The sequence below is a fragment of the Maritalea mobilis genome, from assembly GCF_019800885.1.
In the GTDB taxonomy this organism is placed as follows: domain Bacteria; phylum Pseudomonadota; class Alphaproteobacteria; order Rhodobacterales; family Rhodobacteraceae; genus Roseibacterium; species Roseibacterium beibuensis.
In genome coordinates this window covers 665453-779388 of sequence record NZ_JAHVKE010000001.1, presented here as the reverse complement: position 1 = coordinate 779388, position 113936 = coordinate 665453, and the positions used below count along the sequence as shown (strand labels likewise).

The 113936-nt window shown below is 66.0% G+C and carries 104 protein-coding genes, 1 tRNA gene and 1 pseudogene (2 of these 106 running past the window's edge); 62 read left to right on the top strand and 44 right to left on the bottom strand.

Going from position 1 to position 113936, the window contains the following annotated elements:
* From KUV65_RS03860 to KUV65_RS03820, 9 genes and pseudogenes are all read right to left on the bottom strand, one after another.
* Positions 1–560, bottom strand: a pseudogene (locus tag KUV65_RS03860) (arginyltransferase) (its annotated part extends 175 nt beyond the left edge of the window); the annotation flags it as partial.
* An 85-nt stretch (positions 561–645) separates the two neighbouring features.
* Entirely contained in the window at positions 646–1086 is a 441-nt protein-coding gene (locus tag KUV65_RS03855) for an RDD family protein (RefSeq protein WP_222187701.1), read from the bottom strand.
* A 138-nt stretch (positions 1087–1224) separates the two neighbouring features.
* A complete protein-coding gene (locus tag KUV65_RS03850; protein WP_308124506.1) occupies positions 1225–1662 on the bottom strand; it encodes a DUF2852 domain-containing protein in 438 nt (145 codons plus the stop codon).
* A 360-nt stretch (positions 1663–2022) separates the two neighbouring features.
* Positions 2023–2898, bottom strand: a complete 876-nt coding sequence (gene mmsB / locus KUV65_RS03845; protein ID WP_222187699.1) for a 3-hydroxyisobutyrate dehydrogenase — start codon at positions 2896–2898, stop codon at positions 2023–2025.
* Positions 2899–2935: 37 nt separating this feature from the next.
* Positions 2936–3970: an enoyl-CoA hydratase/isomerase family protein gene (locus KUV65_RS03840; protein ID WP_222187697.1), complete on the bottom strand. Its 1035-nt coding sequence runs from the start codon at positions 3968–3970 to the stop codon at positions 2936–2938.
* Positions 3971–4039: 69 nt separating this feature from the next.
* Positions 4040–5185, bottom strand: a complete 1146-nt coding sequence (locus tag KUV65_RS03835; protein WP_222187695.1) for an acyl-CoA dehydrogenase family protein — start codon at positions 5183–5185, stop codon at positions 4040–4042.
* An 88-nt stretch (positions 5186–5273) separates the two neighbouring features.
* Positions 5274–6401, bottom strand: a complete 1128-nt coding sequence (locus KUV65_RS03830) for a carboxylate-amine ligase (protein WP_222187693.1) — start codon at positions 6399–6401, stop codon at positions 5274–5276.
* 218 nt (positions 6402–6619) lie between these two features.
* Positions 6620–7039: a hypothetical protein gene (locus tag KUV65_RS03825; RefSeq protein WP_222187691.1), complete on the bottom strand. Its 420-nt coding sequence runs from the start codon at positions 7037–7039 to the stop codon at positions 6620–6622.
* A 123-nt stretch (positions 7040–7162) separates the two neighbouring features.
* Positions 7163–8662 carry a CoA-acylating methylmalonate-semialdehyde dehydrogenase gene (locus KUV65_RS03820; protein ID WP_222187690.1) on the bottom strand — a complete coding sequence of 500 codons (1500 nt, stop codon included), beginning with the start codon at positions 8660–8662 and terminating at the stop codon, positions 7163–7165.
* A gap of 115 nt (positions 8663–8777) precedes the next feature.
* Here KUV65_RS03820 and KUV65_RS03815 point away from each other — a divergent pair, with 115 nt between their 5' ends.
* From KUV65_RS03815 to KUV65_RS03785, 7 genes are all read left to right on the top strand, one after another.
* The gene (locus tag KUV65_RS03815) at positions 8778–9671 is read left to right on the top strand and encodes a LysR family transcriptional regulator (RefSeq protein WP_222187688.1); all 894 of its coding nucleotides are present in this window, start codon (positions 8778–8780) and stop codon (positions 9669–9671) included.
* A gap of 102 nt (positions 9672–9773) precedes the next feature.
* The gene (locus KUV65_RS03810) at positions 9774–10208 is read left to right on the top strand and encodes a CBS domain-containing protein (RefSeq protein WP_222187686.1); all 435 of its coding nucleotides are present in this window, start codon (positions 9774–9776) and stop codon (positions 10206–10208) included.
* Between the two features lie 157 nt (positions 10209–10365).
* Positions 10366–10857 (top strand): pantetheine-phosphate adenylyltransferase, encoded by a 492-nt coding sequence (gene coaD, locus KUV65_RS03805; RefSeq protein WP_222187684.1) that lies wholly within the window; start codon positions 10366–10368, stop codon positions 10855–10857.
* A gap of 39 nt (positions 10858–10896) precedes the next feature.
* Positions 10897–11400, top strand: coding sequence for a peptidylprolyl isomerase (locus KUV65_RS03800; RefSeq protein ID WP_222187682.1), 504 nt, complete (start codon positions 10897–10899; stop codon positions 11398–11400).
* On the top strand, positions 11393–11995 hold the full coding sequence (locus tag KUV65_RS03795) for a peptidylprolyl isomerase (protein ID WP_222187680.1): 603 nt from the start codon (positions 11393–11395) through the stop codon (positions 11993–11995). The genes KUV65_RS03800 and KUV65_RS03795 overlap by 8 nt, the downstream gene beginning before the upstream one ends.
* A gap of 93 nt (positions 11996–12088) precedes the next feature.
* A complete protein-coding gene (locus KUV65_RS03790) occupies positions 12089–13066 on the top strand; it encodes a DUF3179 domain-containing protein (protein ID WP_222187678.1) in 978 nt (325 codons plus the stop codon).
* Between the two features lie 63 nt (positions 13067–13129).
* Positions 13130–14959: an ABC-F family ATP-binding cassette domain-containing protein gene (locus KUV65_RS03785; protein WP_222187676.1), complete on the top strand. Its 1830-nt coding sequence runs from the start codon at positions 13130–13132 to the stop codon at positions 14957–14959.
* On the opposite strand, the gene KUV65_RS03780 is transcribed toward KUV65_RS03785, so the two are convergent.
* Both KUV65_RS03780 and KUV65_RS03775 read right to left on the bottom strand, forming a co-directional pair.
* Entirely contained in the window at positions 14956–15399 is a 444-nt protein-coding gene (locus KUV65_RS03780; protein WP_222187674.1) for a DMT family transporter, read from the bottom strand. The two genes, KUV65_RS03785 and KUV65_RS03780, sit on opposite strands and share 4 nt — an antisense overlap.
* Before the next feature lie 16 nt (positions 15400–15415).
* A complete protein-coding gene (locus KUV65_RS03775) occupies positions 15416–16102 on the bottom strand; it encodes a hypothetical protein (RefSeq protein ID WP_222187672.1) in 687 nt (228 codons plus the stop codon).
* A 131-nt stretch (positions 16103–16233) separates the two neighbouring features.
* Between KUV65_RS03775 and KUV65_RS03770 the strand changes: the two genes are divergently transcribed.
* Positions 16234–16635, top strand: coding sequence for a c-type cytochrome (locus KUV65_RS03770; RefSeq protein WP_222187671.1), 402 nt, complete (start codon positions 16234–16236; stop codon positions 16633–16635).
* Positions 16632–17027 (top strand): c-type cytochrome, encoded by a 396-nt coding sequence (locus tag KUV65_RS03765; protein WP_222187670.1) that lies wholly within the window; start codon positions 16632–16634, stop codon positions 17025–17027. The genes KUV65_RS03770 and KUV65_RS03765 overlap by 4 nt, the downstream gene beginning before the upstream one ends.
* Positions 17028–17221: 194 nt before the next feature.
* Here KUV65_RS03765 and KUV65_RS03760 read toward each other — a convergent pair whose 3' ends face one another.
* From KUV65_RS03760 to KUV65_RS03750, 3 genes are all read right to left on the bottom strand, one after another.
* Positions 17222–17941 carry a DUF5765 domain-containing protein gene (locus tag KUV65_RS03760; RefSeq protein ID WP_222187669.1) on the bottom strand — a complete coding sequence of 240 codons (720 nt, stop codon included), beginning with the start codon at positions 17939–17941 and terminating at the stop codon, positions 17222–17224.
* A 525-nt stretch (positions 17942–18466) separates the two neighbouring features.
* Complete coding sequence (parE, locus tag KUV65_RS03755) at positions 18467–20428, bottom strand: DNA topoisomerase IV subunit B (protein WP_261331584.1); 1962 nt, start codon at positions 20426–20428, stop codon at positions 18467–18469.
* A gap of 114 nt (positions 20429–20542) precedes the next feature.
* Entirely contained in the window at positions 20543–21775 is a 1233-nt protein-coding gene (locus KUV65_RS03750) for a tetratricopeptide repeat protein (protein ID WP_222187667.1), read from the bottom strand.
* 219 nt (positions 21776–21994) lie between these two features.
* Here KUV65_RS03750 and ppk2 point away from each other — a divergent pair, with 219 nt between their 5' ends.
* On the top strand, positions 21995–22996 hold the full coding sequence (gene ppk2 / locus KUV65_RS03745) for a polyphosphate kinase 2 (RefSeq protein ID WP_374107067.1): 1002 nt from the start codon (positions 21995–21997) through the stop codon (positions 22994–22996).
* 79 nt (positions 22997–23075) lie between these two features.
* Here ppk2 and KUV65_RS03740 read toward each other — a convergent pair whose 3' ends face one another.
* Positions 23076–23546 carry a hypothetical protein gene (locus KUV65_RS03740; RefSeq protein WP_222187666.1) on the bottom strand — a complete coding sequence of 157 codons (471 nt, stop codon included), beginning with the start codon at positions 23544–23546 and terminating at the stop codon, positions 23076–23078.
* Between the two features lie 239 nt (positions 23547–23785).
* Between KUV65_RS03740 and KUV65_RS03735 the strand changes: the two genes are divergently transcribed.
* Genes KUV65_RS03735 through KUV65_RS03725 form a run of 3 tightly spaced genes read left to right on the top strand, consistent with a single transcriptional unit; the run spans position 23786 to position 26777 of the window.
* Entirely contained in the window at positions 23786–24463 is a 678-nt protein-coding gene (locus KUV65_RS03735; protein WP_222187665.1) for a DUF1007 family protein, read from the top strand.
* Complete coding sequence (locus KUV65_RS03730) at positions 24451–25362, top strand: nickel/cobalt transporter (protein ID WP_222187664.1); 912 nt, start codon at positions 24451–24453, stop codon at positions 25360–25362. The genes KUV65_RS03735 and KUV65_RS03730 overlap by 13 nt, the downstream gene beginning before the upstream one ends.
* A 38-nt stretch (positions 25363–25400) precedes the next feature.
* Positions 25401–26777: an MATE family efflux transporter gene (locus tag KUV65_RS03725; RefSeq protein ID WP_222187663.1), complete on the top strand. Its 1377-nt coding sequence runs from the start codon at positions 25401–25403 to the stop codon at positions 26775–26777.
* 99 nt (positions 26778–26876) lie between these two features.
* On the opposite strand, the gene KUV65_RS03720 is transcribed toward KUV65_RS03725, so the two are convergent.
* Positions 26877–28253 carry a M20/M25/M40 family metallo-hydrolase gene (locus tag KUV65_RS03720; protein ID WP_222187661.1) on the bottom strand — a complete coding sequence of 459 codons (1377 nt, stop codon included), beginning with the start codon at positions 28251–28253 and terminating at the stop codon, positions 26877–26879.
* A gap of 339 nt (positions 28254–28592) precedes the next feature.
* Between KUV65_RS03720 and hemA the strand changes: the two genes are divergently transcribed.
* From hemA to KUV65_RS03695, 5 genes are all read left to right on the top strand, one after another.
* Positions 28593–29816 (top strand): 5-aminolevulinate synthase, encoded by a 1224-nt coding sequence (gene hemA, locus KUV65_RS03715; protein WP_308124503.1) that lies wholly within the window; start codon positions 28593–28595, stop codon positions 29814–29816.
* Positions 29817–29972: 156 nt separating this feature from the next.
* Entirely contained in the window at positions 29973–31226 is a 1254-nt protein-coding gene (locus KUV65_RS03710) for a helix-turn-helix domain-containing protein (protein WP_222187656.1), read from the top strand.
* Between the two features lie 122 nt (positions 31227–31348).
* Positions 31349–32482: a flavodoxin-dependent (E)-4-hydroxy-3-methylbut-2-enyl-diphosphate synthase gene (gene ispG / locus KUV65_RS03705; RefSeq protein ID WP_222187655.1), complete on the top strand. Its 1134-nt coding sequence runs from the start codon at positions 31349–31351 to the stop codon at positions 32480–32482.
* A gap of 43 nt (positions 32483–32525) precedes the next feature.
* Positions 32526–33938 carry an FAD-binding oxidoreductase gene (locus KUV65_RS03700; protein WP_222187652.1) on the top strand — a complete coding sequence of 471 codons (1413 nt, stop codon included), beginning with the start codon at positions 32526–32528 and terminating at the stop codon, positions 33936–33938.
* Between the two features lie 20 nt (positions 33939–33958).
* On the top strand, positions 33959–34654 hold the full coding sequence (locus KUV65_RS03695) for a VIT1/CCC1 transporter family protein (RefSeq protein ID WP_222189595.1): 696 nt from the start codon (positions 33959–33961) through the stop codon (positions 34652–34654).
* Here the strand turns inward: KUV65_RS03695 and KUV65_RS03690 are convergent.
* The 4 genes from KUV65_RS03690 to KUV65_RS03675 are packed head-to-tail and all read right to left on the bottom strand — an operon-like array spanning position 34651 to position 38427.
* The gene (locus KUV65_RS03690) at positions 34651–35754 is read right to left on the bottom strand and encodes an N-acetylglucosamine-6-phosphate deacetylase (RefSeq protein WP_222187644.1); all 1104 of its coding nucleotides are present in this window, start codon (positions 35752–35754) and stop codon (positions 34651–34653) included. The two genes, KUV65_RS03695 and KUV65_RS03690, sit on opposite strands and share 4 nt — an antisense overlap.
* Positions 35751–36593, bottom strand: a complete 843-nt coding sequence (locus tag KUV65_RS03685) for a BadF/BadG/BcrA/BcrD ATPase family protein (protein ID WP_222187642.1) — start codon at positions 36591–36593, stop codon at positions 35751–35753. Before KUV65_RS03685 ends, KUV65_RS03690 begins: the two co-directional genes overlap by 4 nt.
* A 9-nt stretch (positions 36594–36602) precedes the next feature.
* A complete protein-coding gene (locus KUV65_RS03680) occupies positions 36603–37688 on the bottom strand; it encodes a Gfo/Idh/MocA family protein (RefSeq protein WP_222187640.1) in 1086 nt (361 codons plus the stop codon).
* Between the two features lie 28 nt (positions 37689–37716).
* The gene (locus tag KUV65_RS03675) at positions 37717–38427 is read right to left on the bottom strand and encodes a GntR family transcriptional regulator (RefSeq protein ID WP_222187638.1); all 711 of its coding nucleotides are present in this window, start codon (positions 38425–38427) and stop codon (positions 37717–37719) included.
* 113 nt (positions 38428–38540) lie between these two features.
* On the opposite strand from KUV65_RS03675, the gene KUV65_RS03670 reads away from it, so the two are divergent.
* Positions 38541–39695 (top strand): LLM class flavin-dependent oxidoreductase, encoded by a 1155-nt coding sequence (locus KUV65_RS03670; protein ID WP_222187636.1) that lies wholly within the window; start codon positions 38541–38543, stop codon positions 39693–39695.
* Positions 39695–40585: an aldo/keto reductase gene (locus KUV65_RS03665; RefSeq protein ID WP_222187634.1), complete on the top strand. Its 891-nt coding sequence runs from the start codon at positions 39695–39697 to the stop codon at positions 40583–40585. The genes KUV65_RS03670 and KUV65_RS03665 overlap by 1 nt, the downstream gene beginning before the upstream one ends.
* Before the next feature lie 102 nt (positions 40586–40687).
* Here the strand turns inward: KUV65_RS03665 and KUV65_RS03660 are convergent, their stop codons facing one another.
* The 5 genes from KUV65_RS03660 to putA all read right to left on the bottom strand — a co-directional run bounded on the left by KUV65_RS03660 (position 40688) and on the right by putA (position 48790).
* Positions 40688–41764 carry an ABC transporter ATP-binding protein gene (locus tag KUV65_RS03660; RefSeq protein WP_222187632.1) on the bottom strand — a complete coding sequence of 359 codons (1077 nt, stop codon included), beginning with the start codon at positions 41762–41764 and terminating at the stop codon, positions 40688–40690.
* A complete protein-coding gene (locus KUV65_RS03655) occupies positions 41765–42817 on the bottom strand; it encodes a carbohydrate ABC transporter permease (protein ID WP_222187630.1) in 1053 nt (350 codons plus the stop codon). It abuts the gene before it with no gap.
* Positions 42810–43778: a carbohydrate ABC transporter permease gene (locus tag KUV65_RS03650; protein WP_222187629.1), complete on the bottom strand. Its 969-nt coding sequence runs from the start codon at positions 43776–43778 to the stop codon at positions 42810–42812. Before KUV65_RS03650 ends, KUV65_RS03655 begins: the two co-directional genes overlap by 8 nt.
* 59 nt (positions 43779–43837) lie before the next feature.
* Positions 43838–45109 (bottom strand): ABC transporter substrate-binding protein, encoded by a 1272-nt coding sequence (locus tag KUV65_RS03645; protein WP_308124501.1) that lies wholly within the window; start codon positions 45107–45109, stop codon positions 43838–43840.
* Between the two features lie 186 nt (positions 45110–45295).
* Positions 45296–48790, bottom strand: a complete 3495-nt coding sequence (gene putA / locus KUV65_RS03640) for a bifunctional proline dehydrogenase/L-glutamate gamma-semialdehyde dehydrogenase PutA (protein WP_222187628.1) — start codon at positions 48788–48790, stop codon at positions 45296–45298.
* A gap of 129 nt (positions 48791–48919) precedes the next feature.
* Here putA and KUV65_RS03635 point away from each other — a divergent pair, with 129 nt between their 5' ends.
* Positions 48920–49381 (top strand): Lrp/AsnC family transcriptional regulator, encoded by a 462-nt coding sequence (locus KUV65_RS03635; RefSeq protein WP_261331582.1) that lies wholly within the window; start codon positions 48920–48922, stop codon positions 49379–49381.
* 64 nt (positions 49382–49445) lie between these two features.
* On the opposite strand, the gene KUV65_RS03630 is transcribed toward KUV65_RS03635, so the two are convergent.
* Genes KUV65_RS03630 through KUV65_RS03620 form a run of 3 tightly spaced genes read right to left on the bottom strand, consistent with a single transcriptional unit; the run spans position 49446 to position 52790 of the window.
* Complete coding sequence (locus KUV65_RS03630; protein WP_222187626.1) at positions 49446–50396, bottom strand: glucokinase; 951 nt, start codon at positions 50394–50396, stop codon at positions 49446–49448.
* A gap of 23 nt (positions 50397–50419) precedes the next feature.
* Positions 50420–51742: a GH1 family beta-glucosidase gene (locus KUV65_RS03625; protein WP_222187624.1), complete on the bottom strand. Its 1323-nt coding sequence runs from the start codon at positions 51740–51742 to the stop codon at positions 50420–50422.
* Positions 51743–51752: 10 nt separating this feature from the next.
* Positions 51753–52790 (bottom strand): substrate-binding domain-containing protein, encoded by a 1038-nt coding sequence (locus KUV65_RS03620; protein ID WP_222187622.1) that lies wholly within the window; start codon positions 52788–52790, stop codon positions 51753–51755.
* Positions 52791–53083: 293 nt separating this feature from the next.
* On the opposite strand from KUV65_RS03620, the gene KUV65_RS03615 reads away from it, so the two are divergent.
* The 10 genes from KUV65_RS03615 (at position 53084) to KUV65_RS03570 (ending at position 64740) form a co-directional block, all read left to right on the top strand.
* Positions 53084–54433, top strand: a complete 1350-nt coding sequence (locus tag KUV65_RS03615) for an ABC transporter substrate-binding protein (RefSeq protein ID WP_222189590.1) — start codon at positions 53084–53086, stop codon at positions 54431–54433.
* A gap of 134 nt (positions 54434–54567) precedes the next feature.
* Positions 54568–55545 (top strand): carbohydrate ABC transporter permease, encoded by a 978-nt coding sequence (locus KUV65_RS03610; protein ID WP_222187620.1) that lies wholly within the window; start codon positions 54568–54570, stop codon positions 55543–55545.
* Positions 55546–55563: 18 nt separating this feature from the next.
* Positions 55564–56712, top strand: coding sequence for a carbohydrate ABC transporter permease (locus tag KUV65_RS03605; protein ID WP_222187618.1), 1149 nt, complete (start codon positions 55564–55566; stop codon positions 56710–56712).
* Between the two features lie 23 nt (positions 56713–56735).
* Positions 56736–58409: an alpha-glucosidase family protein gene (locus KUV65_RS03600; protein ID WP_222187616.1), complete on the top strand. Its 1674-nt coding sequence runs from the start codon at positions 56736–56738 to the stop codon at positions 58407–58409.
* A 71-nt stretch (positions 58410–58480) separates the two neighbouring features.
* A complete protein-coding gene (locus KUV65_RS03595; RefSeq protein ID WP_222187615.1) occupies positions 58481–59614 on the top strand; it encodes an ABC transporter ATP-binding protein in 1134 nt (377 codons plus the stop codon).
* Between the two features lie 32 nt (positions 59615–59646).
* Complete coding sequence (locus KUV65_RS03590) at positions 59647–60522, top strand: YiiX/YebB-like N1pC/P60 family cysteine hydrolase (RefSeq protein ID WP_222187613.1); 876 nt, start codon at positions 59647–59649, stop codon at positions 60520–60522.
* A gap of 60 nt (positions 60523–60582) precedes the next feature.
* Entirely contained in the window at positions 60583–61344 is a 762-nt protein-coding gene (locus tag KUV65_RS03585) for an SDR family oxidoreductase (protein WP_222187604.1), read from the top strand.
* A gap of 80 nt (positions 61345–61424) precedes the next feature.
* Positions 61425–63230, top strand: a complete 1806-nt coding sequence (gene edd / locus KUV65_RS03580; protein WP_222187603.1) for a phosphogluconate dehydratase — start codon at positions 61425–61427, stop codon at positions 63228–63230.
* Positions 63231–63281: 51 nt separating this feature from the next.
* On the top strand, positions 63282–63920 hold the full coding sequence (gene eda, locus KUV65_RS03575; RefSeq protein WP_222187602.1) for a bifunctional 4-hydroxy-2-oxoglutarate aldolase/2-dehydro-3-deoxy-phosphogluconate aldolase: 639 nt from the start codon (positions 63282–63284) through the stop codon (positions 63918–63920).
* Between the two features lie 214 nt (positions 63921–64134).
* Positions 64135–64740 carry an outer membrane protein gene (locus KUV65_RS03570; RefSeq protein WP_222187601.1) on the top strand — a complete coding sequence of 202 codons (606 nt, stop codon included), beginning with the start codon at positions 64135–64137 and terminating at the stop codon, positions 64738–64740.
* A 151-nt stretch (positions 64741–64891) separates the two neighbouring features.
* Here the strand turns inward: KUV65_RS03570 and KUV65_RS03565 are convergent, their stop codons facing one another.
* Entirely contained in the window at positions 64892–66073 is a 1182-nt protein-coding gene (locus KUV65_RS03565; protein ID WP_222187600.1) for a pyridoxal phosphate-dependent aminotransferase, read from the bottom strand.
* Positions 66074–66140: 67 nt separating this feature from the next.
* Positions 66141–66461 (bottom strand): MmcQ/YjbR family DNA-binding protein, encoded by a 321-nt coding sequence (locus KUV65_RS03560; RefSeq protein WP_222187599.1) that lies wholly within the window; start codon positions 66459–66461, stop codon positions 66141–66143.
* 213 nt (positions 66462–66674) lie between these two features.
* Here KUV65_RS03560 and cysS point away from each other — a divergent pair, with 213 nt between their 5' ends.
* From cysS to KUV65_RS03545, 3 genes are all read left to right on the top strand, one after another.
* Positions 66675–68060 carry a cysteine--tRNA ligase gene (gene cysS, locus KUV65_RS03555; protein ID WP_261331581.1) on the top strand — a complete coding sequence of 462 codons (1386 nt, stop codon included), beginning with the start codon at positions 66675–66677 and terminating at the stop codon, positions 68058–68060.
* Positions 68061–68145: 85 nt separating this feature from the next.
* Positions 68146–69762: a citramalate synthase gene (cimA, locus tag KUV65_RS03550; protein WP_222187598.1), complete on the top strand. Its 1617-nt coding sequence runs from the start codon at positions 68146–68148 to the stop codon at positions 69760–69762.
* Positions 69759–70538: a squalene/phytoene synthase family protein gene (locus KUV65_RS03545; RefSeq protein WP_222187597.1), complete on the top strand. Its 780-nt coding sequence runs from the start codon at positions 69759–69761 to the stop codon at positions 70536–70538. The genes cimA and KUV65_RS03545 overlap by 4 nt, the downstream gene beginning before the upstream one ends.
* A gap of 7 nt (positions 70539–70545) precedes the next feature.
* On the opposite strand, the gene KUV65_RS03540 is transcribed toward KUV65_RS03545, so the two are convergent.
* Positions 70546–71787, bottom strand: a complete 1242-nt coding sequence (locus KUV65_RS03540) for an MFS transporter (protein WP_222187596.1) — start codon at positions 71785–71787, stop codon at positions 70546–70548.
* 141 nt (positions 71788–71928) lie between these two features.
* Between KUV65_RS03540 and KUV65_RS03535 the strand changes: the two genes are divergently transcribed.
* From KUV65_RS03535 to pgi, 7 genes are all read left to right on the top strand, one after another.
* A complete protein-coding gene (locus KUV65_RS03535) occupies positions 71929–72558 on the top strand; it encodes a DNA-3-methyladenine glycosylase family protein (RefSeq protein WP_308124500.1) in 630 nt (209 codons plus the stop codon).
* Positions 72555–73223, top strand: a complete 669-nt coding sequence (locus KUV65_RS03530; RefSeq protein ID WP_222187594.1) for an alpha/beta hydrolase — start codon at positions 72555–72557, stop codon at positions 73221–73223. Before KUV65_RS03535 ends, KUV65_RS03530 begins: the two co-directional genes overlap by 4 nt.
* Before the next feature lie 197 nt (positions 73224–73420).
* Complete coding sequence (locus KUV65_RS03525; protein WP_222187583.1) at positions 73421–74017, top strand: HNH endonuclease; 597 nt, start codon at positions 73421–73423, stop codon at positions 74015–74017.
* A 55-nt stretch (positions 74018–74072) separates the two neighbouring features.
* Positions 74073–75029 (top strand): agmatinase, encoded by a 957-nt coding sequence (gene speB, locus KUV65_RS03520; RefSeq protein WP_222187581.1) that lies wholly within the window; start codon positions 74073–74075, stop codon positions 75027–75029.
* Positions 75030–75146: 117 nt separating this feature from the next.
* On the top strand, positions 75147–76595 hold the full coding sequence (gene zwf, locus KUV65_RS03515; protein ID WP_222187579.1) for a glucose-6-phosphate dehydrogenase: 1449 nt from the start codon (positions 75147–75149) through the stop codon (positions 76593–76595).
* A complete protein-coding gene (gene pgl / locus KUV65_RS03510; RefSeq protein WP_222187568.1) occupies positions 76595–77269 on the top strand; it encodes a 6-phosphogluconolactonase in 675 nt (224 codons plus the stop codon). Before zwf ends, pgl begins: the two co-directional genes overlap by 1 nt.
* A 24-nt stretch (positions 77270–77293) precedes the next feature.
* Positions 77294–78907, top strand: coding sequence for a glucose-6-phosphate isomerase (gene pgi, locus KUV65_RS03505; RefSeq protein WP_222187566.1), 1614 nt, complete (start codon positions 77294–77296; stop codon positions 78905–78907).
* Here the strand turns inward: pgi and KUV65_RS03500 are convergent.
* Complete coding sequence (locus KUV65_RS03500; RefSeq protein WP_222187565.1) at positions 78904–79392, bottom strand: acyl-CoA thioesterase; 489 nt, start codon at positions 79390–79392, stop codon at positions 78904–78906. The genes pgi and KUV65_RS03500 overlap by 4 nt on opposite strands.
* A 133-nt stretch (positions 79393–79525) precedes the next feature.
* On the opposite strand from KUV65_RS03500, the gene KUV65_RS03495 reads away from it, so the two are divergent.
* Positions 79526–81961, top strand: coding sequence for a GcvT family protein (locus tag KUV65_RS03495; RefSeq protein WP_222187563.1), 2436 nt, complete (start codon positions 79526–79528; stop codon positions 81959–81961).
* A gap of 28 nt (positions 81962–81989) precedes the next feature.
* On the opposite strand, the gene KUV65_RS03490 is transcribed toward KUV65_RS03495, so the two are convergent.
* The 6 genes from KUV65_RS03490 to KUV65_RS03465 all read right to left on the bottom strand — a co-directional run bounded on the left by KUV65_RS03490 (position 81990) and on the right by KUV65_RS03465 (position 86827).
* Positions 81990–82063: transfer RNA gene (locus tag KUV65_RS03490), tRNA-Gly, on the bottom strand.
* 60 nt (positions 82064–82123) lie between these two features.
* On the bottom strand, positions 82124–84169 hold the full coding sequence (locus tag KUV65_RS03485; protein WP_222187561.1) for an ASKHA domain-containing protein: 2046 nt from the start codon (positions 84167–84169) through the stop codon (positions 82124–82126).
* A gap of 105 nt (positions 84170–84274) precedes the next feature.
* A complete protein-coding gene (locus KUV65_RS03480; RefSeq protein ID WP_222187559.1) occupies positions 84275–84505 on the bottom strand; it encodes a hypothetical protein in 231 nt (76 codons plus the stop codon).
* Positions 84506–84540: 35 nt separating this feature from the next.
* Entirely contained in the window at positions 84541–85530 is a 990-nt protein-coding gene (locus KUV65_RS03475; protein WP_222187557.1) for a methyltetrahydrofolate cobalamin methyltransferase, read from the bottom strand.
* A gap of 16 nt (positions 85531–85546) precedes the next feature.
* Positions 85547–86482, bottom strand: a complete 936-nt coding sequence (locus KUV65_RS03470) for a methylenetetrahydrofolate reductase (protein WP_222187555.1) — start codon at positions 86480–86482, stop codon at positions 85547–85549.
* Between the two features lie 30 nt (positions 86483–86512).
* Positions 86513–86827: a virulence factor gene (locus KUV65_RS03465; protein ID WP_222187553.1), complete on the bottom strand. Its 315-nt coding sequence runs from the start codon at positions 86825–86827 to the stop codon at positions 86513–86515.
* A gap of 324 nt (positions 86828–87151) precedes the next feature.
* Between KUV65_RS03465 and KUV65_RS03460 the strand changes: the two genes are divergently transcribed.
* The 5 genes from KUV65_RS03460 to KUV65_RS03440 all read left to right on the top strand — a co-directional run bounded on the left by KUV65_RS03460 (position 87152) and on the right by KUV65_RS03440 (position 94720).
* Entirely contained in the window at positions 87152–88309 is a 1158-nt protein-coding gene (locus KUV65_RS03460; protein WP_222187551.1) for a Ppx/GppA phosphatase family protein, read from the top strand.
* Positions 88310–88470: 161 nt separating this feature from the next.
* Complete coding sequence (locus KUV65_RS03455; protein ID WP_222187550.1) at positions 88471–89175, top strand: RlmE family RNA methyltransferase; 705 nt, start codon at positions 88471–88473, stop codon at positions 89173–89175.
* A gap of 228 nt (positions 89176–89403) precedes the next feature.
* Positions 89404–90858, top strand: a complete 1455-nt coding sequence (gene guaB, locus KUV65_RS03450) for an IMP dehydrogenase (protein ID WP_222187548.1) — start codon at positions 89404–89406, stop codon at positions 90856–90858.
* A gap of 67 nt (positions 90859–90925) precedes the next feature.
* Positions 90926–92050 carry an RsmB/NOP family class I SAM-dependent RNA methyltransferase gene (locus KUV65_RS03445; protein WP_222187546.1) on the top strand — a complete coding sequence of 375 codons (1125 nt, stop codon included), beginning with the start codon at positions 90926–90928 and terminating at the stop codon, positions 92048–92050.
* A gap of 120 nt (positions 92051–92170) precedes the next feature.
* Positions 92171–94720 carry an ATP-binding response regulator gene (locus tag KUV65_RS03440; protein ID WP_222187544.1) on the top strand — a complete coding sequence of 850 codons (2550 nt, stop codon included), beginning with the start codon at positions 92171–92173 and terminating at the stop codon, positions 94718–94720.
* Here KUV65_RS03440 and KUV65_RS03435 read toward each other — a convergent pair.
* Positions 94717–95334 carry a hypothetical protein gene (locus KUV65_RS03435; RefSeq protein ID WP_222187542.1) on the bottom strand — a complete coding sequence of 206 codons (618 nt, stop codon included), beginning with the start codon at positions 95332–95334 and terminating at the stop codon, positions 94717–94719. The genes KUV65_RS03440 and KUV65_RS03435 overlap by 4 nt on opposite strands.
* A gap of 186 nt (positions 95335–95520) precedes the next feature.
* Between KUV65_RS03435 and recA the strand changes: the two genes are divergently transcribed.
* The 3 genes from recA to KUV65_RS03420 all read left to right on the top strand — a co-directional run bounded on the left by recA (position 95521) and on the right by KUV65_RS03420 (position 99689).
* The gene (gene recA / locus KUV65_RS03430; protein ID WP_222187540.1) at positions 95521–96591 is read left to right on the top strand and encodes a recombinase RecA; all 1071 of its coding nucleotides are present in this window, start codon (positions 95521–95523) and stop codon (positions 96589–96591) included.
* A 142-nt stretch (positions 96592–96733) separates the two neighbouring features.
* Positions 96734–99397 carry an alanine--tRNA ligase gene (gene alaS, locus KUV65_RS03425; RefSeq protein WP_222187538.1) on the top strand — a complete coding sequence of 888 codons (2664 nt, stop codon included), beginning with the start codon at positions 96734–96736 and terminating at the stop codon, positions 99395–99397.
* A 1-nt stretch (position 99398) separates the two neighbouring features.
* On the top strand, positions 99399–99689 hold the full coding sequence (locus KUV65_RS03420; protein WP_222187536.1) for a DUF1330 domain-containing protein: 291 nt from the start codon (positions 99399–99401) through the stop codon (positions 99687–99689).
* Positions 99690–99799: 110 nt separating this feature from the next.
* Here the strand turns inward: KUV65_RS03420 and KUV65_RS03415 are convergent, their stop codons facing one another.
* The 4 genes from KUV65_RS03415 to KUV65_RS03400 all read right to left on the bottom strand — a co-directional run bounded on the left by KUV65_RS03415 (position 99800) and on the right by KUV65_RS03400 (position 102888).
* Positions 99800–100411, bottom strand: a complete 612-nt coding sequence (locus KUV65_RS03415; RefSeq protein ID WP_222187534.1) for a YitT family protein — start codon at positions 100409–100411, stop codon at positions 99800–99802.
* Positions 100412–100623: 212 nt separating this feature from the next.
* The gene (locus KUV65_RS03410) at positions 100624–101838 is read right to left on the bottom strand and encodes an NADP-dependent isocitrate dehydrogenase (protein WP_222187532.1); all 1215 of its coding nucleotides are present in this window, start codon (positions 101836–101838) and stop codon (positions 100624–100626) included.
* Between the two features lie 137 nt (positions 101839–101975).
* The gene (locus KUV65_RS03405) at positions 101976–102221 is read right to left on the bottom strand and encodes a hypothetical protein (protein WP_222187530.1); all 246 of its coding nucleotides are present in this window, start codon (positions 102219–102221) and stop codon (positions 101976–101978) included.
* Positions 102222–102234: 13 nt separating this feature from the next.
* Complete coding sequence (locus tag KUV65_RS03400) at positions 102235–102888, bottom strand: alpha/beta hydrolase (RefSeq protein ID WP_222187528.1); 654 nt, start codon at positions 102886–102888, stop codon at positions 102235–102237.
* Positions 102889–103091: 203 nt separating this feature from the next.
* On the opposite strand from KUV65_RS03400, the gene KUV65_RS03395 reads away from it, so the two are divergent.
* The 12 genes from KUV65_RS03395 (at position 103092) to KUV65_RS03340 (ending at position 113407) form a co-directional block, all read left to right on the top strand.
* A complete protein-coding gene (locus KUV65_RS03395) occupies positions 103092–103553 on the top strand; it encodes an Rrf2 family transcriptional regulator (RefSeq protein WP_222187526.1) in 462 nt (153 codons plus the stop codon).
* Between the two features lie 92 nt (positions 103554–103645).
* A complete protein-coding gene (locus tag KUV65_RS03390) occupies positions 103646–104689 on the top strand; it encodes a cysteine desulfurase family protein (protein ID WP_222187524.1) in 1044 nt (347 codons plus the stop codon).
* A 138-nt stretch (positions 104690–104827) separates the two neighbouring features.
* Positions 104828–106348, top strand: a complete 1521-nt coding sequence (gene sufB / locus KUV65_RS03385; protein ID WP_222187522.1) for a Fe-S cluster assembly protein SufB — start codon at positions 104828–104830, stop codon at positions 106346–106348.
* Complete coding sequence (locus KUV65_RS03380) at positions 106348–107259, top strand: FkbM family methyltransferase (protein ID WP_222187516.1); 912 nt, start codon at positions 106348–106350, stop codon at positions 107257–107259. The genes sufB and KUV65_RS03380 overlap by 1 nt, the downstream gene beginning before the upstream one ends.
* An 18-nt stretch (positions 107260–107277) precedes the next feature.
* Positions 107278–107589: a heavy metal-binding domain-containing protein gene (locus tag KUV65_RS03375; protein ID WP_222187514.1), complete on the top strand. Its 312-nt coding sequence runs from the start codon at positions 107278–107280 to the stop codon at positions 107587–107589.
* Between the two features lie 19 nt (positions 107590–107608).
* Positions 107609–107821, top strand: a complete 213-nt coding sequence (locus tag KUV65_RS03370; protein ID WP_222187512.1) for a hypothetical protein — start codon at positions 107609–107611, stop codon at positions 107819–107821.
* Between the two features lie 67 nt (positions 107822–107888).
* The gene (sufC, locus tag KUV65_RS03365; protein ID WP_222187510.1) at positions 107889–108644 is read left to right on the top strand and encodes a Fe-S cluster assembly ATPase SufC; all 756 of its coding nucleotides are present in this window, start codon (positions 107889–107891) and stop codon (positions 108642–108644) included.
* Complete coding sequence (sufD, locus tag KUV65_RS03360) at positions 108644–109948, top strand: Fe-S cluster assembly protein SufD (protein ID WP_222187509.1); 1305 nt, start codon at positions 108644–108646, stop codon at positions 109946–109948. The genes sufC and sufD overlap by 1 nt, the downstream gene beginning before the upstream one ends.
* A gap of 4 nt (positions 109949–109952) precedes the next feature.
* The gene (locus KUV65_RS03355; protein ID WP_222187508.1) at positions 109953–110456 is read left to right on the top strand and encodes a hypothetical protein; all 504 of its coding nucleotides are present in this window, start codon (positions 109953–109955) and stop codon (positions 110454–110456) included.
* Positions 110453–111064, top strand: a complete 612-nt coding sequence (locus KUV65_RS03350) for a Yip1 family protein (RefSeq protein ID WP_222187507.1) — start codon at positions 110453–110455, stop codon at positions 111062–111064. Before KUV65_RS03355 ends, KUV65_RS03350 begins: the two co-directional genes overlap by 4 nt.
* Positions 111061–112284 (top strand): cysteine desulfurase, encoded by a 1224-nt coding sequence (locus KUV65_RS03345; protein ID WP_222187506.1) that lies wholly within the window; start codon positions 111061–111063, stop codon positions 112282–112284. Before KUV65_RS03350 ends, KUV65_RS03345 begins: the two co-directional genes overlap by 4 nt.
* Before the next feature lie 106 nt (positions 112285–112390).
* Positions 112391–113407, top strand: a complete 1017-nt coding sequence (locus KUV65_RS03340) for a methyltransferase (protein ID WP_222187505.1) — start codon at positions 112391–112393, stop codon at positions 113405–113407.
* Positions 113408–113419: 12 nt separating this feature from the next.
* Here the strand turns inward: KUV65_RS03340 and KUV65_RS03335 are convergent, their stop codons facing one another.
* Positions 113420–113936, bottom strand: the end of a protein-coding gene (locus KUV65_RS03335; RefSeq protein ID WP_222187504.1) for a fused MFS/spermidine synthase. The gene runs 980 nt beyond the window's last position; 517 of the gene's 1497 nt are visible here — the last part of the coding sequence; its start codon lies beyond the right edge, outside the window; it ends in the stop codon at positions 113420–113422.

The following is a 113936-nucleotide window of genomic DNA, read 5'->3' as shown; positions in this document are numbered from 1 at the left end:
CCGAGCGAGTCCCTCATCCGGTCGGGATCGAAGAAGGAATAGACCAGGCTCAACCCGTCATCGAGGATATCGGTAAGGCATACCGCAATCAGGGCATCGTCCGCACTGTCGCGGTATTCCACGACCCGCGTCTTGACCGGCGTTTCCTCGATCATGGCGGCGAATTCGAACACGTCCATGTCGGCCATGCCGCCATCGGCATGGCGCGCATCCAGGTAGCGCCGGAAGAGGGCGTATTGCTCCTCGGTCGCCCAGGCCGAGCGCGCGGTGCGTTCGATACCGGCGTTGCGCTTGACAACGCGGCGCTGGCCGCGCGATGGCTCGAACTCCGACACCTTGATCCGGGCCGAGAGGCAGGCCGCGCAGTCAGTGCAGGACGGGCGGTAGAGGACGTTCTGCGACCGGCGAAAGCCCTGCTTGGACAGCGCGTTGTTCAGCGTTTCGGCCTGGTCGCCCTGCAGCGCGGTAAACAGCTTCCGCTCGCGCCGCCCGTCGAGATACGGGCAGCCTTGCGGAGCCGTCACATAGAATTGCGGCGCTATCGGCAGTGTGTGGCGCATACAGTCCTAGAAAATCATCCTCACGCCAACCTGCAACAGGGGCGTGGCGCGGGGCAACATTTTTTCTGGCAAATGGTTTTGCAGGTCATTGCGGCCGATTGAGCGCGGTCGATCCGAGGATCATGTCGTGCAGGCCCTGGTGGCGTTGCGACAGCGCGATTGAGCCGACCGAGACAAGCTGCAGGATCATCGAGGCCGAGAGGAACAGGTAGATGCCCGTATGGGCCGCGGCCTCCCCGGTGCTGAGCACATGGCCCGTCCGTCCGCGCAGTTGCAGGTTCATCAATCGCATGCCGGGGGTCGCGGACCATGTCGCCACCGATCCCCAGCGATAGAGGAACGCGACGGTCAAGTAGACGACCGGCCAGATCCAGAGCAGCGCGGTCAGGGTGATGATGCCCAGAACCAGCGTGATCAGCGTCACGGCCAGCACGTCGATGACCCAGGCGAACAGGCGTTTCGCCGGGACGCCGTCATAATAGGCATGGTCATAGTCGGGGTCGGGCAGGGCGGAGTTGTAGGTCATGGCATGGGACATGGCGGGTCCAGGCAGATTCGAAAAGAGGGGGAAAACCGAATATGCCGCGCCCCCTCGGGAACATCCGGGACAGAGGGGGCGCGGCGGGGCCGGGCAGGGGAAGGGCCCGACCGGGGGGATGGCTGATCAGGCCTCGACGCTGTCGTCGGTCTTGGCCGTCTTGGCGCGCTCGTCCATGAACTGGTCGAACTCGGCCTTGTCCTTGGCGTCGCGCAGGCGCTGCAGGAAGGATTCGAAGGCCTCCTGCTCTTCCTCGAGGCGGCGCAGCGTGTCGGCCTTGTAGGCGTCGAAGGCGCTGTTGCCCGAGCTTTTGAACGCGTGGCGCGTCATGGCGTGGCGGCGGGATTTGCAGGATGCGTTGAACATGCGTTTGCTCCAGATCATGTAGGCAAGAAGGGCGAGGCCGATGGGCCAGAAGAGGATGAACCCAAGCACCATGGCGGCGATCCAGGCGCCCTTTCCGCGGGCGTCCAGCCACTCTTCGGCGCGGGAAAACCAGCCCTTCGCCTCTTGCGCCATGGGGCTGGCGGCCGGGGCAGGGGCGTGGGGTGCAGGTGCGGTCATGTGAAGTCTCCCGTTTCGATGGCAAATATTAATGTTAATCACATTCACAAATGTGGGGGATGCCGGCTTTCCTCGCAAGGGGAGAAAGTTAATCTTTTTCACATGCCGCGTATCGCTTTGAAACTTTGCGGAATTTTGTGAAATCCCGGCGGTCGTCCGGCCAAAAGAAAACCCTGCCGAAGCAGGGTTCAAAGTCGTCGTGTCTTACGAGGGTGTCCGCAGCCCGGTGCCTATGACGTGAGGTGCACCAATATTCCTGTTGTCGACACCGGGCTTAACTTGCGGACAAGTCTTGGGATGTCAAAGTTAAGTGTGCCACATTTTCGCAACAGGTCAAGAAAAACCTTTATTTGTGGCTTTTCAGGTGCTTCGCCTCCGTTTCTCGAAGCGCGGCAGCATCGCGGAGAAGTCGCGGCCCGCGCCATCCTCCGACTCGACGAATTGCGCGTAGAGCGCCGAGGCCAGCGCCCCCATGGGCGTGTCGGCATCGGCGGCCTCGGCAGCCGACTGGCTCAGGCGCAGGTCCTTCAGCATCAGGTCGGCGGCAAAGCCGGGTTTGTAGTCGTTGTCCGCCGGGCTGGTGGGGCCGACGCCGGGGGCAGGGCAGTAGGTGTTCATCGACCAGCTTTGACCCGAGGAGGTCGAGACCACGTCGAACATCGCCTGCCGGTCGAGCCCCAGCTTGTCGGCCAGCGCAAAGGCCTCGCAGGTGGCGATCATCGTGACGCCCAGGATCATGTTGTTGCAGATCTTGGCGGCCTGTCCGTTGCCCGCCGGCCCGCAATGGACGGCTTTCTGCCCCATTACGTCGAAAAGCGGCTTGGCGGTGGCAAAGGCGGCATCCTCGCCCCCCACCATGAAGGTCAGCGTGCCCGCGGCAGCCCCGCCAACCCCGCCCGAGACCGGCGCGTCGAGGAACCCGAGCCCCTTTTCCGCAGCCATCGCCGCCACGTCGCGGGCCGAGGCCACGTCGACCGTTGAGCAATCCAGCAGGATCGCGCCCGGCTCCATCGCGGGCAGAACCTCCTCGGCGACGGCGCGCAGGATGTTTCCGTTGGGCAGCATGGTGATGACCACCTCGGCCCCAGTCGCCGCCTCGGCGGCGCTGGCGGCCATGCTCACGCCCTCGGGGGCAGGGGCCGCAAGGTCGAACCCCGTCACCTCATGCCCCGCCGCGACGAGGTTCGCCGCCATGGGGGCGCCCATGTTGCCCAGTCCGATGAATCCGATCTTCATGCCTCTCCCTCCCATTTCGGCGTGTTCGCCGATCGTGTCAGAGCCTCAAGCCCTCGCCCCCCAGCGGCAGCAGCATGCGCGAGACTTCGGCCGGGCCGGGCGCCTCTGGTGCATCGTGCTTCCATGTCGGGGTGCGGTCCTTGTCGATGATCGCGGCGCGGATGCCTTCGAGGAAATCGCCGTCCTCCATCGCGCGGTAGGTATAGCGGTATTCCTGTTCCAGCGCGGCCTCGATCGAGTCGCGCAGCCGCACGCGGTGGATAATTTCGACCGCGCAGGCCATGGCCAGCGGCGAATTTCGCCCGATGGCCTTCATCGCCTTGTCGCGCACGGCCCCGTCATGGTGGTTCAGATCCACGAGGATATCGCGCAGGGTCTCGCCCGAAAACAGCCGGTCGATCTGAGCCTGTGCCTCTTTCAGCGGGCTGTCCGGGGCGGTCTCGGCGGCGCGGTCCACCGCCTCCCAATCGCCGGTCTCGCTGAGTTCCGCGATCAGGTCGGGCCAGCGGTCGCGCGGGATGTAGTAGTCGGCAAACTCCGCGTGGATCGCGTCGCCCGGTCCCATCCGGTCGCAGGTCACGCCGAGGTATTCGCCCAGCCGTCCCGGCGCGCGGGCCAGCAAAAGCGAGCCCCCCACATCGGGGATCAGGCCGATCCCGGCCTCGGGCATAGCGATCTGGCTGGTCTCGCAAACCACCCGGTGCGACCCGTGGCAGCCGACGCCGACCCCGCCGCCCATCGTGAAGCCCTGCATCAGGCTGATCACGGGCTTGGGGAAATTGAACAGCTTGGCGTTCATCCGGTACTCGTCGGCCCAGAAGCGCCGTCCATAGGCGAAATCGCCCGCCGTGCCGGTGGCAAAAAGCTCGGCGATATCGCCACCTGCGCAAAACGCCTTGTCGCCCACGGCGTCGATCACCAGCAACGCAACCGCGTCATCGCCGGTCCATTCATCCAGCGCGGCCTCGATCCGCAGGCACATGTCCCAGCTCAGCGCGTTCAGCGCGTCGGGCCGATTGAGGGTGATGCGCCCCGCGCGGCCCACGATCCGGATGTCGATGTCGTCACTCATCGTCACGACCACCCCTTTCCTCTTTCTTCACAGACGCCCTGCGACGGTCCGCCGAGGCGCGCCCGATACTCAGCCGCGCTCGGCCAGCATCTGGCGTGCCACGATCAGGCGCATGATCTCGTTGGTGCCTTCCAGGATCTGGTGCACGCGCAAATCGCGGACGATCTTCTCGATCCCGTAATCGGCAAGATAGCCGTAGCCGCCATGCAATTGCAGGCATTGATCGGCGACGCGGCTGCCCACCTCGGTCACGTGTTTCTTAGCCATGGCGCAGAACTTGGTGGCGTCGGGGTGGTTTTCGTCCAGCTTCCATGCCGCCTGCCGCAGGAAGGTGCGCGCGGCCTGCAACTCGATCTCCATCTCGGCCAGACGGAACTGCAGGGCCTGGAACTGGTCGATGGGTTGGCCGAAGGCTTTGCGCTCGCCCATATAGGTCAGCGTCGCGTCCAGCGCCGCCTGCGCGGCCCCAAGCGAACAGGCCGCGATGTTCAGCCGCCCGCCATCCAGCCCCGCCATGGCATAGCGAAAGCCCTTGCCTTCCTCTCCCAGAAGGTTCCCGGCGGGCACCTTGCAATCGTCGAACTGCACCTGCCGCGTGGGTTGGCTGCGCCAGCCCATCTTGTCTTCCAGCCCGCCGAAGGACAGCCCCTCGGCCCCGTCATCAACGATGATCGAGGAGATGCCGCGCGGCCCGTCCTCGCCGGTGCGGGCCATGACGATATAGGCATCCGAATAGCCGCCGCCCGAGATGAAGGCCTTGGTGCCGTTCATCACGTAGCCCTCGTTCGTGCGCTCGGCGCGCGTCTTCAGCGCCGCCGCGTCCGAGCCCGAGCCCGGTTCGGTCAGGCAGTAGGAAAAGAACGTCTCCATCGTCAGCGCGCGGGGCAGGTAGCGGTCGCGCAACTCTGCGCTGGCGTAATTGTCCAGCATCTTGGCGCACATGTTGTGGATCGACAAAAACGCCGCGACCGAGGCGCAGGACTGGCTGAGCGCCTCGAACACCAGCGTGGCGTCCAGCCGGCTGAGACCCGAACCGCCATTCTCTTCCGAGACGTAGAGGCCACCGAAGCCAAGCTCGGCCAGCTTCGGCCACAGGTCTTTCGGGATCGTCCCCTCGCGTTCCCACACCTGCGCATGGGGCGCGATCTCGGCCTCGCCAAAGGCCGTGGCCATGTCGAAAATGGCTTCCTGTTCCTCGCTGAGTGCGAAATCCATGGCAGACCCTCCCTTGCCGTCCATGCTGGAATTGAACGCTTGTTTAATTACCGACTGTTGCAGGAGTATTGCAAGCGCCCCGTGCGCGTCACAGATCGGCGTGGAATTCCTCGATCAGGTGGGCCACCACATCGCGCATGGCCGCGTCATGGCCCTTTCCGGCGGTGCGCGCCCCGGCATAGATCCCCCTCTGCCGCTCGGACGAGGTGCCGCCTTCGATGATCTCGCGCAGGCGCAACAGGTCGGGCAGGCAGCCCAAGGCCTCGGCATCCTCGGTCAGGATCTCGATCAACTCGTCGATCAGCTCGCCCACGGGCGTGATCTTTCCACGGCCGAAGTCGATTAACCCCTCGGTCACGCCGTAGCGTTGTGCGCGCCAGCGGTTCTCGTTCACAAGGAACCGGTCATAGACCCGCCAGCGCAGGTTCTGCTGGCGCAGCCGCACCAGCATCCGCGTCAGGCACTGGATCAGGGCGGCCAGCGCCAGCGTGTGTTCCAGCCGCGGACCGACATCGCAGATGCGGGTCTCCAGTGTCGGGAAACGGTGCGAGGGGCGCAGATCCCACCAGATCTTGGTCGTGTCCTCGATCAGGCCCAGCTCGATCAGCGTACCCGTGGCGCGTTCATACTCGGCCCAGGAGTGGAAGACGGGCGGCAGGCCCGTCCGGGGCAGGTTGTCGAACACCGTCAGCCGGTAGGAGGCGAGCCCCGTATCCACCCCCTGCCAATACGGTGACGATGCCGACAGCGCCAGCAGATGCGGCAGGAAGTAGGTCAGCTGCCGCATCAGGTCGAGGCGCATCTCGTCATCTGGGATGCCCACATGCACATGCATCCCGCAGATCAGCATGCGCCGCACGACCCCGCCCAGATCCTGCGCCAACTGGTTGTAGCGGTCCTTGTCGGTGTGGTGCTGCACCTTCCAGTCGGCGAAGGGATGGCAGGACACCGCAATGGGCGCGAGGCCGAACTCTCCCGCGCAGGCGGCCACGGTGCTGCGCAGATGTTTCAGGTCCGAGCGCGCCGCGTCGATATCGGCGCAGACGGTCGTGCCGATCTCGATCTGGCATTGCAGGAATTCCGGGCTGACCTGACCCTCCAGCTTGCTGGAGCAGGCCTCCATCAGGGCCTCGGGCGCCTCGGCGAGGTTGCCCGTCTCCTTGTCCACGAGAAGGTATTCCTCCTCGATGCCCAGCGTGTAGGCGTCCTCGGTCATCGCGGCCCCTCTCGTCTCCCAAGCACGGCGCAGGGATCAGGAAACAGGCTGCGCGTGGGCTTGCCAAGGGAAAAGGCGACGCGGGGGGCGGGTTTCCCGCAATGGCGGCGCAGGGCGGCGGTGCGTATCTTTTTTCCATCACCACACGGGTCGGGCCGTTTCTTTCCTCCCCCGTTTTGCTCTCCCACTGGCCGCCCCCTTATCCGGGGCGGCTATTTTCACGCCATGCGGCGGGTGAGGTCGCTGAGGCTCATGTCCGGCAGACCGAGCAGGTCAAACGTCTGCGCTTCGTCCTGCAGGATGACGACGACAGGTTTATCCAGCCCCTCCCAACTGCGCTGCGCCATGCGGGCAATCGAGTAAGCGGTTGGGGTCGGGGCCAGATAAAGAATGAAGGAGGGCGCGATGCCCGACAGGAACGTTCCGGCCATTTCTGCTTGGAACGCGATCAGGCCCGGAATGTCATCTTCCATCCCTGTGACCTCGGACAGATCGATCAGAAACCGTTGCCCGGCGCGGGCGAGAGGTTCGGCGACATAGCTGCGGAACGAGGAAAAGCTTTCCTCGATGCCCACCACCCCCCAGTAGCGGACGTAGACCAAGTTCTTGTCGGGCAGCACCCTGTAATCGACCGGCATCGACGAACTCCCCCCATTCGTTCACCGGGTTTTATTGGGTGCTGCCAAATATCGGAAGGGGAAATGAAAAACGCCCCCGCAGCTGTGGTACGGGGGCGTCGTCCGCGGGTGAGCGGTCAGGCCTCAGTCCATGGCCTTGAAGTTGAACGCGGCCCCGTCCTTGATCCCCGAGAACCAGCGCGCCGTGACGGTCTTGGTCTTGGTGTAGAAGCGGAAGGCATCGGGACCGTACTGGTTCAGGTCGCCGAAGGCCGATTTCTTCCAGCCGCCGAAGGTGTGGTAGCTGAGCGGCACCGGGATCGGGAAGTTGATGCCGACCATGCCCACGTTGACCCGGTGGGCGAAATCGCGTGCCGTGTCGCCATCGGCGGTGAAGATCGCCGTGCCGTTGCCATAGGGGTTGTCCATGGTCAGCTTCAGCGCCTCTTCATAGCTGTCGGTGCGCACCTGGCTCAGGACCGGGCCGAAAATCTCTTCCTTGTAGATCTCCATGTCGGGAGTGACGTTGTCGAAGAAGCTGGGGCCAACGAAATAGCCGTTCTCGTAGCCCTGCAATTCGAACCCGCGCCCGTCCACGACCAGCTCTGCGCCCTGGTCCACGCCGCTGTCGATCAGCCCGAGGATGCGATCCTTGGCCTGCGCGGTGATGACGGGGCCGTAATCCACGTCGTCGCCGGCGGTGTAGGGGCCGACCTTCAGCTTCTCGATGCGCGGGATCAGCTTTTCACGCAGCGTGTCGGCGGTTTCCTTGCCCACCGGGACCGCGACCGAGATCGCCATGCAGCGTTCGCCCGCCGCGCCAAAGCCTGCGCCCACCAGCGCGTCGGCGGCCTTGTCCATGTCCGCGTCGGGCATGATGATCATGTGGTTCTTGGCGCCGCCGAAGCACTGCGCCCGCTTGCCGTTATTGGCGGCACGGCCGTAGATGTACTGCGCAATCGGGGTCGAGCCGACGAAGCCCACGGCCTGCACGGTCTCGTTGTCGAGGATCGCGTCGACGCTTTCCTTGTCGCCGTTGACGACCTGCAACACGCCATCGGGCAGACCGGCCTCTTTCAGAAGCTCGGCCAGCCGCAGCGAGGTCGAGGGGCAGCGCTCGGACGGTTTCAGGATCATCGCGTTGCCGCAGGTCAGCGCCGGGGCCATCTTCCACAGCGGGATCATCGCGGGGAAGTTGAAGGGCGTGATGCCTGCCACGACGCCAAGGGGCTGGCGCATCGAGTAAAGGTCGATGCCGGGCCCGCCATCGTCGGTGAATTCGCCTTTCAGAAGGGCGGGGCCGCCCATGCAGACCTCGACCACTTCAAGCCCGCGCTGCACGTCGCCGCGCCCGTCGGGCAGGGTCTTGCCGTGTTCGCGGCTGACCAGCTCGGCCAGCTCGTCCATGTGTTCGTTGATCAGCGCGCCGAATTTCATCATCACCCGCGCGCGGCGCTGCGGGTTGGTCGCGGCCCAGCCCTTCTGCGCCTCGGCGGCGGCGGCGACGGCGGCGTCCAGTTCCGCGGTCGTGGCCAGAGCGACCTTGCCCTGCACCTCGCCGGTGGCGGGGTTCATCACGTCCGCCGTGCGGCCCGACGTGCCGGCAACGTGCTGGCCGTTGATCCAATGTCCGATCTCTTGCATCTCATCCTCCCTGGGACTGTGGCTCGCGTCTCTCGGTGCGCAGTCTAGTCTTGCAAAGACGCGCGTAAAACAGAAAGGTTGCCAAAGTCGTTTTGCGAAAATGCAAGGATGGGCCGTGCGAAACTGGGATGATCTGCGCGTTTTCCTCGCCACGGCGCGCGCCGAAAGCCTGACCGGGGCCGGGCGTGACTTGCGGATGGACCCGGCCACGGTCGGCCGCCGCATCGCGCGGCTGGAGGAGGGGCTTGGCGCCACGCTCTTCGCCAAGTCGCCCCAGGGCTACGCGTTGACCGAGGCCGGGCAGAAGCTGATGACCCATGCCGAGGCGGCCGAGGCGGCGCTGCGCGCAGGAACGGGCGAGGCCAGCGGCGCGGGGGCGGGGCTGTCGGGCACCATCCGTATCGGCGCCCCGGACGGGTGCGCCAATTACCTGCTGCCCCAGGTCTGCGCCCGGATCGCCGAGGCGCATCCCGCGCTCGATATCCAGATCCTCGCCCTGCCGCGCGTCGTGAACCTGTCCCGGCGCGAGGCCGATCTCGCCATCGCCGTCTCGCGCCCCAAGACCGACCGGCTCCGGGCCGAGGCCTTGTCGGAGTATCGCCTGTCGCTCGCCGCCTCGGACGATTGGATCGCGCGGCACGGCGCCCCAACCAGCCCCGCAGACCTCAAGGGCGCGCGCATGATCGGCTATATCCCCGACATGATCTTCGACGCCGAACTCGATTACCTGTCGGCGCTCGGGGTCGCGCATGTGCCGCTGGCCTCGAATTCCATCTCGGTGCAACTGAACCTTGCCCGCGCCGGGGCGGGCTTGGCCGTGGTGCATGATTTCGCGCTGCCCTTCGCGCCGGAACTGCGCCGCGTCCTGCCTGGCGAGGTGGCGCTGACCCGCACCTTCTGGCTGGTCAGCCATGCCGGGCCGCGGGACGCGCGGCTCGACCGGGTGGCGCGGCTGTTGCGCGACGGGATGCGCGCCGAACTGGCCCGCCTGGAGGCCGCCGTTGCCTGAGTGTCGGGCAAGCGTCCTTATTTCTTGACAGAATGTCGCGCTCCGCGCGAGGCTCAACCTTAGGGAGAGGGCCGCCGGCGCCATTCAAGGGAGGAGACGCGCATGCTCGTGCAACAGATACTCAAGGCGAAATCCGATGACGGGGTGGTGACGCTGCCGCCCGGCTCCTCGGTTGCTGCCGCCGCCAAACTGCTGGCGACCCGGCGGATCGGGGCGGTCGTCGTCTCGCCCGACGGCAAGCAGGTCAAGGGCATCGTGTCGGAACGCGACATCGTCCGCGAGCTCAGCCAGAAGGGCGCGAAATGCATGGCGGAAACCGTCGATGCCATGATGACCCGCGAGATCGTGCATTGCGCCCTGGCCGATGCCTCGGACGCGGTGCTGGCGCGCATGACCCAGGGGCGGTTCCGCCACATGCCGGTGATCGAGGCGGGCGAGATGGTGGGCCTGATCTCGATCGGCGACGTGGTCAAGGCGCAGCTCCAGAAGCTGGAAATGGAGAAGGACGCGCTGGAAGGCATGATCAAGGGCTTCTGAGGCAAGCAGAATTTTCGCCAAAATTCTGCGGCTGGAGGTCGGCCATGCGCGCGGCTCGGGCGGTGTTCGGTCGTCGATGCCGCGCCTTTTCGGGTTGCATCCCGCGGCGCAATAATGTTGCGTCTGCCCCGGAAAAGGGAGACGGGGAAGCCAGCCGATGCGCACAGGTTTATATCCGGGGACATTCGACCCGATCACGCTGGGCCATGTCGATATCATCAAGCGCGCCTGCAAGCTGGTGGACAAGCTGGTGATCGGTGTCGCCATCAATCGCGACAAGGGCCCGCTGTTCGACCTCGAAGAACGCGTCGCCATGGTCGAGGCGGAATGCGCCAAGCTGTCGGAGAAGACCGGGACCGAGATCGTCGCCCACCCGTTCGAGAACCTGTTGATCGACTGCGCCCGCGACGTGGGGGCCGAGATCATCATTCGGGGTCTGCGCGCGGTTGCGGATTTCGAGTACGAGTTCCAGATGGTGGGGATGAACCGCTTTCTCGACTCCGATATCGTCACCGTCTTCCTGATGGCCGAGGCCGATCGCCAGCCGATCGCCTCGAAGCTGGTCAAGGAAATCGCGCGCCTCGGCGGCGACGTGAGCCACTTCGTTCCACCCGCGGTCGAGGCCGCGCTGAAAGAGAAATTCGCCTGAGGCCGCGCGCCCGGGCTTTTACATGCCAGAGGACACCACATGGCCGAGATCAAGGATCCCGAGAACACCATCCTGATGGAGCTGAAGGACGGCACCGTCACCATCGAGCTTCTGCCCGACATCGCGCCCCAGCATGTCGCGCGGATGAAGGAATTGGCCCGCGAAGGCGCCTATGATGGCGTGATCTTCCACCGCGTGATCGAGGGCTTCATGGCCCAGACCGGCGACGTGGAGCATGGGCAGGCCGAGGGCGGCAACATCCGCCGCGCGGGCACCGGCGGCTCGGACAAGCCCGACCTTCCGGCAGAGTTCTCGCGCATCCCGCATGATCGCGGCACGCTCGGGGCCGCGCGCTCGCAGAGCCCGAACTCGGCCAACAGCCAGTTCTTCATCAACTTCAAGGACAACCATTTCCTGAACGGCCAATACACTGTTTATGGCCGTGTCATCGCGGGGATGGAGCATGTCGACGCCATCACGCGCGGCGAGCCGCCCGCGAACCCCGACAAGATGATCAGCGTCAAGGTGGCGGCCGATGCGTAAGCTTTTCGCCGCGCTTTGCTGCCTTGCAGCCACGCCGGCGCTGGCCACGGGGTTGGAGATCGACGTCGAGGGCGACGCCAGCGGCACCATCGTCATCGACCTGTTTGAAGAGGTCGCGCCCGAGCATGTCGCGCGCATCGTGACGCTGGCCGAGGAAGGCGCCTATGACGACGTGGTGTTCCACCGCGTGATCGACGGGTTCATGGCCCAGACCGGCGACGTGGAGTTTGGCCGTATGGGCATGGACATGCGCTATGCCGGTCGGGGCGGGTCGGACTATCCCGACCTGAATGCCGAGTTCTCGGACATCCCCTACGAGCGCGGCATCGTCGGCATGGCCCGCGCCCAAAGCCCCAACAGCGCCAATTCGCAATTCTTCATCATGTTCGAACCGGCCCCGCCGCTGGACGGGAACTACACCGTCGTCGGCCAGGTCGTGGACGGCATGGACGTGGTCGACGCGATCAAGCGCGGCCGGGGCCGCAACGGTGCGGTGATCGGCCAGCCCGACCGCATGGTCGCCTTGCGCGTGCTGGAGGAAGATCCTGTCGCTCCGCCGCCCGAGGATGACGAGGCCGAAGCCGACGAAGGCTGATCTGACGCGCAACCACAAGCGCGTGAAGGGGGCTGTTGTGGCCCCCTTTTTCTTGTCAGCCTGACATTGCGTTACAGCGCAGGAGGGCTGGCCGTGTTTCTACGTTCGATCATCGCCATCGCAGGGGTCGGCCTTGCGCTGACCGGCATGGCCCTCGGCCAGTCCGCGGCGCTCGACCGGGGCCAATGGCCCAATACCGATTTCGACAACGCCATTGTCGACCTGTCCGAAATCCGCTCGGGCGGCGTGCCGCGCGACGGGATCCCGGCGCTGGACGACCCCGCGATGATCCCCGCACAGGCCGAGGATCGCCTCGGCGACGCGGAGCCGGTCCTGACCCTGGCCCTCGGGAATGCAACGCCCCGCGCCTACCCGCTGCGTTACCTGACATGGCACGAGATCGTGAATGACGAGGTCGCGGGCCAGCCCGTGGCCGTCACCTTCTGCCCACTGTGCAACACCGCCCTTGTCTTTGACCGGCGGGTCGGGGGCCGCACGCTCAGCTTCGGCGTTTCGGGCAACCTGCGGTTTTCCGACATGGTGATGTATGACCGCGAAACCGAAAGCTGGTGGCAACAAGCGGTTGGCCGCGCCATCGTGGGCGAGATGGCGGGAACGGAGCTGACCGCGCTGCCTGCATGGGTCGAAAGCTGGGACAGTTTCCGCGCAGCCCATCCCAATGGCCTGGTGATGGACGAACCCGACGCCCGCCGCCCCTATGGCCGCAACCCCTATGTCGGCTATGACACCAGCGCGCGCCCCTTCCTCTATGATGGCGAGGATCCGCCCCACGGAATCGACCCTTTGGCGCGTGTCCTGCGGGTGGGCGACCGCGCCTGGCCGCTCCAGCGCCTGTCCGACGCGGGCGTCCTGACCGAGGCGGGCGTGACCATCACCTGGCAGGCCGGCACCGCCTCGGCCCTCGACACGGCCCGCATCTCCGAGGGGCGCGATATCGGCCAGATCCGCGCGCGGGATGCCTCGGGCATGGATGTGGTCCATGACGTCATGTTCGCCTTCGCCTTCCATGCGTTCTGGCCGGACGGGGAATGGATGCTCGGCGCAGAGTGATCGCGCGCCCCAAATGACACCGGCCCATTGACGCCGCTCGGCAATCCCCATAGCTCCGCGCCCATGGCGCGCGCACCTCTCTTGCAACTTTCCGATATCGCCCTGACCTTCGGGGGCGATCCCGTTTTCGACGGTCTCGACCTCGTGATCCACGAAGGCGACCGGCTGGCGCTGGTGGGCCGCAACGGCTCGGGCAAATCGACCCTGATGAAGGTGATGGCTGGGCTTGTCGAACCCGACCGTGGCGCGCGTGTCCTGCCCGAGGGCACGACGACCGGCTACCTCGAACAGGACCCCGATTTCAGCGGCTTCGCGACCCTGGGCGATTTCGCCACCGCCACGCTCGGCCCGTCCGAGGCCTGGCGGGTCGAGGCCGCCGCCGAGGGTCTGAAGCTCAACCTCGACGCCGAAACCTCGCGCGCCTCGGGTGGGGAGCGCCGCCGCGCCGCGCTCGCGCGCCTGCTGGCCGAAGCGCCGGACCTGATGCTGCTGGACGAGCCGACCAACCACCTCGATATCGACGCGATCCAGTGGCTGGAAGGCGAGCTGACCCGCACCAAGGCAGGCTTCGTCCTGATCTCGCATGACCGGGCCTTCCTGCAGGCGCTGGCGCGCGCGACGCTCTGGCTCGACCGGGGCGAGGTGCGGCGCATGGACCGAGCCTTCGATCGGTTCGAGGATTGGCGCGACAAGATCTGGGAAGAGGAAGACCTCGCGCGTCACAAGCTGGACCGCAAGATCAAGGCCGAGGCGCGATGGGCCGTCGAAGGCATCAGCGCGCGGCGCAAGCGCAACATGGGCCGTGTTCGCGCCCTGCAGGACCTGCGCGAAACGCGCGCCAACATGATCCGCCGCCAGGGCACCGCCGCCATGGCGCTGGAGGCCGGGCCGCAATCGGGCAAGCGTGTCATCGAGGCGAAAGGGATTTCAAAGGCTTACGGCGATCAGGTGATCCTGAAACCTTTCGATCTGCGCGTCTTGCGCGGCGACCGCGTGGCCTTTGTCGGCCCGAACGGCGCGGGCAAAACCACGCTTCTGAAAATGCTGACCGGCGAGTTGGAGCCTGATGAGGGCACTGTCACCCTCGGGACCGGGATCGAGATGGCCGTTTTCGACCAGGCCCGCGCGGCGCTGGATCCGGAGGCGACGCTGTGGGAAAGCCTGACGAATGACCCGACCATCGGCGTGTCCGGCCGCTCCGACCAGGTGCTGGTGCGGGGCACGCCGCGCCATGTCGTGGGTTATCTCAAGGATTTCCTCTTCGACGAGGCGCAGGCCCGTGCGCCGGTCAAATCCCTGTCGGGGGGCGAAAAGGCGCGGCTGCTGCTGGCCCGGATCATGGCGCGCGAGTCGAACCTGCTGGTGCTGGACGAACCGACGAACGATCTGGATGTCGAAACGCTCGATCTTCTACAGGATCTTTTGGGCGATTATCCCGGCACCGTCCTGTTGGTCAGCCACGACCGCGATTTCCTCGACCGGGTCGCGACCTTGACCGTCGCGCTGGAGGGGCAGGGCCGCGCCGTCGCCTATGCGGGCGGATGGTCCGACATGCTGGCGCAACGCGCCGTTTCGGGGGCCGATACGCAGCCCGAGCCGATGGCGGAATCGGACAAGCCCGCGAAAGCGGCCAAACCCGCCGCCGTCCCGGTCCCGGCCGCGAAATCCGGGCTCAGCTTTACCGAACAACACCGTTTGAAAGAGCTTCCCGCGCTGATCGAACGGCTGGAGGCCGAGATCGCCAAGCTCTCCGACCTGCTCTCCGATGCCGAGATCTACACCCGCGAACCGGTCAAGGCGCAAAAGGCGACCGAGGCGCTGTCGGAACGGCAATCCAAGCTCTCGGACCTCGAAGAGGAATGGCTGACGCTGGAGGAAAAGGCGGGCGGCTAAGCCCTTGGCGCGAGTTGGGTGATCGCAACGCCTGCCGCCATCACGAGGATACCCAGCAATCGCATCGCCGAAACCGGTGTGACCTGCGCCCCGAAAAGGCCGAAATGGTCGATGGCCGCGGCCGAGATCAACTGCCCGATCAGCACGAAAAAGACCGCGTTGCCGACACCGAAACTCGGTGCGATCCAGGTGATCGTCAGCACGTAGAAGGCCACGAACAGCCCCGCCGTGAACAGGTGCCAGGGCTGTCCCGAAAGCGCCCGCAACGCGCTCGGCCCCGTGATCAACGTCACCACGACCGCCGCCGAGAAGGCGACGACGAACAGCACCACCGCCGCCGCGGCGGGCGATCCGATATTCGCCCCAAGCCTTGCGTTCAACGCTGCCAGAAGGGGAATGCCGACACCCGCCAGCAACATGATGAACGCCTGGTAGGGCATTGATTTCATATCCTTCTCACGAACAGATGCCGCGCAAATCCGCGCCGTCCCACGGCACGACTTCTTCTATCTGATCGGCCCGCGATTGCAGCGGCGTGACCGGCATCACCTGGCGCAGCAACTGCTCAAGTCGGCCAGTCCGCGCGCCATTTGGCTCGACCGCGCGGCAGCACACGTATTCTTCTACAAGAGAGGCCTGCTGCTCGTACCCGTAATCGAGGAAGCGCCGCGCGTCATCGGGGTCGAACAGGTAGGGGTCCTCGATGCGGGCATGTTCGGCAAAGGCTCGGAACGGGTGGTAGCCCGTGACCGCGCGGTTCTGCCATTGCCAGACATGGGTCATCTCGTGGGCAAAGAACATCGCGGCGGCAAGACTCCGGCGTCCATCGCGCCCGCCCACGTAATCGTCGAGGAAGATGTCCTCGCGCACATGCAGCGTGTTGAACAGCGTGATGCCGCCCGTCCGCCCCTCGATGATCGGCGTGTCCGGCGGCGGATAGATCCTCTCGCGGCAGGTGACCTGTGGGCGCGCGGGGTAGCTTTGCACGCCAAGGCCCACCAGCGGGTTTTCCACGATCCGCACCGAGTCGGCATCGAAGCTGTCGCCTTGCAGATCGAACATGTAGGCGCGCTCCGCCTCGGTCAGCGGGCGTCCGCAGGCGGCCAGAAGGACACAGAGCATAACGATCAGCGCACGGGTCATGCCGGCAGCTTAGGCGCTTGTCCGCCCATGTCGAGAGGGGCGGTCCGGCTTTGACACCGATCAAGGCCACGCGACGCGCCACGCGCCACCATTGACGCAAGGACATCGCGCGTACAGAAGGAGGACAAGCCATGAAACCGGTGATTTGGGCGGCCTTGATCGCCATGGCGGCCGCGCCCGCCCTGGCGCAGGACACCGCGGAGGGTGCGCTGCTCTACGAGGCCTATTGCGCCGCCTGTCACGGGGTCGAGGCGCAGGGCGACGGGCGGATGGCCGAGCTTCTGACCATCGAGCCCACCAACCTGACGCAGCTGAGCGCCCGCAATGGTGGCGAATTCCCGACGCTTCAGGTCATCCGCCAGATCGACGGGCGCGACCCGATCCTCGCCCACGGGGGCGACATGCCGCTATTCGGGCGCTGGTTCGAGGGGCAGGGGCCTGACGTGGCGCTTGCCACCGGGGCGGGCCAACCCATCCTTGCACCGCGCCCGATCGCCGATCTGGTCGCCTTCCTCGAGGAGATCCAGGAATGACGCGCCTTTCCCTGATCCTCGCCGCGCTGCTTGCCGCAACTCCCGTCGCCGCGCAGGATGCCGCGCGGGGCGCGCGGCTTTACGCCGAGAATTGCGCCGTCTGCCACGGGGCCGGCCTGCGCGGTGACGGTCCCATGGCCGAGGTGCTGTTGGTGCCGCCGCCCGACCTGACCCGCATCGCTTACCGCTATGAGGGCAATTTCCCCCGCGCGGGCATCGCCTGGCGCATCGACGGGCGCGACCCGATCCTCAGCCACGGGGGGGACATGCCGCTTTTCGGCTTCGTGTTTTCCGACATGTCCGAGGTCCTGCGCACCGAAGGCGGCCAGACCGTGCTGACCTCATCCGAAGTCGTCGACCTCGTCGCCTTCTTGGAGAGCCGCCAGGAGTGAGCGGTGATCCGGGCCGCAGGCCCGGAAAACGGTCCAGTGGACCGTTTGAACCGCGAACGGGCGGAGCCCAATCGGTCCGGCCGAAGGCCGGTGAAGGCTCGGGTGGAGCCTTCAAGATGCGAACGGGCGGAGCCCAGGTGATCCGGGCCGATAGCCGGTGAAACCCCGAACGGTCCGCCCCACCGCGCCGCGCGCTAAGGTGCCGCGCGCCGCCCCGGGGCGATCTTCCGGCGCACCAGCGGGCTCAGCGCGATCAGCACCAAGCCGATCGAGAACAGGCACCAGACCGCGGGCATCTCGTTGGGCATGTCCGTCAGCATGATGGCCAGCGCCGGCCCGAGGACGAGGTGCACGATCACCAGCCGCCACGCCCCGTAGACCAGCGGCAGCACGAACACGGCCAGCATGTAATCGGGATAGGTCCAGCCGCCCGGGATCTCGACCCCCAGCACCCGCGACGCCAGGTCGTTCAGCGGCATGTCCCAGGCGAGGTGCCAGGTGCCGGTGATCGTGCACCACTCGGCCCCGCACAGCACGGTGCCGGGGCGGCACATTCCGGCCCATTCCAGGGGCACCATCCGCGCCAGCAGCAAGACCGAGGCCACCCCCGCCGCCGCAAGAACGGCAAGCCGCGCGCGCTGCGACAGCATCGGAGCGGCGATGGCCATGGCAAAGGCGTTGATGAAGATCGGTTGCAGCGAGATATGGACCCAGGACAGGATCGTCGCCCAGCGGTTCGAGGGCGTGCCGCATTGGTCGATCACCTGGTAGCCCCAAACCTGCAACGCCTCCATCGCGGCGAAAAAGGCCAGGGTGACCGGGATGGCGATCGGGTCGCCGCGCTTGATCGTGACCACGGTTGCAACCGCACCCACGCCCACCATGGCGAGGCTCGCCCCTTCGCTCCAGCACATCGGTCTGTCCCTCCCTGCCAGGGAGAGTGTTGACCTTGGGGCAGGGTGGGTCAAGCGCGGTGTTGGGTGGGGGGCAATGCGGGAGAGGCGTTCAGAATCCCCAGCCGGAACAGCAGCGAAGCTGCCCCCCTTTCACACATCGCTTTCGCGATGTGCTGTCGGGCAGCGGGCCAGCGCCGGCCTGAGCGTGCGCTTGCGCGCGCGAACCGGCAGCGCGTTGCAAAGCAATGCGCGAGAGGCGCCCCGGCGGGCTGGCGCTTTGGCTGGGCTGGGCGCTCCGCTCATTCAGAGCAATGACTTGGCTGGGATAAATCGAGCAGACCGGATGTTGCGGCGCCACCCCACGGGCCGCCGCTGGCCTCTCGTGTCGCGATTGGCAGGCGCTAGAAAAACGGGCCTCTCAACCCTTCCTTAACCTTTCCCTGCTACACCCTCCAGCATTCGAGTCTTCTTCCCCTCATTTCATCCGTTTCCCAAGGGGTTTGCCCCATGCCGTGTCATGTCCTGGCGCCAGTATCGGCGCGTCTATACATCCAGCTCCTCCACGAACCGCGCGTTCTCCTGGATATACTGGAAGCGCAGTTCCGGCTTCTTGCCCATCAGGCGCTCCACCAGGTCGCCGGTCTCGCCCGGCACCTCGTCGTCGATCGACACCCGGATCAGCTTGCGGCTGGCGGGGTCCATCGTGGTTTCCTTCAGGTCCTTCGCGTCCATCTCGCCCAGGCCCTTGAAGCGCGAGACGTCGATCTTGCCCTTGCCGCCCAGGCCCTTGGCCAGCCACGCGTCGCGCTCGGCCTCGTCGAGGCAGTAGACACGCCGCGCCCCTTGCGTCAGGCGGAACAGCGGCGGGCAGGCGAGGTAGAGATGCCCCTTGTCGATCAGCGGGCGCATCTGGCTGAAGAAGAACGTCATCAGGAGCGAGGCGATATGCGCCCCGTCCACGTCGGCGTCGGTCATGATGATGACCTTCTCGTAGCGCAGGTCCTCGATGTTGAATTTCGTGCCCATGCCCACGCCAAGCGCCTGGCACAGGTCGGAAATCTCGGCGTTCTGGCCCAGTTTCGAACTGGCCGCGCCCAGCACGTTCAGGATCTTGCCCCTCAGCGGCAGCAGGGCCTGCGTCTTGCGGTCCCGGCCCATCTTGGCCGAGCCGCCCGCGCTGTCGCCCTCGACGATGAACAGCTCGGTGCCCTCGCGGGCTGAGGTCGAGCAATCGACCAGCTTGCCGGGCAGGCGCAGGCGCTTGGTGGCCGATTTTCGCGCGGTTTCCTTCTCGGCCCGGCGGCGCAAACGCTCCTCGGCGCGCAGCACGAGGAAATCGAGGATCGACCCGGCAGCCTTGGTGTTGGCCGCCAGCCAATTGTCGAAATGGTCGCGCACGCTGGCCTCGACCAGCCGCTGCGCCTCGGTCGTGGCGAGGCGGTCCTTGGTCTGGCCGACGAATTCCGGCTCGGCGATGAAGCACGACACCAGCGCGCAGCCGCCGCTCGTCAGGTCATCGCGGTTGATGTTTCCGGCCTTCTTGTTGCCAACCAGCTCGCCATAAGCGCGGATGCCCTTCAGGATCGCGGCCCAGAACCCGGCCTCATGCGTGCCGCCCTCGGGGGTGGGCACGGTGTTACAGTAGGACTGGATGAAGCCGTCGCGCGCGGGCGTCCAGCTGATCGCCCATTCGACCGATCCCGGCACGCCGAACCGCGGCTGGAACTCGACCTTCCCGGCGAAGGGGGCGTCGGTATAGGTGGCGGAATTGCCCAGTGTCTCGGTCAGGTAATCGGCAAGGCCGCCGGGAAAGTGGAACGTGGCCTCGGTCGGGGTTTCGCCATCGTCGATGGCCGATTTCCAGCGGATCTCGACGCCCGAGAACAGATAGGCCTTGGAGCGGACCATCTTGAACAGGCGCGCGGGCTTGAAGCGGTGGCTGCCGAAGATCTGGTCATCGGCATGGAAGGTGACGGAGGTGCCGCGCCGGTTGGCCGTCGCGCCCAGCTTCTCGACCGGGCCTTGCGGGATGCCGCGCGAGAAGCTTTGCGAAAACAGCTCGCGGTTGCGCGCCACTTCGACCGTCAGACGGTCCGACAGCGCGTTCACCACCGAGACGCCCACACCATGCAGACCGCCCGAGGTCTGGTACGCCTTGCCCGAGAACTTGCCGCCCGCGTGCAGGGTGCACAGGATCACCTCGAGCGCGGATTTGTCGGGGAACTTGGGGTGCGGATCAACCGGGATGCCGCGCCCGTTGTCGCGGATCGTGACCGAGTAATCCTCGTGCAACTCCACCTCGATGCGGTTGGCATGGCCCGCAACGGCCTCGTCCATCGAGTTGTCCAGCACCTCGGCCACGAGATGATGCAGCGCGCGCTCATCCGTGCCGCCGATATACATGCCGGGGCGCTTGCGGACGGGTTCCAGACCCTCCAGCACCTCGATCGAGGAGGCGTCGTAGTCTTGTGGCTCGGGCGTGCCGGACAACAGGTCGTTGGGCATGGGGCGCTGCTCTATCTTGTATGTGTTGGCGCACATCATGGCAGGTTTGGGGGGCGGGGAAAAGAGAGCGCCGCCCCCGCCAAGGTCTTTTGCCCCTGTGCGGCAGGTGCGCGCTCAGAACATGATGACCGGCATGCCGTAGAGTTCCCCGTCGAGGTCGACGGATTGTCCAATGATGCCCTCGAGTTCAAGCGCGAAGGGTGGCATGTTCGCCCGCTCACTGACCAGCCTGTTCGCCTCGGATGCAGGCAAGAGATTGATCGAGGCGCCGCCGCCAACATTGTCGACCGCAACGCCGCCGGGGGGCGAATAATGCCCGTCTCCGCGCAGGTAGAGGTTCAGGGGGCCGATATTGACTCCTCCCTCGACGCGGACATCCACCGATCCATCGCCCTGGACAAGGACATGGATGGTGACGCCGGGAAAGAGGATGGAAAAGCCGGAATTCAGTCCCGGGATCAGGATGCCGTACTCGGGCAGATCCTCGGAACAATCGAACGAAGTCGGGTAGGGCTGACCTTCGCGGCAGGCCATGGTGGCCGACATCTGTTCCATCTCGCACGTGACCGAGTTGATGCCGCCGATGATCGACCGGGGGCAGATCTCCTGGCATCGGAAATTCACGTCGCAGCTGTTTTGCAGAATATCGGAATAGCTGGGCGCGACCTGCGGCAAGGCGCGGGCGGTCAACAGGTGCGCCGGTCCGTTGGGCTCCAACTGGCGGGCGCGGTCAAGGGCCTGTGCCGCCCCCTCGAAATCACCGAGCGCGGTGAGGGCGCGTGCGAGGTTCGACCAGAACAGCGGCATGTTCGGGTCGAGTTCCGTCGCCAACCGCGCCGCCGCCGCCGCGGTTTCCGGATCGCCCGCAAGGCGGGCGACGGTGCCCAGGTTGTTCTGGACCGCTGCGTCGTCGGGTGCGAGCGCGGCTGCCGCCTTGGCCGCGAGTTCGGCCGCGCGCATCCATTCCGCCGGAGCGCTCTCGCCGAGATCGTCTGCCGTGACAGCCAGCGTGGCCGCGAAATTCGACAGGCTGGCGGCGTCCGGCGCCGCCCGGGCGTCGGTTCCGAAAAACCACGCGGCGCGATCGAAATGACGGCGCATGAACAACAGGTGACCGATCGTGTCCCCGGTCATCGCATCGGGCGCGTCGCTGGCAAGGAAGGCCGCGAACGCCTCGACCTCGCCCGGCTCGAAGGTTTCGCCAAGGCTTTCAAGCGCTTGGTCGATGACGGTTTCGAAAGATGTCTGGGCGTGAAGCGGCTGAGGGATACTGATGGCCGCGATGATTGCGAAAACGGTGCACAGCAGAACCGAGTAAAGGGCACGATGGGGTGCATGCAGGCGCATGGCGTTCCCTCCCTTGCTTGGGGCTGGTCAATCGCGCCCCGTTCAAATGCCGAAAGAATACATGGTGCGGGCGTAATCACCAAATTTCGGACTGCTTGGTCGCCCGTTTGTGACGCTTTCTTGACATGCCTCAAGGCGCAACCTGCGCGGGAGTCGTAACCTCCCCACATACCAAAACCGCGAACAGCCCGTAGCGAAGGGACAATACCCGTGAAAGATATTGCCGCCGAGACCACCAGCCCCGTCACCGAAACCGCCGGGGCCGAGGCCCAAGCTGCGGGCGCAGCAGAGATCGAAAAGCCGGTCGAAAAGCCTGCGGCCAAACCTGCCCCCAAGCCCGCTGGCCGCCCGCGCCGGCACGAGCCGTCCCCGGCCGAGATCCGGCAGGCCTTCGAGACGGGCGAGTATCCGTACCAGACCAAGCTCAGCCGCCGCAGTTACGAGGCGCAGAAGGCCAAGCTTCAGGCCGAGTTGCTGAAGGTGCAGAAATGGGTGGCCGAAACCGGTCAGAAGATCGTCATCCTGTTCGAAGGCCGGGACGCCGCCGGCAAGGGCGGCACGATCAAGCGCTTCAACGAGCATTTGAACCCGCGCGAGGCGCGCGTGGTGGCCCTGAACAAACCCACGGACGAGGAACGCGGCCAGTGGTATTTCCAGCGCTACATCCAGCATTTGCCGACATCGGGTGAAATGGTCTTCTACGACCGCTCCTGGTACAACCGCGCGGGCGTCGAGCGGGTGATGGGCTTTTGCGAGCCCAACGAATACCTCGAATTCATGCGCCAGACGCCGGACCTCGAACGGATGCTCGTGCGCTCGGGCATTCGCCTTTACAAATACTGGTTCTCAGTCACCCAGGAAGAGCAGCGCCGCCGTTTCGCCAGCCGCGAGACCGACCCGCTCAAGCAGTGGAAGCTGTCCCCGATCGACCGCGCCAGCCTCGACAAGTGGGACGATTATACCGAGGCGAAGGAAGCGATGTTCTTCTACACCGACACGGCGGATGCGCCCTGGACGGTGATCAAGTCCGACGACAAGAAACGCGCGCGGCTGAACTGCATGCTGCATTTCCTGGATAGTCTCGATTACCCGGACAAGGATCTTCACATCGCCCACGCGCCCGATCCGCTGATCGTGGGGCAGGCGGGGCATGTGATCCACAAGGCCGACCACATCCTTGGTGCGTCGCTGCATCCCGATACGCGTAAGAAGCGGACCTGACCGAACCCACCCCTTGAAACGAAGCGCGCCGCCCGGATCGGGCGGCGCGTTTTGTCATGGAACGTGCGAGGGCTTCGGATCAGTTCGTTTGGACCATGCCGTAATCGCTGTCGCCCGACAGGTTGAAGTAATAGTCGATGATCTCGTCGGGCACGATGTTCCGTTGGTAGGCCACGGAAGCGATCGCGTAGAGTTCGGCCGCTTCCTCGATGGTGATCGTGCCGTTCTGGATGCTTTCCAGCCCGGCCTCGAGCGCATTGATGATGTCCTGGTTCATCATCCCGTTCGCGGCCGCGAACAGGTCGGCGGCCTGTTCCTCGGTGACAAGCCCGGCCTCGTAAAGCGCTTCGAAATGGGACGAGTCGAAGCCGATGAAGCTGTCGTTGAGTTGGCGCGTCCGCAGTTCGGTGTCGATCCGCTGCGTCAGGTTTTCAATGCCACCCGTCACGACGGCGGTCGCGGCAATCGTCATGCCGACCACAGCCGCGCTCAGCACGGTATAGTCGACGGTGATCGCGCCGCCTTCGTCGTAGAGGAAATTTGAAAACATTTTTATCACGCAATTATCCCTTACAAAATCTTGCGACCAAAATCGGCTCTGAAAGAGGCAAAAATGTGGCAAACTGTATTGATTTCAGTCAACAATCCCCTGCTCGGGCGTGAACAGTAAAAGCACTTGGAAAAATTAATAGATCGTTAACGGGTCCGCATCGGCGTCCGGTTGCCGAACCGGGGTGCACGCCCCGCGTCGGCCTTGAACCCGGACCGGCAACACGGCACATGCGATCCATGATGTTCTCGCGGACCCTCGCTGGCTTCTCCTCCCTGGCCCTCAGCCTGCTGGTGTCCGGCATGGCGCTGGCGCACCCGCATGTCTTTATTGACGCGGGGCTGGTATTCAACCGCAACGCGGATGGACAGGTCACAGCGGTCGAGGTGACGTGGCGCTATGATGAACTCTATACCCTGATCCTTTTGCAGGATTTCGGGCTGGACCCGGATTTCGACGGCGTTCTGACCGAAAGCGAGATCGCGGAAACCCTGGGCTTCGACCTGAACTGGAACAGCGGGTTCGAGGGCGGGCTGGAGCTGTCGCGCGGCGGCTTGGAGTTGACGCTGGGCGCGCCCGAAGCAGTGTCGCTGACCCTGTTGCCCGAGGGCCAGATCGAAACCGTACATCGCAGGCCGGTGACCGGCGATCCCGGGGGCGCGGCGGACCTGGTTGCCGGGGTGTTCGACCCGGCCTTCTTCGTCGCGTTCGAGGCCACCCTGCCGAGTGCGGTCATGGACGAAACGGGCGAAGAGGCGCCCTGCGACGTTGTGCTTGTCCGCGCTGATCTGGACGCGGCCTATGCGGGCCTGGAGGCCGCGATCGCCGATATTGGTGGCGCAGTGGCCGCCGAGGACAACTTCCCGGCCGTGGGGGAGCTCTTCGCGGATCGGCTGGTGGTCACATGCGAAGGGTGATCGCAGTCGCCCTGCTGGCTGTGCTTGCTGTGCTGGCACTGCTCTACCTGACCGGCGGGGACAGGGTGATTGTCGCCTGGGCGACGGAGGGGCAACGCGCGGCGCAGAACGCGATGGCGCGCGCCTTGCGCGCCCTGCGGGCCGGAGAGCCGGGGGCCTTGGCCGCGCTTCTGGGCGTCTCCTTCGGCTATGGCTTCTTTCACGCTGTGGGGCCGGGGCATGGCAAGCTGTTGATCGGGGGCTACGGCGCGGCGCGGACGGTCGGGGCCTTGCGCCTGTCGGGCGTCGCCTTGGCCGCAAGCCTTGCGCAGGGGGGGACGGCCATCCTCCTGGTCGGCACCGGGCTCTGGCTGGTGGGCTGGACGCGGGACCGGATGACGGAGTTGGCCGAGCGCCTGTTCGATCCGCTGAGTTTCGCCGCGATTGCCTTGGTCGGGCTGTGGCTGGCCGCGCGGGGGCTGCGCGCATTGCGGCGCGGCGTGGCGCCGACGCATCACCAAGACCACGCACATTCAGGCGAGGGTGCCGTCTGCGCGACCTGCGGCCATGCCCATGCGCCGGACCCGGCCGCCGTGGCCGCCGCCACCTCCTGGCGCGAGGTGGCCGCCCTGATCGGGGCGGTGGCGCTGCGGCCCTGCACGGGGGCGTTGTTCCTGCTGATCCTGACCGCGCAGATGGGCATTTTTGCGCTTGGCGTGGCCGGCGTGGTGGCCATGGCGCTCGGAACGGCCTCGGTGACCATCGCGGTGGCCGTCGCGGCGGTCTGGGCGCGGCGCGGCGTGGTCGGCGGGCTGAGCGGCGGCGCGGGGCGCTTGGCGCAGATCCAGCCGGGGATCGAGATCGCAGTGGGCCTGATCATCGCATGGATCGCGGGCAGCCTCGCGCTTGCGGCTCTCTGAGCCTTGCCCCGGCGAAGGGGCGGGCATAAAGCCGATCCATGACCTTCGCCGAGCATATCAAGCGGACCCTCGTCCTTGGCCTGCCCCTGATCGGCGGGCAATTGGCGCAGGTGGCCATCGGGCTGACCGATACGGTCATGATGGGCTGGTACGGGGTCGAGGAACTGGCCGCCGTGGCGCTGGGGTCGTCCTTCTTTCACATGCTGCTGATCCTTGGCATGGGATTCGGATTGGCCGTGATGCCGATGGTGGCCTCGGCCGCATCGAACGAGGATGCGCGGCAGGTACGGCGGGTCACGCGCATGGGGCTTTGGATCGCGATCCTGTTCTCGATCCTGGCGCTGCCGGTTTTCTGGTTCTCGGGTCCGATCCTGCTGGGGCTTGGGCAGGAAGCCGACCTGTCGGCCCTGGCCCAGACCTATCTGCGGGTCGCCGGGCTTGCGATCGGGCCGGCGGTGCTGATCACGGTGCTGCGCAGCCACCTGTCGGCGCTGGAGCGGCCGCGCGTGGTGCTGTGGGCCTGGCTTGCCGGGGTGGTTCTGAACATCGCGATGAACTGGGTGCTGATCTTCGGCAACCTCGGCGCACCGGAGCTGGGCGTGCTGGGGGCGGCCATCGCCTCACTCGGGACGCATCTGCTGATCCTGCTGGTTCTGGCAGTTTACGCGGCCCGCGCACGGGGGCTGGCGGAATACACGCTCTTCGCGCGGTTCTGGCGTCCCGATTGGGAGGCCTTCGCTTCGGTCTTCAAGCTGGGCTGGCCCATCGCCCTGACGCTTCTGAGCGAGTCGGGCCTGTTCATCGCGACCATGGTCATGATGGGCTGGATCGACACCGAGCATCTGGCCGCGCATGGCATCGCGCTCCAGATCACCTCGGTCACTTTCATGGTGCATATCGGGTTGAGCTCGGCTGCGACGGTGCGCGCCGGGCGGGCCTGGGGCACCCGCGATGCCGAGGCCTTGCGGATGGCGGCCTGGGCGGCCCTGGCCTTGTCGGGCCTGATGGTGGCCGCGACGGTGCTGCTGTTCGTCAGCGTGCCGGAAGAGATGATGGCGCTGTTCATCGATCCCGACGATCCGCTGCGGCCCGCGATCATCGCGCTGGGGGCGCAACTGCTGTTGGTGGCGGCGCTCTTTCAGCTTGTGGACGCGGCGCAGGTGATGGCCTTGGGGCTGTTGCGCGGGGTTCAGGATACGCGGGTGCCGATGATCTACGCGGTGATCAGCTACTGGGTGATCGGCATCCCCTGCGCCTGGGCGCTGGGGTTTCCGGCAGGTCTGGGCGGTGTCGGGATCTGGCTGGGCCTGACCATCGGGCTGATCGTGGCGGGCGTTCTGATGATGACGCGGTTCTGGCGCGGGGCTGGGCGTGTCGTGGCGGCGCAACCGATCACGCCCGCGCCCCGCGTCTGAGGTGTTTCGCCCTGCGCTGCGCGCCGGGCGACCGGGGCGAGAGGGGCTGTCTGCCCCTCTCGCGCTCTCCCCGAGCATATTTCGGGGATAAAGAAGGGATCAGGACGCGAAACCGCCAAGGATGCGTGCCCAGCTCCGCGTGCCGCGGTGGAAACTGTCGAGGTCGTATTTCTCGTTCGGGGAATGGATCTGGTCGTCACCCTTGCCGAACCCGGCCAAGAGCGCATCCATCTCAAGCACCGACTTGAAATAGCCCGCGACCGGGATCGAGCCGCCGCCGCCGATGAAGGCCGCTTCGCCCGGCCATTCGGCGCTGAGCGCCTGGCGCGCCATTTCGAAGGCCGGGTGCGAGATATCCATCCGCGAGGCGGGCGAGGCGCCGTGGCCTTCGAAGGACACGTGGCAATCCAGCGGCATTTGCTGGATCACCCAGTCGCGGAAGCTTTCGCGCAGGACATGGGGGTCCTGGCCCGCGACGAGGCGGAAGCTGACCTTGGCATGGGCCTGCGAAGGCAGGACCGTCTTGAAGCCCGCGCCGGTATAGCCGCCCCAGATGCCGTTGATCTCGGCGGTCGGACGCGACCAGATCATTTCCAGCCCGGTGCGGTCGTCCTCGCCCGCCGGATGGGTCAGCCCCACCGAACCGAGGAAGCGTTCGGCGTCAAACCCGAGATTGTTCCATTGTTCCTTCAACTCGGGCGACAGCTCGGCCACGCCGTCGTAGAACCCCGGCACCTGCACATGGCCATGGGCGTCGTGGAGGTTGGCGAGCACGCGGGTCAGCACCCGGATCGGGTTCATCGCGATCCCGCCGAAGAGGCCCGAATGCAGATCCTTGTCCGGGCCGGTGACGGTGATCTCCTCGCCCAGAAGGCCGCGCAACTGGGTCACGATGCCGGGCACGCCCTCGGCATACAGGCCGGTGTCGCAGATCAGCGCGATCTCGGCCTTCAGTTCCTCGGCATTGGCCTTGAGGAAGGGCACGAGCGAGGGCGAGCCGGATTCTTCCTCGCCTTCGAGGAAGATGGTGATGCGGGCGGGCAGGGTGCCAGTCTCGGCCTTCCAGGCGCGGCAGGCCTCGATGAAGGTCATGAGTTGGCCCTTATCATCCGAGGCGCCGCGCGCGCGGATGACCTTGCGGCCGTCCTTGTCCTCGATCGCCGGATCGAACGGGTCGCGCGACCAAAGCTCCAGCGGGTCGACGGGCTGCACGTCATAATGGCCGTAGAACAGGATGTGACGCCCGTCCTCGGGGCCGCCATGGGCCACGACCATCGGGTGCCCGTCGGTCGGGCGGACCGAAGCGTCGAAGCCGAGATCCGACAGTTCCCTGGCCAGCCAGTCGGCGGCGCGGGCGACATCGGCGGAATAGGCCGGATCGGTCGAGATCGAGGGGATGCGCAACAGGTCGAACAGCCGCCCGGTGGCGGCGTCGAGATCGGAATCGATGCGGGAAAGAACGGCGTCCATGGACATGATAGGGCCTCGTGCTCGTGAAGGGATGTGGGCAGCCGGACTGCCCGATGATCGGCGCGAGACTACGCCGCCTGACGGCACTGTCCAGCCAAAGGCGACCGGGGCGGTGGGCGGCGTGGGTGCCAAACGCGACATGCGGTCTCAGCAACCCGGATGCTCATCCGTTGGTTGACTCAGGTCAATGTTCACAGCGCGTCGATTTGTAACTTGGCCCTGCTGGCCGTGCCGTCCTATGTGGGACGGCGAACAGGACGAAACGCTGTCCGATATATCAAGAGCCAGCGTCTTTTTGGGGCCGCCCGCGCGAACTGGGTGGCTCATCCGGAAGGGAGACCGCCAGTGGATTACGACCGCGCGCTTGCCGCAGCCATCGACCGCCTTCACGAAGAAGGCCGTTATCGCACCTTCATCGATATCGAGCGCCGCAAGGGGCAGTTTCCCAACGCTGTCTGGAAAAAGCCCGATGGCACCGAGCAGGACATCACCGTCTGGTGCGGCAACGACTATCTCGGCATGGGGCAGCACCCGGTTGTTCTGGGCGCCATGCACGATGCGCTGGATGCAACGGGCGCAGGCTCGGGCGGGACGCGGAACATCTCGGGCACCACGGTCTATCACAAGGCACTGGAAGAGGAACTGGCCGACCTGCACGGCAAGGAGGCCGCTCTGGTCTTCACCTCGGCCTATATCGCAAATGACGCGACGCTCTCGACGCTGCCGCGCCTGTTCCCCGGCCTGATCATCTATTCCGACGAGTTGAACCATGCCTCGATGATCGAGGGCATCCGCCGCAATGGGGGCGCGAAGCGGATCTTCCGTCATAACGACCTCGCCCATCTGCGCGAGTTGCTGGAGGCCGACGACCCGGCCGCGCCGAAGCTGATCGCGTTCGAATCGGTCTATTCCATGGATGGCGATTTCGGCCCGATCGAAGCGCTGGTGGAATTGGCCGAGGAATTCGGCGCGCTGACCTATCTCGACGAAGTGCACGCGGTCGGCATGTACGGCCCGCGCGGCGGTGGCGTCAGCGAACAGCTGGGCATCGCGCATCGCGTGGACATCATCAACGGCACGCTGGGTAAGGCCTTTGGCGTGATGGGGGGCTATATCGCGGCCTCGGCCCGCATGTGCGACGCCGTGCGCTCCTACGCGCCGGGGTTCATCTTCACCACCTCGATCCCGCCGGCGGTCGCCGCGGGGGCGGCGGCCTCGGTTCGTCATCTCAAGACCGACCAGGCGCTGCGCGATCTGCAACAGGAGCGCGCCGCGGTGCTGAAACTGCGCCTGAAAGGCCTTGGCCTGCCGATCATCGACCACGGCTCGCACATCGTGCCCGTGATCGTGGGCGACCCGGTGCACACGAAAAAGATCTCCGACATGCTGCTGAGCGAGTTCGGGATCTACGTCCAGCCGATCAACTTCCCCACCGTCCCGCGCGGGACGGAGCGCCTGCGTTTCACGCCGTCGCCGGTGCATGATCCGAAGATGATGGATGCACTTGTGCACGCGATGGATGCGCTCTGGAGCCATTGTGCGCTGAATCGCGCCGAACTGGCCGGGTAGCGCTTTCTGCTGGTGCAACACCCCTTGGACCCATGCTAAACCCAACCTGTCGCGCGGCGAGTCTAGGGAATCGCCGCGCTTTGGGGTAACATCTGGATAAAGCTACAGGGCATACCGCGATATGTGGTATGTCAGGGCGTAAACGGGGCAGGCCGCATGGGCCAGGATAACGGTCAGTATTGGGACGAGGATACCGAGGGCACGAACATGCCCTACGGTGACGATCCGTCAACGGCCGAGCCTGCAAGCCCCGATTTCGAGAATTACGATCTGAGCGATGTCTCTCTGGGCGACCTGATGCGGGGCGAACGGGCCACGCTGGGCAAGTCGCTTCTGGACGTGGAGCGCGAATTGCGCATCCGCGCGACCTATATCGCGGCCATCGAGAACGGGGACGTGGGCGCGTTCCAATCGCCGGGCTTCATCGCCGGCTATGTCCGCTCCTACGCGCGCTACCTGCAGATGGACCCGGAATGGACCTTCCGCCGCTTCTGCGACGAGACCGGCTTCCGCGGGGTTCACGGCTTCTCAGCCAAGCAAGCAGCCGAAGCGCGCCGCAGTACGCCGGACGTGCCGCGCCGGGTGGACCCGAACGAGGTCATGGCGCGTGCGCCGATCGGCTTCGCGCCGATGCGCGACTCGGTCCTCAGCCGGGTCGAACCGGGGGCGCTTGGCTCTTTCGCTGTGCTGATCGTCCTGGCGCTTGGCATCGGCTACGGCGCGTGGGCCGTGTTGAACGATATCCAGCGCCTGCAGATCGCGCCGGTGGACGATGCCCCCGCGCCCCTGGCGCAGCTCGACCCGCTTGCCGGGGCGACCGAAGGCGCGTTCGATGTCGAGCAGGGTTTCGACATTGCCGTGCCCGAGCCCGAGAGCATTGGCCGGCTGTATCGTCCGCAACCGCTGGAAGCGCCCGTCATCGCGCCGCGCAACGAGGCTTTGGCCACGCTCGACCCCGACGAGGTGGGCACCCTGACCGGGCTGCGCGCCAATCCCGAGCTTGAGGGCACGGAGTTCGCCGTTGCCGCGCCGGATCGCGAGCAGGCCGCAACCGGGACGGTTCAGGTGACTGAGACCGGATCGGACGAGGTGTTGCTGTTCGCCGTGCGCCCGACTTGGATTCGCGTGACCTCGCCCTCTGGCACGACGCTGTTCGAAGGCACGCTGAACGCGGGCGACAGTTATGCGTTGCCCGAAACCGATGGCGCGCCGCTGTTGCGGTCGGGCAATGCGGGCTCGCTCTATTTCGCGGTGAATGGCGTGACGCTCGGCCCGGCCGGGGTCGGCGCGTCCATCGTGCGCGATGTGGAATTGTCGGCGGATGCGATCAGCAGCAATTATGCGATGGCCGATGCCAATGCCGACCCGGACCTGCCCGAGGTCGCCGAACTTGTCCTTGGCGGGCAGTGATCGGGCGCGCCTGACCGGATCATTCCGCCGCATCCCCTCGTTTGACGCCGCTCTGGCGTTGTCGCCCCGCGCCGACAGGTCTATCCTGCGCGCCAAACGGATCCGAGCGCAAAGGCCCTGACATGTCGCACAATCCCGTCCGCCCCTGGCGCGATATCGAGCGCCGCAAAAGCCGCAAGATCTATGTCGGCAACGTGCCCGTCGGCGGCGACGCGCCGATCAGCGTGCAGACCATGACCAACACACTGACCACGGACGTGAAGGCCACGGTCGAACAGATCCAGCGCTGCGCCGAGGCCGGGGCCGACATCGTGCGCGTCTCGGTGCCGGATGCCGAAAGCGGCAAGGCGATGAAGGAAATCGTGCGCGAAAGCCCCGTGCCGCTCGTGGCCGATATCCATTTTCACTACAAGCGCGCGATCGAGGCCGCCGAGGCCGGCGCGGGGTGCCTGCGCATCAACCCGGGCAATATCGGCGACGAGAAGCGCGTGAAGGAGGTCATCAAGGCCGCCCGCGATCATGGCTGTTCGATCCGCATCGGCGTGAATGCCGGCAGCCTCGAAAAGCACCTGCTGGAAAAATACGGTGAGCCGTGCCCCGACGCGATGGTCGAAAGCGGCATGGATCACATCAAGATCCTTGAAGACAACGAGTTCCTGAACTTCAAGATCTCGATGAAGGCCTCGGACATCTTCATGACCGCCGCGGCCTACCAGCAATTGAGCGAACAGACGGATGCGCCCTTTCACATGGGCATCACCGAGGCGGGCGGCTTTGTCGGCGGCACGGTGAAATCGGCCATCGGGCTGGGCAGCCTGCTTTGGATGGGGATCGGCGACACGATGCGCGTCAGCCTGTCCGCGGATCCGGTGGAAGAGGTGCGGATCGGCTTCGAGATCCTGAAATCGCTGGGGCTGCGCCATCGCGGCGTCAACATCATCTCCTGCCCATCCTGCGCGCGGCAGGGGTTCGACGTCATCAAGACGGTCGAGACGCTGGAAAAGCGGCTGGAACACATCAAGACGCCGATGAGCCTTTCGATCATCGGCTGCGTGGTGAACGGGCCGGGCGAGGCGCTGATGACGGATGTGGGCTTCACCGGCGGCGGGGCCGGATCCGGCATGGTCTATCTGGCCGGCAAGCAGAGCCACAAGATGTCGAACGACCAGATGATCGACCACATCGTCGAGCAGGTCGAGAAGAAGGCCGAGGAACTGGAAGCGGCCCGCGCGGCCGAGACGCAGGCCGCCGAGTAACGGCGCGTCAGCCCTCCACGAGACCACGAAAGAAGGATTGGCCATGGCCCTGATCGTCGATCTGCCACGGAACGAAAGCGGTATCGCCACCGCGCTGGATGTCCTGCGCCAGAAACTGGGCGAGGCCCGGGTCGAGACCGGGCAGGCGTTGCGCGAACAGCATGGCCACACGACCACGTGGCTGCGCAATCAGCCCCCCGACGCCGTGATCTTTCCGCAAAGCACCGAGGAAGTGCAGGAGATCGTCCGGGTCTGCGCCGAATACCACGTTCCGATCATCCCCTTCGGCACCGGCACCTCGCTTGAAGGGCATGTGAACGCCCCTGCGGGGGGCGTGACGCTGGACATGTCGCGCATGGATCGCATCGTGGCGGTGCATCCCGAGGATATGGACGTGGTCATTCAGCCCGGCGTGACCCGAAAGGCGCTGAACACCCATCTGCGCGACACGGGGCTGTTCTTTCCGGTCGATCCCGGCGCGGATGCCTCGCTTGGCGGGATGGCGGCCACCAGCGCCAGCGGCACCAACGCCGTGCGCTACGGCACGATGAAGGACAACGTGCTGGCGCTGACCGCCGTGCTGCCCTCGGGCGAGGTGGTCAAGACGGCTTCGCGCGCCCGCAAGACCAGCGCGGGCTATGACCTGACGCGGCTGATCGTCGGCTCCGAAGGAACCTTGGGGATCATCACCGAGATGACCCTCCGTTTGCAGGGCATCCCCGAAGCGGTCTCGGCCGCGACCTGCTCCTTCCCAAGCGTGAAGGACGCCTGCGACGCGGTGATCGCCACCATCCAATACGGCCTGCCCGTCGCCCGTATCGAGTTGCTGGACGCGCTGACGGTCAAGGGCGTGAACGCCTATTCCAAGCTCAGTCTGCCGGAAACGCCGCTTCTGCTGCTGGAATTCCATGGCACTGAAGGCGGCGTCGCGGAACAGGCCGAGGTCTTTGGCGAGATCGCGGGCGAGGCCGGGGGGACAGGCTTCTCCTTCACTACGCGCGAGGAAGAGCGCAACCGCCTGTGGCAGGCCCGTCATGACGCCTATTGGGCCTCGCTCGGGCTGCGGCCCGGGGCCAAGGGGATCTCGACCGATGTTTGCGTGCCGGTCAGTCGGTTGGCCGATTGCGTTGCAGCGGCGCAGGACAAGGCCGCCGAGATGGGCTTCGTCGCGCCGGTCGTGGGCCATGTGGGCGACGGGAATTTCCATGTCCTGCTCTTGATCGATGTCGATAATAGCCAGGAGATCGCCGCCGCCGAGAACTACATCGGCTGGCTCAACGAGTTGGCGATCTCGATGGATGGCACCTGCACCGGCGAACACGGCATCGGCCAGGGCAAGGCGGGGTATCTCGAAGCGGAGTTGGGCGCGGGCGCGATGGAGATGATGGCGGCGATCAAGCGGGCGGTCGACCCGCTCAATATTTTCAACCCCGGCAAGATGCGGTTGCCAAACTGATGCGCCCGAACGGACACGGCATTCCCTCGGCCCATGACGAGCCGCATCTTTCGGGGCGTTCCGGCTGGCTGCGCGCGGCTGTCATGGGGGCCAATGACGGCATCCTGTCGACGGCCTCGCTGCTGGTCGGGGTCGCGGCCGGGTCGGGTGACAAGGTGACGGTGCTTCTGGCCGGGATTGCCGGGATGAGCGCGGGCGCGCTCAGCATGGCGGCGGGTGAATATGTCTCGGTCTCCAGCCAGGCGGATGTGGAACGTGCCGATGTCGCTCGGGAACTGGCCGAGCTGGAGGCCAATCCGCAGGGTGAGTTGGACGAGTTGACCGCGATCTACGAACAGCGCGGGCTGTCGCCGGATCTTGCCCGACAGGTGGCGCAGGAACTGACCGAAAAGGACGCGCTTGGCGCGCATCTGCGCGACGAGATCGGGTTGACCGACCTGTCCCCGCCGCAGCCGGTGCAGGCCGCCGTCGTCTCGGCCCTGACCTTTGCCGCGGGGGCCGCGATTCCCTTGGCCGTCGCCATTCTCGCGCCGCTCGAGGCGGTGAAATACACCGTGGCCACCGCGACGCTGCTGGCGCTGGCGTTGCTGGGTGCGCTCGGGGCGCAGGCGGGGGGCGCACCGCGCCTTCCGGCGGCGATGCGCGTGGTCTTCTGGGGCGTCGCGGCGATGCTGGTGACCGGCGGGATCGGGGCCCTGGTTGGGCAGGCGCTTTAGGACTGTGCCGGCAGGGCGCGCCAGTCCTTGGCGTCCAGAACCGACAGATTGCCTTTTTCCAGTTTCAGCAGATGGGCCGGTGCGCCTTCGGTGATCCGGTTCGGGGTGCCGAACAGCAGCCGATGGGGCCGGTCGAAGCCCATGGGCAACACCTCCTGCCATGGCAGATCCATCACCTGCCGGATATGGCGCAGCCCCTCGACCAGGCTGAGGTCGGCGCCCGCCAATGTGCCGTCCTCCAGCGTCAGGCGACCGGCCTTGCGCGTGATCGCGCGGCCGTTGAGGGCGAAGCCTGTCCGGTCGGTGCCCGCCACGGCCATCGCGTCCGAGACCGGGATCGCGGCCTCGGGCCGGGCGCGCAGGGCGAGGCGCAGGGCCGCCTCATGCACATGGTGGCCGTCAGCGATCAGGCCGAACCACGCGGCCCGGTCCAGCGCCGCGCCGACAAGACCCGGCTGGCGGTGATTCAGCCCCGACATCGCGTTGAACAGATGCGTGACCATGCGCGCCCCGGCCTCCAGCGCGGCGCAGGCCGTGTCGTAGTCGCAATCGGAATGGCCAAGCGCCACGATGACGCCGCCCTCGGACAGCCGCGCAATCTGTTGCGGGTTGGCGCGTTCGGGGGCGAGCGTGATCATCAGAACGCCGACGCGCGCCTTCGCGGCAAGATAGCGGTCGACATCCGCGTCGGTCAGGTCGCGCAGCTGCCCCGGGTCATGCGCCCCGGCAATGGCGAGATGCGGCCCTTCCAGGTGCAGGCCCAGGATGCCGGGATCAGCCGCTTTCGCTGCCGAGATCAGCGAGATCGCCCGGGAGATCGCCTGCGGCGTGTCGGAGATGAGCGTGGGCAGGATCGCCCCGGTGCCGAGGTGGCGATGGGCGGCGAGGATCTCCAGCACGTCGCCGGGCGCTTCGCACTCGCCCAGCATCCGCCCCGCGCCGCCATTGACCTGCAGATCGAGCGGGGCGGGGCAGAGAAGCGGCGCGTCCTCGCGCGCCTTGCCCTTGCGCAGCGCCGCGATGCGCCCGCCCTTGATCTCGATCTCCATGCCCCGGTGCAGGCCGGTGCCATCGAGGATGTCGACCGAGACGAGTTTCATGGCAGCGCCCGGGCGAGGCGGAGCGCGCCGTCCAGCGGGCGCCCGGCAGCGGGGCGGCAGGCCTTGGTCAGCTCGTCGGGGAGAAGCGGCGCGAGCAACTCGCCCAAGCCCCCCACCAGAACCAGAGGCTCCCCCGGGTGATGACCCACATCCTCAAGGCCTTCCCTCAGCGCGGCCAGCGTGTCGGCGATGAGGCCCTGCGCCATCGGGGTTTCCTTGTGGCGCAGCACCAGCCGGGCCAGTTGCGCGAAATCGCCGGGACCGGCGTCGCGGGCGAAGAGAACCGGGTGGGGCGGCGTCGCCTCGATCAACGCGTCGGCGAGGGGGTCTTCGGGCAGGCGACCGTCCTTTACGTGCAGGGCACGCGACAGCGCGCGGCGCCCCAGCCACGCGGCCGACCCCTCGTCACCGAGGCGAAAGCCCCAGCCGCCGATATGGCGGGTTTCACCCTGCGCCTTGCGGATGAAGAAGGAGCCGGTGCCAAGGCTGGCCAGGGTGCCGTCGGCCCCGTCCAGCGCGCCTTCCATGGCGGTCACCGAGTCGTCCACGACATAGGCAAGGAAGGGCAGGCGGGTCGCGAACCTGTCGGCCGCACCGGGCAAGCGCCCCCCGGCAAGGCCCGCACAAATCCGCGCCCGGGGAAGGTCGGACCACCCCAGGCCGACCGCGCCAAGCGCCTCGACCAATGCCTCGCGGATCGCGGCCTCGGCCCCGGCGGGATCGGTCACGATATTGGCCGGGCCGCCCCGTGTCTCGATCGGTGCGCCGCCCGCAATCGACAGGGCGACGCGGCAGCCCGTGCCCCCACCGTCGATGCCGATATCGATCCGCTCGTCCATGCCATCCTTTCAGTCCAGCGCCACGGCCTGCCCGGTCCGGGCCGATTCCTGCGCGGCAAGGCCCATTTTGACCGCCCACGCGCCGTCGTCCAGCGTCACCTCGGGGCGGCGGCCGTGACGGATCGCCTCCAGAAAGCGCTGGTGCTGGTAGTAGGTCGCGCCGTTATGGTCCCCCGCATCGAGCAGTTGGCGGTCAACCGGGATCTCGATCTCGCGCGGGCCTGTGGGATTGCGCGGGCTGACGATGACGCGCGGGATGGGGGCAGGGCCGATATCGTGGTTCCAGAAGCGGGTGGGACCGGGCACCTTGGCCTCGATCTTGCCCTCGGGGCCGATGGCGGAAATGTCTTCCTGGTATTCCGAGCCCTCGGCAAACATGGACAGTTCCAGCATGGCCCGCGCGCCGCGCGCGAAGTCCACGATGACATAGCCGTGGTCCCAGATGTCGGGCACCGCGCCGTCATAACTCTCGTCGAGGTGGTTCACGGCCTGACCGGCGCTGGACATGACGCGCACCGGGTCATCATTCAGGATGACGCGCATCAGGTCGAAGAAATGGCAGCATTTCTCGACCAGCGTGCCGCCGGTGTTGTGGTTGAACCGGTTCCAGTCCCCCACCTTCTTCAGGAAGGGAAAGCGGTGTTCGCGGATCGTCAGCATGCGGATGCCGCCCGTGGCCGCATCCGCCATCTCGCGGAACCGGGCGACGGGGGGCATGTAGCGATATTCCATCGCCACCCAGATCGGCGCGGGGAAGTTGCGCGCCAGTTTCGCAAGGTGCGGCGCGTCCTCGGCCCGGGTGAAAACGGGTTTCTCGACCAGCACGGGCAGGGGGCGTGTCGCCGCGACCTCCTGCAACTGTCCGATATGGCGGTGGTTGGGCGAGGCGATAACCAGCGCATCCACGTCGTTGCGGTTCAGAAGCGCGGGCAGGTCGCTGGCCCGCGTGGCCCCCGGCACCAGCGCGCGGGTGAACAGCGCCTGCTCCTCGTCGGGTTCGACGAAGGCGCTGACCTCGGCCTCCGCCAGAAGGGCGATGTTGCGGATATGCTCCCGTCCCATCATCCCGCATCCCAGGATGCCATATCGTGTCATGCGCCGTGTCCTCCCCTGCAGCGCGGTGTCATGGAATGCGCGCGACGTAGCGCGCGCGGGCCGGATCGAACCAGCTTTGCGAATACTCGATGGGCTGGCCGTCCTGGTCGAAGCTGAGACGGGCGACAAGGCCCATGGGCTGGCCCGCGGGCAGGCCGATTTCGGGCGCGGCCCAGTCCGGCAGCGGCTCGACGCCCACGCGGTCCTCGGCCCGGATGACGGTGAAGCCCAGCTTCTCGGCATAGGTCTTGTACAGCGACTCCGACAGTATCGACGGGGCAAGCCGTGGCGCATGGCGCGGGTCGAGCCAGATCTCCTCGGCCGAGGCGGGCGTGCCGTCGAGCGCGCGGATGCGCCGAATGCGCCAGGCCCAGTTGGCCGCGCCGATATCGGGCAGGTCGCCGGGTTTCGACATCCCGTCGAGCGAGATGACACGCGCCGTGGGCAGGCCGCCGCCCTCGATCCTTTCCAATCGAAAGAAGGCGTAGATGCCCCGGTCGCGTGGGCCGCCGAGAACGTAATTGCCCGACCCGTGCCGCCGCTCGATCAGCCCGCGTTCGGTCACGACGGCCAGCGCCTTGCGCAGCGTGACCGGGGACACGCCATAGCCGTCCGCCATCTGCCGCTCGGGCGGCAGGCGGTCGCCCGGGGCCATGCGCCCGGTGCCGATCTCGATGGTCAGGTGTTCTGCGATGCGCAGATAGGCGGGCAGGGCGCCCGGCTCTGCGTGCGGCGGCATGGCCATGCTCCTCCTCCCCGAAGCGGTGGCGCGAGTCAAATTGTTATACCATTGATCTACACGTGGCGGGCCTGCTACGCAAAGGGTGAATTCGAGGCAGGGAGGAGCCCAGAATGACCGTTGTCCCCGTCACATCCGCCGATCTCGACGCCGCCGAGGTGTCGTGGTTCGCCGCACTCTGTTCCGATGATTACGAATATCTCGGCGTGCCCGACGGGCGGCTCAGATCCAGCTGGGCGCATTGCTCGTCCATCCTGAAGGAGGCCGAGGCGCAGGGGTTTCGCAACATCCTGTGCCCCTCCAGCTACCAGGTGGGCCAGGACACGCTCAGCTTCGTGGCCGCGGGCAGTCAGGTGACCGAGACAATCAACATGCTGGCCGCCGTGCGCTGCGGAGAGATGCAGCCGATCATGCTGGCGCGCACCATCGCGACGCTCGACCACATGCTGGAAGGGCGGCTGACGGTGAACATCATTTCGTCCGACTTTCCGGGCGAGAAGGCCGACAGCGCGTTCCGCTACCAGCGCTCGCGCGAGGTTGTGGAAATCCTGAAACAGGCCTGGACGCGGGACGAGATCAACTTCGCAGGTCAAGTCTATGATTTCAAAGGCCTGACGACCGATCCGGCCAAGCCGTATCAGACCGGCGGCCCCTTGTTGTATTTCGGGGGATATTCGCCCGACGCGCTGGAACTGTGCGGCGAGCATTGCGATGTCTACCTGATGTGGCCCGAGCCCAAGGAGCAGATCGCCGCGCGCATGAAAGCGGTGAACGCCGTGGCCGAACGCTACGGGCGAACGCTGGATTACGGGCTGCGCGTGCATGTGATCGTGCGCGACACCGAGGCCGAGGCGCGCGAGTATGCGGACCACCTGACCTCGAAGCTGGACGACGAGTTGGGGCAGTTGATCCGGGAACGCGCCCATGATTCCGGATCGCTTGGCGTCAGTCACCAGGCCCGCGCGCGGGAACTGGCCGACCAGTTCGGCTATGTCGAGCCGCATCTTTGGACCGGGATCGGGCGCGCGCGCTCGGGCTGTGGTGCGGCGCTTGTGGGCTCCGCCGACCAGGTGCTGTCGGAGATCGAGGCCTACAGGAAGATGGGCATTCGCGCCTTCATCTTCTCGGGCTACCCGCACCTGGACGAATGCCGCCAGTTCGGGCGATTGGTCTTGCCGGAATTGAAAACCTGTTCGCTGCCCGAAGTATATGGCCGGATGCCAGAGGGCCTACCGAACACACCGCTTGGCGCAGGGGAGAGACGCTGATGGACCGGATCGCAGTTGGACCGCTGGAGATGTCGAGCATCGTCTATGGCATGTGGCGGCTTGGGGATGACGCGGACACCTCGCCCGCGCATGTGCAGGCCAAGGTCGAAGCCTGCCTTGCACAAGGCATCACCACGATGGACCAGGCCGACATCTACGGCGATTACGGCGCCGAGCAGCTGCTTGGGGCGGCCTTCCGCGCGGCACCTGACCTGCGCGACCGCGTCGAACTGGTGACGAAATGCGATATCGTGGCGCCTGCCGGGTATCATGCGGACAAGCGGGTGAAGTATTACGACACCTCGGCGGGGTATATCACCGCATCGGTCGAGCGGTCGCTGAGAGAGATGGCGACGGACCGGGTGGACCTTTTGCTGATCCACCGGCCCGACCCGCTGATGGACCACGAGGAAACGGGCCGCGCTTTGGATGGCCTCGTCGCCTCGGGCAAGGTGCGCGCGGTGGGCGTGTCGAATTTCCGCCCCTGGGATTGGAAGCTGCTGCAATCGGCGATGCGCGAGCCGCTGGTCACGAACCAGATCGAGATGAGCGTGCTGCACATTGATCCGTTTACCAATGGGGACCTGGCCTTCCATCAGCAGGCGGGGGTGCCGCTGATGGCGTGGTCGCCGCTGGCCGGGGGGCGGCTGTTCGCGGGGGAGGGCGCTGTCGTTCGCGCGGTGCTGGAGCGGATCGGCGCGGAGCAGGGTGTCGACGCGGCGGCTGTTGCGGTGGCATGGCTCTTGCGACATCCGGCCAAGATCCTGCCGGTGATGGGCACCAACAGCCTGGACCGGATCGCGGGGCTGTCGGACGCCTTGAAGGTCACGCTGGACCGGCAGGACTGGTTCGAGATCTACACCGCCGCGCTTGGGCACGAGGTGCCGTAGGGGGGCTGCGCGGCCTGCGTGCCCCCGTCCGGGGGCCTTGTCCGCGCATCGGGGGCGCTGCCCCCGGACCCCCGGAGTTTTTCGGCCAAGATGAAGGGGGCCTCAGGCGCGCAGGGTGAGGCCGGTTTCCGTATCGAACAGGTGCATCGCGGTGGACTTCGCGGTGAGGGTGACCTTGTCGCCGGGGCGGATGGTCGTTTGGCCGGGATTGTGCACGGTGACCGGGGTTCCGTTCTGGAACGTGCCGTAGAGGTAGCTTTCCGAGCCGAGCTGTTCCACCGCGCCGACATGGGCATGCAACGCGCCGTCGGGGTCGGGCTGAAGCTCGGTCGGGCGCAGGCCGAGGGTGACCGCCTGGCCGGGGGCTTGGGTGAACCGCCCCTCGGGCAGGTCGATCGTGTCGCCGGTGTCGAGGATCAGCCGGCTGCGGTTGTCCGCGTCCGTGCGGCCCTGCAGGAAGTTCATCTTGGGGCTGCCGATGAACCCGGCCACGAACAGGTTCGCGGGGGTGTTGAACAGGTCGAGCGGGCGGCCGAACTGTTCCAACTCGCCCAGGCGCAGGACGGCGATCTTGTCGGCCATGGTCATCGCCTCGACCTGGTCATGGGTGACGTAGACCATCGTGTTGCCAAGCCGCTTGTGCAGCGCCGCGATCTCGCCGCGCATGTCGACGCGCAACTCGGCATCGAGGTTCGAGAGCGGCTCGTCGAAGAGGAAGATGTTGGGTTCGCGCACCACGGCGCGGCCGATGGCGACGCGCTGGCGCTGCCCGCCGGACAGGTCCTTGGGGCGGCGGTCGAGCAGCATGTCGATCTGGAGCATCTTGGCGACCGCCTCGACCTTCTCGCGGATCTGGGGTTTGGGCGTCTGGATGTTTTCCAGCCCGAACGAGAGGTTCTGGCGCACGGTCATGTGCGGATAGAGCGCGTAGGACTGGAACACCATGGCCAGCCCCCGGTCGGCGGCGGGGATGGCGTTGACGACCTCCTCCCCGATGGCGACCTCGCCAGCGGTGATGCTTTCCAACCCCGCGATCATCCGAAGCAGGGTGGATTTCCCGCAGCCCGAGGGGCCGACGAAGACGCAGAACTCGCCATGGTCGACGGTCAGGTCGATGCCCTTGATGACCTCGACCGAGCCGTAGGATTTGCGCACCCCGCGCAGGTCCAGCTTTGCCACTTACTTGCCCCCCGTCGATGCGATCCCGGTTGCGATGTATTTCTGCAGGAACATGAAGACGCAGGCGATGGGCAGAAGCGTCAGCACCGTCATCGCCAGAAGCGAGGACCAATCTGTCTGAAGCTCTCCCTGGAAGGAGTTGAGCGCGAGTTGCAGGGTGAAATTCTCCGATTGGGTGAGCACGATCAGCGGCCAGAGGAAATCGTTCCAACGCCACATGATGGCGAGGATGGCCAGCACCGCGATGGCGGGCGCCGAAAGCGGAAGGATGATGCGCCAGTAGATCTTCCATTCCGAGGCCTTGTCCATGCGCGCGGCATCGAGGATCTCGTCGGGGATGGTCAGCATGTACTGACGCAGCAGAAAGACGCCCGTGGGCGTGGCCGCGCCGGGGATGATCACGCCCCAGAGGGAGTTGAACAGGCCCAGTTCGGTGACGATCAGGAACAGCGGGACCAGCACGACCGTCTGCGGGATCATCAGGGTCGAGATGACGAGGAGGAGCACGGTGGTGCGGCCCCGAAACTCGTATTTCGACAGCGCGAAGGCGGCCATGGAGTTGACCAGCAGCATCAGCGCGGTGGCCATGATGGTGATGAAGGTCGAGTTCCAGAAATAGCGCAGGAAGGAGAAGCGCTCGAAGAGGTCGGTGTAGTTCTCGGTCGCCAGCGCGATGCGGTCCACCGGCTCGCGCTGGTCGATGGTGACGCGCAGGCGTTCGGTGGGGTTTTCCGGGTCGATCATCTGCGCTTGCAGGCCCACGCGGCGCAACTGTGCCAGGACCTGCCCCTCGTATTCCCCGCCGGTCATCAGGAACAGGGGCAGGGGGTCGTCATAGCCGTCCACCATCACGGTTTCCTGCTGGTAGGGCAGGAAGGTGGGGGGATAGCGTTGCAGGTCGGCCTCGGTCTTGAAGGACGACATGACCAGCCAGACGACGGGGCCGAACATCAGGAAGATGCCCAGCGTCAGGTAGGCGTAGCTGGCCCAGTCGGTCCAGTGCAGCCGTGCGCCGCCGCGCGTGTTCGTCAGGAAGGCCCAGACCCTAGCCATCGACATTCCTCCGGTTGAGCCACAGTTGCACGAGCGTCAGCAGGATCAGCACCAGCGCCACGAGCAGCGAGGCCGCGGCGGCAAGGCCGAAGAGGCGCGGCGCCCCGGCAAAGCCGCGTTCGTAGATATACTGGATGATGAAGGTCGTCGCCGTGCCCGGGCCGCCGCCGGTAAACGCATAGACCTCGTCGAAGGTTTGCACGCCCTTGATGAGGGCCAGCACGAGTACAACCAGCATGGTGGGCGCCAGCAGCGGCAGGGTGATCCGCGTCAGGCTGCGCCAGGGGCTGGCGCGATCCATGATCGCGGCCTCGTAGACGTCGCGGGGGATCGCTTGCAGCCCGGCCAGCAGGATCAGCGTGTAGAACCCCATATGCGCCCAGACCGAGATGAAGACCGACCATGCGAAGGCCCACCCGGCGTCCACCAGCCAGTTGATGCCACCCGCGCCGGTCCAGTCGAGAAAGGCATTCAGCACGCCCTCGCGTTGCAGGATCCACTTCCAGATCAAGGCGACGACGACGGGTGACAGAAGGACGGGAAAGAAGAAAACGGCCCGGAAGAAGCCGCGCGCGCGGATGTCGCGGTTCAGGATCAGCGCGGTCAGCAGCGAGAAGCCGACCATGAAGCCGACCTGAAGCGTCACGAACCAGGTGGTGTTCCACACCGCGCGCCAGAACTTGTCCTCGCGGCAGGAGTTGGGGTCGAAATGGTTGGTGCAATCGGTCAGTTGCACGAAATTGCGCAGGCCGACATCGGGGCGGTCGGCCAGAAGCACGTTGTCGCCGCCCGTGGTGGCATAACTGAAATTCAGGATGACGGGCAGGAAGGCGAAAAGGCCGAACAGCACCAGGTTCGGCGCAAGGAACACCCAGGCCAGTTTGTTCATGCCCAGAAGGCGCTGAAGCGCCAGCATGGGGATCTCGACGATCCGCATCAGCGGAGAGATGAGGCTGAGCATCGGGTCGTGACCGTTAGGGCAGGTCCCCGCACCCCGAGAGGGCGGGGACCGAACCTGTGTTACTGGGTTTCCGCCATCGCGGCGGCGAGGTCATCGGCCATGCGGCCCACGGCGTCTTCGACGCTCAACTCACCCACGATGGCCTGGCTGACCCGTTCGACGGTGATGCCGAACATCGCGCGGTTGCCGGCATAGCCCTGGTAGGCGAAGGCCGCCGGGGCCACGTCGGGCAGATCGGCGGCAAAGGCCGTCAGGGCCGCGGCGGCAGGGTCGGACACGTCCTGGTATTCGACCATGTCGCCGACCCCGAGATGCGCAGGCAGGTTGCGCGTGCGCGAGGTGACCTCGGCATAGATCTCGGGCTGGGCGAGGAAGTCGATCACGGCGGCGACGATCTCGGGGTGGTCGGTCTGCTCGAAGCCGACGATGCCCGCGCCACCCGGCATGCCGGAACAGGCGCCAGCCGGCCCGCAGGGGGAGCCCACGACCTGCCAGTCGAAGAAATCGCCGACCTGTTCGTCCATGCGCCCGACCTGCCAGCTGCCGGAATAGTAGAACACCAATTCGCCGTTGATGAATTCCTGCGCCGCGTCCTGGTAGGTCGCGCCGCCCTGGCCGGCCCAGACATCGCGCGCCATGGTGCCGTCCTCGTTCCAGGCGACGAATTGCGCGACGAAGGCGGCGAAGCCGTCATCGGACAGCGTGGGGGTGCCGTCCTCGCCGAAAAGCGCCGCGCCATAGCTGATCGCGGGACCGGCGACACGGTGGCCCGACCGGTCGATCGCCATGGGGAAGGGGGTGTCGGTGGCTTCGGCCACGGCACGGCTGGCCTCGGCCCAGTCCTCCCAGGTGGCGTCTTCGCCCGGCATCTCGACGCCCGCCTGCTCGAAGAGCGTGGCGTTGACGAAGGCGCCGGTGATGGTCAGCTGGCTGTGCATGCCGTAGATACCCGCGTCATCGGGGCCGCCGCGATACCAGTCGAGCGTGCCGCCGAAGGCCTCTTCCCAGGCGGTGGCATCAACGTAGGGTGTCAGGTCGAGGTAATATTCGTTCAACCCGCCGAGGTCGGTGACCTTGGCCAGGTCCGGGCCGGTGCCAGCGGCCAGCTGCACGGGCAGGTTTTCGAGAATCGCCTGGTAAGGCACCACGTCGACGATCACGTCGACGCCGTCGTTCTCGGCCTCGAACCGGGTCAGAACGTCATCATAGACTTCGCATTCATTGCCATCCGAGTAGCACATGAAGCGGATTTCCTGGGCGCTGGCCGCGCCGGCCAGCACGATCAGGCCAGTTGCGAGCGCGGTGGACGCGGCGAATTTCGATCGGGTCACGGTCTATCCTCCCTGAAGGACCATTTACTGTCTGTGTGCCGGTTCGGCGTAATCTGTGTTTGTGACACTTTTCTTGGCCAATCACCGGTATACCGGTGGCCGGCTGCGCCACCATGGCGGGAAAATTCACACCAAGCAACCGTCTGTGTGACGGCTGTCATCACGTCGCCCGTTCGCGGCGTGCGCTCAGCCCGCCGCCGCAAGAAGCTGTGCGTTTCCGCCCGCCGCCGTCGTGTCGATGCACAGATGCCGTTCGAGGGTCAGGCGCGGGGTCGGGTCGGCCTCGGCGATCAGGGGCAGGATCGGCCCGTCGCGCTTGGCCAGCGCCTGCACGATCGCGCGCAGGGTGGCGTCCTCGGCCCAGCAGATCACCGCGTCGAGGGGGGCGAGCGTTTCCAGCCAGTCGGACGGCACATGCCCGGACAGTCCGTCATCCACCCCCGGCGCCACCGCCAGCGCGGTGCAGCCCGCCTGCCGGGCCAGCCGCGCCTGGTCTTCCGCCGCCTCCTTGCCGGGGCCGAGGCAAAGGACGCGCCCTCGCGGATGCGTGCTCAGGCGGTTCGACTCCCCCGTCGGTCCGGGCAGTGAGCGTGCGGAGAGGGTTGCATCCCGTGGATCAGGCAGGGCGGCGAGCGCCTTTTCCAGCATGGCGCGATCCACGGCGGGGGCATTCGTCGCCGGTTCCCGTCGCAGCGGGGCTTGCGTGAACCGGCTGACATAATGCGGGCCGCCCGCCTTCGGTCCGGTGCCCGACAGGCCCTCTCCGCCGAAGGGCTGGCTGCCGACCACGGCCCCGATCTGGTTGCGGTTGATATAGGTGTTGCCGACCCGGATGGCGGCGCAGACCTGCTGCACCCGGTCGTCGATGCGGCTGTGCATGCCGAAGGTCAGGCCATAGCCCTTGGCATTCACGGCCTTGATCACCTTGTCCAGATCGCGCGCCTTGTAGGTTGCGACATGAAGGACGGGGCCAAAGACTTCGCGCGTCAGCTTCGCGATGCCGCCCGGCAGTGACAGAAGGGTGGGCGGCACGACATGGCCCTGCGCGGGGCGGTCGAGCTGGGCGATCAAGCGCCCTTCGCGCCGGGCCGTATCGATATGGGCCTCGATATCCGTCTGCGCCCTGGCGTCGATGACGGGGCCGATATCAGTGAAGAGGTGCCACGGATCGCCAAGGCGCAATTCCGCCATCGCGCCCTTCAGCATGTCGATCACGCCGTCGGCCACATCCTCCTGCACATAAAGCATGCGCAGCGCCGAGCAGCGCTGCCCCGCGGATTGGAAGGCCGAGGCAAGGATGTCGCGGATGGCCTGTTCCGGCAGGGCGGTGGAGTCGACCACCATCGCGTTCAGCCCGCCGGTTTCCGCGATCAGCGGCGCGGTGGGCGGCAGGTGGTCGGCCATGGCACGGTTGATCGCCTGCGCGGTGGCGGTCGAGCCGGTGAAGCAGACCCCAGCAATACGCGGGTCGGAGGTGAGGGCCGCGCCCACCACGCCCCCCTCGCCGGGCAGGAGTTGCAGCACCTCGCGCGGGACGCCCGCCTCGTGCATCAACTGCACGGCGCGGTGCGCGATCAGGCTGGTGGTTTCAGCGGGTTTCGCGAGCACACCGTTGCCCGCGGCCAGCGCAGCCGAAATCTGGCCGGTGAAGATCGCAAGCGGGAAGTTCCACGGCGAGATGCAGGTGAAGAGCCCGCGGGCTGGCGTGGTGAGGGCGTCCGCCTCATTGGCGTAGTAGCGCAGGAAATCCACCGCTTCGCGGAGCTCGCCAACCGCGTCGGGCAGCGTCTTGCCGGCTTCGCGGGCGAGCAGGGCGAACAGTTCTCCGAAATGCGCCTCGTAGAGGGCGGCGGCGCGCCGCAAGACCTCGGCGCGTGTCGCGGCGGAGGCATCCCATGGGCGTGCATGGTCAAGGGCTGTGGCGACGTCCTGTGGGCTGGCCTCCTGCACGGTGCCGACCCTGTCCTCGGGATCGGCGGGCGCGGAAACTTCGCGGCTCGTGCCGGGGGCAAGGTTGCCGGCAATGAGCGGCGCTGCCGTCCAGCAATGCCCGGCAAAGGGCGCTCGGGCCGCCTCGATCTCGGCCAGCGTCGCTGGGTCGGCGAGGTCGAAGCCTTTTGAGTTCACCCGCCCCGTGCCGAACAGGGCATTCGGCCGGGTGACCGCGCTATTCGCACCAGTCGTGGCGATCTGCTCGAACGGGTCGGCGGCCACAGCCGCGACCGGCACATCCGCATCCAGAACCTGGTGGACGAAGCTGGAATTCGCCCCGTTTTCCAGCAGCCGCCGCACGAGATAGGCCAGCAGGTCGCGATGCGCCCCGACGGGCGCGTAGATCCGGCAGCGCGTGGCGTTGCCGCGCCGGACCTCTTCGTGCAGCGTCTCACCCATGCCGTGCAGGCGCTGGAACTCGAAGGCGGTCGGGTCATCGGCCATTTCCAGGATCGCGGCGACCGTTTGCGCGTTGTGGGTGGCGAATTGCGGGTAGATGCGGTCCGTCATGCCCAGCAATTTGCGCGCATTGCAAAGGTAGGAGACGTCGGTCGCCACCTTGCGCGTGAAGACCGGGAACCCGGGCAAGCCCTCGACCTGCGCGCGCTTGATCTCGGTATCCCAATAGGCACCCTTGACCAGCCGCACCATAAGGCGCCGGTCCAGCCGGTCGGCCAGCGCGTGCAGCCAGTCGAGCATCGGGGCGGCGCGCAGCCCGTAGGCCTGCACCACGACCCCGAACCCATCCCACCCGGCCAAGGCGTCATCGGAAAGCACGGCTTCGATCACGTCCAGCGACAGGTCCAGCCGGTCGGCCTCTTCCGCGTCGATGTTGAGGCCGATATGCGCCGCGCGGGCGGCGCGGGCGAGGGTGCGCACACGCGGCACCAATTCCTCCATCACGCGGTCGCGCTGTGCTTCTTCATAGCGGGGATGCAGGGCCGACAGCTTGATCGAGATGCCGGGATTGTCGCGGATATCGTCCGACCGGCAAGCGGCGGCCAGGGTGTCGATGGCGTGGGCGTAGGCCTCGAAATAGGTCTGCGCATCGTCCGCCGTCATCGCGGCCTCGCCCAGCATGTCGTAGGAATAGCTGTAGCCCTTGGCCTCCATCCCGGCGGCGCGGGACATGGCCGCGTTCACCGTCTCGCCCAGCACGAACTGCCGCCCCATCTCGCGCATGGCGCGGCCCACGGCGGCGCGGATCACCGGCTCGCCCAAGCGGCGCACGGCACCGCGCAGGACATTGGCCATGCCCTCGCCATCCTGCAACACGCGCCCTGTCAGCATCAGCGCCCAGGTCGAGGCATTGACCAGCGAAGAGGAGGATTTGCCCAGATGCGCGCCCCATTCCGAGGGCGCGATCTTGTCCTCGATCAGGGCGTCGATGGTGGCGGCATCCGGCACGCGCAACAACGCCTCTGCCAGGCACATCAGGGCAACGCCCTCACGCGTGCTGAGGCCATACTCGGCCAGGAACAGCTCCATCATGCCCGGCGTCTTGTCCGCGCGCAGTGCCTCGATCAGCCTTGTGGCCCGCTTGGTGGTGGCCGCGCGCGTGGCGGCATCGGGGGCATGCGCCGCCATGAGATCGCGCAGGATCGCATCCTCGTCGCCGTATTGCGCGGCCCGGATGCGGGCCCAGATTTCGGCGATGGCTTGGGGTGTTCTGGGCTGGTCGAGGGGCATGGCGTCACCTTTGCAAAGGCAGGTCCGGTGTGATGCACCATCGTACACCCATGCATGCAGGCGGTTTTCCTTGACTTGTGAAATTCGAGGACGTTTTTCCTTTTACAAAGCCAAATGAAAGGAAGTCAGATGCCAGATGGTGCCGCTCTCGATCTTTTCGACCGCAAGATCCTTGCCGTGCTCAGCCGGGATGGGCGCCTGCCGATCACCGAGATCGCGCGCGAGGTCGGGCTGTCGAAAAGCCCCACGCAGGCCCGTGTGCGGCGGCTGGAGCGCGAGGGCTATATCCTCGGCTACCGCGCGCTTCTGGACCCGGCCAAGCTCGACCGCGAGCATGTCGCCTTTGTCGAGGTGCGCCTGACCGACACGCGCGAGGCGGCCTTGTCCGCCTTCAACGCGGCGGTGCGCGCCGCGCCCGAGATCGAGCAATGCCACCTGATCGCGGGACAGTTCGACTACCTGTTGAAGATCCGCTGCCGGGACATGCGCGCCTATCGCGATGTCCTGGCCGAGGTCGTGTCGAACCTGCCGTACCTGTCATCGACCTCGACCCACGTGTCGATGCAGGCCGTGAAGGACGCCGCGCTTTGAAGGAGGCGCAGGAAATCTCGAGATTTCCGGCAGGAAAACCCGGGTTTTGCTGCCGCGCTTTGGCTCAGAGCTTCGACAGGTGCGAGGCGCACCCGGTCAGCGCGGCGTAATCGTCGGTGACGACGGCGATGCCGAACTGTTCCATGAAGCCCGAGAAACGGCCCTTGTCGCGAAACGCTTCGACAAGGCCCAACTCTCCCAGCCAGGGCAGGAAGTGCCGGGTCACGCCGCCGACAAGGTAGATGCCGCCGAAGGGCAGGTGGGACAGGGCCAGGTCGCCGATCACGACCCCCATCATCCGGACGTAAAGGCGCCCTGTCTCCAGCGCGCGGTCGTCGCGGGCGGACATGGCGTCGAGGATTTCGTTCGGCGCGGCATCGCGCCCGTGCAGCGCCTTGTGCAGGCGGCTGACCCCGCGCCCCGACAGGACCTCTTCGACCGAGGGGTGGCCGTGCCCATCGTCGAGCTTGTCCAACAGCGGCAGCAGCGTCGGCTCCGACGCGGGCAGGGAGACATGGCCGGCCTCGGAAGGCGGCACGAAGCGCCCGGCGGCGGTGTCGAAGACCGGGCAGGCGTTGAACCCGGTGCCGATGCCCACGACCAGCTTCGCGGCATGGGCCGTGTGCGGCGGCTGCGGCAGGACCTCGTTCAGGTTGTCCGCGCTGATGTGGCCGATCGCATGACCTTGCGCCTGAAGGTCATTCAGGACGGCCACCTTGTCGGCGGTCAGGGCGCGGCCCAGAACCTCGCGGTCGATCCGCCAGTCGAGGTTGGTCAGTTGCGCCACCCCGTCGCGCACCGGCCCGGCCGCGGCGACGCAAACGCCGGTGATCTGGGTCGGGGTGATGGCGCATTGCTCAAGATAAGCCTGGATGACGGCGTCGATGCCCGCATGCTCGGCATTGCGGAAGCGGCGGATGCTGTCAGCATCGACTTGTGGCCCATGGGCCAGAGCCACACGCGTGTTGGTGCCACCGATATCGGCAACGAGGGACAGGCCGCTTTCTTGCGTCATGAGGGTCGCATCCGTTTCGCGTGTCAGGCCGGGGTGTCGCGCCACCAGCGGGCCAGCGCGTCATAAGACGCTTTCGGGGTTCTTGCCAAGCTGTCGAAGTCGACATGGATCAGGCCGAAGCGTTTCTCGTAGCCGAGCGACCATTCGTAATTGTCCATCAGCGACCACACGAAATAGCCCGCCACGGGCGCCCTCGCGTCCATGGCCTGTCGGACCGCGTGAAGATGGGCGTTGAGGTAGTCGATGCGCGCGGTGTCGGGTGTCTCCGGCGTGTCCGCATTGGCCATGCCGTTTTCGGTGACGTAGATCGGCAGATCGCCGGAGTAGTCGCGGGCATTGCGGATCAGGAAATCGCGCAGGCCGTCGGGATAGATCTCCCACCCCATCTGGGTCAGAGGCAGAAGCGGCCCGGCCGGTTCGTAATTCGGCCAAGCCCCGTCCTTGTGGCGAATGCGCTGGCGTGTGTAATAGTTCACGCCCAACCAGTCGAGCGGCTGACCGATCAAGGCGAAATCGTCCTGCCAGCTGTCGGGCAGATGCGGCTCCAGCCCTTCCAGCACCTCCGCCGGGTATTGCCCCTTGAACAGCCCGCCAAGGAAGAACCGGTTGTAGATCGCGTCGTAGCGGCGGGCGGCGGCCTGATCCTCGGGCGCGTCGCTGGCAGGTTCGGCCCATTCGAAATTGCAGACCGCGCCAAGATTTTTCATGCCCAGCCCCCGCATCACCTCGATGGACCGGCCGTGGCTTTTCAGGATGTGATGCATGGCGCGCGCCGTCGCCCGGATATCGCGCAGGCCCGGCGCGTGGGCGCCATCGAAATGCGACAGCCAGCCGACGCACCACGGCTCGTTGATGGGGGCGGCGGACCACACGCGATCGCCGATGCGGCGCATGACGGTTTCGGTGAACTCGGCGAACCATTCGGGCATGTCCGCATTGCGCCAGCCGCCCCTGTCGGCCAGCGGCTGCGGCAACTCCCAATGGTAGAGCGTCGCGGCGGGCTTGATCCCGCGCGCCAGCATCCCGTCCACAAGCCGGTCATAGAAATCCAGCCCCTCGACATTGGGCTGACCGACCCCGTCGGGCAGCACCCGCGCCCAGGAGGTCGAGAAGCGATACACCTCGGCCCCAAGCCCCGCGATCAGGTCGAGGTCCTCTTCCCAACGGTGATAATGATCGCAGGCCAGCGCGCCGTCCTCTGCCCGGACGACATTGCCGGGCGTCGCGGCGAAACTGTCCCAGTGGCAGGGACCGGCGCCGCCGAATTGGCTTCCTTCGATCTGGTAGGCCGAGGTGGCCACCCCGAAGAGGAAACCGTCGGGGAAATCGGTACGGGTGTGATCCATCTTTGGTCCTTCAGGTTGCGGGGGCGGGCCCGGTCGAGCGGCCAACCGTCAGTTCGGTTTCCCACAGCTCTTGCAGGGGGGGCTGGTCGGGCTCGCGGATCAGGGCGATCAGCATCTCGGCACAGCGCCGCCCCGCCGCCCGGATGGGCGAGCGTGTCGCGGTGAACGGCGGCCCCTGCGGCGAGGTCAGCGCGTCGTTGCCGAGGTAGGAGAGCGCATCGTCGTGGCAGATCACCGAAACGTCCCGTCCCAGCGTCAGACCGGCCTCGGCGATGGCGCGCCGCGCGCCCATGGCGGGGATGATCGACGAACACAGGATGGCGGTCGGGGCCGGGTCCATCGCCAGCATCGCATGGGTGGTCGTGTAGCCATATTGCTCGGTCATCACGCCCTGGTGCATCCACTCGGGCCGCGAGGGCAGGCCGCGCTCCTGCAGCGCGTCTTCCACCCCCTTGCGGCGCCGCGCGGCGAAATCGAGGGTTTCCTGCCCATTGATCAGGGCGATCCGGCGGTGGCCGAGATCCAGCAAGAAGTCGGTGGCGCGGCGGAAGGCCCGGATATTGGCCACGTCGAACCAGCTATAGGTCGTGTACTCGCCCGTGCGGCCATGGACGAGGAAGGGTATCTTCAACTCCTGCAACAGCGGGATGCGATCGTCCACGATGCGTGGGGATTGCACCATCACCCCATCCACCGATCCGGTGGCCGCGAGGTTGCGATAGGTGGTGGCCGTTTCCTCTGCGCCCACCATCGACAAGAGCAGGTCATAGCCCTCCCGGGCATAGATCTCGCCCGCGCCGGCCAGGAAATCCGCGAAGATCGGGTTTACTGTTTCTTCCCGCCCGGTCAGCGGCACGACATGCCCGATGGTCATGGCGCGTCCCGTGGCAAGGCGCCGGGCGCGGGCATTGGGCGTGTAATTGGCGGCCTTGGCCGCGGCAAGAACGCGCGCACGGGTTTCTTCCCGAACCTCGGGGTAGCCGTTCAGCGCCCGGCTGACCGTTGTCATGGACAGGCCGAGCGAGTCGGCCAACTGCCTGAGATTCATGGCGAATGCGTTTCCAAAGCGCTTCGGATTTTCACGGCACGCTATCGGGCTGGTATGGGCGATGTCAAAGCATTCCACCGGGTCACGCCATGCTGCACCTGCGAAAGAACCCTCTAAATTCCGTGTGTTGCCATTCGCACATTGACAGACTCGGAGTGTTCCGAAAGGGTGGCCGCAACCCAAAGCGCTTTGGAGGGGCGAGCGGGTTACTGCTCCATGCACCTATCCAGATCGCTTGGGAAAAAGTGACATCCGGGCCTTGGCCCGGTGCAATTCCTGGGAGGTATTCCATGATGAAGACCCGTCTTTTCACCAGCGCCGCGATCCTGGCGCTCAGCGCCGGCGGTGCATTCGCCGAGGCGCATGGCGGCCTGATGTTCCCGGTAGGCGAGGGCGCCTTCAACTGGGACAGCTACGAGGCCTTTGCCGAAGGGCATGACTATTCCGGGGAAACACTGACCATCACCGGGCCGTGGACCGGCGCGGACGCGGAACTGGTCAACTCGGTTCTCGCCTACTTCTCCGCGGCCACCGGCGCCGAGGTGCAGTATTCCGGTTCGGACAGCTTCGAACAGGATATCGTCATCGCGGCCCAGGCTGACTCGGCCCCCAACATCGCCGTGTTCCCGCAGCCGGGCCTCGCCTCGGACATGGCCGCGCGCGGCTTCCTGACCCCGCTGGCGGATGGCACCGCGGATTGGGTGACGGAAAACTACGCCGCCGGTCAGTCCTGGGTCGATCTCGGCTCCTATGCCGGGCCCGATGGGGAGGAGGCGCTTTACGGCTTCTTCTACAAGGTCGATCTGAAATCGCTGGTCTGGTACAGCCCCGAGCAGTTCGACGAGGCAGGCTATGACGTGCCCGAAACGATGGAAGACCTGCGCGCGCTGACCGAGCAGATCGTCGAGGATGGCGAGACGCCCTGGTGCATCGGCCTGGGCTCGGGCGCGGCCACCGGGTGGCCGGCGACGGACTGGGTCGAGGACATGATGCTGCGCACCCAGCCGCCCGAGGTCTATGACCAGTGGGTCGCCAACGAAATCCCGTTCAACGACCCGGCCGTGGTCGGCGCGATCGAGGAATTCGGCTGGTTCGCCCGCAACGACGATTTCGTCAACGGCGGGGCCGAGGCCGTGGCCTCGACCGACTTCCGCGACAGCCCGGCGGGCCTCTTCACCTTCCCGCCGGAATGCTACATGCACCGCCAGGCGTCGTTCATCCCGACCTTCTTCCCGGAGGATGCGGATAGCGATTTCTTCTACTTCCCGGCCTATGCCGAAGGGGATCTCGGCAGCCCGGTGCTCGGTGCGGGGACGCTCTTTGCGATCACCGATGATGCGCCGGTGGCCCATGGCCTGATCGAGTTCCTGCAAACGCCCATCGCGCACGAGGTGTGGATGGCGCAGTCTGGCTTCCTGACCCCCTATGGCGGGGTGAACCCCGACGTGTTCGCCAGCGACGACCTGCGCAACATGAACGAGATCCTGCTGAACGCCACCACCTTCCGCTTCGACGCCTCAGACCTGATGCCGGGTGAGATCGGCGCGGGCGCGTTCTGGACCGGCATGGTCGATTACGTCACCGGCGAAGACGCCGCCGACGTCGCCGCCGCCATTCAGGAGCGGTGGGAAACGCTCAACTGAGGCACATGCCTCGGTAAGACCTGACAACCGCCCGGTCCGCCCCTCGGCGGGCCGGGCACGCAGCCAGAGCCGAGCCAAATCGGCCAGCGTCCGGCCCGGAGCCTCGGGTCGTTTTGCGAAGGGAGGGCACGCCATTGTCGCCGATCATCCAGGGCATCATCACCATCATCATCGGGGTGGGCGGATGCGTGGCCTATTTCTACTTCGCCAATCTCGTCCTCGATAAGGTCATCTTCCCTGCGCGCGGCGAGAAGGCGGGGCGCAACATCAACCGCGCCAATGCCGTGCGGCCGTGGATTTTCCTGTTTCCGGCGATGTTCGCGCTTGGGCTCTACCTCGTCTATCCGGTGGTCGGCAGCTTCATGCGCTCGCTCTACAACCGGGCGGGAGACGAGTTCATCGGCTTTGGCAATTACGCCCAACTGCTCGCGTCCGAGGATTTCCGGGTCGCCTTTTTCAACAACATCCTGTGGGTCATCTTCGTGCCCGCCGCCGCGACCTTCCTCGGGCTGTTGTCGGCGCAGCTGACCGACCGTCTGAAATGGGGCAACATCGCGAAATCGCTGATCTTCATGCCGATGGCGATCAGCTTCGTGGGCGCGTCGCTGATCTGGAAATTCGTCTACGCGCAAGACCCAGATATCGGGATCATCAACGCGATCCGGGCGGCCCTTGGCGCCGATCCGCTGGACCCGCTGCAGATCCCGTTCTGGAACAACTTCTTCCTGATGGTGATCCTGATCTGGATCCAGACCGGCTTTGCCATGGTGATCCTGTCGGCCGCGCTGCGCGGCATCCCCGAGGAAACGGTCGAGGCCGCGATCATCGACGGGGCCAACCCGTTCCAGATCTTCTTCAAGATCAAGGTGCCGCAGATCAAGTCGACCATCATGGTGGTCTGGACCACGATCACGGTGCTTGTGCTCAAGGTGTTCGACATCGTCTACACGATGACCGGCGGCAATTTCGATACCGAGATCCTGCCCAGCTACATGATGGATTTCATGTTCCGCGATGACGGGCTGGCGACGGCGGTGGCCTTCGTCATCATGGTCACCGTTCTGCCGGTGATGATCTGGAACATCCGCCAGTCGCGCGCCGAGATGCGCTGAGCCAGGGAGGGGAGAGACATGGACAATATCGCTGGCAAGAAACCCGCGCTCGTCTGGGCCACCAACCTTTCGGTCCTGCTGCTGGTGCTGCTGTGGCTGATCCCGACCGTGGGCCTGTTCGTGTCGTCCTTCCGCGACCGCGACCAGATCTCGGCCTCGGGATGGTGGGTGGCGCCCTTCTCGGTGGAGTTGACCTACCGCACCCGCTCCGATGCCGAGCCGCGCCAGGAGGGCGATCTGTGGATATACGAAGGCAACATCTTCGAAACGGCGGAGGTGCGCGAGAGCTTCGAAAGCGGCGAAAGCAGCATCGCGGCCTTCGGTCTGCGCGGGCGCGAGCCGGGCGCGTTCGAGGCCGGCCAGGAGGTCGAGAACCGCGATGGTGGCACGATCACGGTGAATGCCGACGGTTCCTACGTCTACACCGCGACCGAACCGGATGACCGCGGCCCGCGCGTCTATTTCGTGGCCGACACGCCGCCCGATTTCACGCTCGACAATTACCGAACGGTGCTGACCGCCGACAACATGGACCGCGCCTTCATCAACACGCTGACGGTGACGATCCCGGCGACGATCATCCCGATCCTGATCGCGGCCTTTGCCGCTTACGCGCTGGCCTGGATGGAGTTTCCGGGCCGGGCGCTGTTGATCGCTGCGGTGGTGGGGCTGTTGGTGGTTCCCCTGCAACTGGCGCTGGTGCCGCTGTTGAACCTGCACAACACGATCGGCATCGGGCAGAGCTTTCTCGGGATCTGGCTGGCGCATACCGGGTTCGGCCTGCCGCTCGCCGTTTACCTGCTGAGGAACTACATGGCCGGCCTGCCGCGCGACATCATCGAAAGTGCCAAGGTGGACGGCGCGACGGATTTCCAGATTTTCGTGCGGATCATCCTGCCGCTCAGCTTTCCGGCGCTTGCGTCTTTCGCCATTTTCCAGTTCCTGTGGACGTGGAATGACCTGTTGGTGGCCAAGGTGTTTTTGCCTTCGGCCGGGGAGGCTCAGGTCATGACTGTTAAAATCGCCGATGATCTGTTGGGCAGTCGAGGGGGGGACTGGGGCATTCTTGCCACGGCTGCCTTCGTGTCCATCGCGGTGCCGCTCCTGGTGTTTTTCACCATGCAGCGTTACCTCGTGCGCGGCCTGCTCGCAGGGTCGGTGAAGTAAGAGAATAAAGGACGACCGGGCTCATGAACCTGATGCAGGACCTCCCGCAAGAGCAGATCGTCGCCACCGACAAGGACTGGTGGCGCGGTGCCGTGATCTATCAAATCTATCCCCGCAGCTTCCAGGACTCGAACCATGACGGGATCGGGGACCTCGCGGGGATCATTCACCGGCTTCAACACGTGGCCGAACTGGGCGTCGATGCGATCTGGATCAGCCCGTTCTTCCGCTCGCCCATGCTCGATTTCGGCTATGATGTTAGCGACTACCGCGATGTCGACCCGATGTTCGGCACGCTTGGCGATTTCGACGCGCTGGTGACCCGCGCCCATGAATTGGGCCTGAAGGTGCTGATCGACCTCGTGCTGTCGCACAGCTCAAACCAGCACCCGTGGTTCCACGAAAGCCAGTCCAGCCGCGACAATCCGAAGGCCGACTGGTATGTCTGGGCCGATGCCAAGCCCGATGGCAGCCCGCCCAACAACTGGCTGTCGATCTTCGGCGGTTCTGCCTGGGAATGGTCGGGCGACCGGATGCAGTACTACCTGCATAATTTCCTGAAAGAGCAGCCTGACCTGAATCTGCACAACCCGCAGGTGCAGGAGGAATTGCTGAGCATCGTGCGCTTCTGGCTGGATCGCGGGGTGGATGGCTTCCGCCTCGACACGATCAATTTCTACTTCCACGACCAGAAATTGCGCGACAATCCCGCGCTCGACCCGGCGCGGCGCAACGCCACCATCGCGCCCGAGGTGAACCCCTATAACTGGCAGGAGCACCTTTACGACAAGAACCAGCCCGAAAACCTCGACTTCCTGCGCCGCTTCCGCGCGTTGCTCGATGAATACCCGGCCGCGACCAGCGTGGGGGAAGTGGGCGACGCGCAATACGGCATGCAGATCCAGGCGGAATATACCGGCGGCGGCGACAAGGTGCACATGGCCTACTCGTTCGACTTTCTGGCCGCGATCCCGCCGACGGCCGAGCGCGTGGGCGAGGTCATCACCGAGTACGAGAAGACGATCGGGGATGGCTGGGCGTGCTGGGCGTTCTCGAACCATGACGTGGTGCGCCACGCCAGCCGCTGGAACCTCGGCGAAGAGGCGCGTCGCCTGTACGCAGCACTTCTGCTCAGCCTGCGCGGGTCGGTCTGCCTCTACCAGGGCGAGGAACTGGGCCTGACCGAGGCCTATGTCTCTTACGAGGATTTGCAGGATCCGTATGGCATCCGCTTCTGGCCCAAGTTCAAGGGGCGCGATGGATGCCGCACCCCGATCCCGTGGATTTCGGACAACCAGAATGGCGGGTTTTCGGATGCAAAGCCGTGGTTGCCGGTCGCGGTCGAGCACCTTCAACGCTCGGTCAGCGACCAGCAGTCCAAGACGGACAGCACGCTGGCTTTCTACCAGGCGATGGTCGCGTTCCGGCACGGCTACCCGGCGCTGGCCAAGGGCAGCATGGAGTTGATCCGCGCCGCGGACGGGGTCGTGGCCTTCATCCGCGAATATGACGGGCAGCGCCTGTTCTGCGCCTTCAACCTCACCAATGCGGGCCAGCCGGTCGCCTTGCCCGAGGGCAGCTGGCGGCAGGATCTGGGCGCGCCGTTCACCGCCGTGATGCGCGAGGAGGAGGTGACCTTGCCGCCCTACCAGGCGTTTTTCGGCGTGAAGGATGACGAGGCTGGGATCGAGGCCTGACGATTTGGCCGCGCGTCGCCCGGGGGAGCGGGCCGGCGCGCGCATGACAGTTCCGGAGGGAGACGGGGAGAATGGCAGACCTAAAGCTCAAGGATGTCGAAAAGACCTATGGCGGCACCGTTCAGGTGCTGCGTGATATCGACCTCGAGATCGAGACGGGCGAGTTGATCGTTTTCGTTGGCCCCTCGGGCTGCGGGAAATCCACGCTTCTGCGCATGATCGCGGGGTTGGAAAAGATCACCGGCGGGACGCTGGAGATCGACGGCATGGTGGTCAACGACGTGCCTCCCTCCGAGCGCGGCATCGCCATGGTGTTCCAATCCTACGCGCTTTATCCGCACATGACGGTCTACGACAACATGGCCTTCGCCCTGAAGATCGCGGGCAAATCCAAGTCCGAGATCGACGCGGCCGTGCGCGCCGCCGCCGACAAGCTGCAACTGACCAATTTCCTCGATCGCCTGCCCAAGGCGCTGTCGGGCGGTCAGCGCCAGCGGGTCGCTATCGGGCGCTCGATCGTGCGCGACCCCAAGGTTTACCTGTTCGACGAGCCGCTGTCGAACCTCGACGCGGCGCTGCGCGTCGCAACGCGGATCGAGATCGCGCAACTGAAGGAACAGATGCCCGACTCGACGATGATCTACGTCACCCATGACCAGGTCGAGGCGATGACGCTGGCCAGCCGCATCGTCGTGCTGGCAGGCGGCGGGATCGCGCAGGTGGGCAGCCCGCTGGATCTGTACGAGAAACCCAATTCCACCTTCGTTGCGCAATTCATCGGCAGCCCGGCAATGAACCTTCTGGGCGGGCGGATCGTGGGGACGGGGGATCAGACCACCCTGCAACTGGACGAGGGCGCGGGCACGATCATCTCGCATTACCCCTCGCGTCCCGAGGACGAGGGCGCCGAGGTCAAGGTCGGCATCCGCCCCGAGGACATGATCGCGACCGATGGTCCGGAATTCGCCTATTCCGGCAAGGTCGACATCACCGAGGCGCTTGGCGAGGTCACGCTGCTTTATTTCGAGAAGTCCGCGCCCGATCATGACCCGGTGATCGCCAAGCTGACGGGCATCCACAAGGACAAGCGCGGGCAAGAGGTGCACCTGACCGCCAAACCGGAAAAGGTGCATGTCTTCAAGGATGGTATCTCGCTCCTGCATCGCGACGAAGACGTCTTCCTGCCGGGCGTTCAGCCGCACTAGGCGGGTTGGCCGTTCCCATGTTATGCGGCGCCATGCGCACGCTTCTTCTCGCCCTGCGAAGCCTGATCGGTGCGGTCGTGGTCGCTGGCCTGACGGCCTGCGGTGCGCCGCCTATTCCCGATCTGCCCGCACGCGGCCCCGAGCCGGTGGCGGCCCTGGTCGAGGGATGTTGCCGGGCGGACGAGACCTATCCCGACTGGGTGATCCGGATCGCGGATGCCAATGTCGAAACGCTCCGCGATTTCGGGCAGATCCAGTTGCGACCGGGCCGGATGACGCGCCAGGTCGAGGCGACGGGGATTATCCTCGAGGCGTTGCAGCCCTTGGACGTGATCTTCGTGCATTCCGAAAACCGCATGTCGGGGCACCTGATCCCGGGGCAATTCACCCATGGCGCCATCCATATCGGCACCGAGGCGCAATTGCGCGCGGCGGGTCTGTGGCACATGCCGGAGCTTGCGCCGTATCACGATCAGATCCGTGAGGGTCGCATCTTTCTCGAAGCGGTCGATGGCGGCGTGCGGCTTGCCCCGCCCGAGATCGTGCTGGACACCGACGCGGTCGTGCTGCTGCGGCCCGAGGGTCAGAACCGCGCCGCGATCCTGCGCCGGGGCCTGGCCCGCATGGGCGTGCCCTTCGATATGCGCTTCGACTCGGCAGACCCGTCGCAACTGTTCTGCGCCGAGTTGATCTCGCTGATGTACCCGGCGGCCGACCTGCCGCGCAGCACCGCCTATGGGCGCGAAACCATCCTGATCGACGCGATCGTTGCCAACGCCCTGACCGGGGATATTCCCTTTGGCCTGGTCGGCTATGTCGAGGCAACGCCGGGTGGCGGGTCGCGGGCCCTGTCGGCGCGCGATCTTGCGTGGCGTATCCGGCAGGCCTGGGCGGGCGTGGGAAATTGACGCCGCCGCCCCGACGCTGTTAATTGAACAAGTGTTCATTAATCGGCGGAGGAGCGCGACATGGAACTCTCAACGGTCAAGGCCATCGTGACAGGCGGGGCGCGCGGCTTGGGCGGTGCAACGGTGCGGCATCTGGCCGAACAGGGCGCCAAGGTGGCGATTTTCGATATCGGGGGCGATGCGGGGGCTGCACTGGCCGAGGAGATGCCGGGCGTCTCTTTTCACGAGGTCGACGTGACTTCGGAAGAGGCCGTGACCAAGGGGATTGCCGCCGCGAAAGAGGCCATGGGCGGTCTCAATGCCGTTGTGAACTGCGCGGGCATCGTGACCGGGGCCAAGACCGTCGGAAAATCCGGCCCGTTCGACCTCTCGGCGTTCCAGCGGACCATCGACATCAACCTTGTCGGCTCCTTCAACGTCGCGCGGCTGGCTGCCGCCGAGATGGCCGGGAACGCGCCGAACGAAGACGGCGAACGCGGTGTGATCGTCAACACGGCCTCCATCGCGGCCTTCGAGGGGCAGAAAGGGCAGGCGGCCTATACCGCCTCGAAGGCCGGGATCGCCGGTATGACCCTGCCCATCGCGCGCGACCTTGCCAGCCTTGGCATCCGCTGCAACGCCATTGCGCCGGGCCTGTTCCTGACGCCGATGCTCGAAAGCCTGGGCGAGGAGATGATGGCCGAACTGGCGCGCGACGTGGTCTTTCCCAAGCGCCTTGGCAAGCCCGAGGAATTCGCGCGGCTTGCCGCCTTCCTGATCGCGTCGCCCTATTTGAATGGCGAGACCATCCGCATTGACGGGGGGCTTCGCCTGCCGGCCTGAACGCGCCCCGCGATTCGGGGGTGGAATTGTTAGCGCTAACGGATTATCTCTCCCGGTGACACCGACTGGAGGGAAGCGTCATGCCACTCGACGACCGGATCGCAGCCGTCACCGAGCGTATCATCGACCGCTCGCGCGGGCCGCGCGGCACCTATCTCGACCGGATGCGCAAACTGGCCGAGGACGGGCCGCGCCGTGCGCACCTGACGTGCGGCAACCAGGCCCACGCCTATGCCGCGATGGGCGGCGACAAGGACGCGCTGGTCGAAGGCCGCGCGCCGAATATCGGGATCGTCACCGCCTATAACGACATGCTCTCGGCGCATCAGCCGTTCGAGACTTTTCCCGCCCGGATCAAGGAGGCCGCGCGCCGCGCCGGTGCCACGGCGCAGGTCGCGGGCGGTGTGCCCGCCATGTGCGACGGCGTCACGCAAGGGCAGGTGGGGATGGAGTTGAGCCTGTTCTCGCGCGACGTGATCGCGCTGGCAACCGGCGTGGCATTGTCCCACAACACCTTCGACTCGGTCCTCTACCTCGGGGTTTGTGACAAGATCGTGCCGGGGCTGATCATCGCGGCGGCGACCTTCGGCTATCTTCCGGGCATCTTCGTGCCCGCCGGTCCCATGACCAGCGGCCTGCCGAATGACGAGAAATCCCGCATCCGCCAGCAATTCGCCACCGGAGAGGTGGGGCGCGACAAGCTGATGGAGGCCGAGATGGCCTCGTATCACGGGCCGGGCACCTGCACCTTCTACGGCACGGCGAACTCGAACCAGATGCTGATGGAGTTCATGGGTCTGCACCTGCCCGGGGCCAGCTTCGTGAACCCGAACACCGATCTGCGCGACAAGCTGACCGAGGCCGCCGCCGAGCGGGCCGCCTCGATCACCGGGCTGGGCAATGCCTATACGCCGGTTTGCGATATCCTAGATGAAAAGGCCTTCGTGAACGGGATCGTGGGGCTGATGGCCACGGGCGGGTCGACGAACCTCGTCCTGCACCTTGTCGCCATGGCGCGGGCGGCGGGCGTGATCCTCGATCCGGCCGATTTCTCGGACATCTCCTCGGCCACGCCGCTGATGGCGCGGGTCTATCCCAATGGCCTGGCCGACGTGAACCATTTCCACGCGGCGGGCGGGTTGCAATACATGATCGCCGAACTGCTGGAGGCGGGCCTTCTGCATGACGACACGCTGACCGTCGCGGGGAAGGGTCTGGGCCTTTATACGCAAGAGCCGAAGCTGAAGGACGGCGCCTTGTTCTGGGAGGATGGCGCGCGCGAAAGCCTGAACGACAAGATCCTGCGTCCCGCACGCGACCCGTTCCAGGCGACGGGTGGGTTGGTCGAACTCTCGGGCAATCTCGGGCGCGGGGTGATGAAGGCCTCCGCCGTTGCGCCTGAGCGTCACGTGATCGAGGCGCCTGCGGCCATCTTCCATGACCAGGAGGATGTGAAGGCCGCCTTCCGCGCCGGGGAATTGAACCGCGATGTGGTCGTTGTCGTCCGTTTCCAGGGGCCGAAATCGAACGGCATGCCAGAGCTTCACGCGCTGACGCCGGTGCTGGCCGTGTTGCAGGACAGGGGCCACAAGGTGGCACTGGTCACGGACGGGCGCATGTCGGGGGCCTCGGGCAAGGTGCCCGCCGCGATCCATGTCGCGCCCGAAGCGCTGGATGGCGGGATGATCGGCAAGCTGGCCGATGGCGACCTGATCCGGGTCGATGCGACCAAGGGCACGCTCGAAGTGCTGACCGAGGGCGTTGCAGATCGCCCCTCGGCCCAGCCCGACCTGTCGGCCAATGCCCATGGCGTCGGTCGCGAGTTGTTCGAGGTGTTCCGCAAAACCGCTGGCCCCGCAACCGAAGGCGCGGGCGTCGTGGTATGAGCCACCCATAGCCCGCCTTGCCAACCCGATGACCGCATCAGGAGATACGAGATGACCCCCGCCGACCAGTCCCGCATCGCGCGCGACATTGCCCATCTTGCCCCGATCATCCCGGTCCTGGTGATCGAGGACGCAAGCCATGCCCGCCCCCTGGCGGAGGCCCTCGTGGCGGGCGGTCTGCCCGCGCTGGAGGTGACCTTGCGCACGCCCGCCGCGCTCGATGCGATCCGCGCGATGGCGGATGTGCCGGGCGGCGTGGTCGGCGCGGGCACCTTGCTGACGCCCGAGGACGTGCGCAACGCCAAGGCGGCGGGGGCGAAATTCGGCGTCTCGCCCGGTGCGACCGACCGACTGATCGAGGCGTGCATCGCCGAGGACCTGCCGCTGTTGCCCGGTGCTGCGACGGCAAGCGAGGTCATGGCGCTGTTCGAGCGCGGCTATGACATGCTCAAGTTTTTCCCGGCGGAAGCGGCGGGCGGTGCGCCCGCGCTCAAGTCCATCGGCGGCCCGATCCCGCAAGTCGCCTTCTGTCCGACCGGTGGTGTTTCCATCGCCAATGCGGGCGACTACCTGTCCCTGCCCAACGTCCTGTGCGCCGGCGGGTCCTGGGTGGCGCCCAAGGATGCCGTGGCGCAGGGCGACTGGGACCGCATCACGCGGCTGGCGCAAGAGGCCGCCGCGCTGGCCTGAACCGGGTTTTGTTCCCTGCCCAAGCGGAAAAATCTTACTGACCTTGCGTCATGTAGCGGGATGACGCCGGGGAAATTTTGCCTATTCAGCAAAGACTTGCCGAACACGCAGCCGTGATTGGCATCTTCTGATGCCATGCCCATATCGCGTGATGCATCCTGCGCCGCCACCCCGGCAGCGCACGGACCGTTCGAGCAAATGAAAGGACGAAACAATGAAATTCGCACTTCCCGCAGGCATCGCCGCGCTGAGCCTCGTCGCCCTCCCGGCGCTGGCGGGTGGCATGGCCGAACCCGCCCCGGAACCCGCCTATGTGCCAACTCCGGCCCCTGCGCAGGTCAGCGCCGATTGGACTGGCTTCTACGCCGGTGGTCAGCTGGAATACGGCATGGCCGACGCCGAGGGCGCCGGCCTCGACGAGGAAGAGAACGGCATGCTTGGCGGTGTCTTCGCGGGCTACCGTTATGACTTCGGCAGCTACGTTCTCGGCGCCGAGCTAGACGTGAACGCCGCCGATATCGACATCGACAATGTCGGTACGCTCGAGTCCGTCTATCGCCTCGGTGTCGAGGCTGGCTACGATGCAGGCCCTGCGCTGATCTACGCGACCGCCGGTGCGGCCTATGCCTCCATCGACGCGCTCGGCGGCGGCACGTTCGAGGATGACGGCTACTACTACGGCGTCGGCATGGACTACGCCGTCACCGACACCGTCACCGTCGGTGCCGAGCTGCTGCGCCACGAGTTCGAAGATTTCGACGGGACGGGCATCGATGCCGGTGCCACGACCTTCGGCATCAACGCGGCCCTGCGCTTCTGATCTCACGCAAGCCGTTTTGAAGCAGGTCCGCCCTCGCATAGCGGGGGCGGGCCTTTTTTTGTGAGGGCTCAGTCCCAGGTCCAAGGCCTCTGCGGCTACGACCTCCTTCGGGGCTTTGCAGATCGTCCCACCGGCTACAGCCGGCATGCGATCACGCCGCGCAGGCCCGCGCCGTTGCGAATTGAAACAGCCGGTCCAGCGCCTCGGCAAAGCGGTCATCGGGCAGGGTCAGGGCCACGCGCACATGGCCCGCCGCCGCGTTTCCGAAGCTTTCGCCGGGCATCACGGCGACAAGGCATTCATCCAGCAGCGCCTCCGCGAAGGCCGCGCCGCTCAGGCCCGTGCGGCGCACGTCCAGCATGACATACATCGCCCCGCTTGGTGGCACGGCGGAGAGCACCTGCTGCCGGTCCAATCGATCCAGCACCATCTGGCGCCGCCGCAGGAAGGGCGCGGCGACGGCGGCCTCTGCCTCGGGCCCGCGCGTCAGGGCGAACAGGCCCGCCTCCTGGATGTATCCGGGCACGCCATAGGTGGTGTGGGTCGCCAGCGTGATCAGCCGCTCGATCACCTCGGCCGGGGCGGCAATCCAGCCAAGGCGCGAGCCGGTCATGGCGTGGCTCTTCGACAGCGATCCGACGGTCAGCGTGCGGTCCGCCATCCCGGGCAGGGCGGCGAAGGGAACATGGCGCCCCTCCCAGACCTGGCTGTCATAGACCTCATCCGAGATCACCCAGAGGTCGTGGGCCTCGGCCATCCGTGCGATCCCGCGCATAGTCTCCATCGCATAGACCGCGCCCGTGGGATTGTTCGGCGAGTTGATGAGCAGGCTTTTCGCGCCGGGCGCGGCGGCGGCGAGGGCGGCTTCCTCGGGTTGGAACCCGGCTTCGGGGAGGGTGGCGACCGGCACCGGGATCGCCCCGACGGCACGGATCGTTCCGGGATAGGTGGCGTAGTAGGGATCGATCAATAAAGCCCGGTCGCCGGGATCGCAGGCCGCGTGATGCGCCGCGAAAAGGCCCGCCTGACCGCCCGGTGTGATCAGGATGTTCTCGATGTCATAAGGATGGCCGGTGGCGGCACTCATCCGCTCGGCCACGGCACGGCGCAGGGACGGGATCCCCGGCACCATGGCATAGCCGGTATGGCCCGCCGTCGCGGCGCGGTGCATTTCATCGAGGATCGCCTGATCGGTGCCGATGTCATGTTCACCGATGGTGAGTTCCAGAACCGGCTGGCCCGCGGCCTTCATCGCGCGGGCGCGGTAGAACAGCGACCAGCCATCGTCACCTGAGCCGGTCAGCCCGGAAATCTGTAGGGACGGACGGGGCATGGCGATCTCCGCATACAAGGACAGGCGCGCGGACCTAGCCACGGAGACAGGACGGGGGCAACCCCGCTCAGGCGCGGTTGCCGTCGAAAAGGACCAGTCGGTAACTGAGTTCCAGATGCGCGCGCAATTCGTCGGGATGAGTCTCCCACGGCAAAAGGACCCAGCCGCCTTCGTCTTCCAGGAAATGCGGCGCGGCGCGTCCTTGCTCGACCATGCGCGTCGTGGCCTTGGCGTCCATCATCCGCAGGGACAGGCCATGCCCGCCGATCGAATAGGCCGCGAACATGTGGCCTTCGACCTTCCAGACAACGGTGCCCGGGCCAAAGGGTTCGGTCCGCTCCGCGCCAGGCAGGCGCTGACAATGGTTGTCGACGAAACGTTCGCGCATGAAGGGAAAATAACGGGGATCGAAACGGATTTACACCCATTCCTTGCGGATTTCGAAAAACCCGGTATGCATGCCGATCATGAACCTGACCGCCGCAATTCGCGAGATCTGTATTCCCCGCTGACGTCGTCGGCGGGTCGGTCACATCATGGTTCCAATGCCATCTTGAACCTGCTACGCCCGCCGGCGCATGACGCTGATGCTTTCGCGCGCATGACAAGAAAGGCCCCAGACATGGTCGAGATCCGGCTGCGAAATTCCAGGACCCGCAAGGTCGAGACATTCACCCCGATCGACCCCGAGAACGTGCGGATCTATGTCTGCGGCCCGACCGTTTACGAGCGCGCGCATCTGGGCAACGCGCGCCCCGCCGTGGTCTTCGACGTGCTGTTTCGTCTGATGCGCCATGTCTACGGCCCGGATCACGTCACCTATGTGCGCAACTTCACCGACGTGGATGACAAGATCAACGCGCGCGCCGCAGAGACCGGGCGCCCGATCTCCGAGATCACCGAGGAAACCATCGGCTGGTACCTGTCGGACATGGGCGCACTTGGTGTGTTGGAGCCGACAAAGATGCCGCGCGCGACCCAGTACATCGCCCAGATGATCGAGATGATCGAGGGCCTGATCGACAGCGGCCACGCTTACGCCGCCGATGGGCATGTCCTCTTCTCGGTGGCGAGTTACCCGGATTACGGCAAACTCTCGGGCCGGTCGGTCGAGGACATGATCGCCGGTGCCCGGGTCGAGGTTGCCCCGTACAAGCGCGACCCGATGGATTTCGTGCTGTGGAAACCCTCCACCGACGATCTGCCCGGCTGGGACAGCCCCTGGGGTCGTGGACGACCCGGCTGGCATATCGAATGCTCGGCCATGAGCTACGAACTCTTGGGGGAAAGCTTCGACATCCATGGCGGCGGCAACGACCTGATGTTCCCGCACCACGAGAACGAGATCGCGCAAAGCTGCTGCGCCCATCCCGAGGGCGGTTTCGCCAATGTCTGGATGCATAACGAGATGCTGCAGGTCGAAGGGAAGAAGATGTCCAAGTCCCTGGGCAATTTCTTCACCGTCCACGAATTGCTGGAACAGGGCGTGCCGGGCGAGGTGATCCGCTTCGTGTTCCTGTCGACGCATTACTCCAAGCCGATGGACTGGACGGCGAAGAAGGCGGAGGAGGCGGAGAAGACCCTTCGCAAGTGGCACGGTCTTGTCGACGGCGCAGAGGGCGGAGAGGTGCACCCCGAGGTGCTGGCCGCACTGGCCGATGATCTCAACACGGCTGGCGCCATCACGGTCCTGCACCGACTTGCCGGCGAGGGGGATGCCGCAACGCTCAAGGCCTCTGCCGGTCTGCTGGGCCTTTTGGGCGATGAGCAGGGCCAATGGGTTGGTGGCGGTGTCGACCTGTCCAATCACGCCACACGCTTGGCATCTGCCCGCACCACCGCGATGGAAACCAAGGATTTCTCCGAAGTGGACCGTCTCAAGGCGGCGCTGATCGCTGCGGGGGTCGAGGTGCGCATGTCCAAGGACGGGGTCGAGCTGGTCCCCGGACCGGGCTTCGACGCGGCCAAGCTGGAGGGCGTGCTGTGAGCGGAAGGACATGCCGTAGGGCGGGACGTGTCCCGCTGCGCCGGGGGATCGCGGGACACGTCCCGCCCTGCGGAGGGTCGCGCTGATGGATCGCCTCTACCTCTATGACACGACGCTGCGCGATGGGCAGCAGACCCAGGGCGTTCAGTTCTCCACCCCCGAGAAACAGCGCATTGCCGAGGCGCTCGACGCACTCGGGATCGACTATATCGAGGGCGGATGGCCCGGGGCCAACCCCACCGACAGCGCCTTTTTCGAGGCCGCGCCGAAAACCCGCGCCACGCTCACCGCTTTCGGCATGACCAAGCGCGCCGGGCGCTCGGCCGAGAATGACGAGGTGCTGGCGGCGGTGATAAACGCGGGTACGGGCTCGGTCTGCCTTGTGGGCAAGACGCATGATTTCCACGTCACCGAGGCGCTTGGGATCACGCTGGACGAAAACCTCGAAAATATCCGCGCCTCGGTCGCTCATCTGGTGGCCCAAGGGCGCGAGGCGCTGTTCGATGCCGAGCATTTCTTCGACGGCTACAAGGCGAACCCCGGTTACGCGCTGTCCTGTTGCCGCGCCGCGCTGGAGGCGGGCGCGCGCTGGATCGTGCTGTGCGACACCAATGGCGGCACGCTGCCGGGCGAGATCGGGCGCATCGTAGCCGAGGTGATCGATGCGGGCATTCCGGGCGATCGGCTGGGCATCCACACCCATAACGACACGGAAACCGCCGTGGCGGGCAGCCTTGCAGCGGTCGAGGCCGGGGCACGGCAGATCCAGGGCACGCTGAACGGTCTGGGTGAGCGCTGCGGCAACGCCAACCTGACGACGCTGATCCCGACGCTGCTGCTGAAAGAGCCGTGGGCCAGCCGGTTCGAAACCGGGATCACGCAAGATGCGCTGAAGGATCTGACCCGCCTCAGCCGCATGCTCGACGACATCCTGAACCGGGTGCCGACACGGCAGGCGCCCTATGTCGGGTCGTCGGCCTTTGCGCATAAGGCGGGGCTGCATGCGAGCGCCATCGTCAAGAACCCCTCGACCTACGAGCATATCGACCCCGCGCTGGTCGGGAACGCGCGCATCATCCCGATGTCGAACCAGGCCGGCCAGTCGAACCTGCGCCGCCGCCTGTCCGAAGCCGGGATCGAGGTGGACAAGGGCCACCCCGCGCTGGCCAAGATCCTGACCGAGATCAAGGCGCGCGAGGACCAGGGCTATTCCTACGACACCGCGCAGGCGAGTTTCGAGCTGCTGGCGCGCCGCGCGCTCGGGATCATGCCGCGCTTCTTCGAGGTGAAGCGCTACCGCGTGACGGTTGAACGCCGGAAGAACAAGTATGACCAGATGGTCAGCCTGTCCGAGGCGGTGGTCGTGGTGAAGATCAGCGATCAGAAGATGCTGTCAGTCTCGGAATCCATGGATGAAAGCGGCAGCGACCGTGGCCCGGTGAACGCGCTGGCCAAGGCGCTCGGCAAGGACCTTGGGCCGTATCAAGGCTATATCGACGATATCCGGCTGGTTGACTTCAAGGTGCGCATCACCCAGGGCGGGACCGAGGCCGTCACCCGCGTCGTCATCGACAGCGAGGACGGGACCGGGCGGCGCTGGTCCACCGTGGGCGTCAGCGCCAATATCGTCGACGCCTCTTTCGAGGCGCTGCTGGATGCAATCCTGTGGAAGCTCGTGCGCGACGGGGCGCCGGCCTCATGAGGCCGGACGGGGTTGCGGCCTGTGCCGCACTGGTGGAACGGGGCGACCCCGACCGGTTCCGCGCCGCCATGGCCGCGCCTGTTCCGGCGCGCGCGATCCTGTTCCCGCTCTATGCGTTCAACATTGAGGTCAGCCGCGCCCCCTGGGTGACGGAAGAGACGATGATCGCCGAGATGCGCCTGCAATTCTGGCGCGACGTGGCCGAGGAGATCGGGCAGGGCGCAGCACCGCGCGCGCATGAGGTCGCCGCCCCGTTGTCAGAGGCCGTGCGCCCCGAGGATGCGCCGCTGCTCGACCGTCTGGTCGCGGCGCGCCGCTGGGACATCTACCGCGACGCCTTCGAGGATGCGGCGCATTTCGAGGACTATCTCGACGCGACCGGCGCAAACCTCGCCTGGGTGGCCGCCCGCGCCCTCGGGGCCGGTCCCAGGGCGGAACAGGCCGTGCGCGACCATGCCTGGGCCGCCGCGCTGGCGAATTTCCTGCGCGCTGTGCCGGAACTGGAACGGCGGGGCCGGGTGCCGCTGGTCGATGGGCGGCCCGAGGCGGTGCGGGACCTGGCGCAGCGTGGGGTGGAGCGGCTGGCCGCAGCCCGCGCGCGGCGGCGTGAGGTGCCCAAGGCGGCTGCGCCCGCGCTTTATGCCGGGTGGCAGGCCGATTCGATCCTGCGGCAGGCGGTGGCCGAGCCGACCCGCGTGGCGGAGGGCCGTTTGGGCATGGGCGAGGCGGCCTCGCGCTTTCGGCTGGCCCGCGTCGCCTTGACCGGGCGCTGGTAGCGACCGCTTACGCGTAGAGGTCCTTGGGACGCATCGCGAGCCAGATCAGCGCCCCACCCGCCAGCGCGAGGAAGGGGACCATGGCGATATTGACCGCCGTCCAGCCGGCTTGCGTGTCCGCGCCCGAACTCATCAAGAAGCCCGAGGCCAGCGAGGCGATGGTGACGCAGCCGAAGACGAGGAAATCGTTCATGCCCTGCACGCGCCCGCGCTCATGCGGCTCATGCGCCTGGGTCAGCATGGCCGTCGCGCCGATGAAGCCGAAATTCCACCCCACGCCGAGCAGCACCAGCGCGCCGAAGAACTGGTAAAGCTCCACCCCCGTCAGGGCGACGCCCCCGGCAAGCGCCAGCAGGAACAACCCCAGCGCGACGATCCGCATCGCGCCGAACCGCGCGATCAGGTGGCCGGTCACGAAGGACGGGGCGAACATGGCCACGACATGGGCCGAGACGACATCCGCCGCCGATCCGGTCGTGAAGCCGCAGCCCACCACGGCTAGCGGCGTCGAGGTCATCATCAGGTTCATCAGCGCGTAGGAGACCATGCCGCAGATGATCGCGACGGAAATGCGCGGATCCTTCAAAAGCTCCGCATGGGTGCGGCCGCGATTGGCCTTGGCTGCGGCGCGCGTGTGTGCTGTGGGTTTGGGCAGGTCGAGAAACAGGAACAGCGCCATCCCGACGAGGTTGATCAAGACGACGAAGGCATAGGTGCCCACGAAGGGGATCACCGTCGCGTCGGTGGTGAACTTGACCATCTGCGGCCCGATCAGGGCCGAGATCAGGCCGCCTGCCATGACGTAGGAAATTGCCTTGGGGCGGAACTTCTCCGACGCGGTGTCGGCCGCGGCGAAGCGGTAGAACCCCTGCGCCGACATGTAGATGCCGGTGATATAGGCACCGACCAGGAACAGCGCGAAACTGTCGGTCCACAGCCCCCAGGCCGAGACGGCGGCCCCGGTTGCACCGCCCGCGGCCCCGATGAAAAAGCCCGCGCGCCGCCCGAAATGCTGCATCAGCGGCGAGAGCCAGAGCGCGGTGGTCATCGAGCCAAAGACGATCAGCGAGATCGGGATCGTGGCCAAGGCCGGGTTGGGCGCGATCATCAGCCCCGCAAGTCCGCCCACGGTGAAAATCATGGGCATCTGGCTGCCGAGGATGGCTTGTGCCATGACGAGGACGGCGACGTTACGCTTTGCGCGGCGGTCGCCTTCGATCTCTTCCGGGGTCAGGGTGGCGTCGGTCATGGGGCGACGGGTATAGGATGGCGCGGGAACGGTCCAGAGGAACGTGACGTGGTCAACGGGTTTGAGGCCCGGCCAGCGAGGGGTTTTCCACCCCTCGCGCTCCCCGGAGAGGTTTTTGGCCAAGATGAAGGGGGAGGGGTGGTGCGACTTCCCGACAGGATCGAAACGGAGGCCGACCTTGCTGACGGGGCCGCCCTGCTGGTGGCGCTGGAGCCGCGCTTCGGCCCGGTTGTGGCGAACGGACCCTTGCCCTTGCGGCGGCGGGTGGACGGGTTCGCCGCGTTGGCGCAGGCCATCGTGGGGCAACAGGTTTCGACCGCCAGCGCGGCGGCCATCTGGGGGCGGCTGGAGGCGGCGGGCCTGACGCAAGAGGGGGCGGTGCGCGGCGCGTCGGACGACGCGTTGCGCGGCTGCGGCCTGAGCCGGCCAAAACTGCGCTACATCCGGGCATTGGCCGCGGCGGGCGTCGATTGGGACGGCTTGCGTGCGGCAGAGACCGAGGACGTGATCGAAACGCTGGTGGCCTTGCCCGGGATCGGGCGCTGGACGGCGGAGATTTACGCGAAGTTTGCGCTCGGCCACATGGATGTCTTCGCGGCGGGCGACCTGGCCTTGCAGGAGGCGGCGAAACGGCTCTTCGATCTGTCCGATCGCCCCTCGGAACGCGACCTGCGCGACATGGCCGAGGCCTGGTCGCCCGTGCGCGCGGTTGCCGCCCGCGCGCTCTGGGTCTACTACCGCTGGGAAACCGATCGGGAGGGTGCCCTGTGACACGCGTATTGGAATATGGCCGCAAGCCCGCTGCCTCGGGGCAGGCGAAAAGCCTCGTGATCTTCCTGCATGGCTATGGCGCGGACGGAAAGGACCTGCTGGGGCTTGCCGATCCGCTGGCGCCGCATATGCCCGACACGGTCTTCGTCGCGCCCGATGCGCCGGAACGCTCGGTGATGAACCCGATGGGGTTCCAGTGGTTCCCGATCCCCTGGATCGACGGCTCCTCCGAGGAGCAGGCCGCCGAAGGCATGGCGCGGGCGGTGGAGGATTTGAACGCGTTTCTCGACACGCTCATGGCCGAGGAAGGCATCGCGCCCGAGCAGGTCGCGCTGGTGGGCTTTTCCCAGGGCACGATGATGAGCCTGCATGTCGCCCCGCGCCGGCCCGCGCGGTTCGCCGGCGTCGTCGGCTTTTCGGGCCGCTTGCTGGAGCCGGAGGCGTTGGCCAAGGAAACGGTCGCGCGCCCGCCTGTCCTGTTGATCCACGGCGACCAGGACGATGTCGTGCCGCCGCAATCGCTGCCCGAAGCCGCCGAGGCGCTACAGAAAGCGGGTTGGGACGAGGTTTATGCCCATATCATGAAGGGCACGGCCCATGGTATCGCGCCCGACGGGTTGTCGGTTGCCCTGGCCTTCCTGCGCGAAAAGCTGGGCATCGACTAGACGCGCAGCGTTCCGTCTCTGCCTGAAAAACCGTCACGAAACTGTCAGGCTTGTGCGTTAAGCAGTCCGCGCCACACACAGCATCTAGTTTTGCTTGCCCGATGGTTAAGCCTAGATATAGTGGAGGCATAGCTGGGGCGGGTGCTCCCGCTCTGGTGCCAAAAAGACGGGCAGTCAGGGCGGAGGCGGAGTCACCCATGCAAGTTGCGGCCGATACCGAGTTCAGAACCCATTTCGTGCGGGAGCCGGGCGCGCTCAAGGATCATCCGGCCTTGGTGCTGAATGCCGATTACCGGCCCCTGAGCTACTATCCCCTGTCGCTCTGGCCTTGGCAGGAGGCCGTCAAGGCGGTCTGGCTCGACCGGGTGCAGATCGTGGCCGAATACGACACGGTGGTGCGCTCGCCCTCGACGCAGATCCGAATACCTTCGGTCGTCGTTCTCAAGGATTTCATCAAACCGCAGAAGCGCGTGGCCTTCACGCGCTTCAATCTTTTTCTGAGGGACGAATTCTCCTGCCAGTATTGCGGCGCGAAAGGGGACCTGACCTTTGACCATGTCGTGCCACGGGCGCGGGGCGGCATCACCAGCTGGGAAAACGTCGTCGCGGCGTGTTCCAGGTGCAACCTGCGCAAGGGCTCCAAGAGCTTGCGCGAGTCGAGCATGGCGCTGCGCAAGGCGCCGCGTCAGCCGGGTGCCGAGGAATTGCGCAACATGGGGCGCAAGTTCCCGCCAAACCACCTGCATGAAAGCTGGCTCGATTTCCTCTACTGGGACGCCGAGCTGGAGGCGTGACACGGGGCCAAACGGGGGCTAGCGTGCCGCTGACCCCACCGCGAAAGGCCCTGACATGAGTGATATCGACTGGACCCCGATCTCTGGCGCCGTGTTGCCGCGTTATGCCGGCGTTCCCAGCTTCATGCGCCTGCCGCAGATCGCGCCGGACGATCCGCGCGCGCCCGAGGTCGAGATCGGCCTGATCGGGATGCCGTGGGACGGGGCCACGTCGAACCGCCCCGGCGCGCGCCACGGGCCGCGGGGCCTGCGCGATGCCTCGACCATGATCCGCGAGATGAACCGCTCGACCGGCCAGCTTCCGTTTTCGGCCGCGCGATGCGCCGACATGGGCGATGTCGCGATGAGCCCGGTCGACCAGGACGAGGCGCTGGAGGCCGCCGAGGCCGCCATCGCCTCGATGCTGTCCAACGATATCCGGCCCGTCATGGTGGGGGGCGACCACCTGTGCACGCTGACGGTGCTGCGGGCGCTGCGCAAACATCGCGGCGAGGCGTTCGGCCTGATCTTGCTGGATAGCCATACCGACCTCTATCCGCCCTATTTCGGCGGCAAGACCCTGACCCATGGCAATCCGTTCCGGCAGGCGATCGAAGAAGGCTGCATCGACCCGCACCGCACCTTTATGGCGGGGATGCGCGGCACCTCCTACAACACCTCGGATTTCGATTACGGGCGCGATAAGGGCGTGCATATCCTGCCGATAGAAACCTGCATGGAGCGCGGCTGGTCCTCGGTGATGGATGAGGCGCGCGCGGTCGTGGGCGGCGGACCGGTCTATGTCAGCTTCGACATCGATTTCATCGACCCCGCCTATGCGCCGGGGACCGGCACGCCCGAGGTCGGCGGCCCCACCAGTTTCGAGGCGATCCAATGCGTGCGCGCGCTGCGGGGGCTGGATATCATCGGCACCGACCTGGTCGAAGTGTCGCCGCCCTTCGATCCGTCGGGGAATACGTCGTGGCTTGGGGTGTCGGTACTGTTTGAACTGATCTGCGCGATGCAGCCGTGACGCGCCCGCTTGCCCGGTTGAGGCCGTTTGCGCATCTGGTAGACTTTATCCGAAACGCGGTGTATCTCGGGGGAAATTGCGCCCGTTAGCGCTAACACGGCGAAGTTGGAGACACCCATGGTTTCGCGCGTCATCCCGGTCGATCCGTTCGACCTCGTGATTTTCGGCGGCACGGGCGACCTGGCCCGGCGCAAGATCCTGCCCGCGCTCTATCGGCGGTTCTGTGATGAGCAGATGCCCAGGGAAGCGCGCATCATCGGCGCGGCCCGGACCGAGCAATCTCCGCAAGAGTATCGCGACTGGGTGGCCGAGGCGCTCAAGGAATTCGCCCCGAGATCGGCGGCCGACCCTGACGGCATGGCCGGATTTCTCGACCGGGTGGATTACCTTCCCGTCGACGCCAAGGGCGAAGGCGGCTGGTCTGACCTGAAATCGAAGATGCGCGACGATGTCGTGCAGGCCTTCTATTTCTCGGTCGCCCCGGCGCTGTTCGGGGATCTGGCCGAGCGATTGCACCATCACGGGATCGCGCATGAGGGGGCGCGGATCGTCGTCGAAAAACCCTTCGGGCGTGATCTGGGCACCGCGAGATCGCTCAACGCGACGCTGGCGGAACATTTCGACGAAAGCCAGATCTACCGGATCGACCATTACCTTGGGAAAGAGACGGTCCAGAACCTGATGGCGGTGCGCTTCGGCAATGTTCTGTTCGAACCGCTGTGGAACGCGCAATACGTCGATCACGTCCAGATCACCGTGGCCGAATCCGTGGGCGTGGGCGGTCGCGGCTCCTATTACGACAAGTCGGGCGCGATGCGGGACATGGTGCAGAACCACCTGATGCAGCTGTTGTGCCTGACCGCGATGGAGCCGCCCAGCCGGTTCGAACCCGACGCGGTGCGGGACGAGAAACTCAAGGTGATCCGCGCCCTGCAATCGCCCCCGCTGAAGGATATCGTGCGCGGGCAATACAAGGCGGGGGATAACCCGTCCTATCTCGACGATGTCGAGGAACCCGACAGCCGCACCGAAAGTTTCATCGCCATGAAGCTGCATATCGCGAACTGGCGCTGGAACGGCACGCCCTTCTACCTGCGCACCGGCAAACGGCTGAAGACCCGCAAATCCGAGATCGTCGTCCATTTCAAGGAACCGCCCCATTCCATCTTCGACGAGGATGCGGGCAGCCGGCCCAATATCCTGTCGATCCGCTTGCAGCCCGATGAAGGGATCGACCTGAGCGTCACCATCAAGGAACCGGGGCCGGGGGGCATGCGCCTGATCGACGTGCCGCTGGACATGAGCTTTGCCGATGCGCTGGGGCCCGAGGCGGCGGATGTGCCCGATGCCTATGAACGGCTCATCATGGACGTGATCCGGGGCAACCAGACCCTCTTCATGCGCGGTGACGAGGTCGAGGCCGCCTGGGCCTGGACCGATCCGTTGATCGAGGCCTGGACCGAGCGGGGTGACCGCCCTGTCCCCTACGAGCCGGGCAGCGCCGGGCCCGAGGACAGCGCCATCCTGATGCATCGCGACAGTCGCCGCTGGCGGGAGGTGGGCTGATGTACGAGTTCATCTCCTATCCCGATCGCGAGGCGATGATGCTGGACCTTGCCGACCGCATCGCCAGCGAACTGTCCGAAACGCTGCTGCACGAGGATCGCGCGACCCTCTCCGTGCCGGGCGGCACCACGCCGGGGCCAGTTTTCGACGTGCTGTCGGAACTTGCGCTGGATTGGTCGCGCATCTCGGTGGTCTTGAACGATGAGCGCTGGGTGGCCGAGGACAGCCCCCGCTCGAACACGGCGCTGCTGAAGAAAAGGCTCCTGACATCAAAGGCCTCCGAGGCGACGTGGATCCCCCTCTACGCGCTCGCCGAGCGTCCGGAGGACGCGCTCGACGCGTTGGCAGAGGGGCTGAAGCCGCATTTGCCGATCTCGGTCCTGCTTTTGGGCATGGGCACGGACATGCACACGGCAAGCCTGTTTCCCGGCGCCGACAACCTCGCTGCCGCGCTGGATGACCGCGCGCCGCCCTTGATGGCGATGCGCGCTGAGGGCGCGGGCGAGCCGCGGATCACCCTGACCGCGCCGGTTCTTAAGGGCGCGATGCGCACGCATATCCTCATCACCGGCCCTGAAAAGCGCGAGGCGCTGGAAAACGCATCGCATCTGCCCGTGCGGGAGGCACCGATCCGCGCGGTTCTGGGGCGCGCTGTCGTCCACTGGGCCGACTGACATCACTCATCCGGGAAGGACGACATGGATATCTGGTCAGATCTCAAGGCGCATCACGCGGCGAAATCAGGGCGCTCGATCCTGTCGCTCTTCGATGCCCCGGGGCGGGTCGAGGCGTTCTCGCGGCAGTCGGACGGGCTGCTCTTCGATTTCTCGAAAACACGGATCGACGAGGGCGCGTTGTCGCTTCTGCTGGAACTGGCGCGTGTGAGCGGGGTCGAGGCGCGGCGCGAGGCCATGTTCACGGGCGAAAAGATCAATGAAACCGAAGGCCGTGCCGTCCTTCACACGGCATTGCGGGCACCCGGCGGCGATGTGCGCGTCGATGGGCAAAACGTGATCCCTGGCGTGCTGGAGACGCGCGCCCGCATGGCGCAATTCGCCCAGGCCGTCCGGTCGGGCGAGATTGCCGGCAGCGGCGGGCGCTACACGGACGTGGTCAATATCGGTATCGGCGGCTCTGATCTTGGGCCGGCGATGGCGACGCTGGCGCTGGCGCCGTATCACGACGGGCCGCGCCTGCATTATGTCTCGAACGTTGACGGCGCGCACATCAACGACACGTTGCAAGGGATTGACCCGAAAACGACATTGGTGATCGTCGCCTCCAAGACCTTCACCACGATCGAGACCATGACCAATGCCGAAACGGCGCGCGCATGGATGGCGGCCGAGGTCGCCGACCCGGCCAGCCAGTTCGCGGCGCTGTCCAGCGCGACCGACAAGACCGCCGCTTTCGGGATCGACCCGTCGCGCGTTTTCGGTTTCGAGGATTGGGTCGGCGGGCGCTATTCTCTCTGGGGTCCCATCGGTCTGGGCCTGATGATCGCGGTCGGGCCCGAGGATTTCGCCGAGTTCCTGTCGGGCGGCCACGCGATGGACACGCATTTCCGCGAGGCCGATCTGGCCGATAATCTGCCGGTTCTTCTGGCCCTTGTCGGTATATGGCACAACCAGGTGGAAGGCCACGCCACCCGCGCCGTTCTGCCCTATGACCAGCGCCTGTCACGCCTGCCGGCCTATCTCCAGCAGCTTGAAATGGAGAGCAATGGCAAGCGCGTCGCGATGGATGGCAGCGATCTGGCCACCGATAGCGGCCCCATCGTCTGGGGGGAGCCGGGAACCAACGGCCAGCACGCCTTCTACCAGCTGATCCACCAGGGCACGCGCGTGGTGCCCTGCGAATTCCTCGTCGCGGCCGAGGGGCACGAGCCGGGCCTTGCCCATCATCACCGCCTGCTTCTGGCCAATTGCCTTGCCCAGTCCGAGGCGCTGATGCGCGGCCGCAGCCTTGAGGAGGCGCGCGAGATCATGGCGGCCAAGGGGCTGGACGGCGCAGAGCTGGACCGGCAGGCGCGCCACCGTGTTTTCCCGGGCAATCGCCCCTCGACCACGCTGATGTATCGCAAGCTGACGCCCTTCGTTCTGGGCCAGATCATCGCGCTCTACGAACACCGGGTGTTTGTCGAGGGCGTGATCCTCGGCATCAACTCCTTCGACCAATGGGGCGTGGAGTTGGGCAAGGAACTGGCCAAGGCGTTGGAGCCGGTTCTGTCCGGCGACGCGGACGGAGCGGACAAGGATGGTTCGACCCGTGCGCTTGTGGCCTTCGCGCAAAGCGTCAGGAATGGGGCCTAAGCTTCGGAAACGGCGCCATCTTCTGAGATGAAGGCCTGCTTGCCTGCCTCCGGGATCGGGTGCCGCCCGGGCGCATCGCGATTGAGCAGGACGATGATCGCCTCGCCAGTCGCGGTGCATGTCGCCTCGCCATCCTCGGACGGCAGCCAGACACCGAACTCCATGGTGAAGGACGTCCTGCGGAACGCCCGCGTGCGTCCGGTCACGACGTAATCCATGCCCGAGAACATCTCGGCCATGTACTCGCAGCTTGCGCGTTTCAAGACCAGGCGTGGGCTGTCCGGGCCATAATCGGTGACCTTCCGCGCCTCCAGATAGGGCAGGCGAAAGCTTTCGAACCAGCGCAGATAGGCGGTGTTGTTCACGTGCCCCAACGCGTCGATCTCGCCGAAGCGGACGCGGTCGGCCATGCCGAAACTCCAAGGCGCGGGGATGCCAAGCGCGCGCAGCGTCGGGGCGTCAAGCGGTGTGTGATAGTGCAACATGGCCCTGATCTGCCGCGCGCGGGTGCGACTGGCAAGCCGATTTGCGCTTTTCATCCCCGTGGTGTCGCGGATTGACCAGAGCACGCCGCGCGCGCCCGCCAGCATGGGCGGAAACGCGAACCGGAGATGTTTCATGCGCACCCATGCCCAGGCCGTCGTCATCGGGGGCGGCGTCATCGGCTGCTCGATCCTGTACCACCTGGCCAAGCTGGGTTGGTCCGAGGTCGTGCTTCTGGAACGCGATGAGTTGACCAGCGGCTCCACCTGGCACGCGGCGGCCAATATCCACGGGCTGCATGACAGCACGAATATCAGCCGCCTCCAGCATTACACGATGACCCTTTACAAGGAGTTGGAGGCCGAAACCGGCCAGTCCTGCGGCGTGTTCCAACCCGGCTCGCTCTACCTCGCGCAGACCGATGCGCGCGAACACCAGCTGCGCCTGCAAGAGGCCAAGGCGCGGCGCTACGGCATGAATTTCCACGAGGTCAGCCGCGACGAGGCCGAGCGCCTGCACCCGCTGGTCGATTTCTCCGGCATCCGCTGCATCATGTACGAGCCCGACGGGGGCAACGTCGACCCCTCGGGCGTGACCAATGCCTACGCGGTCGGCGCGCGCCAGCGCGGGGCCGAAATCCACCGCTTCACCCCCGTCACCGCGACCGAGGCGCAGCCCGACGGCACGTGGATCGTGCGCACGCCCAAGGGCGATATCCGCGCGCCCTGGGTGGTGAACGCGGCCGGGCTTTGGGGGCGCGAGGTGGCGGCGCTGGCCGGATTGGAATTGCCGCTGATCCCGACCGAACACCAGTATTTCGTCACCGAGACCATCGCCGAGATCGCCGGGATGGACCGCCGTTTGCCCTCGGTCGCGGACCGGGACGGCGAGTATTACCTGCGGCAGGAGGGGCAGGGCTTGCTCGTCGGCGCCTATGAACGCGACGTGCGCTTCTGGGCCGAGGACGGCACGCCGCAGGGGTTCGGGCACGAGCTCTTCCCCGACGATCTCGACCGGATCGAGGACAATGTCATGCGCGCCATCGACCGGGTGCCGGTGATCGGCACGGCGGGCATCAAGCGCGTCATCAACGGCCCCATGATCTGGTCGCCCGACAGCGCCGCCCTGATGGGGCCGGTGCCGGAATTGACCGGTTATTTCTGCTGCAACGGGATCATCCCGGGATTCTCGCAATCGGGCGGGCTGGGCCGCCTTGCCGCCGAATGGATGGTCGAGGGCGAGCCGTCACTCGACATGTTCGGCTGGGACCTTGCGCGCTTCGGGGCCTGGGCGGGCAAGGATTTCACCAAGGCGCGGGTGGGCGACCAATATGCCCACCGGTTCAAGATCCATTTCCCCGGCGAGGAGCGGGAGGCCGGTCGCCCCGTCCGCACCCGTCCCATCCATGCCATGCAAAGCGGGATGGGGGCCGTTTTTGGCCTCAACTACGGGTGGGAACACCCGCTTTATTTCGATGCCGACACGCCCGACAGCGCAGGCTTCACCCGACAGCCGTGGTGGGAAAGCGTGCGCCGCGAGGCGCGCGCCTTGCGCGAGACGGGCGGCATCATCGACATCTCGAACTTCGCGAAATACCGCGTGGCCGGGCCGGGGGCCGAGGATTGGCTGAACGCGCTTTTCGCCAACCGCATGCCGCGCGCCGTGGGCCGATCCTGCCTGACGCCGCTGATCGGCAAACGTGGCGGCATCGCCGGGGATTTCACCGTCACCCGGTTGGGGGAAGAGGAGTTCTGGGTCCTCGGCTCGGGCATGGCGGAACGCTTTCACCAGCGGTTCTTTCGTGCCGTGCCGCTGCCGGAGGGCACCACATTTGACAGCCTGACCGAGGCCGTCTGCGGCTTCAACCTGGCCGGGCCGCAATCGCGCGCGCTGCTCGAAACGCTGACGGATGCCGACCTCTCCAACGAGGCGTTTCCCTTCTTCCGCTCCCGCCGTATCACCGTCGCAGGCATCGACTGCGTCGGCATCCGCGTCAGTTTCACCGGCGATCTGGGGTGGGAATTGCATTGCGCCGAGGCCGATCAGCTTGCCCTCTACACCGCGCTGATCGAGGCGGGGCAGGGCATGGGGATCGGCCCCGTTGGCAGCCGCGCCTTGATGAGCCTGCGCGTCGAAAAGGGCTATGGCAGCTGGGGGCGCGACTACTCCCCCGAATACTGGCCGCAGGAAAGCGGGCTCGACGGGCTGATCCGCGGCGACAAGGACTTTCTGAACAAGGACGCGTGGCTGGCGATCAAGGACAAGCCGGCGCGTGAGCGCATGGTGATGCTGGAGATCGACGCGACCACCGCCGATGCGACCGGGGGTGAGCCGATCTTTTTGCCGGACGGCACGCCGGTCGGTCAGGTCAGTTCCGGCGCTTACGGCTATTCGGTCGGAGCCTCGCTGGCTATCGCCTATCTCAAGGCCGATCACGCCGTACCCGGCACGGCGGTCGAGGTGGCGATCCTCGGTCAGCCGCACGAAGCCAAGGTGCTGTCCAAGCCGCCCTTCGACCCGGAGGGCCTGCGCCTGCGGGATATGCATCCTGTCGGCGAACCGGCTGAATAGGCCGCGAACATTGTCTTTTCGGAGGATTTGGAGCGGGTAACGGGAATCGAACCCGTAACTTAAGCTTGGGAAGCTCGCGTGATACCTTTTCACCATACCCGCGCTCTGGACGGCTGGGATACTGCTGATCCGAGGGCGTCGTCAAGGGCCGTTGAGGCCCTGTTACCCCCGGCGGCGTCGCCTGCGCCCGCTGCCATCCCCACCGCCCGAGCTTGCGCCGAAATGCACCTGGGGCAGGGCGGCGACCTTGGCCAGTTCCGGGAAGGGGTCGGTCGCGTGCGGAATGGCGTTCGCGTTCACGAAGTGCTCCTGGAAGCGCGGCTCGACCGCCGTTTCGACCTTGTGGATCTTGCGCACGGTCTGCTCGATCCGGCTCCGTGCTGCGCGGTTGCACAGCGCGATGCGCGCGCCATGGCCGGCGGCGTTCCCGGCGCTCGTCACCTTGTCCAGCGGCGCGTCGGGGATCATGCCCAGAACCATCGCATGTTTCGGGCTGATATGCGCCCCGAAGGCCCCGGCAAGGATGACCCGGTCCACCTTGTCGACGCCGCGCTGGTCCATCAGCAGGCGCGCGCCCGCGTAAAGCGCCGATTTCGCCAGTTGGATCGCGCGGATATCGCCCTGCGTGACAAGGATGCGCGGCCCGCCTGCCGACGTCGCATCGTGGAGCAGATAGGCATAGGTCCGCCCCTGCGCCTCGCAGCGCGGGCTTCCGGTCGCTTCCGGCCTGCCGATCAGGCCCGAGGGATCGAGAAGCCCTGCCATGCGCATCTCGGCCACCGCCTCGATGATGCCCGAGCCGCAAATGCCGGTGACGCCCGTATCCCCGGTGGCCTCGGCAAAGCCGGGGTCGGTCGACCACAGATCGCAGCCGATGACCTTGAAACGCGGCTCTTTCGTTTCTGGGTCGATCTCCACCCGTTCGATCGCGCCCGGCGCGGCGCGCTGCCCGGCGCTGATCTGCGCGCCCTCGAAGGCGGGACCTGTGGGCGAGGAACAGGCCAGAACGCCGTTCGTGTCGCCCAGAAGGATCTCGGCATTGGTGCCCACGTCCACGATCAGGGTCAGGTCCTCGGCGCGGTCCGGCTCCTCCGCCAATGCAACGGCGGCGGCATCGGCGCCCACATGGCCCGCGATGCAGGGCAGCAGGTAGGCCTGCGCCGTGGGCGCGATGCTCGTCAGGTCCAACTCGGCGGCGGGCAGGGTGACACTGCCCGAGGTCGCCAGCGCGAAGGGCGCCTGGCCCAGTTCCACGGGGTCGATCCCGAGCAGCAGGTGATGCATCACCGGGTTGCAGACGACGACCACCTCGAAGATCAGCGCGGGGTCCACCCCGCCCTCGGCCGCGATCTCGGCGGCGAGCGTTGCCATGGCCTCGCGCACCGCGCGGGTCATCTCGGCATCGCCGCCGGGGTTCATCATCGCGTAGGACACCCGGCTCATCAGGTCTTCGCCAAAGCGGATCTGCGGGTTCATCAGCCCGGAGGAGGCCAGAACCCGCCCATCGCCCAGGTCGCACAGATGCGCCGCGATGGTGGTCGAGCCCAGGTCGATGGCCAGCCCGTAAAGTCCGCCCTCGTGCAGCCCCGGCCAGATGTCGAGCACCCGCATCCCATCCTGCCCGGCGGGCTGATGCAGCGCGACGCTGACCTGCCAATTGCCCTTGCGCAGCGCCGGTTGCAGCTTTTGCAGGACCGACAGCGGCGCCGTGACGCCCTCGATCTGCCATTGCTCTTTCAGGGCCGCAGCCAGACGCTCGAAATCGCCCGAGGGCTCATGCATGTCAGGCTCTTGCACCTCGACCATGACCAGCCGCGTGGCGGGGTCCATGGTGATCGGCCTGGTCGAGGCCGCCTTGCGCACGACCTGCCGATGCACCTGGCTTTCGGGGGGCACATCGATGACGATATCGCCCTGCACCGTCGCCTGGCAGCCAAGCCGCCGACCGGGCTTCAGGCCGCGCACACGGTCATAGCGGTCCTCGACCGCGTTCCAGTCGCTCAGCGCGCCTTCGTGCACGGTGACGCCATGCTTCGGGAAGTCGCCGTAGGACGGCGCGACCTGGCATTTCGAGCAGATCCCGCGCCCGCCACAGACCGAATCCAGGTCGACGCCCAACTGCCGGGCCGCGGTCAGAACCGGCGTGCCGACCGGAAAGCGCCCCCGCTTGCCGGACGGGGTGAAGATGACGAGGGGATCTTGTGTCATGCCAACCTTTTCGCGTTGTCGCGCAGATAGAACGCGCACCGTCGGAGGAGAAGAATTTTCCCGAAAATTCTTCGGCCCGAATAATCTTCGTGAAGATTATTCGCGTCAGACGATGACGCGCAGATCCGACCGGGTGCAGATGATGATGAACTGCCCGCCCGCCTCCAGCAGGTGAAAGCCGCGGCGGCGCACCTCCAGCTCCAGCGCCTCGCGTCCGATCTTCCGCTCCACATGTGCAACGCTGCGCCGGACGACGCCCCCCGTTTGTGCGGATCGGGCCGAGAAGATCTGGCTCATCCACTGGTCATTGGCAGAGAGGGGGCGCAGGCAGGTCATGGACCCGAGCTTGCCCCATCCCGGTTAACAAAAGCTTAGCCCGCGCGCCGCCGCCCGCCGCGACGTCCGCCGCGTCCGCCACCGCTGGCCTGTGCGGCCTTGGCCGCCTCGGGGAAGGTGGCGCCCTCTTTGACCGCGTCGAGAACACGGGCGAAATTGATCCACTTTCCGCCATTGGGATCGTGGTTCATCAGGAAATTCGCGGCGTTCACCGCCTCCATCTCGACCGAGCGGACGGGGTTCATGATCGCGCTGGTCATGCCCGCGCCGATGGCCATGGGCAGGAAGGCCGCATTGATCCCGTGGCGGTTGGGCAGGCCGAAACTGATATTCGAGGCGCCGCAGGTGGTGTTGACGCCCAACTCGTCGCGCAACCGGCGCACCAGCGCGAAAACCTGCTGGCCCGCCGTCGCCATCGCGCCGATGGGCATGACCAGCGGGTCGACCACGATGTCATGGGCCGGGATGCCGAAATCGGCGGCGCGTTCGACGATCTTCTTCGCCACGGCAAACCGCACGTCCGGGTCCTCGGAAATGCCGGTGTCGTCGTTCGAGATCGCTACGACCGGCACGTTGTATTTCTTGACCAAAGGCAGGATCGTCTCCAGCCGTTCTTCCTCGCCGGTGACCGAGTTCAGGAGCGGGCGGCCATTGGCCGTCTCCAACCCGTTTTCCAGCGCGCCCGGCACCGAGCTGTCGATGCAAAGCGGCACGTCGACCAGCGCCTGCACCTTTTCGATCAACGCCTTCATCAGCATCGGTTCGACGAAATTGTTGTCGGCGTAACGCGGGTCCTCGGCCATCTTGTTGGTGAAGACCGCGCCCGAGTTCACGTCGAGAACCATCGCCCCGCAGGCGACCTGCTCCAGCGCGTCTTTCTCGACGGTCGAGAAATCGTCCATCTCCAGTTCGGCGGCCAGTTTCTTGCGGCCGGTGGGGTTGATGCGCTCGCCGATGACGCAGAACGGCTCGTCAAAGCCGATGACGACGGTCTTGGTCGCGGATTCCAGAACGGTGCGGGTCATGTCAGGCGGTGCTTTCTCAGTGGGCGTTTGCGGGTTTGGCCGAGGCGCCGCCATTGGCGATGGCCCATTCGGCATTGGTCTTGATCCCGCCGAGCGGGAAGAAATGGATGCGCTCGATCAGGCTGTCGGGGTTTTCGACCTTGTGCCGCGCCAGCGCGCGCAGGATCTCCGTCGGCTCCATCGGCTTGACCAGTTTCGATACGTCTCGCGCGCGGCGCTGCAACACGCCCAGCGAGGGGCCGACCCCGCAGGCGATGGCAAACTTGATCAGCGTCTGCAATTTCGCCGGCCCCGCGACGCCCAGATGGATCGGCAGGTCGATGCCCTCGGCCTTCAGGCGGTCGGCCCAGGCGATGACGGGGCCCGCGTCAAAGGCAAACTGCGTGGCCAGCGCCATCTTGGCATCCGTCCGCTCGGCGAAGGACTGTTTCCAGCGCAGCGCCTCCATGACGGATGCGTCACCGCCTTTGGGGTCGATGTCGCGGTTGCCCTCCGGGTGGCCGGCCACGTGCAGCCGCTTGAACCCGGCCTTGTCGAAAAGCCCCGTCTCAAGCAGTTGCATCGAGCAATGGAAGGCCCCGCGCGGCTCGGGGATGCCCCCGGCCAGGATCAGCCCCTCGGTCACGTTGGCCTCGTCCTGGTAACGCGCGATCCAGTCCGCGAGCGTCTGCGCATCGGGGATCGAGCGGGCGGGGAAATGCGGCATCACCTCGAACCCGTCACGGGCGAGGCGACGCGCCGTGTGCACCATGTCCTCGATCGGGGTGCCGTCGATATGGGCGATGTAGACGCGCGTGCCGACCGGCAGAAGGGCGCGAAAATCCTCCACCTTGTCGGCGGTGCGCGGCATCACCTCGATGGAGTAGCCCTCAAGCAATGCTTCGAGCGAGACAGCTCCGGGCTCGACCGGGCGGGCGCGTGCAGCGGGGCTGCGGAAGGACAGAAGGGCCATGAGTGTCTCCCGGAATGAAGGCAAGGTCGGTCAGGTGGCCGGGGTGGTGTCATCCACCCCTTCGGCATCGATCAGGCGCTTGAGCCGCGCGTCGTCATACTCTGTGTCCAGCCGCGCGGCGGTCTGGGTGGCGATCTCGGATGGGTCGCCCTCGACCTCGCCGATCTCGACCTTGTGCCATTCGCGCAGATAGGCGTCTTCGTCCCGCGCGCCGATCTTCATGGCAACCCGGTCGATGGCCTGCTCGAACCGCTCGGGCAGGGGGGCTTTGGCCCCGCGGCGGCCCTTGCCCACGATCACCTGGGCGGGGATGTCGCGCCAATAGACAAGGGTGACGGTCGGCATTCAGATCTCCTGTTCGCGCGCGGCGGTCCTGCTGTTCCGCGCCACCATAGGATCGATGCGAGGCCGTCCCCGTGTCAATTTCGACATGACGCCGCGCGAGAACGACCACGCTGACGCTTTTCTGCGGGTCGATGGCCTGCGCCCGGCTGGCGGTGTGCGGGCGTCAAGGTCTCTCGATACTGCCGAAAATATCGGCACGCCTCGCAAATCGGCATGATTTCAAGGGATTCGGTACTTTGGCTGCGCGTTCGGGGCTGCGACATGTTGTGTCGTGGCAGTCTTGTGGATACATTCATCCCAACCATTGAATTTCGGAGGCGCCCCATGTCGCGCAAGCGATCCCGAGGTGCCGGCCCGTTCCCCAGACCTGTCGCGACGGTCGTGCCGCCCGCGACCCCGCCTGTCGAACGTCGACCTGCACCCGCACCCCGCCCGGACCCGGCGGATCTTTATGCCGCGCTCGATCTCGGCACCAATTCCTGCCGCATGCTGATCGCCCAGCCCAAGGGCAACCAGTTGCATGTGGTCGACAGCTTTTCCAAGAGCGTGCAACTGGGGCAGGGGCTGGAAGCCTCGGGCCGGCTTGGCCGCGCCTCGATGGCGCGGGCCGTGGGCGCGCTGAAGATCTGCCAGAAGAAACTGTCGAAACATCGCGTGGAGCGCATGCGGCTGGTCGCGACCGAGGCCTGCCGCCGCGCCACCAACGCGGGGGAGTTCATCGAGCTCGTGCGCCGTGACACCGGCCTGTCGCTGGAGATCATCGAACCCGAGGAAGAGGCGCGGCTGGCCGTGGTTTCCTGCGCGCCGCTGGTCTCGACCAAGACCGAGCAGCTGCTGGTCGTGGATATCGGCGGTGGTTCGACCGAACTGGTCTGGATCGACCTCAGCCGCGTGCCCAAGCTGGAACGCCCGCGCGCCATCATGCGCCTGCACCAGGGGTTCGATCATGAGGATACGATCTTTCCCCGCGCCAAGGTGGTGGACTGGATCTCGATCCCGCTTGGCGTGGCGACGCTGAAGGACATGTATTCCGACGTCGCCGATGACGGCGCGCGGTTTGCGTTGATGAGCTGGTTCTTCGAGGAGCAGTTGGCCGAGTTCTCGCCCTATGACGATGCCGCCGACCAGGCGCGCGAGGGGTTCCAGATCATCGGTACCTCGGGGACCGTCACGACCGTTGCCGCCAGCCACCTCGGGCTGCGCCGCTACGACCGCAACAAGGTGGACGGGCTGCGCATGACCTCCGACCAGATCGACATGGTGATCAACCAGTATCTCGCCCTTGGCCCCGAAGGCCGCCGCCGCGACCCGCGCATCGGGCGCGACCGGCAGACGCTCATCATGTCGGGCGCCGCGATCTTGCAGGCGCTGCTTCGGGCCTGGCCCACTGACCGGCTGAGCGTGGCTGACCGTGGCCTGCGCGAGGGGCTGCTTTATGCGCAGATGTCGGCCGATGGGGTGTTGGAGGACGGTCCGTTCTGACATCGGAGGGGTTGCGCCGCCTTTGGCGTCGCCCGGGGAAGCGCCGAAAGGGGCATCGAGCCCCTTCCGGCGCTTGCGCGCTCCGCGCGGGCATATTTATTGGATAAAGATTGGAACTGGGGATGCGCCCGGCGGGGCGCGTCGCGGGAAAGGGCAACGGTATGCCGAAGAAGAATACGAGCGGGCGCGGGCAGCGCGATTTGCGGGTGAAGGTGAAGACGGCGCGCGGGCGCAAGCTGTCCTCGACCCGCTGGCTGGAGCGGCAGTTGAACGACCCTTACGTCGCGCGTGCCAAGCGCGAGGGCTATCGCGGGCGGGCGGCCTTCAAGATCCAGGAACTGGACGACAGGTATCGTTTCCTTGTGCCCGGCGCGCGGGTGGTCGACCTGGGCTGTGCGCCGGGCGGCTGGTGCCAGGTGGCCGTGCCGCGGATCAACGCGCTTGGGGAGAAGCCGGGCAAGGCGGTGGGCCGGATCATCGGCCTCGACCTGAAGGAGGTGGAACCGATCCCCGGCGCGGAACTGCACGTGCTCGACTTCATGGAGGAGGGCGCGGATGACAAGGTCAAGGACTGGCTTGGCGGCAAGGCCGATGTCGTGATGAGCGACATGGCGGCCTCGGCCTCGGGTCACAAGCAGACCGACCACCTGCGGATCGTGGCGCTCTGCGAGGCGGCGGCCGAGCTGGCCTTCGACGTGCTGGAAGAGGGCGGCACCTTCGTTGCCAAGGTCCTGGCCGGGGGCGCGGAAGGGGGGCTGCAAACCCTGCTCAAGCAGCGCTTCGACAAGGTCGCCAATGTCAAACCCGCCGCCAGCCGGTCGGACAGTTCCGAGAAATTCGTCGTTGCCACTGGGTTCCGGGGCTAGTCCGTTTGGTGCCCCTTTCCATCTTTATCCCCTGAAAATGCCCGCCGGAGGCACAAGCGCCGCAAGGGGCTCGATGCCCCTTGTGGCGCTTCGACCGGGCGACATGCGCAGCATGGCGTAACCGCTGACCTCGCCCCCCAAGCGTCGCAACCAAGATTTCGCCCTTTCCCTCGGGTCCGCCACATGAGATAGGGACGTGCCAACACGAACCCTCCAAGGAGACGCCCGATGGAGATTCGCGAGGCCCTGACCTTCGATGACGTTCTGCTGGTTCCGGGGGCAAGCTCTGTCCTGCCTTCCGATGCCGATACGCGCACCCGCGTGACCAAGGCGATCAAGCTCAACATCCCGCTCCTGTCCTCGGCGATGGACACGGTTACCGAAAGCCGCATGGCGATCGCCATGGCGCAAGCGGGCGGCATGGGGGTGATCCACCGCAACCTCGATGTCGAGACGCAGGCCCGCGAGGTGCGCCGCGTCAAACGCTTCGAATCCGGTGTCGTCTACAACCCCGTCACCCTGCGCCCCGACCAGACGCTGGCCGATGCCAAGGCGCTGATCGAACGCTACAACTTCACCGGGTTCCCGGTGGTGGACGAGAAGGGCCACGTGGTCGGGATCGTCACCAACCGCGACATGCGCTTCGCCACCTCGGACGACACGCCGGTCAAGGTGATGATGACCTCCAACGACCTTGCCATGCTGCGCGAACCGGCGGACCTGGAAGAGGCGAAAAGCCTGATGAAGGCGCGCCGGATCGAGAAGCTGCTGGTCGTGGACGGGGCGGGCAAGCTGACCGGCCTGCTGACGCTCAAGGATACCGAGCAGGCGGTGCTGAACCCGCAGGCCTGCAAGGACGAGCTGGGCCGCCTGCGCGTCGCTGCCGCCACCACCGTGGGCGATGCGGGCTTCGCGCGGTCCGAGGCCCTGATCGACGCGGGCTGCGACCTGATCGTGATCGACACGGCGCACGGCCATTCCGAGGGCGTCGGCAAGGCGGTCGAGCGGGTCAAGAGCCTGTCGAACGCCGTGCAGGTCGTCGCGGGGAACGTCGCCACCTATGACGCCACGCGTGCACTGATCGACGCGGGCGCGGACGCGGTGAAGGTCGGGATCGGCCCCGGCTCCATCTGCACCACGCGGGTCGTGGCGGGCGTGGGCGTGCCGCAGCTCACCGCGATCATGGATTGCGCCAGGGCCGCCGCCGAAAGCGATACGCCGATCATCGCCGATGGCGGCATCAAGTTCTCGGGCGATTTCGCCAAGGCCATCGCGGCGGGGGCCCATTGCGCCATGGTGGGCAGCATGATCGCCGGCACGGATGAATCGCCCGGCGAGGTCATCCTTTACCAGGGCCGTTCCTTCAAATCCTATCGCGGCATGGGCAGCCTCGGGGCGATGGCGCGCGGCTCGGCCGATCGCTATTTCCAGAAGGATGCGGCCAGCGACAAGCTGGTGCCGGAAGGGATCGAGGGGCAGGTGCCCTACAAGGGCGCGGCGGGCGCCGTCATCCACCAGATGATCGGCGGTTTGCGGGCGGCCATGGGCTACACCGGCTGTGCTACCGTGGACGAGATGCGCGGCAATTGCCGGTTCGTGCGGATCACTGGCGCGGGCCTCAAGGAATCGCATGTCCATGATGTTCAGATCACGCGGGAAAGCCCGAATTACCGTGGAAGCTGAAGGTCTTGCGGTTCGACCTTAAGGTGATGCATTGACGCCAGGCGCGCGGATCTCCGCGGCGATCGCCGTGCTGGATGACTGGCGCGGCGGCACCCCCGTCGAGCAGGCGCTGACCCGTTGGGCACGCGGCGCGCGCTATGCCGGGTCCAAGGATCGCGCAGCGGTGCGCGACCATGTCTATGACGCGCTGCGCCGGGCCGAAAGCTGCGCGCAGATGGGCGGTGGCCGGGATGGTCGGGCCATGATGCTGGGTCTGCTGCGCCTGCAAGGGCGCGATCCGGCCGAGCTTTTCACCGGCGACGGCCATGCCCCCGCCCCGCTGACCGCAGCCGAGGCGGAGGCCCCGTCGAAGGCTCCATCGCCCGAATGCGATATCCCCGACTGGCTCCGCGCGCCGGTCTCGGACCAGGTGGATGATCCCGAGTCGCTTTTTGCCAGTTTCGCACATCGCGCCCCGCTTTGGCTGCGGGTGAACCTGCGGCGCGCCACGCCCGAGGCGGTCGTCGCGTCCCTGGCCGCCGATGGCGTGACGGCCCGCACCACGCCCCTCTGCGCCACGGCGCTCGAGGCGACCGAGGGCGAACGCGCCCTGCGCCGCGCCGCCGCCTATCTCGACGGGGTGGTCGAGCCGCAGGACCTTTCCGTTCAGCGCGCCCTCGACCGCGTGGACTGGCCCGGGCAGGGCCGGATCCTCGACTATTGTGCCGGGGGCGGGGGCAAGGCGCTGGCCCTTGCAGACCGCTCCGACGCGGCAATATTCGCCCATGACGCCAACCCCGGTCGCATGGCCGATCTGGGGCCGCGCGCCGCGCGCGCCGGCGTGTCGATCCGGCAGGTTGCGACGGCAGGGCTGGAGGACCACGCGCCGTTCGATGCGGTGCTCTGCGATGTGCCCTGTTCGGGCTCGGGCACGTGGCGGCGCGACCCCGAGGCGAAATGGCGGTTGACGCCCGCGCGCCTCGACAAGCTGTGTGCCACGCAGGACGCGATCCTCGAGGCCGCCGCGCGGCTGGTGGGGGCGCAGGGGCGCCTCGTCTACATGACCTGTTCGCTGTTGCGGGTCGAGAACGAGGACAGGATCGACGCGTTCCTCGCCCGCCATCCCGGCTGGCGGCTGGAGCATCAGGGGCGCGACACGCCGTTGACCGCCTCGGACGGTTTTTTCTGCGCAAGCCTGTCGCGCGACGGGTGAGCCGGCGACACTTCCGCCCCGATCCGGCAAAAAATCCTCCGCCCGCGCCGAAAATTTACGGCATTTTAAGTTTCGTTTAACGATTTCGCGCTCGAATGGCGCATCGGCGCGGACTGGCGCATGGTCGACCGCGAAAACGAGAGGACGAAAAGCTTGAGCGACGGGCTGTGCGAAGATCACGCGACCGCTGAGGTTGATCGCGACCTGCTTGGCCACCGGTTCGCCGAGGTGGGGCAGGGGTGGCCGCTTCGCCCCGTCCTGATCCTCGTGCTTGGCCTTCTATGCGGTGCCGCGGCATGGATGGCCCCGTCGGACCCTGCGCAGTTCGGTCTTCTTGCCGCGACCGGGGGGCTGTTCTCGGCCGCGCTGTTGCTGGCCTTGCGCGATCTGCGCGGCTTCGCGCGGCGCCGGCGGGATCTGCTGTCCGCGCTACGGTTTTGCGACCACGACCCGGCGGCCAGCTTCGTGACCGATGCGACCGGCGCGATTTTCGCAGGCAACAAGGCCGCGACCCGGCGCTTCGGTGATCGGACGGGCCAGCCCGTGTCGCGCGCGATTGCAGGCCTGTTGCCCAGTGCCGGTACCGTGGTTTTCCGGCAGGAATCGGCACTGGCCCGCAGACCCGCCACCTCGGAAACGATCGTCACACCGCGCGGTTCGGTGCGGCTGACGGCCCAGCGCCTGAGCGGCGGTGTGTTGTGGCGCATCGACGACCTTGCCGATCACGGGCAGCGGCCGGGCGGGGCGATCAGCCTGCCGATGATGATCGTCAGCCAGAACGACACGATCCTGTCCATGAACGACGCGATGCGCGATGTGCTTGGCCGGCGCGTCACCGCGATGGGCGACATGTTCCCCGACCTGCCGCTGGTGGCGGGGCGGCGCACCAAGATGAAGACCGCCGATGGCATGATCGAGGTCATCCCGATCATCGTCACCTCGCCCGATGGCCGGCGCGAGGTCTATGCCGTGCCCGGGCTGGCCGAACCGCCGGCCGCCTCGGTCGCGGCCCGCGCGTTCGAGGCGCTTCCGGTGGCGCTCCTCCATATCGGGGCGGACGGGCAGGTGCTGGCCTCGAACCGTCCGGCGCAGAAGCTTTTGGGTGTCGCGCCCGAGGAAACAGGGATGCTGTCGCAATTCGTCGAAGGGCTGGGCCGCCCGGTGAACGACTGGGTGGCCGACAACCTGACGCAACGCGTGGCCTCTCATCCCGAGGTGGTGCGCGCCCGCAAGCGCAAGGATGAATGTTTCTTGCAGATCTCGCTGTCGCGGATCACGGATGCGACCGGGCCGTCGCTCCTGGCCGTGCTGCACGACGCGACCGAGCTCAAGACGCTGGAACAGCAATTCGTCCAGAGCCAGAAGATGCAGGCCATCGGCGAGCTCGCGGGTGGAATCGCCCATGATTTCAACAACCTGCTGACCGCGATCACAGGCTATTGCGACCTGCTTCTGCTGCGCCATGACCATGGCGATCCCGACTATGGCGATCTGGTGCAGATCAACCAGAACGCCAATCGCGCCGCCAGCCTCGTGGGGCAGTTGCTGGCCTTTTCGCGCAAGCAGACGCTGGAACCCGAGGTGCTGGACCTGCGCGATACGATGGGGGAGTTGACCCATCTGCTGAACCGCCTGGTGGGCGAAAAGATCACCCTGACGCTCAGCCACGATCCGGGCCTTCTGCCGATCCGGGTCGATCGCCGGCAACTGGACCAGGTCATCATGAACCTCGTCGTCAATGCCCGCGACGCCATGCCCGATGGCGGCGAGGTGCGTGTCGAAACCCGCGTCGTGCGCCTGTCCGAACCGCTGCACCGTGACCAGGCCGTGGTGCCCGTCGGCCAATACGTCACCATCCGCGTCCGCGACCATGGTCATGGCATCCCGCCCGACAAGCTGAACCGGATTTTCGAGCCCTTCTTCACCACCAAGGGTGTGGGAGAGGGGACCGGCCTGGGCCTGTCGATGGCCTATGGCATCATCAAGCAGACCGGCGGCTATATCTTTGTCGATAGCGTGGTCGATGCCGGCACGACCTTCACGATCTACATTCCGACCCATGACCTGCCCGAAACCGATGGGGTCCTCCCTGCCGCAACGGGCGCAGGGGGCGTGTCGTCCGGACAGCAGATCAATGATCGGCTGATCGCGGAACAGGCCGCTGCCGCAAAGCCGCAAGCGGCAAGGCCGGAGGCCGCGCCGCCCGCTGCCGCACCCGACCTGGCAAGGCCAAAGGTCGATGAATCCGACAAGGACCAAAGCCTGCAACCAGCCGCGCCCATCGACGGGTCCGGGGAAGACGACCGGGCGCGCGTTGTGCTTTTGGTCGAGGACGAGGCCCCGGTGCGTGCCTTCGCCTCCCGCGCGCTGCGGCTGCGCGGCTACACCGTGCTCGAGGCCGCAAGCGCCGAGGATGCCCTGTCGGTGCTGGACCGCACGGAGCAGGCCATCGATCTTTTCGTCACCGATGTCGTGATGCCGGGCAAGGACGGCCCGTCCTGGGTGCGCGAGGCGCTCGGCACCCACCCGGACGTGAAAGTGGTCTTCGTCTCTGGCTATTCCGAGGACGCGATCGACGAGATGTCGAGGGGCATTCCGAACTCGGTTTTCCTGCCCAAGCCCTTCACCCTGTCTGAACTGACCGAGACCGTCCGGCGGCAGTTGCACTAGCCGCCGAGGCGCAAGCTCCCGTCGCAAAGCGCGTCCCAGAGGGCGAATTCCTGCGGGGCGTCACGGCGCAGTTGCGCCTCCATCTCGGGGCTTAGCCCGGTGTCGCCCTCGGGCGAGACGTTGCGCGCGGGCAGGTCCAGATCGACGGACAGGCGGGTTTCGAGGAAGCGCACGAGATCCTCCATCCGGTCATGGCGGAACAGGTGATGCACCCCGACCGCGCCGCGCTCATAGTCGAGGAAGCGGGACTGCCGCCCCACCTGCGCGGGTTCACCCGGGTCGTCGCTTAGCCACTCCTCCACGAACGCGTCGAAGCTCATCCCGGCGGTCGAGGCCGGCTGACCCGCGATCGCCGCGCGCGCGCGGTACCGGTACCAGCTCGACAGCCAGCCGATCGGCTCACGCATCACCGCCACAAGCTCCATCGGGCGCGACCGGCGCTGCTCGAAAAACGGGGCCAGCTGGTTGCGATAGCGCCGCACCGTGCAATGCTTCATCGCGGGCGGGTTCAGGATGGCGCTGTCGGCGAATGGCAACAGTGCCTCTTCCAGCGCCGTCGTCCCGGTCTTGGGAACCGCCATCAGAACCAGCCGCGCCTTCCAGAAGATCAGCATTTCCAGCCCCTTGGGAAAAATTTCACACTGCTAACCCTTTCTTAACGCCTCCATGCCATCTTGGGCACAAGGAAAAATCAACTTGAAATGTTCGCGTTTTGTTTGATACTGCATTGCGGAACAAGAGGTGAACACGAGCACCGCATTGCCGCCCCGGCGGCTGCATGACATAAGGGGTCAACTCCAATGGCAACGGCGAACCTTCTCGACATGACCGACCGCAAATCTGCCGACAAGCAAAAGGCGCTCGACAGTGCGCTGGCCCAGATCGAACGCCAGTTCGGCAAGGGCTCGATCATGAAGCTGGGCGGCGACAACGCCTTGCCGGATATCGAGGCGACCTCGACCGGCTCGCTGGGGCTCGACATCGCGCTCGGCATCGGCGGGCTGCCCAAGGGGCGGATCATCGAGATCTACGGCCCCGAAAGCTCGGGCAAGACGACGCTGACGCTGCATGTCGTGGCCGAGGAACAGAAAAAGGGCGGCGTTTGCGCCTTTGTCGACGCCGAACACGCGCTCGACCCGCAATACGCCAAGAAGCTGGGCGTCGATCTGGACGAGTTGCTGATCTCGCAGCCCGACACCGGCGAACAGGCGCTCGAGATTACCGATACGCTGGTCCGCTCGGGCGCGGTCAGCCTCGTGGTGGTCGATTCGGTCGCGGCCCTGACCCCGAAATCCGAGCTCGAGGGCGACATGGGCGACAGCAGCGTCGGCGTGCACGCCCGCCTGATGAGCCAGGCCATGCGCAAACTGACCGGCTCCATCGCGCGCTCGAACTGCATGGTGATCTTCATCAACCAGATCCGGATGAAGATCGGCGTCATGTTCGGCAGCCCCGAAACGACGACGGGCGGCAACGCGCTCAAGTTCTACTCGTCCGTGCGCCTCGACATCCGCCGCATCGGCTCGATCAAGGACCGTGACGAGGTCGTGGGCAACGCCACCCGCGTCAAGGTCGTCAAGAACAAGGTCGCACCGCCCTTCAAGCAGGTGGAATTCGACATCATGTATGGCGAAGGCATCTCGAAAATGGGCGAATTGCTGGACCTTGGCGTCAAGGCCGGCGTGGTCGAGAAATCGGGCAGCTGGTTCTCTTACGGCGACGAGCGCATCGGCCAGGGCCGCGAGAACGCCAAGACCTTCCTCAAGGAAAACAAGGACGTCGCGCTGGCGATCGAAGACAAGATCCGCGCCGCCCATGGCCTCGACTTTCACATGGCCGAGGATGATCCGGACATGGTCGACGACGGCTGACCGCCGCGCGATCCGACTAAACGAGGGGCGGTCCGGTGGGCCGCCCTTTTCGCTTCACTCCACCCGCCCCATGGACAGCACGCATGGGCGGGGTTACATCAGCCCGGACGTGCCGAAACCTGCCCGGAAGTGACCGCCCGACATGGCCAGCCTGAACGATATCCGCTCCACATTCCTCGACTATTTCCGCCGCAACGGCCACGAGATCGTCGACAGCTCTCCGCTTGTGCCGCGCAACGACCCGACCTTGATGTTCACCAACTCGGGGATGGTGCAGTTCAAGAACCTCTTTACCGGGGTCGAACACCGCGACTACCAGCGCGCGGCCACCAGCCAGAAATGCGTGCGCGCCGGGGGCAAGCACAATGACCTCGACAATGTGGGCTACACGGCGCGGCACCACACGTTCTTCGAAATGCTAGGGAATTTCTCGTTCGGGGATTACTTCAAGGAGCAGGCGATCCCCTATGCGTGGGAATTGCTGACCAAGGATTTCGACATTCCGGCCGACAAGCTCCTGGTCACGGTCTACCACACCGATGACGAGGCCGCCGAGATCTGGAAAAAGGTCGCCGGCCTGCCGGACGAACGGATCATCCGCATCCCGACCTCGGACAATTTCTGGCAGATGGGGCCGACCGGCCCCTGCGGTCCCTGCACCGAGATTTTCTTCGACCATGGCGACAAGATCTGGGGCGGCCCGCCGGGCAGCCCGGAAGAGGATGGCGACCGCTTCATCGAGATCTGGAACATCGTTTTCATGCAGAACGAGCAGTTCGAGGACGGCTCGATGCGCGCGCTCGACATGCAGTCGATCGACACCGGCATGGGGCTGGAACGGATCGGCGCGCTCTTGCAGGGCAAGCACGACAATTACGACACCGACCTGATGCGCAGCCTGATCGAGGCGAGCGCAAACGCCACCAGCGTCGATCCCGACGGGCCGAAGAACGTGCATCACCGCGTGATCGCGGACCATTTGCGCTCGACCTCGTTCCTGATCGCGGACGGGGTGATGCCCTCCAATGACGGGCGCGGCTACGTGCTGCGCCGGATCATGCGCCGCGCGATGCGCCATGCGCACCTGCTGGGCGCGCAGGACCCGCTGATGTATCGCCTTGTGCCCGCGCTGGTCAGCCAGATGGGGCAGGCCTATCCCGAGCTTGGCCGCGCGCAGGCGCTGATCACCGAGACGCTCAAGCTGGAGGAAGAACGCTTCCGCCAGACCCTCGACCGCGGCTTGCGCCTGCTGGATGAAGAGTTGGAAAACCTGCCCGAGGGCGCGGCCCTGCCGGGCGAGGCGGCGTTCAAGCTGTACGACACCTATGGCTTCCCGCTGGACCTGACGCAGGACGCGCTGCGCGAACAGGGCCGCACGGTCGACACCGAGGGCTTCGACGCCGCCATGGCCGAGCAGAAGGCCAAGGCCCGCGCGGCCTGGTCGGGCTCGGGCGAGCAGGCCGATGCTGCGATCTGGTACGACCTCGCCGAAGAGCACGGCGCGACGGAATTCCTCGGCTACGACACCGAGAAGGCCGAGGGCGTGGTTCTGGCGCTTGTCAAGGATGGCGAAAAGACCGAGCGGGCCGCGAAGGGCGACACGATCGCCATCGTGGTGAACCAGACGCCGTTCTATGCCGAGTCCGGGGGCCAGGTCGGCGATACCGGCACGCTCAAGACCGAGACGGGCCGCGCAAAGATCACCGACACCAAGAAGGTGGCCGGCGTCTTCCTGCACATGGCCGAGGTCGCGGAGGGCGAGATCGCGCCGGGGCAGGGCGCCGAGCTGGAGGTGGAACACGCCCGCCGCTCGACGATCCGGGCCAACCACTCGGCCACGCACCTGTTGCACGAGGCGCTGCGCCGCGCGCTTGGCGATCACGTTGCGCAGCGCGGATCGCTCAACGCGCCGGACCGGCTGCGTTTCGATTTCAGCCACGGCAAGGCGCTGAGCGCCGAAGAGATCGAACAGGTCGAGGAGGAGGTGAACGCCTTCATCCGCCAGAATGCGCCGGTCGAGACGCGCATCATGACCCCCGACGATGCCCGCGGGATCGGGGCTCAGGCGCTCTTTGGCGAGAAATACGGCGACGAGGTGCGCGTCGTGTCGATGGGCACGCTGGACGGCTCGGGAAAGGGCGCGGATGGCAAGACCTATTCGATCGAACTGTGTGGCGGCACGCATGTGCGCCAGACCGGCGATATCGGCGTTTTCGTGGCGCTTGGCGACTCGGCCTCCAGCGCCGGGGTGCGCCGGATCGAGGCGCTGACCGGCGAGGCGGCGTTTGACTACCTGAGCGAACAGGACCGCCGCATGGGCGCGCTGGCCGCCGAGTTGAACGTGCAGCCCGGCGACGTGCTGGACCGGGTCCAGAGCCTGAAGGACGAGCGGCGCAAGCTGGAAAACGAGGTGGCGCAGCTGCGGCGACAGCTGGCCATGGCCGGTGGCGGCGCCTCCGAAGCGCCGCAGGCCCGCGAGGTGAACGGCATCGCCTTCCACGCGCAGGTCTTGTCGGGGGTGACGGGCAAGGACCTTGCCGGGATCATCGACGAGCACAAGAGCCGGATGGGGTCCGGCGCGGTCCTGCTGATCGCCGATACCGGTGGCAAGGCCGCCGTGGCCGCGGGCGTGACGGGTGATCTGGTCGAGCGCGTCTCGGCCGTGGACCTGGTGCGCGCGGCCGTCGAGAAGCTGGGCGGCAAGGGCGGTGGCGGCCGGCCCGATTTCGCGCAGGGCGGCGGCAAGGATGCCGGCGCCTCGGACGAGGCCATCGCGGCCGCGGAAACCGTTTTGAAGGAGGCCTGAGATGCCCTGTGCCTATTGGATTGCCCATGTGACCGTCACCGACGAGGAGGCCTATGGCCGCTACGCTGCGCTGGCGACGAAAGCGATTGCCGCGCATGGCGGAGAATTCCTCGCCCGGGGCGGCGAGGCCATCCAGAAGGAAGGCCGCGCCCATCCGCGCAACGTGGTCGCGCGGTTCCCGAGCCTGGAAGCGGCCAATGCCTGCTACGAGAGCGCGACCTACCAGGAGGCGCTGAGCCATGCCAAGGGCGCGTCCGAGCGGGACCTGGTGTTGGTGGAAGGCGCTGACTGAGGCATTGCGCCGTCTGCGACGTCGCCCGGGCGAGCGCCTCGGGGGGCCTTGAGCCCCCCTCGGCGCTGATGCCTCCGGCGGGAGTTTTTCGGCCAAGATGAAGGGGCGGGTCAGCGCCCGATATAGCGGTCCTTGCGGTGGTTGGTGGCGACGATCAGGTTCGTCACCACGGCGCCGAGAAGCGACCAGCCCACCAGCACGGGGTCGATCGCGAAGGCCGCGGTCGCGAACAGGGCCGCGTCGAAGCCCAGCTGTACCCATCCGGCCTGGATGCCCACGCGATCCTGCAGGAAGAGAGCGAGGATGCCGATCCCGCCCAAGGACGCCCCGTGGCGGAAGAGGACGATGAGGCCGAGCCCGATCGTGCCGCCGGCAAGCATCGCGCCGAGGGCCGGGTCGAGCCGGTCGAAGGAGATGAGCGCCGGGAAGATCTCGGACAGGGTGGAGACGAGGGCCACGGCGATCACCGTCTTGAGCGTGAAGCGCCAGCCCATGCGCAGGATCGCCAGAAGGTAGAAGGGCAGGTTCACCACGAAGAAAACCGCGCCGAAGGACCAGTCGGTCAGGTAGCTGACCAGCACGGCAAGGCCCGCGGTCTGGCCGGTGACGAGGCCCAGATGGGTAAGAAACTGCAGCCCGAGCGCGCACATGGCGGTGCCGAGGAGGAAGGCTTGCGCATCCTCCAGCAGCGTGTGGGTCAGGGAATCCTGCGGTTCGGCCATGGGGTGCTTTTTTCCGCGATGCAGCGAAAGCGCAAGGGGCAAATGCTGGGCTGGCTTATCCCGGACCGCCCGAGGAAGAGGTGAATACACGGCCGACCGCGCCGGGCATGAAGAACCCGGGGACGGGTTATTCGGCGGGGTGTGGGGCCAGGACGGCAGCTGGTCAGCGCCGCGCCAAAGGGGCAGGGCGAAAACCCCGCCCCCTCGGTCGATCAGCCAGCGAGCGCCGTGTTCAGGTTCTCGTCGACCTTTTCGAGGAAACCGGTGGTCGTCAGCCATTTCTGGTCGGGGCCGACCAGAAGGGCGAGGTCCTTGGTCATGTCCCCGGCCTCGACCGTTTCGACCACGACGCGTTCCAGCGTCTCGGCGAAGGTCTTGAGCTGGGCATTGCCGTCCAGTTTCGCGCGGTGCTTCAGCCCGCCGGTCCAGGCGTAGATCGACGCGATGGAATTGGTCGAGGTCGCCTTGCCCTCCTGGTGCTGGCGGTAGTGGCGGGTGACGGTGCCATGCGCCGCCTCGGCCTCGACGATCTTGCCATCGGGGGTCATCAGCTGGCTGGTCATCAGCCCGAGCGAGCCGAAGCCCTGGGCCACGGTGTCGGACTGCACGTCGCCATCGTAGTTCTTGCAGGCCCAGACGAAGCCGCCGTTCCATTTCATCGCGCAGGCGACCATGTCATCGATCAGGCGGTGTTCGTACCAGATGCCCGCTTCCTTGAACTTGTCCTCGAACTCCTCTTCGAAGACCTGTTGGAAGAGTTGCAGGAACTGCCCGTCATATTGCTTGAGGATCGTGTTCTTGGTCGACAGATAGAGCGGCCAGCCCATGTTCAGCGCGTAATTCATCGAGGCGCGGGCGAAATCGCGGATCGAGTCGTCGAGGTTGTACATCCCCATGAACACGCCCGAGGATGGGGCGTCATAGACCTCTTCCTCGATCACGGTGCCGTCTTCGCCGACGAACTTCATCGACAGCTTGCCGGGGCCGGGGAATTTCATGTCGGTCGCGCGGTACTGGTCACCGAAGGCGTGGCGGCCGATCACGATGGGCCTGGTCCAGCCGGGCACGAGACGGGGCACGTTGCGGCAGATGATCGGGGCGCGGAAAACCACGCCGCCCAGGATGTTGCGGATCGTGCCGTTGGGGCTGCGCCACATCTTCTTGAGGCCGAATTCCTCGACGCGGGCCTCGTCGGGGGTGATGGTCGCGCATTTGACGGCAACGCCGACCTCTTTGGTTTTCTCGGCGGCGTCGATGGTGATCTGGTCATCGGTCGCATCGCGCGATTCCATGCCCAGATCGTAGTAGAGCAGATCCACGTCCAGGTAGGGCAGGATCAGCTTGTCCTTGATGAAGGCCCACATGATGCGGGTCATCTCGTCGCCATCCATTTCGACGATGGGGTTTTCGACCTTGATCTTGGTCATCTTGTGCCTCGTCCGGTGCTAGGGAGTCGCGCCGTCTGTAGCCGATGATCGCGAGGGAGGAAAGCTATGTATGCCGTTGCATACCAATTATGCCCTGAGCGAAGCGCGTCTGAGGGACTCCGCCGAAAAAACGGGCGTCAGCTTTGCGGTTCGGGGGCCGTGCTGGCCTGATGCCTGGCCAGTTTCTGCGCCAGAAGGCGGCGCGCGCGCTGCTCAGCCAGCCGCACCCGGACGAAGGTGCGGAACATCTCCTCGGTCGTGGGGGAGGAGGTGCCGAGCGCGCGCGCAATCTCGTCGATCAGCTGCTCATCCCCGGTTTCCTCGCTCGCCTTGATGACGTCCTGCGCCAGCTTGTCGGCAAGGTTCTCGGTGATGACACTCATCGGCTTGGGTCCTTCAGCGCGTCGTCTCGGTCAGGCGGCGCTTCACGTAGGTCTGCACGGTCTCGATCATCGGGTCCATGTAGGGATCCTCGAAGAAGTGACCGGCGCCTTCCATCTCTTCATGGGTGATGGTGATGCCCTTCTGCTCGTGCAGCTTGTCCACGAGGATGCGGGTATCCTGCGGCTTGGCGAAACGGTCGGCCGAGCCGTTGATGATCAGGCCCGAGGAGGGGCACGGCGCGAGGAACGAGAAATCGTACATGTTCGCCGGGGGCGACACGCTGATGAAGCCGGTGATCTCGGGGCGCCGCATCAGAAGCTGCATCCCGATCCACGCGCCGAACGAGAAGCCCGCGACCCAGCAATGCTTGGCATTGGGGTTCATCGATTGCAGGTAATCCAGCGCCGAGGCGGCATCGGACAATTCGCCCACGCCCTGGTCGTATTCGCCCTGGCTGCGGCCCACGCCGCGGAAGTTGAAGCGCAGGACGGTGAAGCCGATCTCGTGGAACGCGTAATGCAGGTTGTAGACGACCCGGTTGTTCATCGTGCCGCCGAACTGGGGGTGCGGGTGCAGGATGATGGCGATCGGGGCGTCCTTGACCTTCTGAGGATGATAACGGCCTTCAAGCCGGCCTTCGGGGCCGGGGAAAATCACCTCGGGCATCAAGTTCTCCCTCGTGCGGGGCGCGCGGCCTGCCGTCGTCTTGACGGGGTCGCTGCCGCTCCCTTAAACCACAGCAATTCCGGCATACGGCACTCCTCGCCGCGATCCGGTGTCATGGCAGTTAAGCGTGACGGGCCGAAAGGTCAATCATCGCGGGCAGTTCAGGGGCGTTTGTCGCGCCCCAGTCATGCGGGGGGCAGGACATGAAACTATCCACCAAGGGCCGCTACGCGATGGTCGCGATGGTCGACCTTGCGCTTCAGCCGGAAGGGAAACTCAGTCCGCTGTCCGACATCTCTAAGCGGCAGGATATCTCGCTGCCCTATCTCGAACAGCTTTTCGTCAAGCTGCGCCGGGCGGGGCTCGTGCAATCGGTGCGCGGCCCGGGCGGGGGGTATCGCCTGGCGCATCCGCCGTCCGAAATCCGCGCAGTCGATATCTTTGCCGCCGTCGATGAAACGGTCAGCGCGCTGCATACCGGGGCCGGGGCCTCGGGGGGCGTGTCGGGGTCGCGGGCGCAAAGCATGACGAACCGCCTGTGGGAGGGGTTGAGCGCGCATGTGTACGTGTTTCTCCACCAGACGCGCCTGTCCGACGTCGTGCGCAACGATCTGACGCCTTGCCCGGCGGTGCCGAACCTGTTCCAGGTCGTCGACGAGGATTGAGCGGGTCAAGCCGCGCGGCCACGCTGGAAGGGCGCGGGGACATTTCCTAGATGTGTCGGGGGCGCCGTGGCGCCCGTTGCAAAGGAGCGCCGATGGCCCGCGTCTATCTTGATCATAATGCGACCATGCCGCTGCGTCCCGAGGCGCGCGCGGCGATGATCGGGGCGATGGATCTCGTCGGTAATCCAAGCTCGGTCCATGCCGAGGGGCGGGCCGCCAAGGGGCTGATGGAACGCGCGCGCGGCCAGATCGCCGAGGCGATAGGCGCGCAGGCCGCCGATATCGTTTTCGTCTCCGGCGCGACCGAGGCCGCCGCGCTGGCCCTGGCGGGGCGGGGCCTGCACGGCGCGGCGATCGAGCATGACGCGGTGCGGTCGTGGATCACGGAGGATCTGCCGGTCGATGCCAATGGCCGGGTTGCGGTCACGGACCCGGCGCGCAGTACGCTTCAGGTGGCGAATTCCGAAACGGGGATCTTGCAGGAACTGCCCGAGGGGCTGGCCGTCAGCGACTGGACACAGGCCTTTGGCAAGATCCCCCTGGCCTTCGATTGGTCGGGTGTCGAGATGGCGCTTATCTCGGCCCACAAGATCGGCGGGCCGAAGGGAATCGGCGCGCTGATCCTCAAGCGCGGGCTGGATGTGGAGGCGCGGATTCGGGGGGGCGGGCAGGAAATGGGCCGCCGAAGCGGCACCGAAAACCTGATCGGCATTGCCGGATTTGGGGCGGCGGCCCAAGCCACACAACAAGATCTGGAAGCCGGGCTTGCCGAGCGGCTGGACAAACTTAGAAATATTCTAGAAAGTACTCTGGACCTTCGGACAAAAGATACTATTTTTGTCGGGAAAGGCAGCCAGCGCCTGCCCAACACTTCGTGCATCGTGACGCCGGGGTGGAAAGGCGAGACGCAGGTTATGCAGATGGACTTGGCCGGCTTCGCCATTTCGGCGGGATCGGCCTGTTCCTCGGGCAAGGTCCGGTCGAGCAACGTGTTGCGCGCGATGGGACTGACCGATGGCGAGGCGGATTGCGCGATCCGCGTCTCTCTCGGGCCCGACACGACCGAGGCGGAGGTCCTGGCCTTCGCCGAGGCCTGGGGGGCGGCGTATGACCGTTTCCGTGCGCGGGGCAGGTAGTTTGCCGCGTTGCAAATGGCCCGAGGGCCGCCGATCAGGGCAGGGGCGCATCATGCGCACCCTGAGGAAACGAGGCGGTCCGGGGCCGGCATGAATGAACAGTCTGGCCGGCAATCCGCCGGCCCATCGGAGGTGGCGATGACCGCACTTGAAACCGAAGTCAAAGAAGGCGTCGAGCGCGAAACCGTCGAGGCCGTGCAGGCCCTTGGTGGCAAGTACAAGTACGGCTGGGAAACCGACATCGAGATGGATTATGCGCCCAAGGGCGTGAACGAGGACATCGTCCGCCTCATCTCGGAAAAGAACGGCGAGCCGGAATGGATGACCGATTGGCGGCTTCAGGCGTTCAAGCGCTGGAAGAAGATGGACGAGCCCGACTGGGCGATGGTCAACTACCCGCCCATCGACTACCAGGACCAGTATTACTACGCCTCGCCCAAGTCCTTCGCGGAAAAGCCGAAATCGCTGGATGAAGTCGATCCCGAGCTGCTGCGGACCTATGAAAAGCTGGGCATTCCGCTGAAGGAACAGATGATCCTGGCCGGGGTGGAGGGCGCCGAGGATGCGCCCGCCGAGGGCCGCAAGGTCGCCGTGGACGCGGTGTTCGACAGCGTGTCGGTCGGCACGACCTTCCAGAAGGAACTGGAACAGGCCGGCGTGATCTTCTGCTCGATCTCCGAGGCGATCAAGAACCATCCCGAGCTTGTGAAGAAATACCTCGGCTCGGTTGTTCCGATCTCGGACAACTTCTTTGCCACGCTCAACAGCGCCGTGTTTTCCGACGGATCGTTCGTCTACGTGCCGCCGGGCGTCCGCTGCCCGATGGAGCTGAGCACCTATTTCCGCATCAACGCGGAAAACACCGGCCAGTTCGAGCGCACGCTGATCATTGCCGACAAGGGCAGCTATGTCAGCTACCTCGAAGGCTGCACCGCACCGATGCGCGACACCCACCAGCTGCACGCGGCGGTCGTGGAACTGGTCGCGCTGGAAGATGCCGAGATCAAGTATTCGACCGTCCAGAACTGGTATCCGGGCGACGAGAACGGCAAGGGCGGCATCTACAACTTCGTCACCAAGCGTGCCGATTGCCGGGGTGATCGCTCCAAGGTGATGTGGACGCAGGTCGAAACCGGCTCGGCCGTGACGTGGAAATACCCGTCCTGCATCCTGCGCGGCGATGACAGCCAGGGCGAGTTCTACTCGATCGCCATCGCCAACAACATGCAGCAGGCCGACACCGGCACCAAGATGGTGCACCTGGGCAAGAACACCAAGTCGCGCATCGTCTCCAAGGGGATTAGCGCGGGCAAGGCGCAGAACACCTATCGCGGCCTTGTCTCGATGCACCCCAAGGCCACGAACAGCCGCAACTATACCCAGTGCGACAGTCTTCTGATCGGCGATAAATGCGGGGCGCACACGGTCCCCTATATCGAGGTCAAGAACAACTCCAGCCGGGTGGAGCATGAGGCGACCACCTCCAAGGTGGATGACGACCAGATGTTCTATTGCCGCCAGCGCGGCATGGACGAGGAAGAGGCCGTCGCCCTGATCGTCAACGGCTTCGCCCGCGAAGTGTTGCAGGCGCTGCCGATGGAATTCGCGATGGAAGCGCAGCAACTGGTCGCCATCTCGCTGGAAGGCAGCGTTGGCTGATGGCCCAGCTGGCGGCATCTGCACCGTCGGGTGAAACGCAGACAGGGGAGGCGGCGCTGACCGCCTTCCTTCTCGACGTGCTGCCGTTGTCGCGCCTGACCCGCATCGCCGATGTCGGGGCGAATGGCATCAACGAGGCGCCCTATGCCGCGCTGTTGTCCATGGGCGGCTGCGAGGTGATCGGGTTCGAGCCGAATGAAGAGGCGCTCGCCCAGTTGAAGGCCAATGCCAGCGCGCATGAGATCTACTACCCCAATGCCGTGGGTGACGGAGAGAACTGCACCTTCCGCCTCTATCGCTCCAGCGGGTTTTCCTCGGTGCATCCGCCCTACACGCCGACCGGCAAGCTTATGCAGCGGGAACGCTGGGGCGCGGTCGCCCGAGAGATCCCGATGCAGACCATGCGCCTTGATGATTTCGAGGATCTCGGCCCGGTCGATCTGCTCAAGATCGACATTCAGGGCGGCGAGGTCGCGGTTTTTCAAGGCGCGCAAAAGGTTCTGGGCGCGGCGCTCGCGGTGATCACCGAGCTGCGCTACCTGCGGCTTTACGAGGGCGAGCCGATGCTGGGCGGGGTGGACAGTGCCCTGATGGAAATGGGGTTTGGCCTGCACAAGTTCCTGTTCAACAAGGCCCGCCCGGTCCCCAACTCGCAGGCGCACCGCTTGCGCAAGCGGCGGGCGAATGACCAGCTGATCGACGGGGATGGCGTCTACCTGCGTGATATCACGCGGCTCGACACGTATTCGGACGAGGCGCTGATGCATCAATGCGTGCTAGCCGGCGCGGTCTATCACAGCCACAGCCTTGCCTTGGCGCTGCTGGACCGGCTCGTCGAACGGGGCTGCGTGCCCGAAAGCACCCCCGAGGCCTATGCCGACCGCCTGCCGGATGACGTGCGGGCCGATTGAGTTTGAGGAGTTGCCGATATGATCACCACCACAACGCATAGTGTCGAAGGGCACCAGATCGCCGAATACAAGGGCATCGTCGTGGGCGAGGCCATCTTGGGCGCAAACGTGTTCCGCGACCTCTTTGCCGGGATCACCGATATCATCGGCGGTCGTTCCGGCGCGTATGAACAGGAACTGGGTCGCGCGCGTGAAACCGCCCTGCGCGAGATGGAAGATCGCGCCCGCGATATCGGCGGCACCGCCGTGGTGGGCGTCGACCTCGATTACGAGGTGATCAACAACATGCTGATGGTGTCCGCCAGCGGCACGGCCGTCGTTCTGGCCTGACAAACCCGAGGATCCTGCCATGAGGAATGAAACGCTGCGCAAGACGCGGGTGTCCGACCCCCAGATTGCCGATCATGTGCGCGAACTGGTCCGGCGCATGGACCTGAGCTTTGACTCGGGCCGCGTGCGCGCGGTTCTGGGCCGACGCGCCAACAGCCCGATGACCCGCGGCGGCGATCCCGCCACCCCAACGCGCAATCGCGCGGCAAACACATCCGACCGGCGCGGCTGAGACCGCGTCAAACGTCAAAGATCATGTCCAGTCCGCGCCGGGTGGCGCGGCAGACGAGGAGAAAAAGATGCTCGAGATCAAGAACCTGCACGTGAAACTGGAAGACGAGGACAAGCAGATCCTCAAGGGTGTGGACCTGACCGTCGAGGCGGGCAAGGTGCACGCCATCATGGGGCCGAACGGGTCGGGCAAGTCGACCCTCAGCTACGTCCTGTCGGGCCGCGACGGCTACGAGGTCACCGAGGGCGAAGCGACGCTCGACGGCGAGGACATCCTGGAGATGGAGCCGGAAGAGCGCGCGGCAGCGGGCCTGTTCCTGGCGTTCCAATATCCGGTCGAGATCCCTGGCGTGGGCAACATGACCTTCCTGCGCACCGCGTTGAACGCGCAGCGCAAGGCGCGCGGCGAAGACGAGATCAGCGCCGGCGATTTCCTCAAGCTGGTGCGGGAAAAGGCCAAGACGCTGAAGATCGACGCGGACATGCTGAAGCGCCCGGTAAATGTCGGCTTCTCGGGTGGTGAGAAAAAGCGCAACGAAATCCTGCAGATGGCGATGCTGGAGCCGTCCATGTGCATTCTCGACGAGACCGACTCGGGGCTCGACGTGGACGCGATGAAGCTTGTCTCCGAGGGTGTGAACGCGCTGCGCGACGAAGGCCGCGCTTTCCTTGTCATCACCCACTACCAGCGCCTGCTGGATCACATCAAACCCGACGTGGTGCACATCATGGCCGATGGTCGCATTGTAAAGACGGGCGGCCCGGAGTTGGCTCTCGAAGTCGAGAACAACGGCTATGCCGATATCCTCGGGGAGGTGGCCTGATGGCGCTGGCGCAAGTCAAGCAGAACACGACCGATGCACGGCTCGACGCCCTGACCTTGCCCGAGGGTGAGGCCGGATGGGCCGCCGAGGCGCGCGCCGACGCCCTGACGCGCGTACGCGGCATGGGGCTGCCGGGGCGGCGTGACGAGTATTGGAAATTCACCAACCCCGAAAGCCTGACCCAGCCGGTCGCGCCGCGTGCGGCGATTTTCAAATACGAGGATGAAGCCCCGGCCTTCGACCAGATCGAGCGGCTCAGGATCGTGTTCGTCGATGGGGTGTTCGATCCCGCGCAGTCGGATGATCTGGCGATGGATGGTGTCGAGATCACGCGCCTGTCCGACGCGATGGCCAAGGACATCCACTGGGTGCGCGACCTCTATGGCGTGCTCGAGACCCGGGGGCAGACGCCCGTGGCCCGCCCGCTGGCCGCGCTGAACACGGCTTTCGCGACCGATGGCATTGCGATCCGGGCAACCGGCAAGGCCGCCAAGCCCATTCACCTGATCTACCTGCACGAGGATGAGACCTCGGACGCGATCCTGCACCACCTGGTGAAGGTCGAAGAGGGGGCCGAGGTTACCGTGCTGGAAAGCGGCCCCGCCGCCGCGCGGTTCAACAAGTGCATGGAGGTCGAAGTGGCCGATACGGGCCGTTTCCACCATGTCCGCACGCAGGGCCGCGACCATGAACGCCGGGCCGCGACGCATGTGTTCTCGCGCCTCGGGCAGGAGTCGACCTACAAGTCCTTCACCCTGACCGCCAATGGCGTCATGACGCGCAACGAGCATGTCATCGAGATGACCGGCGACGATGCCGTGGCCCATGTCGCGGGCGCTGCGATGGGCGATGGCGCCTCGGGTGATTTTCACCACGACGACACGGTGTTCATCACCCATGATGCGCAGCGCTGCGAAAGCCGTCAGGTGTTCAAGAAGGTGCTGCGCAACGGGGCCGAGGGGGTGTTCCAGGGCAAGATCCTGGTGAAGCCGGACGCCCAGAAAACCGATGGCTACCAGATCAGCCAGGCGCTGCTGCTGGACGAGGACAGCTCGTTCCAGGGCAAGCCCGAGCTGGAGATCTATGCCGACGACGTGCAGTGCTCGCACGGGTCCACGACCGGGGCGATCGACGACACGGCGCTGTTCTACCTGCGCTCGCGCGGGGTGCCGGAAAGCCGGGCGACCGACCTGCTGGTCCTGGCCTTCCTCGCCGAGGCCATCGAGGAAATCGAGGACGAACGCCTTCAGGACGACATCCGCACCCGGTTGGAAAACTGGCTGGAGCGGCGGCGGCAGGGGTGATGCGATGAGCCTGACAGGCGATATCGCCGCAACGTGGCGCAGTCCACGGCGGGTGATGCGCAAGCTGCTGGACATGGGACAGCGCGAAGACCGCGCGCTGTTCTTTCTCATGCTGGCGTGCGGATTGATCTTCGTGTCGCAATGGCCGCTGTTGTCACGGCAGGCCTATCTTGATCCGTCCGTGCCGCTAGACGCGCGGATCGGGGGGGCGCTGTTCGCGTGGATCCTGTGGATGCCGATCTTCGCCTATATCCTTGCGGCCATCAGCCATCTTCTGGCCATGCCGTTCGGTGGCAAGGGCTCGTGGTATTCTGCACGGCTGGCGCTGTTCTGGAGCATGCTTTGCGCGACGCCCGCCTGGCTGCTTTACGGGCTTGTCTCGGGCTTCATCGGGCCGGGTCCGGCGCAGACGGCAACGGGCGCGATCCTGGCCGTGGTGTTCCTGGGGTTCTGGACGATCGCCCTGCGCGAGGCCGAAACCTACACCGGGGTGGAGCAACCGCAATGAGCGATCTGGCCAATCTCGGCCGCTTGTTGCGCCTTGCGCGCGACACGATCTCGAACCCGCGCGAGGGGGCCGTGACCGTGTTGTCCTTTGCACCGACGACGCAGGTGCTGTGGCTGATGTTTGCCATTGTCGTCGTGATCTCGCTCTTGCTGGGCGAGGTGGTGGCGCTGCTGGCGGAACTGCCGGGGAACGGTCCCCTGACCGGGCCGTTGCAGAACTCGGTCATCTCGCTGGGTCTGGTCCAGGCGGCGTTCCTGTTCATCATGGCCCACGCGATGCACCGGATCGGGCGCGTCTTTGGCGGCAATGGCCGTTTCGAAGAGGCGCTTTTGCTGGTCATCTGGCTGCAGTTCATCTTCAACCTGCTGCAATTGGTCCAGATCGGCGCGCTGTTGATCATTCCGCCCGTCGCGGGCCTGATCACCATCCTCGCCATTGCGCTGTTCTTCTGGCTGCTTGTGAATTTCGTCAGCGTGCTGCACGGCTTCACCTCGCTCGGGCTGGTCTTTGCGATGACCGTCGTTTCGGGCTTTGCCATTCTTTTCGCGCTCAGCCTGATCCTGACCATGCTGGGCCTTGCGACCGTGCCGACAGGAGGTCCGACATGACCTATGATATCGACGCCATCCGGGCCGATTTCCCGATCCTTTCCCGCGAGGTGAACGGCAAGCCGCTGGTCTACCTCGACAACGGGGCCTCGGCGCAGAAGCCGCAGGTGGTGATCGACGCGATCACGCAGGCCTATTCGATGGAATATGCGAACGTTCATCGCGGGCTGCATCACCTGTCGAACCTCGCGACCGAGAAATACGAGGCGGTGCGCGGCACGATCGCGCGGTTCCTCGGGGTCAAGGACGAGGAACAGATCGTCTTCACCTCGGGCACGACCGAGGGGATCAACCTTGTCGCCTATGGCTGGGCCATGCCGCATCTGCAGGCCGGGGACGAGATCATCCTGAGCGTGGCCGAGCATCATGCCAATATCGTGCCCTGGCATTTCCTGCGCGAACGGCAGGGCGTGGTGCTGAAATGGGTGGATGTGGACGCCAATGGCGATCTCGACCCGCAGGCGGTGATCGATGCGATGGGGCCGCGCACCAAGCTGGTCGCTCTGTCGCATATGTCGAACGTTCTGGGCACCGTGTTCGACGTCAAACCGGTGATCGACGCCGCCCATGCGCGGGGTATCCGCGTGCTGATCGACGGCTCGCAGGCCGCAGTGCACATGCCGGTGAACCTCGACGCGCTCGGCGCGGATTTCTACGCCATCACGGGCCACAAGCTTTACGGGCCGTCCGGGTCCGGCGCGATCCACATCCGCCGCGAGGTGATGGACGAGATGCGCCCCTTCCTCGGCGGGGGCGACATGATCCGCGAGGTCACGAAAGACACCGTGATCTACAACGACCCGCCGATGAAGTTCGAGGCGGGGACGCCCGGTATCGTCCAGCAGATCGGCCTTGGCGTCGCGCTGGACTACATGATGGGCGTCGGGATGGAGAACATCGCCGCCCATGAACGCCACCTGACGCAATATGCGCGGCAGCGCCTCGATGGGTTGAACTGGCTTCAGGTGCAAGGGAAATCGGCGTCGAAAGGCGGGATCTTTTCCTTCACCATAGACGGGGCCGGGCACCCGCATGACATCTCGACCGTGCTCGACAAGCGCGGCATCGCGGTGCGCGCGGGCCAGCACTGCGCCGGGCCCTTGATGGAGCATATGGGGGTCAACGCGACCTGCCGCGCCAGTTTCGGGATGTACAACACCGAGGCCGAAGTCGATGCGTTGGTTGATGCGCTGGAGCTCTGTCACGAGCTTTTCGCCTGAGTTTTAAGCATTCGCGCGGTCTGAAAACGACATGACCCATGTCGCTGGTGGAACATCCCTCCGCCGGCTGCTATCCCCGCTGCATCAGCAGGAGCGAGGGATAGGTATGACCGTTTTGACCAGTGCCGACGAGATTTCCGAGATTGCCTTTGGATTCATGGGATCGAAGGCGCTGTTCGCCGCGCTGGAGCATGGGGTTTTCACGACGCTTGCGGGCGGGTCGGCGGATGCCGGGGCGGTGGCAAAGGCCAGCGCGCTTGACACGGACCGGGCGGAAACCCTGCTGACGGCGCTGGCGGGGTTGGGGCTGGTCGAACCGCAGGGGCAGGGGCTTTACGCCAATTCCCCGGCCGCCGAGGCCTTTCTGGTGAAAGGCGCGAAATATGATTTCGGCGATTACCTGCGCCTTCAGGTCGGGCGCCAGATGTACGGCCTTCTGGACCAGATCGACGAGGCGCTGACCGGCAAATTGCCCGAGGAGGCGACGGCGTCCTATGCCGAGTGGTTCGCGGACGCGGACGAGGCGCGGCTTTATTCCGAAAGCCAGCATGCGGGGTCGCTCGGCCCCGCGCGGCAACTGGTGAAACGGCTGGACCTGTCGGGCGCGAAACACCTGCTCGACGTGGGCGGCGGCACGGGGGCGTTCGCCATCACGATGTGCAAGGCCAACCCCGAGCTATCCGCGACCATCGTCGATTTCCCCAATGTCGCGGCGCTTGGCCGGTCCTATGTCGAAAAGGCCGGCCTGTCGGACCGCATCACCTATATCGAGGGCAACGCGCTGGAAACCGACTGGCCCGGCGAGCAGGACGTGATCCTGATGTCCTACCTGTTTTCGGGCGTGCCGGGCGTCACGCATCACGGGCTGATCCGCGCGGCGATGGAGCGCCTGAACCCCGGTGGTCTGTTCCTGGTCCATGACTTCGTGGTGCATTCCGACCGGACGGGGCCGAAACTGGCTGCGCTCTGGCAGTTGCAGCACACCGCCTTTACCCCGAGGGCGCGGTCGCTTGACGAAGGCTGGTTGCTGTCGTCACTGGAACGCGCCGGCTTCGAGGCGGTCGGCGTCTCCGAGATGATCCCCGAAATGACCATGCTGGCCGAGGCGCGCAAGCCCGCCTGACTGGGCACTTGCCTAGTCAGGCCGCCCGATCAGGCGGTCGATGGGGGCGTAATCGTCGGTCAGGACCTGCCCGCGCGCCTCGGCCAGTTGGGCGACCATGCCATCGGCCAGCGCCCCGAAGCGCATCAGGTCGGGGGCGGGCACCGAGAAATCCCCCACGGCGGTCGGGCTGTCGCCGCCCACAACGACAAAGACCATACGGGCGCCCGGTGCGGGCTGGGTCAGATGCGTCCAGACCTCGACCACCGGAAAGACGGTCTGCATCGTCGCCACGATCGAGGAGAGCGCATAAAGGCGATCCTCGTAATCGATCACGTTCATCAGGTAGCTGCCGCCGGGATTCAGCCGGTCGGCGGCGAGTTGAAAGAACTCCTGCGTGACGAGGTGCACGGGCACGACCACGTCGGTGAAAGCGTCGCCAATGATGACGTCATAATGCCGTTCGGGGCGGGTCAGCAGCGCGCGGCGGGCATCTTCGTGCAGGATCGTGGCGCTGCCTGGGTCGAACCAGAATTCCCGCTCGGCGAAC

Coding starts and splice junctions, on each gene's coding strand:
- KUV65_RS03675 (WP_222187638.1), bottom strand. CDS start 38,427: ATGCCGCCGCACGCAGAGCCGGGCGCCCTGCCCGCCTATCTGCGCATC.
- KUV65_RS03700 (WP_222187652.1), top strand. CDS start 32,526: ATGGCCCTGATCGTCGATCTGCCACGGAACGAAAGCGGTATCGCCACC.
- KUV65_RS03740 (WP_222187666.1), bottom strand. CDS start 23,546: ATGTTTTCAAATTTCCTCTACGACGAAGGCGGCGCGATCACCGTCGAC.
- KUV65_RS03470 (WP_222187555.1), bottom strand. CDS start 86,482: ATGGCCCTTCTGTCCTTCCGCAGCCCCGCTGCACGCGCCCGCCCGGTC.
- KUV65_RS03830 (WP_222187693.1), bottom strand. CDS start 6,401: ATGACCGAGGACGCCTACACGCTGGGCATCGAGGAGGAATACCTTCTC.
- alaS (WP_222187538.1), top strand. CDS start 96,734: ATGGCCAGCCTGAACGATATCCGCTCCACATTCCTCGACTATTTCCGC.
- KUV65_RS03850 (WP_308124506.1), bottom strand. CDS start 1,662: ATGACCGCACCTGCACCCCACGCCCCTGCCCCGGCCGCCAGCCCCATG.
- KUV65_RS03460 (WP_222187551.1), top strand. CDS start 87,152: ATGTCGCGCAAGCGATCCCGAGGTGCCGGCCCGTTCCCCAGACCTGTC.
- KUV65_RS03760 (WP_222187669.1), bottom strand. CDS start 17,941: ATGTGCTGGAGCGAAGGGGCGAGCCTCGCCATGGTGGGCGTGGGTGCG.
- KUV65_RS03370 (WP_222187512.1), top strand. CDS start 107,609: ATGAGGAATGAAACGCTGCGCAAGACGCGGGTGTCCGACCCCCAGATT.
- KUV65_RS03630 (WP_222187626.1), bottom strand. CDS start 50,396: ATGACGCAAGAAAGCGGCCTGTCCCTCGTTGCCGATATCGGTGGCACC.
- KUV65_RS03495 (WP_222187563.1), top strand. CDS start 79,526: ATGCGCACCCATGCCCAGGCCGTCGTCATCGGGGGCGGCGTCATCGGC.
- cysS (WP_261331581.1), top strand. CDS start 66,675: ATGACAAGAAAGGCCCCAGACATGGTCGAGATCCGGCTGCGAAATTCC.
- KUV65_RS03710 (WP_222187656.1), top strand. CDS start 29,973: ATGGGCCAGGATAACGGTCAGTATTGGGACGAGGATACCGAGGGCACG.
- KUV65_RS03765 (WP_222187670.1), top strand. CDS start 16,632: ATGACGCGCCTTTCCCTGATCCTCGCCGCGCTGCTTGCCGCAACTCCC.
- KUV65_RS03525 (WP_222187583.1), top strand. CDS start 73,421: ATGCAAGTTGCGGCCGATACCGAGTTCAGAACCCATTTCGTGCGGGAG.
- KUV65_RS03390 (WP_222187524.1), top strand. CDS start 103,646: ATGGCCCGCGTCTATCTTGATCATAATGCGACCATGCCGCTGCGTCCC.
- KUV65_RS03585 (WP_222187604.1), top strand. CDS start 60,583: ATGGAACTCTCAACGGTCAAGGCCATCGTGACAGGCGGGGCGCGCGGC.
- KUV65_RS03405 (WP_222187530.1), bottom strand. CDS start 102,221: ATGAGTGTCATCACCGAGAACCTTGCCGACAAGCTGGCGCAGGACGTC.
- speB (WP_222187581.1), top strand. CDS start 74,073: ATGAGTGATATCGACTGGACCCCGATCTCTGGCGCCGTGTTGCCGCGT.
- KUV65_RS03595 (WP_222187615.1), top strand. CDS start 58,481: ATGGCAGACCTAAAGCTCAAGGATGTCGAAAAGACCTATGGCGGCACC.
- KUV65_RS03615 (WP_222189590.1), top strand. CDS start 53,084: ATGAAGACCCGTCTTTTCACCAGCGCCGCGATCCTGGCGCTCAGCGCC.
- KUV65_RS03665 (WP_222187634.1), top strand. CDS start 39,695: ATGGACCGGATCGCAGTTGGACCGCTGGAGATGTCGAGCATCGTCTAT.
- putA (WP_222187628.1), bottom strand. CDS start 48,790: ATGCCCCTCGACCAGCCCAGAACACCCCAAGCCATCGCCGAAATCTGG.
- KUV65_RS03395 (WP_222187526.1), top strand. CDS start 103,092: ATGAAACTATCCACCAAGGGCCGCTACGCGATGGTCGCGATGGTCGAC.
- KUV65_RS03795 (WP_222187680.1), top strand. CDS start 11,393: ATGCGTAAGCTTTTCGCCGCGCTTTGCTGCCTTGCAGCCACGCCGGCG.
- KUV65_RS03345 (WP_222187506.1), top strand. CDS start 111,061: ATGACCTATGATATCGACGCCATCCGGGCCGATTTCCCGATCCTTTCC.
- KUV65_RS03340 (WP_222187505.1), top strand. CDS start 112,391: ATGACCGTTTTGACCAGTGCCGACGAGATTTCCGAGATTGCCTTTGGA.
- KUV65_RS03570 (WP_222187601.1), top strand. CDS start 64,135: ATGAAATTCGCACTTCCCGCAGGCATCGCCGCGCTGAGCCTCGTCGCC.
- KUV65_RS03465 (WP_222187553.1), bottom strand. CDS start 86,827: ATGCCGACCGTCACCCTTGTCTATTGGCGCGACATCCCCGCCCAGGTG.
- KUV65_RS03500 (WP_222187565.1), bottom strand. CDS start 79,392: ATGTTGCACTATCACACACCGCTTGACGCCCCGACGCTGCGCGCGCTT.
- eda (WP_222187602.1), top strand. CDS start 63,282: ATGACCCCCGCCGACCAGTCCCGCATCGCGCGCGACATTGCCCATCTT.
- KUV65_RS03855 (WP_222187701.1), bottom strand. CDS start 1,086: ATGACCTACAACTCCGCCCTGCCCGACCCCGACTATGACCATGCCTAT.
- KUV65_RS03400 (WP_222187528.1), bottom strand. CDS start 102,888: ATGCCCGAGGTGATTTTCCCCGGCCCCGAAGGCCGGCTTGAAGGCCGT.
- KUV65_RS03545 (WP_222187597.1), top strand. CDS start 69,759: ATGAGGCCGGACGGGGTTGCGGCCTGTGCCGCACTGGTGGAACGGGGC.
- KUV65_RS03380 (WP_222187516.1), top strand. CDS start 106,348: ATGGCCCAGCTGGCGGCATCTGCACCGTCGGGTGAAACGCAGACAGGG.
- KUV65_RS03725 (WP_222187663.1), top strand. CDS start 25,401: ATGACCTTCGCCGAGCATATCAAGCGGACCCTCGTCCTTGGCCTGCCC.
- pgl (WP_222187568.1), top strand. CDS start 76,595: ATGTACGAGTTCATCTCCTATCCCGATCGCGAGGCGATGATGCTGGAC.
- KUV65_RS03685 (WP_222187642.1), bottom strand. CDS start 36,593: ATGGACGAGCGGATCGATATCGGCATCGACGGTGGGGGCACGGGCTGC.
- KUV65_RS03670 (WP_222187636.1), top strand. CDS start 38,541: ATGACCGTTGTCCCCGTCACATCCGCCGATCTCGACGCCGCCGAGGTG.
- KUV65_RS03735 (WP_222187665.1), top strand. CDS start 23,786: ATGATGTTCTCGCGGACCCTCGCTGGCTTCTCCTCCCTGGCCCTCAGC.
- KUV65_RS03690 (WP_222187644.1), bottom strand. CDS start 35,754: ATGAAACTCGTCTCGGTCGACATCCTCGATGGCACCGGCCTGCACCGG.
- recA (WP_222187540.1), top strand. CDS start 95,521: ATGGCAACGGCGAACCTTCTCGACATGACCGACCGCAAATCTGCCGAC.
- KUV65_RS03820 (WP_222187690.1), bottom strand. CDS start 8,662: ATGCAAGAGATCGGACATTGGATCAACGGCCAGCACGTTGCCGGCACG.
- KUV65_RS03415 (WP_222187534.1), bottom strand. CDS start 100,411: ATGGCCGAACCGCAGGATTCCCTGACCCACACGCTGCTGGAGGATGCG.
- ispG (WP_222187655.1), top strand. CDS start 31,349: ATGTCGCACAATCCCGTCCGCCCCTGGCGCGATATCGAGCGCCGCAAA.
- KUV65_RS03560 (WP_222187599.1), bottom strand. CDS start 66,461: ATGCGCGAACGTTTCGTCGACAACCATTGTCAGCGCCTGCCTGGCGCG.
- KUV65_RS03655 (WP_222187630.1), bottom strand. CDS start 42,817: ATGGCTAGGGTCTGGGCCTTCCTGACGAACACGCGCGGCGGCGCACGG.
- KUV65_RS03475 (WP_222187557.1), bottom strand. CDS start 85,530: ATGACCCGCACCGTTCTGGAATCCGCGACCAAGACCGTCGTCATCGGC.
- KUV65_RS03680 (WP_222187640.1), bottom strand. CDS start 37,688: ATGACACGATATGGCATCCTGGGATGCGGGATGATGGGACGGGAGCAT.
- mmsB (WP_222187699.1), bottom strand. CDS start 2,898: ATGAAGATCGGATTCATCGGACTGGGCAACATGGGCGCCCCCATGGCG.
- KUV65_RS03605 (WP_222187618.1), top strand. CDS start 55,564: ATGGACAATATCGCTGGCAAGAAACCCGCGCTCGTCTGGGCCACCAAC.
- KUV65_RS03720 (WP_222187661.1), bottom strand. CDS start 28,253: ATGTCCATGGACGCCGTTCTTTCCCGCATCGATTCCGATCTCGACGCC.
- KUV65_RS03750 (WP_222187667.1), bottom strand. CDS start 21,775: ATGCGCCTGCATGCACCCCATCGTGCCCTTTACTCGGTTCTGCTGTGC.
- KUV65_RS03635 (WP_261331582.1), top strand. CDS start 48,920: ATGCCAGATGGTGCCGCTCTCGATCTTTTCGACCGCAAGATCCTTGCC.
- KUV65_RS03810 (WP_222187686.1), top strand. CDS start 9,774: ATGCTCGTGCAACAGATACTCAAGGCGAAATCCGATGACGGGGTGGTG.
- KUV65_RS03600 (WP_222187616.1), top strand. CDS start 56,736: ATGAACCTGATGCAGGACCTCCCGCAAGAGCAGATCGTCGCCACCGAC.
- KUV65_RS03650 (WP_222187629.1), bottom strand. CDS start 43,778: ATGCTCAGCCTCATCTCTCCGCTGATGCGGATCGTCGAGATCCCCATG.
- edd (WP_222187603.1), top strand. CDS start 61,425: ATGCCACTCGACGACCGGATCGCAGCCGTCACCGAGCGTATCATCGAC.
- parE (WP_261331584.1), bottom strand. CDS start 20,428: ATGCCCAACGACCTGTTGTCCGGCACGCCCGAGCCACAAGACTACGAC.
- KUV65_RS03485 (WP_222187561.1), bottom strand. CDS start 84,169: ATGACACAAGATCCCCTCGTCATCTTCACCCCGTCCGGCAAGCGGGGG.
- KUV65_RS03480 (WP_222187559.1), bottom strand. CDS start 84,505: ATGACCTGCCTGCGCCCCCTCTCTGCCAATGACCAGTGGATGAGCCAG.
- zwf (WP_222187579.1), top strand. CDS start 75,147: ATGGTTTCGCGCGTCATCCCGGTCGATCCGTTCGACCTCGTGATTTTC.
- KUV65_RS03840 (WP_222187697.1), bottom strand. CDS start 3,970: ATGAGTGACGACATCGACATCCGGATCGTGGGCCGCGCGGGGCGCATC.
- KUV65_RS03355 (WP_222187508.1), top strand. CDS start 109,953: ATGAGCCTGACAGGCGATATCGCCGCAACGTGGCGCAGTCCACGGCGG.
- coaD (WP_222187684.1), top strand. CDS start 10,366: ATGCGCACAGGTTTATATCCGGGGACATTCGACCCGATCACGCTGGGC.
- KUV65_RS03565 (WP_222187600.1), bottom strand. CDS start 66,073: ATGCCCCGTCCGTCCCTACAGATTTCCGGGCTGACCGGCTCAGGTGAC.
- KUV65_RS03375 (WP_222187514.1), top strand. CDS start 107,278: ATGATCACCACCACAACGCATAGTGTCGAAGGGCACCAGATCGCCGAA.
- KUV65_RS03785 (WP_222187676.1), top strand. CDS start 13,130: ATGGCGCGCGCACCTCTCTTGCAACTTTCCGATATCGCCCTGACCTTC.
- KUV65_RS03775 (WP_222187672.1), bottom strand. CDS start 16,102: ATGACCCGTGCGCTGATCGTTATGCTCTGTGTCCTTCTGGCCGCCTGC.
- KUV65_RS03350 (WP_222187507.1), top strand. CDS start 110,453: ATGAGCGATCTGGCCAATCTCGGCCGCTTGTTGCGCCTTGCGCGCGAC.
- KUV65_RS03835 (WP_222187695.1), bottom strand. CDS start 5,185: ATGGATTTCGCACTCAGCGAGGAACAGGAAGCCATTTTCGACATGGCC.
- KUV65_RS03825 (WP_222187691.1), bottom strand. CDS start 7,039: ATGCCGGTCGATTACAGGGTGCTGCCCGACAAGAACTTGGTCTACGTC.
- sufD (WP_222187509.1), top strand. CDS start 108,644: ATGGCGCTGGCGCAAGTCAAGCAGAACACGACCGATGCACGGCTCGAC.
- KUV65_RS03800 (WP_222187682.1), top strand. CDS start 10,897: ATGGCCGAGATCAAGGATCCCGAGAACACCATCCTGATGGAGCTGAAG.
- KUV65_RS03780 (WP_222187674.1), bottom strand. CDS start 15,399: ATGCCCTACCAGGCGTTCATCATGTTGCTGGCGGGTGTCGGCATTCCC.
- KUV65_RS03455 (WP_222187550.1), top strand. CDS start 88,471: ATGCCGAAGAAGAATACGAGCGGGCGCGGGCAGCGCGATTTGCGGGTG.
- KUV65_RS03620 (WP_222187622.1), bottom strand. CDS start 52,790: ATGAATCTCAGGCAGTTGGCCGACTCGCTCGGCCTGTCCATGACAACG.
- KUV65_RS03420 (WP_222187536.1), top strand. CDS start 99,399: ATGCCCTGTGCCTATTGGATTGCCCATGTGACCGTCACCGACGAGGAG.
- KUV65_RS03440 (WP_222187544.1), top strand. CDS start 92,171: ATGGTCGACCGCGAAAACGAGAGGACGAAAAGCTTGAGCGACGGGCTG.
- sufB (WP_222187522.1), top strand. CDS start 104,828: ATGACCGCACTTGAAACCGAAGTCAAAGAAGGCGTCGAGCGCGAAACC.
- KUV65_RS03625 (WP_222187624.1), bottom strand. CDS start 51,742: ATGGATCACACCCGTACCGATTTCCCCGACGGTTTCCTCTTCGGGGTG.
- cimA (WP_222187598.1), top strand. CDS start 68,146: ATGGATCGCCTCTACCTCTATGACACGACGCTGCGCGATGGGCAGCAG.
- KUV65_RS03540 (WP_222187596.1), bottom strand. CDS start 71,787: ATGACCGACGCCACCCTGACCCCGGAAGAGATCGAAGGCGACCGCCGC.
- KUV65_RS03410 (WP_222187532.1), bottom strand. CDS start 101,838: ATGACCAAGATCAAGGTCGAAAACCCCATCGTCGAAATGGATGGCGAC.
- KUV65_RS03590 (WP_222187613.1), top strand. CDS start 59,647: ATGCGCACGCTTCTTCTCGCCCTGCGAAGCCTGATCGGTGCGGTCGTG.
- KUV65_RS03770 (WP_222187671.1), top strand. CDS start 16,234: ATGAAACCGGTGATTTGGGCGGCCTTGATCGCCATGGCGGCCGCGCCC.
- sufC (WP_222187510.1), top strand. CDS start 107,889: ATGCTCGAGATCAAGAACCTGCACGTGAAACTGGAAGACGAGGACAAG.
- pgi (WP_222187566.1), top strand. CDS start 77,294: ATGGATATCTGGTCAGATCTCAAGGCGCATCACGCGGCGAAATCAGGG.
- KUV65_RS03730 (WP_222187664.1), top strand. CDS start 24,451: ATGCGAAGGGTGATCGCAGTCGCCCTGCTGGCTGTGCTTGCTGTGCTG.
- KUV65_RS03435 (WP_222187542.1), bottom strand. CDS start 95,334: ATGCTGATCTTCTGGAAGGCGCGGCTGGTTCTGATGGCGGTTCCCAAG.
- guaB (WP_222187548.1), top strand. CDS start 89,404: ATGGAGATTCGCGAGGCCCTGACCTTCGATGACGTTCTGCTGGTTCCG.